104 protein-coding genes, 1 tRNA gene and 1 other RNA gene (2 of these 106 cut by a window edge) are annotated in these 115,343 nt (G+C 61.3%); 61 read left to right on the forward strand and 45 right to left on the reverse strand.

Annotated features, from left to right (window positions below; translation table 11 throughout):
• From yihA to dapE, 11 genes are all read left to right on the forward strand, one after another.
• On the forward strand, positions 1-471 hold the 3' portion of the coding sequence (gene yihA, locus JQ574_RS05085) for a ribosome biogenesis GTP-binding protein YihA/YsxC (protein WP_212209327.1). It extends 180 nt beyond the left edge of the window; the window shows 471 of its 651 coding nt (coding positions 181-651); its start codon lies off the left edge, out of view; the stop codon is at positions 469-471.
• Positions 471-842: a DUF423 domain-containing protein gene (locus tag JQ574_RS05090; protein ID WP_212383363.1), complete on the forward strand. Its 372-nt coding sequence runs from the start codon at positions 471-473 to the stop codon at positions 840-842. Before yihA ends, JQ574_RS05090 begins: the two co-directional genes overlap by 1 nt.
• A gap of 123 nt (positions 843-965) precedes the next feature.
• Complete coding sequence (gene argB, locus JQ574_RS05095) at positions 966-1,862, forward strand: acetylglutamate kinase (protein WP_212036457.1); 897 nt, start codon at positions 966-968, stop codon at positions 1,860-1,862.
• 77 nt (positions 1,863-1,939) lie between these two features.
• A complete protein-coding gene (locus JQ574_RS05100) occupies positions 1,940-2,926 on the forward strand; it encodes a DUF1036 domain-containing protein (RefSeq protein ID WP_212209401.1) in 987 nt (328 codons plus the stop codon).
• Positions 2,927-3,089: 163 nt separating this feature from the next.
• Positions 3,090-3,782, forward strand: a complete 693-nt coding sequence (locus JQ574_RS05105) for a pyrimidine 5'-nucleotidase (RefSeq protein WP_212209325.1) — start codon at positions 3,090-3,092, stop codon at positions 3,780-3,782.
• Between the two features lie 253 nt (positions 3,783-4,035).
• Positions 4,036-4,881, forward strand: coding sequence for a 2,3,4,5-tetrahydropyridine-2,6-dicarboxylate N-succinyltransferase (gene dapD / locus JQ574_RS05110; protein ID WP_212209324.1), 846 nt, complete (start codon positions 4,036-4,038; stop codon positions 4,879-4,881).
• A gap of 22 nt (positions 4,882-4,903) precedes the next feature.
• Positions 4,904-6,124, forward strand: coding sequence for an MFS transporter (locus JQ574_RS05115; protein ID WP_212209323.1), 1,221 nt, complete (start codon positions 4,904-4,906; stop codon positions 6,122-6,124).
• 57 nt (positions 6,125-6,181) lie between these two features.
• Positions 6,182-6,709 (forward strand): DUF805 domain-containing protein, encoded by a 528-nt coding sequence (locus JQ574_RS05120; RefSeq protein WP_212209322.1) that lies wholly within the window; start codon positions 6,182-6,184, stop codon positions 6,707-6,709.
• Between the two features lie 29 nt (positions 6,710-6,738).
• Positions 6,739-7,086, forward strand: a complete 348-nt coding sequence (locus tag JQ574_RS34885; protein ID WP_249119121.1) for a DUF805 domain-containing protein — start codon at positions 6,739-6,741, stop codon at positions 7,084-7,086.
• Positions 7,065-7,364, forward strand: a complete 300-nt coding sequence (locus JQ574_RS34890; protein ID WP_249119122.1) for a hypothetical protein — start codon at positions 7,065-7,067, stop codon at positions 7,362-7,364. Before JQ574_RS34885 ends, JQ574_RS34890 begins: the two co-directional genes overlap by 22 nt.
• The gene (gene dapE, locus JQ574_RS05130) at positions 7,357-8,511 is read left to right on the forward strand and encodes a succinyl-diaminopimelate desuccinylase (protein ID WP_212209321.1); all 1,155 of its coding nucleotides are present in this window, start codon (positions 7,357-7,359) and stop codon (positions 8,509-8,511) included. Before JQ574_RS34890 ends, dapE begins: the two co-directional genes overlap by 8 nt.
• Positions 8,512-8,591: 80 nt before the next feature.
• Here the strand turns inward: dapE and truA are convergent, their stop codons facing one another.
• The 3 genes from truA to def all read right to left on the reverse strand — a co-directional run bounded on the left by truA (position 8,592) and on the right by def (position 10,954).
• Positions 8,592-9,329, reverse strand: a complete 738-nt coding sequence (truA, locus tag JQ574_RS05135; RefSeq protein ID WP_212209320.1) for a tRNA pseudouridine(38-40) synthase TruA — start codon at positions 9,327-9,329, stop codon at positions 8,592-8,594.
• Positions 9,329-10,261, reverse strand: coding sequence for a methionyl-tRNA formyltransferase (fmt, locus tag JQ574_RS05140; protein ID WP_212209319.1), 933 nt, complete (start codon positions 10,259-10,261; stop codon positions 9,329-9,331). Before fmt ends, truA begins: the two co-directional genes overlap by 1 nt.
• A 165-nt stretch (positions 10,262-10,426) precedes the next feature.
• Positions 10,427-10,954, reverse strand: coding sequence for a peptide deformylase (gene def / locus JQ574_RS05145; RefSeq protein ID WP_192739172.1), 528 nt, complete (start codon positions 10,952-10,954; stop codon positions 10,427-10,429).
• Between the two features lie 170 nt (positions 10,955-11,124).
• On the opposite strand from def, the gene JQ574_RS05150 reads away from it, so the two are divergent.
• Entirely contained in the window at positions 11,125-12,333 is a 1,209-nt protein-coding gene (locus JQ574_RS05150; RefSeq protein ID WP_212209318.1) for a DNA recombination protein RmuC, read from the forward strand.
• Between the two features lie 188 nt (positions 12,334-12,521).
• On the opposite strand, the gene JQ574_RS05155 is transcribed toward JQ574_RS05150, so the two are convergent.
• The gene (locus JQ574_RS05155) at positions 12,522-12,827 is read right to left on the reverse strand and encodes a GIY-YIG nuclease family protein (protein ID WP_212209317.1); all 306 of its coding nucleotides are present in this window, start codon (positions 12,825-12,827) and stop codon (positions 12,522-12,524) included.
• 86 nt (positions 12,828-12,913) lie between these two features.
• Here JQ574_RS05155 and JQ574_RS05160 point away from each other — a divergent pair, with 86 nt between their 5' ends.
• The gene (locus JQ574_RS05160) at positions 12,914-14,278 is read left to right on the forward strand and encodes an AmpG family muropeptide MFS transporter (RefSeq protein ID WP_212209316.1); all 1,365 of its coding nucleotides are present in this window, start codon (positions 12,914-12,916) and stop codon (positions 14,276-14,278) included.
• 170 nt (positions 14,279-14,448) lie between these two features.
• On the opposite strand, the gene JQ574_RS05165 is transcribed toward JQ574_RS05160, so the two are convergent.
• The 5 genes from JQ574_RS05165 to ffs all read right to left on the reverse strand — a co-directional run bounded on the left by JQ574_RS05165 (position 14,449) and on the right by ffs (position 17,981).
• The gene (locus JQ574_RS05165) at positions 14,449-14,892 is read right to left on the reverse strand and encodes a hypothetical protein (protein WP_212209315.1); all 444 of its coding nucleotides are present in this window, start codon (positions 14,890-14,892) and stop codon (positions 14,449-14,451) included.
• Between the two features lie 26 nt (positions 14,893-14,918).
• Positions 14,919-15,524 (reverse strand): recombination mediator RecR, encoded by a 606-nt coding sequence (gene recR, locus JQ574_RS05170; protein ID WP_212209314.1) that lies wholly within the window; start codon positions 15,522-15,524, stop codon positions 14,919-14,921.
• Positions 15,525-15,579: 55 nt separating this feature from the next.
• Positions 15,580-15,900 (reverse strand): YbaB/EbfC family nucleoid-associated protein, encoded by a 321-nt coding sequence (locus JQ574_RS05175; RefSeq protein ID WP_192739178.1) that lies wholly within the window; start codon positions 15,898-15,900, stop codon positions 15,580-15,582.
• A 48-nt stretch (positions 15,901-15,948) separates the two neighbouring features.
• A complete protein-coding gene (locus JQ574_RS05180) occupies positions 15,949-17,775 on the reverse strand; it encodes a DNA polymerase III subunit gamma/tau (protein ID WP_212209313.1) in 1,827 nt (608 codons plus the stop codon).
• A 109-nt stretch (positions 17,776-17,884) separates the two neighbouring features.
• Positions 17,885-17,981: signal recognition particle sRNA small type (ffs, locus tag JQ574_RS05185), an RNA gene on the reverse strand.
• Between the two features lie 191 nt (positions 17,982-18,172).
• Between ffs and JQ574_RS05190 the strand changes: the two genes are divergently transcribed.
• From JQ574_RS05190 to JQ574_RS05210, 5 genes are all read left to right on the forward strand, one after another.
• Entirely contained in the window at positions 18,173-18,592 is a 420-nt protein-coding gene (locus JQ574_RS05190; RefSeq protein ID WP_212209312.1) for an HIT domain-containing protein, read from the forward strand.
• Positions 18,593-18,596: 4 nt separating this feature from the next.
• Positions 18,597-19,547, forward strand: coding sequence for an NAD(+) diphosphatase (nudC, locus tag JQ574_RS05195; protein WP_212209311.1), 951 nt, complete (start codon positions 18,597-18,599; stop codon positions 19,545-19,547).
• Between the two features lie 93 nt (positions 19,548-19,640).
• Complete coding sequence (locus JQ574_RS05200; RefSeq protein WP_212383365.1) at positions 19,641-20,603, forward strand: sugar kinase; 963 nt, start codon at positions 19,641-19,643, stop codon at positions 20,601-20,603.
• 69 nt (positions 20,604-20,672) lie between these two features.
• A complete protein-coding gene (locus JQ574_RS05205) occupies positions 20,673-21,173 on the forward strand; it encodes an Lrp/AsnC family transcriptional regulator (RefSeq protein ID WP_192739183.1) in 501 nt (166 codons plus the stop codon).
• A 256-nt stretch (positions 21,174-21,429) separates the two neighbouring features.
• Complete coding sequence (locus JQ574_RS05210; RefSeq protein ID WP_249119123.1) at positions 21,430-22,905, forward strand: methyl-accepting chemotaxis protein; 1,476 nt, start codon at positions 21,430-21,432, stop codon at positions 22,903-22,905.
• Between the two features lie 148 nt (positions 22,906-23,053).
• On the opposite strand, the gene JQ574_RS05215 is transcribed toward JQ574_RS05210, so the two are convergent.
• The 4 genes from JQ574_RS05215 to JQ574_RS05230 all read right to left on the reverse strand — a co-directional run bounded on the left by JQ574_RS05215 (position 23,054) and on the right by JQ574_RS05230 (position 29,428).
• On the reverse strand, positions 23,054-24,553 hold the full coding sequence (locus JQ574_RS05215; protein ID WP_212209307.1) for a phosphomannomutase/phosphoglucomutase: 1,500 nt from the start codon (positions 24,551-24,553) through the stop codon (positions 23,054-23,056).
• Positions 24,554-24,801: 248 nt separating this feature from the next.
• Entirely contained in the window at positions 24,802-25,314 is a 513-nt protein-coding gene (locus tag JQ574_RS05220) for a TIGR02281 family clan AA aspartic protease (protein WP_212209306.1), read from the reverse strand.
• Between the two features lie 146 nt (positions 25,315-25,460).
• The gene (gene hrpB / locus JQ574_RS05225; protein WP_212383367.1) at positions 25,461-27,944 is read right to left on the reverse strand and encodes an ATP-dependent helicase HrpB; all 2,484 of its coding nucleotides are present in this window, start codon (positions 27,942-27,944) and stop codon (positions 25,461-25,463) included.
• Between the two features lie 164 nt (positions 27,945-28,108).
• Positions 28,109-29,428: a UDP-glucose/GDP-mannose dehydrogenase family protein gene (locus JQ574_RS05230; protein ID WP_212209304.1), complete on the reverse strand. Its 1,320-nt coding sequence runs from the start codon at positions 29,426-29,428 to the stop codon at positions 28,109-28,111.
• 215 nt (positions 29,429-29,643) lie between these two features.
• Here JQ574_RS05230 and JQ574_RS05235 point away from each other — a divergent pair, with 215 nt between their 5' ends.
• The 3 genes from JQ574_RS05235 to JQ574_RS05245 all read left to right on the forward strand — a co-directional run bounded on the left by JQ574_RS05235 (position 29,644) and on the right by JQ574_RS05245 (position 34,944).
• A complete protein-coding gene (locus JQ574_RS05235) occupies positions 29,644-30,708 on the forward strand; it encodes an acyltransferase family protein (RefSeq protein ID WP_212209303.1) in 1,065 nt (354 codons plus the stop codon).
• Between the two features lie 242 nt (positions 30,709-30,950).
• Positions 30,951-34,070, forward strand: coding sequence for a DNA polymerase I (polA, locus tag JQ574_RS05240; protein ID WP_212209302.1), 3,120 nt, complete (start codon positions 30,951-30,953; stop codon positions 34,068-34,070).
• A 238-nt stretch (positions 34,071-34,308) separates the two neighbouring features.
• Complete coding sequence (locus tag JQ574_RS05245; RefSeq protein ID WP_212036478.1) at positions 34,309-34,944, forward strand: LysE family translocator; 636 nt, start codon at positions 34,309-34,311, stop codon at positions 34,942-34,944.
• A 195-nt stretch (positions 34,945-35,139) separates the two neighbouring features.
• Here JQ574_RS05245 and JQ574_RS05250 read toward each other — a convergent pair whose 3' ends face one another.
• The gene (locus JQ574_RS05250; RefSeq protein WP_212209301.1) at positions 35,140-35,766 is read right to left on the reverse strand and encodes a glutathione S-transferase family protein; all 627 of its coding nucleotides are present in this window, start codon (positions 35,764-35,766) and stop codon (positions 35,140-35,142) included.
• Positions 35,767-35,966: 200 nt separating this feature from the next.
• On the opposite strand from JQ574_RS05250, the gene pyrE reads away from it, so the two are divergent.
• Both pyrE and JQ574_RS05260 read left to right on the forward strand, forming a co-directional pair.
• A complete protein-coding gene (pyrE, locus tag JQ574_RS05255; protein WP_212209300.1) occupies positions 35,967-36,530 on the forward strand; it encodes an orotate phosphoribosyltransferase in 564 nt (187 codons plus the stop codon).
• 276 nt (positions 36,531-36,806) lie between these two features.
• Complete coding sequence (locus tag JQ574_RS05260; protein WP_409363404.1) at positions 36,807-37,616, forward strand: DUF2865 domain-containing protein; 810 nt, start codon at positions 36,807-36,809, stop codon at positions 37,614-37,616.
• A 159-nt stretch (positions 37,617-37,775) separates the two neighbouring features.
• Here JQ574_RS05260 and JQ574_RS05265 read toward each other — a convergent pair whose 3' ends face one another.
• Positions 37,776-38,207: a hypothetical protein gene (locus JQ574_RS05265; RefSeq protein WP_212209399.1), complete on the reverse strand. Its 432-nt coding sequence runs from the start codon at positions 38,205-38,207 to the stop codon at positions 37,776-37,778.
• Between the two features lie 400 nt (positions 38,208-38,607).
• Between JQ574_RS05265 and JQ574_RS05270 the strand changes: the two genes are divergently transcribed.
• Positions 38,608-38,835: a DUF3658 domain-containing protein gene (locus JQ574_RS05270; RefSeq protein WP_212209299.1), complete on the forward strand. Its 228-nt coding sequence runs from the start codon at positions 38,608-38,610 to the stop codon at positions 38,833-38,835.
• Between the two features lie 50 nt (positions 38,836-38,885).
• On the opposite strand, the gene JQ574_RS05275 is transcribed toward JQ574_RS05270, so the two are convergent.
• The 3 genes from JQ574_RS05275 to JQ574_RS05285 all read right to left on the reverse strand — a co-directional run bounded on the left by JQ574_RS05275 (position 38,886) and on the right by JQ574_RS05285 (position 40,018).
• Positions 38,886-39,215: a multidrug efflux SMR transporter gene (locus tag JQ574_RS05275; RefSeq protein ID WP_212209398.1), complete on the reverse strand. Its 330-nt coding sequence runs from the start codon at positions 39,213-39,215 to the stop codon at positions 38,886-38,888.
• 72 nt (positions 39,216-39,287) lie between these two features.
• On the reverse strand, positions 39,288-39,743 hold the full coding sequence (locus JQ574_RS05280) for a GNAT family N-acetyltransferase (protein ID WP_212209298.1): 456 nt from the start codon (positions 39,741-39,743) through the stop codon (positions 39,288-39,290).
• Between the two features lie 44 nt (positions 39,744-39,787).
• On the reverse strand, positions 39,788-40,018 hold the full coding sequence (locus JQ574_RS05285; RefSeq protein ID WP_212209297.1) for a hypothetical protein: 231 nt from the start codon (positions 40,016-40,018) through the stop codon (positions 39,788-39,790).
• A 205-nt stretch (positions 40,019-40,223) separates the two neighbouring features.
• Between JQ574_RS05285 and JQ574_RS05290 the strand changes: the two genes are divergently transcribed.
• From JQ574_RS05290 to rocF, 3 genes are all read left to right on the forward strand, one after another.
• On the forward strand, positions 40,224-42,746 hold the full coding sequence (locus JQ574_RS05290; RefSeq protein WP_212209296.1) for a glycogen/starch/alpha-glucan phosphorylase: 2,523 nt from the start codon (positions 40,224-40,226) through the stop codon (positions 42,744-42,746).
• 230 nt (positions 42,747-42,976) lie between these two features.
• Positions 42,977-43,792: an acyl-CoA thioesterase II gene (locus JQ574_RS05295; protein WP_212209295.1), complete on the forward strand. Its 816-nt coding sequence runs from the start codon at positions 42,977-42,979 to the stop codon at positions 43,790-43,792.
• A 50-nt stretch (positions 43,793-43,842) separates the two neighbouring features.
• A complete protein-coding gene (gene rocF / locus JQ574_RS05300) occupies positions 43,843-44,811 on the forward strand; it encodes an arginase (RefSeq protein WP_212209294.1) in 969 nt (322 codons plus the stop codon).
• A gap of 88 nt (positions 44,812-44,899) precedes the next feature.
• On the opposite strand, the gene JQ574_RS05305 is transcribed toward rocF, so the two are convergent.
• The 4 genes from JQ574_RS05305 to JQ574_RS05320 form a co-directional block, all read right to left on the reverse strand.
• On the reverse strand, positions 44,900-46,513 hold the full coding sequence (locus tag JQ574_RS05305; protein WP_212383369.1) for a phosphoenolpyruvate carboxykinase: 1,614 nt from the start codon (positions 46,511-46,513) through the stop codon (positions 44,900-44,902).
• Between the two features lie 242 nt (positions 46,514-46,755).
• Complete coding sequence (locus JQ574_RS05310; RefSeq protein ID WP_212213650.1) at positions 46,756-47,787, reverse strand: NAD-dependent epimerase; 1,032 nt, start codon at positions 47,785-47,787, stop codon at positions 46,756-46,758.
• A gap of 101 nt (positions 47,788-47,888) precedes the next feature.
• Positions 47,889-49,256, reverse strand: coding sequence for an HlyD family type I secretion periplasmic adaptor subunit (locus tag JQ574_RS05315; protein ID WP_212213652.1), 1,368 nt, complete (start codon positions 49,254-49,256; stop codon positions 47,889-47,891).
• 11 nt (positions 49,257-49,267) lie between these two features.
• Positions 49,268-50,911, reverse strand: coding sequence for a type I secretion system permease/ATPase (locus JQ574_RS05320; RefSeq protein WP_249119124.1), 1,644 nt, complete (start codon positions 50,909-50,911; stop codon positions 49,268-49,270).
• On the opposite strand from JQ574_RS05320, the gene JQ574_RS05325 reads away from it, so the two are divergent.
• From JQ574_RS05325 to JQ574_RS05370, 10 genes are all read left to right on the forward strand, one after another.
• Entirely contained in the window at positions 50,883-51,215 is a 333-nt protein-coding gene (locus tag JQ574_RS05325; protein WP_212213776.1) for a hypothetical protein, read from the forward strand. The two genes, JQ574_RS05320 and JQ574_RS05325, sit on opposite strands and share 29 nt — an antisense overlap.
• A gap of 202 nt (positions 51,216-51,417) precedes the next feature.
• Entirely contained in the window at positions 51,418-52,506 is a 1,089-nt protein-coding gene (locus JQ574_RS05330) for a glycosyltransferase family 1 protein (RefSeq protein WP_212296552.1), read from the forward strand.
• Between the two features lie 144 nt (positions 52,507-52,650).
• A complete protein-coding gene (locus JQ574_RS05335) occupies positions 52,651-53,799 on the forward strand; it encodes a glycosyltransferase family 4 protein (protein ID WP_212213658.1) in 1,149 nt (382 codons plus the stop codon).
• Between the two features lie 535 nt (positions 53,800-54,334).
• Positions 54,335-54,613, forward strand: a complete 279-nt coding sequence (locus JQ574_RS05340) for a hypothetical protein (protein ID WP_212213661.1) — start codon at positions 54,335-54,337, stop codon at positions 54,611-54,613.
• A 571-nt stretch (positions 54,614-55,184) separates the two neighbouring features.
• Positions 55,185-56,375, forward strand: coding sequence for a polysaccharide biosynthesis/export family protein (locus JQ574_RS05345; RefSeq protein WP_249119125.1), 1,191 nt, complete (start codon positions 55,185-55,187; stop codon positions 56,373-56,375).
• 420 nt (positions 56,376-56,795) lie between these two features.
• On the forward strand, positions 56,796-57,983 hold the full coding sequence (locus JQ574_RS05350; protein WP_212213665.1) for a glycosyltransferase family 4 protein: 1,188 nt from the start codon (positions 56,796-56,798) through the stop codon (positions 57,981-57,983).
• A 74-nt stretch (positions 57,984-58,057) separates the two neighbouring features.
• The gene (locus tag JQ574_RS05355) at positions 58,058-59,257 is read left to right on the forward strand and encodes a glycosyltransferase family 4 protein (protein WP_212213667.1); all 1,200 of its coding nucleotides are present in this window, start codon (positions 58,058-58,060) and stop codon (positions 59,255-59,257) included.
• Positions 59,258-59,574: 317 nt separating this feature from the next.
• Complete coding sequence (locus JQ574_RS05360) at positions 59,575-60,729, forward strand: glycosyltransferase family 4 protein (RefSeq protein WP_249119126.1); 1,155 nt, start codon at positions 59,575-59,577, stop codon at positions 60,727-60,729.
• A gap of 110 nt (positions 60,730-60,839) precedes the next feature.
• Entirely contained in the window at positions 60,840-61,997 is a 1,158-nt protein-coding gene (locus JQ574_RS05365; RefSeq protein ID WP_312014716.1) for a glycosyltransferase family 4 protein, read from the forward strand.
• Positions 61,998-62,073: 76 nt separating this feature from the next.
• Entirely contained in the window at positions 62,074-63,489 is a 1,416-nt protein-coding gene (locus JQ574_RS05370) for a hypothetical protein (RefSeq protein ID WP_212213673.1), read from the forward strand.
• 4 nt (positions 63,490-63,493) lie between these two features.
• Here the strand turns inward: JQ574_RS05370 and JQ574_RS05375 are convergent, their stop codons facing one another.
• Positions 63,494-64,738 (reverse strand): glycosyltransferase family 4 protein, encoded by a 1,245-nt coding sequence (locus JQ574_RS05375; RefSeq protein ID WP_212213675.1) that lies wholly within the window; start codon positions 64,736-64,738, stop codon positions 63,494-63,496.
• A 233-nt stretch (positions 64,739-64,971) separates the two neighbouring features.
• Entirely contained in the window at positions 64,972-66,105 is a 1,134-nt protein-coding gene (locus tag JQ574_RS05380) for a glycosyl hydrolase 53 family protein (protein WP_249119127.1), read from the reverse strand.
• A gap of 627 nt (positions 66,106-66,732) precedes the next feature.
• Here JQ574_RS05380 and JQ574_RS05385 point away from each other — a divergent pair.
• Positions 66,733-71,100 (forward strand): RHS repeat protein, encoded by a 4,368-nt coding sequence (locus JQ574_RS05385; protein ID WP_212213678.1) that lies wholly within the window; start codon positions 66,733-66,735, stop codon positions 71,098-71,100.
• 172 nt (positions 71,101-71,272) lie between these two features.
• On the opposite strand, the gene JQ574_RS05390 is transcribed toward JQ574_RS05385, so the two are convergent.
• From JQ574_RS05390 to JQ574_RS05420, 7 genes are all read right to left on the reverse strand, one after another.
• The gene (locus tag JQ574_RS05390) at positions 71,273-72,007 is read right to left on the reverse strand and encodes a methyltransferase domain-containing protein (protein ID WP_212213681.1); all 735 of its coding nucleotides are present in this window, start codon (positions 72,005-72,007) and stop codon (positions 71,273-71,275) included.
• A 138-nt stretch (positions 72,008-72,145) separates the two neighbouring features.
• Entirely contained in the window at positions 72,146-72,715 is a 570-nt protein-coding gene (locus JQ574_RS05395; RefSeq protein ID WP_249119128.1) for a serine O-acetyltransferase, read from the reverse strand.
• Between the two features lie 12 nt (positions 72,716-72,727).
• Complete coding sequence (locus JQ574_RS05400; protein ID WP_212383371.1) at positions 72,728-74,182, reverse strand: lipopolysaccharide biosynthesis protein; 1,455 nt, start codon at positions 74,180-74,182, stop codon at positions 72,728-72,730.
• Positions 74,183-74,303: 121 nt separating this feature from the next.
• The gene (locus JQ574_RS05405; protein ID WP_212213687.1) at positions 74,304-75,344 is read right to left on the reverse strand and encodes an acyltransferase; all 1,041 of its coding nucleotides are present in this window, start codon (positions 75,342-75,344) and stop codon (positions 74,304-74,306) included.
• Positions 75,341-76,483, reverse strand: a complete 1,143-nt coding sequence (locus JQ574_RS05410) for an acyltransferase family protein (protein WP_409363439.1) — start codon at positions 76,481-76,483, stop codon at positions 75,341-75,343. The genes JQ574_RS05405 and JQ574_RS05410 overlap by 4 nt, the downstream gene beginning before the upstream one ends.
• 10 nt (positions 76,484-76,493) lie before the next feature.
• On the reverse strand, positions 76,494-77,849 hold the full coding sequence (locus tag JQ574_RS05415) for a hypothetical protein (protein ID WP_212213693.1): 1,356 nt from the start codon (positions 77,847-77,849) through the stop codon (positions 76,494-76,496).
• Positions 77,846-79,036: an acyltransferase gene (locus JQ574_RS05420; RefSeq protein ID WP_212213695.1), complete on the reverse strand. Its 1,191-nt coding sequence runs from the start codon at positions 79,034-79,036 to the stop codon at positions 77,846-77,848. Before JQ574_RS05420 ends, JQ574_RS05415 begins: the two co-directional genes overlap by 4 nt.
• 554 nt (positions 79,037-79,590) lie before the next feature.
• Here JQ574_RS05420 and JQ574_RS05425 point away from each other — a divergent pair.
• The 6 genes from JQ574_RS05425 (at position 79,591) to JQ574_RS05450 (ending at position 86,387) form a co-directional block, all read left to right on the forward strand.
• Positions 79,591-80,856: an O-antigen ligase family protein gene (locus JQ574_RS05425; protein ID WP_249119130.1), complete on the forward strand. Its 1,266-nt coding sequence runs from the start codon at positions 79,591-79,593 to the stop codon at positions 80,854-80,856.
• Positions 80,857-80,894: 38 nt separating this feature from the next.
• Positions 80,895-81,533 (forward strand): hypothetical protein, encoded by a 639-nt coding sequence (locus JQ574_RS05430; protein WP_212213698.1) that lies wholly within the window; start codon positions 80,895-80,897, stop codon positions 81,531-81,533.
• Positions 81,534-81,706: 173 nt separating this feature from the next.
• The gene (locus tag JQ574_RS05435) at positions 81,707-82,354 is read left to right on the forward strand and encodes a transglutaminase-like cysteine peptidase (RefSeq protein WP_212213701.1); all 648 of its coding nucleotides are present in this window, start codon (positions 81,707-81,709) and stop codon (positions 82,352-82,354) included.
• A gap of 409 nt (positions 82,355-82,763) precedes the next feature.
• Positions 82,764-83,339, forward strand: coding sequence for a hypothetical protein (locus tag JQ574_RS05440; protein ID WP_212213716.1), 576 nt, complete (start codon positions 82,764-82,766; stop codon positions 83,337-83,339).
• Between the two features lie 8 nt (positions 83,340-83,347).
• The gene (locus tag JQ574_RS05445; RefSeq protein ID WP_212213727.1) at positions 83,348-85,600 is read left to right on the forward strand and encodes a polysaccharide biosynthesis tyrosine autokinase; all 2,253 of its coding nucleotides are present in this window, start codon (positions 83,348-83,350) and stop codon (positions 85,598-85,600) included.
• 46 nt (positions 85,601-85,646) lie between these two features.
• Positions 85,647-86,387 carry a hypothetical protein gene (locus JQ574_RS05450; protein WP_249119131.1) on the forward strand — a complete coding sequence of 247 codons (741 nt, stop codon included), beginning with the start codon at positions 85,647-85,649 and terminating at the stop codon, positions 86,385-86,387.
• A gap of 14 nt (positions 86,388-86,401) precedes the next feature.
• Here the strand turns inward: JQ574_RS05450 and JQ574_RS05455 are convergent, their stop codons facing one another.
• The 4 genes from JQ574_RS05455 to JQ574_RS05470 all read right to left on the reverse strand — a co-directional run bounded on the left by JQ574_RS05455 (position 86,402) and on the right by JQ574_RS05470 (position 91,192).
• Positions 86,402-86,671, reverse strand: a complete 270-nt coding sequence (locus tag JQ574_RS05455) for a hypothetical protein (protein ID WP_212213732.1) — start codon at positions 86,669-86,671, stop codon at positions 86,402-86,404.
• 190 nt (positions 86,672-86,861) lie between these two features.
• Complete coding sequence (locus JQ574_RS05460) at positions 86,862-88,295, reverse strand: undecaprenyl-phosphate glucose phosphotransferase (RefSeq protein WP_212213735.1); 1,434 nt, start codon at positions 88,293-88,295, stop codon at positions 86,862-86,864.
• A gap of 361 nt (positions 88,296-88,656) precedes the next feature.
• Positions 88,657-89,670, reverse strand: coding sequence for a UDP-glucose 4-epimerase GalE (gene galE / locus JQ574_RS05465; RefSeq protein WP_212213771.1), 1,014 nt, complete (start codon positions 89,668-89,670; stop codon positions 88,657-88,659).
• A 202-nt stretch (positions 89,671-89,872) separates the two neighbouring features.
• Positions 89,873-91,192: a UDP-glucose/GDP-mannose dehydrogenase family protein gene (locus JQ574_RS05470; RefSeq protein WP_212213738.1), complete on the reverse strand. Its 1,320-nt coding sequence runs from the start codon at positions 91,190-91,192 to the stop codon at positions 89,873-89,875.
• Between JQ574_RS05470 and JQ574_RS05475 the strand changes: the two genes are divergently transcribed.
• From JQ574_RS05475 to JQ574_RS05485, 3 genes are all read left to right on the forward strand, one after another.
• Positions 91,121-91,393 carry a hypothetical protein gene (locus JQ574_RS05475; protein ID WP_212213779.1) on the forward strand — a complete coding sequence of 91 codons (273 nt, stop codon included), beginning with the start codon at positions 91,121-91,123 and terminating at the stop codon, positions 91,391-91,393. The two genes, JQ574_RS05470 and JQ574_RS05475, sit on opposite strands and share 72 nt — an antisense overlap.
• Before the next feature lie 179 nt (positions 91,394-91,572).
• Positions 91,573-91,863 carry a hypothetical protein gene (locus JQ574_RS05480; protein WP_212213741.1) on the forward strand — a complete coding sequence of 97 codons (291 nt, stop codon included), beginning with the start codon at positions 91,573-91,575 and terminating at the stop codon, positions 91,861-91,863.
• Positions 91,864-92,079: 216 nt separating this feature from the next.
• Complete coding sequence (locus JQ574_RS05485; protein WP_212213743.1) at positions 92,080-92,820, forward strand: metallophosphoesterase family protein; 741 nt, start codon at positions 92,080-92,082, stop codon at positions 92,818-92,820.
• Positions 92,821-93,541: 721 nt separating this feature from the next.
• Here the strand turns inward: JQ574_RS05485 and JQ574_RS05490 are convergent.
• A complete protein-coding gene (locus JQ574_RS05490) occupies positions 93,542-93,949 on the reverse strand; it encodes a hypothetical protein (RefSeq protein ID WP_212213774.1) in 408 nt (135 codons plus the stop codon).
• A gap of 224 nt (positions 93,950-94,173) precedes the next feature.
• Positions 94,174-94,329, reverse strand: coding sequence for a hypothetical protein (locus JQ574_RS05495; protein ID WP_192738240.1), 156 nt, complete (start codon positions 94,327-94,329; stop codon positions 94,174-94,176).
• 287 nt (positions 94,330-94,616) lie between these two features.
• Between JQ574_RS05495 and JQ574_RS05500 the strand changes: the two genes are divergently transcribed.
• Positions 94,617-94,769 (forward strand): hypothetical protein, encoded by a 153-nt coding sequence (locus tag JQ574_RS05500; protein ID WP_192738241.1) that lies wholly within the window; start codon positions 94,617-94,619, stop codon positions 94,767-94,769.
• 183 nt (positions 94,770-94,952) lie between these two features.
• On the opposite strand, the gene JQ574_RS05505 is transcribed toward JQ574_RS05500, so the two are convergent.
• On the reverse strand, positions 94,953-95,324 hold the full coding sequence (locus JQ574_RS05505) for an H-NS family nucleoid-associated regulatory protein (RefSeq protein WP_212213746.1): 372 nt from the start codon (positions 95,322-95,324) through the stop codon (positions 94,953-94,955).
• Positions 95,325-95,810: 486 nt separating this feature from the next.
• On the opposite strand from JQ574_RS05505, the gene JQ574_RS05510 reads away from it, so the two are divergent.
• Positions 95,811-95,984, forward strand: a complete 174-nt coding sequence (locus tag JQ574_RS05510) for a hypothetical protein (protein WP_212383373.1) — start codon at positions 95,811-95,813, stop codon at positions 95,982-95,984.
• Between the two features lie 143 nt (positions 95,985-96,127).
• Here JQ574_RS05510 and JQ574_RS05515 read toward each other — a convergent pair whose 3' ends face one another.
• Entirely contained in the window at positions 96,128-96,403 is a 276-nt protein-coding gene (locus JQ574_RS05515; protein ID WP_212213752.1) for a hypothetical protein, read from the reverse strand.
• Between the two features lie 366 nt (positions 96,404-96,769).
• Positions 96,770-96,846 (reverse strand) — tRNA-Met (locus JQ574_RS05520).
• A gap of 302 nt (positions 96,847-97,148) precedes the next feature.
• Here JQ574_RS05520 and JQ574_RS05525 point away from each other — a divergent pair.
• The gene (locus JQ574_RS05525; RefSeq protein WP_212383375.1) at positions 97,149-98,756 is read left to right on the forward strand and encodes a GMC family oxidoreductase N-terminal domain-containing protein; all 1,608 of its coding nucleotides are present in this window, start codon (positions 97,149-97,151) and stop codon (positions 98,754-98,756) included.
• Between the two features lie 836 nt (positions 98,757-99,592).
• Here JQ574_RS05525 and JQ574_RS05530 read toward each other — a convergent pair.
• The 3 genes from JQ574_RS05530 to JQ574_RS05540 all read right to left on the reverse strand — a co-directional run bounded on the left by JQ574_RS05530 (position 99,593) and on the right by JQ574_RS05540 (position 101,556).
• A complete protein-coding gene (locus JQ574_RS05530) occupies positions 99,593-100,003 on the reverse strand; it encodes an ACT domain-containing protein (RefSeq protein ID WP_212214070.1) in 411 nt (136 codons plus the stop codon).
• Positions 100,004-100,503: 500 nt separating this feature from the next.
• On the reverse strand, positions 100,504-101,211 hold the full coding sequence (locus JQ574_RS05535) for a hypothetical protein (protein WP_249119132.1): 708 nt from the start codon (positions 101,209-101,211) through the stop codon (positions 100,504-100,506).
• Between the two features lie 42 nt (positions 101,212-101,253).
• A complete protein-coding gene (locus JQ574_RS05540; protein ID WP_212214068.1) occupies positions 101,254-101,556 on the reverse strand; it encodes a hypothetical protein in 303 nt (100 codons plus the stop codon).
• Positions 101,557-102,339: 783 nt separating this feature from the next.
• On the opposite strand from JQ574_RS05540, the gene JQ574_RS05545 reads away from it, so the two are divergent.
• The 8 genes from JQ574_RS05545 (at position 102,340) to JQ574_RS05580 (ending at position 109,712) form a co-directional block, all read left to right on the forward strand.
• On the forward strand, positions 102,340-103,122 hold the full coding sequence (locus JQ574_RS05545) for an SDR family oxidoreductase (RefSeq protein ID WP_212214066.1): 783 nt from the start codon (positions 102,340-102,342) through the stop codon (positions 103,120-103,122).
• Between the two features lie 15 nt (positions 103,123-103,137).
• Positions 103,138-104,127, forward strand: coding sequence for an NADPH:quinone reductase (locus JQ574_RS05550; protein ID WP_212214064.1), 990 nt, complete (start codon positions 103,138-103,140; stop codon positions 104,125-104,127).
• Positions 104,128-104,156: 29 nt separating this feature from the next.
• A complete protein-coding gene (locus JQ574_RS05555) occupies positions 104,157-105,005 on the forward strand; it encodes an MBL fold metallo-hydrolase (protein WP_212214062.1) in 849 nt (282 codons plus the stop codon).
• Between the two features lie 194 nt (positions 105,006-105,199).
• Positions 105,200-106,042 carry a fumarylacetoacetate hydrolase family protein gene (locus tag JQ574_RS05560; protein ID WP_212033656.1) on the forward strand — a complete coding sequence of 281 codons (843 nt, stop codon included), beginning with the start codon at positions 105,200-105,202 and terminating at the stop codon, positions 106,040-106,042.
• Between the two features lie 179 nt (positions 106,043-106,221).
• Complete coding sequence (locus JQ574_RS05565; RefSeq protein ID WP_212214061.1) at positions 106,222-106,836, forward strand: glutathione S-transferase family protein; 615 nt, start codon at positions 106,222-106,224, stop codon at positions 106,834-106,836.
• A gap of 16 nt (positions 106,837-106,852) precedes the next feature.
• The gene (locus JQ574_RS05570; RefSeq protein WP_212383377.1) at positions 106,853-108,040 is read left to right on the forward strand and encodes a serine hydrolase; all 1,188 of its coding nucleotides are present in this window, start codon (positions 106,853-106,855) and stop codon (positions 108,038-108,040) included.
• The gene (locus JQ574_RS05575; RefSeq protein ID WP_212214057.1) at positions 108,037-108,906 is read left to right on the forward strand and encodes an MBL fold metallo-hydrolase; all 870 of its coding nucleotides are present in this window, start codon (positions 108,037-108,039) and stop codon (positions 108,904-108,906) included. The genes JQ574_RS05570 and JQ574_RS05575 overlap by 4 nt, the downstream gene beginning before the upstream one ends.
• Entirely contained in the window at positions 108,903-109,712 is an 810-nt protein-coding gene (locus tag JQ574_RS05580; protein WP_212214047.1) for an enoyl-CoA hydratase/isomerase family protein, read from the forward strand. The genes JQ574_RS05575 and JQ574_RS05580 overlap by 4 nt, the downstream gene beginning before the upstream one ends.
• 55 nt (positions 109,713-109,767) lie before the next feature.
• Here JQ574_RS05580 and JQ574_RS05585 read toward each other — a convergent pair whose 3' ends face one another.
• Positions 109,768-109,947 carry a hypothetical protein gene (locus JQ574_RS05585; protein ID WP_212214045.1) on the reverse strand — a complete coding sequence of 60 codons (180 nt, stop codon included), beginning with the start codon at positions 109,945-109,947 and terminating at the stop codon, positions 109,768-109,770.
• A gap of 257 nt (positions 109,948-110,204) precedes the next feature.
• Here JQ574_RS05585 and JQ574_RS05590 point away from each other — a divergent pair, with 257 nt between their 5' ends.
• Complete coding sequence (locus tag JQ574_RS05590) at positions 110,205-113,468, forward strand: VWA domain-containing protein (RefSeq protein ID WP_212383379.1); 3,264 nt, start codon at positions 110,205-110,207, stop codon at positions 113,466-113,468.
• A gap of 90 nt (positions 113,469-113,558) precedes the next feature.
• Here the strand turns inward: JQ574_RS05590 and JQ574_RS05595 are convergent, their stop codons facing one another.
• Positions 113,559-114,101, reverse strand: a complete 543-nt coding sequence (locus JQ574_RS05595) for a methylated-DNA--[protein]-cysteine S-methyltransferase (RefSeq protein ID WP_212214039.1) — start codon at positions 114,099-114,101, stop codon at positions 113,559-113,561.
• Between the two features lie 179 nt (positions 114,102-114,280).
• Between JQ574_RS05595 and JQ574_RS05600 the strand changes: the two genes are divergently transcribed.
• Positions 114,281-115,093, forward strand: coding sequence for an alpha/beta fold hydrolase (locus tag JQ574_RS05600; protein WP_212214036.1), 813 nt, complete (start codon positions 114,281-114,283; stop codon positions 115,091-115,093).
• 4 nt (positions 115,094-115,097) lie between these two features.
• Positions 115,098-115,343, forward strand: the beginning of a protein-coding gene (locus JQ574_RS05605) for an alpha/beta fold hydrolase (RefSeq protein ID WP_212383381.1). It continues 567 nt past the right edge of the window; 246 of the gene's 813 nt are visible here — the first part of the coding sequence; it begins with the start codon at positions 115,098-115,100; its stop codon lies off the right edge, out of view.

Here is a 115,343-nt window from a genome sequence, read left to right on the forward strand (position 1 = left end):
CGCAACGCGCTGGCGCGCACCTCGCACACGCCCGGACGCACCCAGGAACTGATCTTCTTCGAAGGCCCTGAGAACGCCGGGCTGCGCCTGGTCGACATGCCCGGCTATGGCTACGCCTCGGCGCCGAAGGCCAAGGTCGCGTCCTGGACCAAGCTGATCCATCAATTCCTGCAGGGGCGCGCCACGCTGGCGCGGGTCTATGTGCTGATCGATGCCCGCCACGGCATCAAGGACGTCGACCAGGACGTGCTGAAGACGCTCGATAAATCCGCCGTGAGCTATCAGGTGGTGCTGACCAAGGCCGATCAGGTCAAGCGCACAGAGCTCGAAAAGCACATCGAAGAGACCACAGCCGCGCTCGCCAAACATCCCGCCGCGTTTCCGGACGTGCTGGTGACCTCCTCGCGCGATGGCAGCGGCATGCCGGAATTGCGCGCGGCGATGGTGCGTCTGCTCGGTGAGCGCAGCTGATGTCACGCGCCTGTCGCATCCTGATCGTGCTGGCCGCCATCATGGGCGCCGACGGCGTGATGCTGGCGGCAGCGTCCGCGCATCAGGCCGACGCGTCGCGGCTGGCGTCGGCGTCATCGATGTTGCTGTTCCATGCCACCGCCGTTCTCGCTGCGGTGGCGTTGGCCGAGCGTGGCCTCATCCATATCAGAATCGGCATCGTGGCCGCCTTCGGCTTCGTCATCGCAGCCGCCCTGTTCGCCGGCGACCTGACGCTGCGGCAATACGCCGGACACGGCCTGTTTCCGATGGCCGCGCCAACCGGCGGGACGTTGTTGATTCTGAGTTGGCTGGCGGTCGCCGTGGCTGCGGCGTGGCCGAGGCCCCGGTAACCACCTTTTGGCCTGCGTGAAGCCAAGCGAAATCCGGGCTACGGAATTGCACGCCCACTTTGCGCCCTGCCCGCCAATCAGCTAGAACCCGGCCCGACATCTGGAAATGACGAGAGCCGCTTCATGACCGACTCGCCAAATATCAGCCCGCTCGACCAGGCCCGCATCCTGTCCGAGGCGCTGCCGCACATGCAGCAATATGACGAGGAAACCATCGTCATTAAATATGGCGGCCATGCCATGGGCGCCGAAGATCTGGCCAAGGCTTTCGCCCGCGACATCGTGCTGCTGGAGCAGACCGCGATCAATCCGGTGGTCGTGCATGGCGGCGGGCCGCAGATCGCGACCATGCTGAAGCGGCTCGGCATCCAGTCCGAATTCGCCGCGGGCCTCCGCATCACCGATGCGGCGACGATCGAAATCGTCGAGATGGTGCTGGCCGGTTCGGTCAACAAGCAACTGGTCGGCTACATCAACGAAGCCGGCGGCAAGGCCGTCGGCCTCAGCGGCAAGGACGGCAACATGGTCAAGGCGTCGAAGACGACGCGCACCATGGTCGATCCGGATTCCAACATCGAAAAAGCTGTCGATCTCGGTTTCGTCGGCGACCCCGACAAGGTGGACCTGACCCTGCTGAACCAGCTGATCGGCTATGAGCTGATCCCGGTGCTGGCGCCGCTGGCGACCTCGCATGACGGGCAGACACTGAACGTCAACGCCGACACCTTTGCCGGCGCGGTGGCCGGCGCGCTGAAGGCAAAACGCCTGCTGCTGCTGACCGACGTTCCCGGCGTGCTCGACAAGTCCAAGAAGCTGATTCCGGAACTGTCGGTGAAGGATGCGCGCAAGCTGATCGCCGACGGCACGATTTCCGGCGGCATGATCCCCAAGGTCGAGACCTGCATCTATGCGCTCGAACAGGGCGTGCAGGGCGTCGTCATCATCGACGGCAAGACACAGCACGCCGTGCTGCTCGAATTGTTCACCAATCAGGGTACCGGCACGCTGATCCACAAGTGACAAGCGCGATCTCCCCGCCCGCGAAGCTCACGCGCCGCTTCCGCGCCAGAATGCGGCGGTATGGGAGGCGCACGGTCCTGGCGCTGCCGGCGGCCACGATCTCGCTGTTCGTCTCGTCGTTGCCGGCGCTGGCCGATCTCAAGCTTTGCAACCGTATGAGCTATGTGGTCGAGGCCGCAATCGGCATCGACGACAAATCGGCGACCGCCACCCGGGGTTGGTTTCGCATCGATCCCGCCGCCTGCCGCGTGGTGCTGCAGGGCGCGCTGACCGCGGATCGGGTCCTCCTCAATGCACGCGCGCTCGGCGTCTATGGCGCCTCGCCGGTCGCGCAGGGCGGCAACGACACGCTGTGCATCGCGCCGGAGAATTTCGTCATCGCCGCCGCTCGCCAGTGCCGCTCCGGACAGACCCCGGCACCCTTCACACAGATCACGCCAACGAAAACCGACGACGGCAATCTGGTGGCCTATCTCGCCGAGGGCAGCGAGTATGACGACGAACAGGCGCGCCTGGCCGGAATCCAGCGGCTGCTGGTGATCGCCGGCTATGACGCCGCCCCGATCGACGGCGTCGATGGCCCGAAGACGCAGGCCGCGCTGAGCGCCTTTCTCAGGAATCGCGGGCTTAGCCCCGACATCGTGCAGTCGCCGAACTTCTTCGCCACCATGATCGACGCGGTGCAGTCGCCGTCCGCCACCGGCCTGACTTGGTGCAACGACACGCCGCACAAGATCATGGCCGCGGTCGCCACCGACGACGGCAAGGCCGTGACCAGTCGCGGCTGGTATCGGATCGATCCCGGCAAATGCCTGCATCCCGACCTGACCGGCCAACCGAAACAGGTGTTCAGTTTTGCCGAGGCTGTCGACGGCGAGAACCGCACGGTCAAGCTCAAGGACAAGCCGCTGAACTGGGGCGGCACCAGGGAGCTCTGCACGCGCGAGAGCAAATTCGAAATCAACGAACAGGGCGATTGCGGCAGCCGTGGCCTCAGCCCGATCGGCTTTGCCGTCGTCGACATGACGGGCGGCGGCAGGACGCTGCGGTTCGCGATGCCATGATGCAGTCTATCGTCGTCCCGGCGAAGGCCGGGATCCATAACCACCGATCTGAGTTTTGGCTGATGGCGGCGCCACAAGAAAAGGCAATTCACACTGTGCTCAACAAGAATCTACACGGCGTATGGGGCCCGGCCTTCGCCGGGACGACGGTGGAGAGCGAATCATGATCTCCCCCCGCGCATTCACCCACATCGAAACCTGGGTGTTCGACCTCGACAACACGCTGTACCCGCATCACGTCAACCTGTGGCAGCAGGTCGACGCCCGCATCGGCGAGTTCATCAGCACCTACCTGAAGATCTCGGCGGAAGAAGCGCGGGTGCTTCAGAAGGATTATTACCGCCGCTATGGCACCAGCATGCGCGGCATGATGACCGAGCACGGCGTGCACGCCGACGATTACCTGGCTTACGTGCACAAGATCGATCATTCGCCGCTGGAGCCGAATCCCGCGATGGGATCTGCGATCGCCAGACTGCCGGGGCGCAAGCTGATCCTGACCAACGGCTCGACCGACCATGCCGGCGCGGTGCTGGCGCGGCTCGGCATTGGCGAGCATTTCGAGGCGGTGTTCGATATCATCGCCGCCGAACTGGAGCCGAAGCCGGCGCCGCAGACCTACCAGAAATTCCTCAGCCTGCACGGCGTCGATCCCACGAAATCGGCGATGTTCGAGGATCTCGCCCGCAACCTCGTGGTGCCGCACGAGCTCGGCATGACGACGGTGCTGGTGGTGCCTGACGGCGCCAAGGAAGTGGTGCGCGAGGACTGGGAACTGGAAGGCCGCGACGCCGCCTATGTCGATCATGTTACGGATGATTTGACGGGGTTTTTGGAAGGGTTGGCGCGGGGTTAGGCGCGCTATCTCCCCATGTCGTCCCGGGCTTGACCTCAGATGCGCAATTGCGCATCGGGGGACCCATACGCCGCGGCTGATATTATGAGGCGCTGCGGGTAGATACCTTCTTCAAATCATAGCTCCCTGTGGTTATGGGTCCCGGCTCAAGGCCGGGACGACAGCGGAGCAAGCCTTGACTCTCTCGCGCCAAATCCCGAAAAAGCCTTCCAATTCGCTTCACAATTAGCCCGATTGCTCCGAGGAAATCCCGATGTCCCTGTCCGCGCTGGAATCCACCGTCAACACCGCGTTCGATGCCCGAGACGGCATCTCGACATCGACCAAGGGTGAGGTGCGCGAGGCTGTCGATCATTCGCTCGAACTGCTCGACAAGGGTGAGGTGCGCGTTGCCGAGCGCGCGGCCGACGGCAAGTGGAAGGTCAATCAATGGCTGAAGAAGGCCGTGCTGCTGTCGTTCCGCCTCAACGACATGGGCGCTATTCCCGGCGGCCCCGGCAAGGCGACGTGGTGGGACAAGGTGCCGTCGAAGTTCGATAGCTGGGGCGAGAACCGTTTTCGCGATGCGGGCTTCCGCGCGGTGCCCGGCGCGATCGTGCGCCGCTCGGCCTTCATCGCCCGCAACGTCGTGCTGATGCCCTCCTTCGTCAATCTCGGCGCCTATGTCGACGAAGCCACCATGATCGACACCTGGTCCACGGTCGGCTCCTGCGCGCAGATCGGCAAGCGCGTCCACATTTCCGGCGGCGTCGGCATCGGCGGCGTGCTGGAACCGCTGCAGGCCGAGCCCGTGATCATCGAGGACGATTGCTTCATCGGCGCGCGCTCGGAAGTCGCCGAAGGCGTGATCGTGCGCAAGGGTGCGGTACTGTCGATGGGCGTGTTCCTCGGCGCCTCCACCAAGATCGTCGACCGCGACACCGGCGAGACCTTCATCGGCGAGGTCCCGGAATATGCCGTGGTCGTGCCCGGCAACCTGCCGGCGCGTCCCTTGAAGAACGGCCAGCCCGGCCCATCCACCGCCTGCGCCGTCATCGTCAAGCGCGTCGACGAACGCACCCGCGCCAAGACCAGCATCAACGAGCTGCTGCGCGACTAGGATAGCGGGCTGATTCTCAGCCATGCCTGAGGCACGCAAGCGCCCGCACTCCCTGCGCGACATTCCGGGCGGGGTGTGGGCGCTGGGCTTCGTCTCGATGCTGATGGACATCTCATCGGAGATGATCCATGCGCTGCTGCCGATCTACCTCGTCACCGTGCTCGGCACGTCGATGGTCACGGTCGGCATCATCGAAGGCATTGCGGAAGCGACCGCATCGATCACCAAGATCTTTTCCGGCGCGCTTTCCGATTGGCTCGGCAGGCGCAAATGGCTCGCGGCGTTTGGCTACGGCCTTGCGGCGCTGACCAAGCCGATGTTTCCGCTGGCGCCGACGGTCGGCTGGCTGGTCGCGGCGCGCTTCATCGATCGGGTCGGAAAGGGTATCCGGGGCGCGCCACGCGACGCGCTGGTGGCGGACATTGCGCCGCCCCATCTGCGCGGCGCAAGCTTTGGCCTGCGCCAGTCGCTCGACACGATCGGAGCTTTCGCCGGCCCCTTGCTGGCGATCGGCCTGATGTGGCTGACCGCGGACAATTTCAAGGCGGTGTTCTGGTTTGCGGTCATCCCCGCCTTTCTGTCCTTGGCCTTGATCATCTTCGCGGTGCGCGAGCCCGACCGCCCCGCAGGCTTGCGCAAGGTGCGCAACCCGATCAGCCTTGCCGAAATCAGGAATCTCGGTGCGGCCTATTGGTGGGTGGTGGCGGTCGCGACGGTTTTCACACTGGCGCGCTTCAGCGAAGCCTTCCTGATCCTGCGCGCGCAGGGTGTCGGCATGCCGCTCACCCTGGTGCCCGTGGTGCTGGTGCTGATGAACGTGGTTTACGCCGCCGCCGCGTACCCGGCCGGCGTATTGTCGGACCGCGTCAATCGCGTCACCGTTCTGGCTATCGGCATCCTGGTGTTGGTCGCCGCCGATATCGCGCTCGCTTTGCTGCCTTCGCTCACTGGGGTCGCGCTCGGCGTCGCGCTGTGGGGCCTGCACATGGGATTGACCCAGGGGCTGCTGGCGGCGCTGGTGGCGGATACCTCGCCGCCCGAACTGCGGGGCACGGCCTTCGGATTTTTCAACCTGCTGGGCGGCTTTGCCATGCTGGCGGCCAGCGTCATGGCCGGGGCGCTGTGGGATCGTGCGGGGCCGGAAGCCACGTTCTTAGCCGGTGCCGGCTTTGCGCTGGTGGCGCTGGTGGGCCTGCTGGTGGTGCAGGCCCGAACCAAAGCAGGCCGAATCGAACCAAAATAGCCGGGGTGCGACCAATATTCCGGAACCGCGGCGTTTTTCCGCCGTCCGGAGGTTGCGATGGATTACGCCCGTTTACTGTTCAGTTTCAATGGCCGCATCAACCGCGCCAGGTACCTTGCCGTCCAGCTCGCGCTCCTGACCTTCTGGCTCGTGCTTTGGCTGAAATCCCCGTTCGGGCAATGGGAGGTTTTGCAAGCCAGCGCCGTCATCGCGATGCTCTGGATCAACGCCGCCACGACGGCCAAGCGGCTTCACGACCGCAACAGGAGCGGCTGGTGGGCGATTGCGGTGCTGATCGTGAACCCTCTCTCCTACGTTTATTATGCTCTGTTCTTCGGGCTCTATTTCGGCGTTGATGTTTCGGCCGCGCGGGAGATGCTGCTCGTGATGGGCGCAGTGGCGCTGTCCGTTCTGCAAACCTGGATGGTCATCGAGCTGTTTTTCCTGATCGGAACCGATGGCCGCAACCGGTTCGGAACCGATCCGACGCGCAACCCTCCCAAATTGCCGATCATGTCGCACCCGCAATCGTTCGGCGTTCCGGATTTTCTCCTGCACCGTGCTGGCCCGGTCGCACGTGGTTGATACCTGGCCGTTAGCCCGGAGTTACGCGCATGGATTACGCCTGGTACCTGTTCAGTTTCGAAGGTCGCATCAACCGCGCCAAATGCTGGCTGGCGGTGCTGATCGTCATCAGCTGGATGATATTCCTGGGTCTGACGCTGATGGGCATCGCCCATCTGTTCGGCGCGGAATTGCCGAGCAAACTCAGCTTTAGCACCGAGCAAATCTTCTATGTCGTCGATCCAGAAGCTTGGCGGTCGTTGTCGTCGACCAATCGCACCAGCCTCCTGATCTATGTAATCGGAACGCCGCTGTTCCTGTGGGTCTATCTGGCGACCTCGGTCAAGCGGCTGCATGACCGCAACAAGAGCGGCTGGTGGATGCTGCTGTCTTCGTGATGCCTGGTCTTTACAGCCAGTTCGGTAACCGGCTCGAGGCTTTACTCGACGATTCCTACTTCGCGATACCGCTGAGCCTGAACGCGCTCGTATTCACCGTGTGGGGTTTCGTCGAGCTGTATTGCCTCAAGGGCACCACCGGGACCAACGCCTACGGCGCCGACCCGCTGGCGCCGGTCGATATGCGGCCCGCATGGGACCAGCAAAGCGAGATCGAAATGGTGCCGCACAAGGCTGGCCCGCCGCCGGTTTGGCGTGTTAAGCCGGGGTATGAATGACGCCGTTTCCATCACCCGCGACCTCGTCCGCTGCCCTTCCGTGACCCCGGCCGATGCCGGCGCGCTCGGTGTGCTCGAAAACCTCCTGAAGGCCGCCGGCTTCGAGGTGCATCGCGTTACATTCGGCGAGCCCGGCACAGCTGACATCGACAATCTCTATGCCCGCATCGGCGATAGTGCCCCGCACATCACCTTCGCCGGCCATACCGACGTGGTGCCGGCCGGCGATGAAGCCGCCTGGAGCCATGGCGCGTTCTCGGGCGACATCAAGGACGGCTTCCTCTATGGCCGCGGCGCGGTCGACATGAAGGGCGGAATCGCCTGCAGCGTCGCGGCGGTGCTGCAATATCTCGCTGCCAATGACCGCAAGCCAAAGGGGTCGATCTCGTTCCTGATCACCGGCGACGAGGAGGACATTTCGGTCAACGGCACCATCAAGCTGCTGAAATGGTGCGCCGAGCGCGGCGAAAAATTCGACCATTGCGTGCTCGGCGAACCCTCGAATGTCGAAGTGCTAGGGGATTGCATCAAGGTCGGCCGGCGCGGCTCGCAATCCGGCACGCTGTTCGTCGACGGCGTGCAGGGCCACGTCGCCTATCCGCATCGCGCAGCCAACCCGGTGCCGGATATTTCGCGGCTGATCGTGGCGCTATCCGACGAGCCGCTCGATCACGGCAGTGCCCAGTTCCAGGCCTCCAACCTCGAATTCACCTCCGTCGATGTCGGCAACACCGCCAGCAACGTCATCCCCGGACAGGCGCGCGCGAAATTCAACATCCGCTTCAACGACAACCACACGCAGGAAACGCTGCGGGCGCTGGTCGATGAAAGACTGGCGAAAGCCTGCGGCAACCGCATCCGCGCGCACATCAAATGGGAGCCGTCGAACTCCAACGTGTTCGTCACAAAACCCGGCGCCTTCACCGATCTCGCCGTCAGCGCAATCGAAGAGGTGACGGGACGCAAGCCGGAACTGTCGACCTCCGGCGGCACCTCCGATGCGCGCTTCATCTCGAGCTACTGCCCGGTGATCGAATTTGGACTGGTCGGCCAGACCATGCACCAGGTCGACGAGCGCACGCCGGTCTCGGATATCGAGAAGCTGACGAAGGTGTATCGCGGGATACTGGATCGGTATTTTTCGTGATTGCCTCGCTCCGGCGGTACACCGCCGGCAGCCAGACAAAAATTGCGAAAACAACCCCATGCAAAGAATGGCGGGGGACCCTAATAGTCCACGCGTACCAGATATAGCCCGTCCGGCGGCGCGACGGGACCGCAGGCGGCGCGGTTGCGGGCGGCGAGGGCTGAGGCAAGATCGTCGGCGCTCCAGCGGCCTTCGCCGACCCAGACCAATGAGCCCACCATCGAGCGCACCTGGCTGTGCAGGAACGAGCGCGCCGACGTCACGATGGCAACCGCATCGCCGTCCCTGATGACGTCGAGCTGGTCGAGCGTCTTCTCCGGCGATTTCGCCTGACATTCGGTGTCGCGGAACGTCGTGAAATCATGCTTGCCGAGCAGCCGTTGCGCCGCGGTGTGCATCGCGTCGGTGTCGAGATGGCGCGGCACGCGCCAGGTGCGGCCGATATCGAGCGCGAGATTGGCGCGATGGTTGGTGATGCGATAGCGGTAATGCCGCTTGATGGCGGAAAATCGCGCCTCGAAATCGTCGGCCACGATCTCGGCGCTGAGCACGCCGATCGGATGCGGCCTTAAGTGCGCGTTCAACCCGTCGCGCAAGCGACCCGGCGGAAACGGTTTTTCGATATCGCAATGCGCGACCTGCCCCAGCGCATGCACGCCGGCATCGGTGCGCCCCGCGCCGTGGACGCGAACCTGTTCGCCGCAGATCGCCTTGACCGCGGTTTCCAGCGCGCCTTGCACCGTCGGCGCGTTGTCCTGGATCTGCCAGCCGCTGAAGGGGCTGCCGTCATATTCGATGATGAGCTTGTAGCGGGGCATTAGCCAAGCCGCGCCGGCGGTTTTAACGGCGTGCCGCGCAGAAAATCCGGGGCTTTCATCGGCGCCTTGCCCGCCCGCTGCAGTTCGAGAATTTTGATCGCACCGTCGCCGCAAGCGATCGTCAGATGCTCGTCAAGTACATCGCCCGGCGCGCCCGTGCCCTTCGCCGGCTCACAGCGCAGGATCTTGATACGCGCCGCTTCGCCGTCGAGCGCGGCCTCGCACCAGGCGCCCGGAAACGGCGACAGCCCATGGATGTGCCGCAGCACTTCGCGCGCCGGCCGGCTCCAGTCGATCCGCGCCTCGGCCTTCTCGATCTTGGCGGCGTACGTCACGCCTTGCTCGCTTTGCCTGGTCAATTGAAGACCGCCGCGCTCCAGCCCGCCCATCGCGCGCACCATCAGATCGGCCCCCAACGGGGCCAGCGCATCGTGCAGATCGGCGGCGGTCATGGTGTCCGATATGGCCAGCCGCTCGGCCATCGCGACGTCGCCGGTATCGAGGCCGACGTCCATCTTCATCACCATCACGCCGGACTCGGCATCGCCTGCCATGATGGCACGATTGATTGGGGCTGCGCCGCGCCAGCGCGGCAGCAACGAGCCGTGCAGGTTGAAACAGCCGAGCGGCGGCGCATCCAGGATCGCCTGCGGCAGGATCATGCCATAGGCGACGACCACGGCGGCGTCCGCATTGTGCGCGCGAAACCCTTCAAGCGCGTCAGGCGTCTTCAATGTGGTCGGCGTCAGCACGGGTATGCCGAGCCGCCGCGCTTCCTGCTCCACAGGTGTCGGCTGCAGCTTCATGCCACGCCCGGCCGGCTTCGGCGCGCGGGTATAGACGGCCGCGATCTCATGGCCATGGGCCACGAGCTCCAGCAGCGTCGGCACCGCGAAATCGGGCGTGCCCATGAAGATCAAGCGGAGAGGCATGTCGGCAGCGTTTCCCTAATCCGGCTTCTAGATAACGAGCGTCATCCTGAGGTGCGAGCCCTTGCGAGCCTCGAAGGATGCGCAGGAAAGAAAGAATGTCGTCTGCGGCCGCCGTCGCCCTTCGAGGCTCGCAAGAGCTCGCACGGCAGAGAGAGAGAGTTGTAGCTACTCCGCCGCCCTCTTCGCGGCCTTGGTAAACTTCTTCAGCACACGGTCGCGCTTCAGCTTGGACAAATAATCCACGAACAGCACGCCATTGAGGTGATCGATTTCGTGCTGGATGCAGGTGGCAAACAGGCCGTCGGCATCTTCCTCGTGCACCTTGCCGTCCAGATCGGTGAAGCGTACGCGCACCTGCGCCGGCCGTTCCACCGCCTCGTAATATTCGGGGATCGAGAGACAGCCCTCCTCGTAGACCGACAGCTCTTCGGACGAGGAGATGATCTCCGGATTGATAAAGACCCGCGGCTGCGGCTTGGTCTCGCCGTCCTCGGTCTTCTTGGCCAGATCCATGGTGATCAGCCGCAGCGGCTGCGCGACCTGGATCGCGGCGAGGCCAATGCCGGGCGCGTCGTACATGGTCTCGAACATGTCGTCGGCCAGCTTGCGGATCTCCGCCGTCACCTTCTCGACGGGTTTGGAGACGAGCCGCAACTGCTTGTCCGGCAGGATGATGATTTCTCGGATTGCCATGATGGGGCGATTTAAGCTGCTGATTTGCCGCGGTCAATGCGCGTCGGAACCGGGTAAGGCGGCCTTAACCATGATTTTTAAGGCCGCGTTAACCACGAAAATTAAGGGGTCATCTACCATAAATGTTCCCTCTTCGTTCGTGCTAACCCGCGAATCGGCTACAAGCAGCCATGAACGAGATTCTTTTTGTCATCGGCGACCTGCCGATTCGTGCCCTCGACGCGCTGATCAGCTTTGGCGCGCTGGCGCTAATCCTGTTGCTCACCATTGCCATCGTCATCGCCCGGTCGGGCCGCCGCGGCGCGGAACTCGCGATGGCGCAGGCGATCCGCGCCGACGAGCTCGAAGAACGCCTGAGCGAAATGCTGCGGGCGCAGAGCGAATCCACCGGCCGGGTCGATGCGATGGGACAGGCGCTGGCCGGCCGTCAGGCCGAGATGGCCCGCGCCGTCAACGAGCGGCTGGATTCGGTGACCCACCGGGTCGGCCAGTCGATGGAAGCGACCACGCGCAACACCATGGACAGTTTGCGCGCGCTGCATGAGCGGCTCGGCATTATCGACAATGCCCATAAAAATCTCACCGACCTGACCTCGCAAGTCACCACGCTGCGCGACGTGCTCGCCAACAAGCAGTCGCGCGGCGCGTTCGGCCAGGCGCGGATGGAGGCGATCGTCCAGGACGGCATGCCGACGGGTTCCTACGAGTTCCAGTACACGCTCTCATCAGGCAAGCGGCCGGATTGCGTGGTGTTCCTGCCCGACCAGCGCCCGCTCTGCATCGATGCGAAATTTCCGCTGGAGGCGATGACCGCGCTGCACGACGCGCGCACCGACGAGGAAAAGAAATACGCTACAGGGCGACTGCGCGCCGACGTGATGAAGCATGTCAACGACATCGCCGAGAAGTATCTGATATCAGGCGAGACCCAGGACACCGCGCTGATGTTCGTGCCGTCGGAATCGGTCTATGCGGAAATTCACGATGGGTTCGACGACGTGATCCAGAAGGCCTACCGCGCCCGCGTCGTGCTGGTGTCGCCGTCGCTGTTGATGCTGGCAATCCAGGTGATGCAGCAGATCCTGAAAGATGCGCGGATGCGCGATGCTGCCGACCAGATCCGCACCGAGGTGCTTAATTTGGGCGACGATCTCGGCCGCCTGCGCGACCGCGTGCTGAAACTGCAAAAGCATTTTGGCGATGTGAATGAGGACGTCCGCCAGATCCTGATCTCCGCCGACAAGATCGAAAAGCGGGCGGGGCGGATCGAGGAACTGGATTTCAGCAAGTCCGAGCCGCCGCCCGAGGCTCCGCGCATCGTCAAATCTGGCGCACCAGAGCTGTTCCCGCTGGCGCGCAAGCTGCAGGCGGGGGAGTAGAGGCCCAGGCGCTACGCAAGCGGTGTCATCGCCCGGCTTGACCGGGCGACCCAGTACGCCGCGGCCTCTCGATCTAGCTCAAACACCTCTGGGATACTGGGTCCCCGCTTTCGCGGAGGACGACAATGATTTTTGTTCGTCCTTCTGGGACCCGCCGCCATCAGAGCCATCTCGTCGAAAGCGCTGACCTATCCTCCTCCTGCGGCGATCTCCGGATAAAGATCAATCCAGTTCGGATTGTCCTTTTCGATCAGCGCAATCTTCCAAGCCCGCGGCCATCTCTTCAGCCGTTTCTCACGCTGAATGGCAACCTCTACTTCGTCGACGCATTCGAAGTACACCAGACGACTCACGCCGTAATCTTTAGTGAAGCCTTCCACCGCACCTGACTTATGCTCGTAAACGCGACGGACGAGGTCATTGGTCACGCCGATGTAAAGCGTGCCACCGATGCGGCTGGCCAGGATGTATACATAATAGCTGCGCGTTCCCATCTGCCGCCTCTGGGATTCTGGGTCGCCCGGTCAAGCCGGGCGATGACAGTATCATTTTTGGCGGCCGAATCTGCTAACACCTGTCTATGAACGCACCTGAAGCCCCCTCGACATCGGCAACACCCTCGTCCGCGCCCTCCTGGCGCGAAGCGTTTGCGGTGTATCTGCAGCCGCGCGTGCTGATCGTGATGATGCTCGGCTTCTCGTCCGGGCTACCGCTGGCGCTGTCGGGATCGACGCTGCTGGTATGGGTCAGCGAGAACGGCGTCAGCCTCGGCACCATCGGGCTGTTCACCCTGGTCGGCACGCCCTACACGCTCAAGTTCCTTTGGGCGCCGCTGGTGGATGGCCTTAACATTCCGCTGCTGACGCGCTGGCTCGGGCGGCGGCGCGGCTGGCTGGTCTTCACCCAACTGCTGTTGATGGCTGCGATCCTCGGACTGGCGCTAACCGATCCCGCACGCTCGCCATTCTTCGTGGCGCTCGGCGCGCTGCTGGTCGCCACGACGTCGGCAACGCAGGACATCGTGGTCGATGCTTACAGGGTCGAAAGCCTAGCGGAGAACGAACAGGCCGCCGGTATGGCGTCCTATGTGGCCGCCTATCGCGTCGGCATGGTGGCGTCCACGGCCGGCGCGCTGTTTCTCGTCACCGGCTTCGAATATGTTGGGCTGACCCGGCTCGATGCCTGGATGGCGAGTTTCGCTGTCATGGCGGCGCTGGTGCTGATCGGCATCGTCACGGTGCTGTGCGCGCGGGAGCCGGAGCAGTCCCGCATTGCTGACGCTGCAGCAGGCGGAAAGCCTTCGGTCAGCCGCATCGCCGAGGCCGCGATGGGCGCTTTCAGCGAGTTCCTGACCCAGCGCTATGCCATCATCGTGCTGGTGTTCGTGATGCTGTTCAAGTTCACCGACGCCTTCGCCGGCGCGATGACAGTGCCGTTCATCATCGACATCGGCTTCACGCGCAACGACTACGCCATCATCGTCAAAGGAGTCGGCCTGGCCGCGACCCTGGTCGGCGGTTTCGCCGGCGGCTTCCTCGCGCGCGGCACCTCGCTGGTAACCTGCCTGTGGATCGGCGGCCTGCTGCAGGCGGTGTCCAACCTCACCTTCACCTGGCTGGCGCTGGTCGGGCCGCAGCAATGGGCGCTGACCGTCGCCGTCTCGGTGGAAGCGTTCACCGGCGCGATCGGCACGGTGATCTTCGTCGCCTATCTCTCTGCGCTATGCAAGAATCCGCTGCACACCGCCACGCAATATGCGCTGCTCACCGCACTGGCGTCAGTCGGCCGTATCTATCTGTCTTCTGGCTCGGGCTATGTGGCCGAGGCGACGGGCTGGCCGCTGTTCTTCGTGGTCTCCGTACTGGTCGCGGTGCCGAGCCTGATCCTGCTGGTGTGGCTGCAGCGACGCGGGCATTTCGATGAACTGGGGCCGATGAAGGTTTAGGCTGCAAGGGCGTTGAACGCTGTGTCAACAACCTCGGTTGTCGTCCGCGCGAAGGCGGGGACCCAGTATTCCAGAAACGCCGGTTGCTGAATCGAGAAGCCGCGGCGTACTGGGTCGCCCGGTCAAGCCGGGCGATGACAGTGGTGTTTGTGACAGCGGCCGCGACAAACTCAGTTCTTGGTCACGACGCTCCACTTGGTGATCACGGCTTCGCTCATTTGTCCGGCAGCCTCGGCACAGGCGACTTCATCGACCTTCACCGAAATTTCCTTGCCGACCTTGCCCTTCAACTGCGCAGCCTGCGCGTCGCTGGTGATGACGAGTTGGAAAGTCTCCGGCCCAGTCTCGAGGTTGCACAGACCGCTCGGTGGCGGCAGGCGACGCGGCTCGGACGTGATCTGGTAGGTCGAGACCTTCGCGCCACGCTTGCCGCCGCGCGTCTTCATGGCGTTGAGCTCGCCCGAGAGGATGTCTCCCACATTGATCAGCTTGCCTGCCTTGGCCGGTGCAGGTTCCTCCTGCTGAGCCGTCTGCGCGGAGCCAGCAGGCGCAGCAAACGCCGTGACCATTACCAACACAAAAGCCGAGCGTATGGCGAATCGTCGTTTCGTCATTTCCGATAGTTCCATGATAAAGAGAATCAGAACAGTGTTCGCTGTCGCATCGCAGCCGATAGCGTACCTTCATCGAGATAATCAAGTTCGCCGCCGACTGGAACACCATGGGCCAGCCGTGTGACCTTGACATTGGCCTCTTGCAACAAATCGGTGATGTAATGCGCCGTGGTCTGGCCATCAACCGTTGCATTCAGCGCCAGGATGATCTCACTCACCTGCTGGTCATGTGCGCGCGCCACCAGCGCGTCGATGGTGAGATCCTGCGGACCGACGCCGTCGAGCGGCGACAGCGTGGCGCCCAGCACGTGATAGCGGCCGTTGGTCGCATTGGCCCGCTCCAGCGCCCACAAATCCGCGACGTCGGCGACCACGACGATGGTCGTGGGATCGCGCCGCGGATCGGTACAGACCGTGCAGGGATTTTGCGTATCGATACTGCCGCAAGTCTTGCAGACCTGGATCTTTTCGATCGCCACCTGCAGCGCGCCGGCGAGCGGCGTCATCAGCGCTTCGCGCTTCTTGATCAGATGCAGCGCCGCGCGCCGCGCCGAACGCGGCCCAAGCCCCGGCAACCGCGCCAACAGCTGGATCAGACGTTCGATTTCGGGGCCGGCAACCGCGGTAGCCATTTCAGGTGAGACCAAGCATTTAAGTAAGACCAAGACTTCAGGTAAGGCCAAGACTTCAGGTAAGACCAAGCCCTGGTGGCAGGCCGAGCCCGCCGGTCAGCGCCTGCATCTTTTCCTGCATCGCGGTTTCTGCCTTGCGCCGGGCGTCGTTATGCGCCGTCACCAGCAGGTCTTCGAGGATTTCGCGGTCCTCCGCCTTCATCAGCGATGGGTCGATCTTGACGCCCTTCACTTCCATCTTCGCGGTCATCCGCACGGCGACCATGCCGCCGCCGGAAATGCCCTCGACTTCGACATTGCCGAGTTCTTCCTGCATCGCCTGCATCTTGGATTGCAGCTGCGCCGCCTGCTTCATCATGCCGAGAAAATCAGCCATTTGGTTTTCCTTGCAGTTTTCCTTGGGTGCGTCCGCTCAAGATATCGATCAATCGTCGTCACTGTCCGAACGCTCGGCCGGGTCGTCACCGATCGCGTCGGTTTCCGGCGGCTCGGCGGCAAGCTTGCGCACCTCGACGACCTTGGCGCCCGGGAACCGCGCCAGCACTTCCTGCACGCGCGGATCGGCTTCCGCGGCCCGCGCATGTTCGTTCTTCGCATGCTCGTTCTGCGAACGAACCGTCGGCTGGCCGGTCTCGTTGGAGACGATCACGGTCCAGCGCCGGCCGGTCCATAGTTCCAGCTTGCGGGAGAGATCGCTGACCAGCGCCCGCGCCGCGTGGCGTTCGAGCGCGACTTCCAGCCGCCCATCCTCGAGGCGCACCAGCCGCATGTCGGCCTCGAGCGCCGCCTTGATCAGCAGATCGCGCTTCTCGCCGGCCAGCGCGACGAGCTGCGCAAAGCTGGTGATCCGCAAAGCGGGCGCAGACTGCGGCTCCGGCGCGGGCGCGGCCATTTGCGGGCGCGCGGACGCCTCGGCGCCGGACCTTTGCGCCGTGGGCCCGCGCATCGGCGCTGACGACATGGAAGACACGGTCGAGGCCGGCGCCGCGCGCGAGGGCGCAGCACTTGCCGAAACGACCGGCGAGCCACCGCCGTTTTGTTCAAGCATCCTGATCGCTTCGTCTGGCGTGGGCATGTCGGCGACATAGGCGATGCGCACCAGCACCATTTCGGCCGCCGCCGCCGGCCGCGTCGCGGTCTGCACCTCGGTGATGCCTTTCAGGAGCATCTGCCACATGCGCGACAGCACCCGCATCGACAATTTTGCCGCAAAATCGCGGGCACGCACGCGTTCGGTCTCGCCATAGGCGACGTTGTCGGCGGTGGCCGGCACGACTTTCACGCGGGTGACGAAATTGACGAACTCGGCGAGATCGGACAGCACCACGACCGGATCGGCGCCGACATCATATTGCTCGCGGAATTCCTTGAAGGCGCTGGCGATGTCGCCGCGGGCCAGCGATTCAAACAAATCAATCACGCGCGTGCGGTCCGCGAGCCCAAGCATCTGCCGCACTGCGTCGGCGCGCACGGTGCCGGCCGCATGCGCGATCGCCTGGTCGAACAGCGACAACGAATCGCGCACCGAGCCTTCGGCGGCGCGCGCGATGATGCCGAGCGCCTCGGGTTCAACCTCGACACCTTCCTTGGTCGCGATGTTGGACAGGTGCCCCATCAGCACGTCGGCCTCGACGCGGCGGAGGTCAAAACGCTGGCAGCGCGACAGCACCGTGACCGGCACCTTGCGGATCTCGGTGGTCGCGAACACGAACTTGGCGTGCTCCGGCGGCTCCTCCAGCGTCTTCAGGAAGGCGTTGAAGGCCGCGGTCGACAGCATGTGGACTTCGTCGATGATGTAGACCTTGTAGCGCGCAGAGGCCGGTGCATAGCGCACGCTGTCATTGATCTGGCGCACGTCGTCGACGCCGGTATGCGACGCGGCGTCCATTTCCAGCACGTCCATGTGCCGGCTTTCCATGATCGCCTGGCAATGCACGCCGAGCGTGGGCATCTGGATCGCCGGTCCCTTCACCGAACCGTCGGCCATTTCGTAATTGAGCGCGCGGGCGAGAATCCGCGCCGTGGTGGTTTTGCCGACCCCGCGCACCCCGGTCAGAATCCAGGCCTGCGGGATTCGCCCCGTTTCGAACGCATTCGAAACGGTGCGGACCATGGCCTCCTGGCCGATCAAATCCTCGAAACTGGAGGGGCGGTATTTGCGCGCCAGCACCCGGTAGGGCTTTCCGGCCTCCGGCAGCCCGCCGAGATCGAGGCGGCCTGCATTTTCGGGGGGAGCGCCAGCATCACTCATCGGTCGATCCGCAATTGATTGTCTCTCAAGGCCGGCTTGCGGAACGGTGGAGGAATCAAGCGCCAAAGGCGGGCCTCGCCGCCTTGAGCGCGATTCGCTCGAAAAACAGGTAGGAGACTGACGAGCGACCCGATCCGGACCTCGTTAGGGCTGCTTCCTTCCGGACCTGACCCGGTTGGCGAGTGGCTCGTCCACCGCCAATCTCCCGGTCCTTATTTGGGGCCAAAAGGGCCGGAAAGCAAGCGGGGTAAACGGGGTTCGCAGGACTTGTGTGGAACCGCGGAAAGGCTTTACTTGCCGTCATGGCCGGGCTTGTCCCGGCCATCCACGTCTCACCTTGCATCCACAAGAAAGACGTGGATGCCCGGCACAAGGCCGGGCATGACGAGGTGAGATAATGTCTGCATCCGACTGGTCGCTGCACTCCCAGCTCAAGAAAGACACCATCGACATTGGCGACCTGCCGCTGTGCCGGGTGCTGGTGATCAAGGACGCGCATTACCCGTGGCTGCTGCTGGTGCCGCGCCGCGAGGGGGCGGTGGAAATCATCGATCTCGACGAGGTCGCCCAGGCGCAGTTGATGACGGAAGTCTCGCGCGTCGCCCGTGCCCTCAAAGACATCACCAAATGCGACAAGCTCAATATCGCGGCACTGGGCAATCTGGTGCCACAGCTCCATGTTCACGTCGTCGCGCGCCGCACGAGCGACGCCGCCTGGCCGCGGCCGGTCTGGGGCGTGATGCCGCCACTGGCGCATGACGCCGAGGAAGTCCAGAATTTCATCAGCGCGCTCCGCCGCAAGATTTGGCTAGGTTGAATTCATGTCAATTTTCGATTCGTTTCCACTCGGCAAGCCCGCTTTCGTCACCGACATTCTCGACCGCGCCGCGCATCTGCGCAGCAATGACGAGAAACTGTTCGCGCTGGAAAGCCACCGCGACGCCGGCGCCTATGTGATCTACCGCGACTCGCTGGTGGTGCGGCAGGAGGCCGGAGGATCGCGCGTCCTGCTCAGCGTCGATGAGGCCGCGAAACTGGGCGCCAATCCGGGCACGATCTTTTTGGGCCTGCGCGACGGTGCGCCGGTTTTCGGCATGGGGATTGCGGCGGCGGCGGTGGAAAAGCTGCTGACGCGCGACGACGTCGCGGTCACCGACCTGCGCGGCATGGTGATGCAGGGCGCGGTGCCGACCGAACAGCTCTCGGCGATCGCGATGGCGAAATCGATGGTGAGCTGGCATCAGCGCCATGGCTATTGCGCCAATTGCGGCACCCGCACCGCGATGAAGGAGGGTGGCTGGAAGCGGGACTGCCCGAACTGCAAGGCCGAGCATTTTCCGCGCACCGATCCGGTCGTCATCATGCTGGTCACTCATGGCGACAGATGTCTGCTGGGACGGCAGAAGCAGTTTTTGCCGGGGATGTGGTCGTGCCTGGCGGGCTTCGTCGAGGTCGCCGAAACCATCGAGGACGCGGTCCGGCGCGAGATTTTCGAGGAATCCGGAATTCACTGCACCGACGTGACCTATTACATGACGCAGCCGTGGCCCTACCCGTCATCGCTGATGATCGGATGCGCCGCACGCGCAACCTCGGACGAAATCGTGGTCGACAAGGCCGAACTGGAGGATGCACGCTGGTTCACTCGCGACGAAGTGGCCCTGATGCACAGCCGCACACATCCCGACGGCATGTTTGCCGCCCATCCGTTCGCGATCGCTCACCATTTGATCGGCCGCTGGGTGCATGGGGCTAACGATTCGGGCGCATAGCGGGAACTCTCCGATGGACCAGATCATTACCCCCGGACTGCATCGCTTTTCCGGGTTCCGGCACACGGTGGAACCGACATGACGGATTCCGGCATGAATTTTCACGATACAGCGCCGAAACCCCCGCCGCGCATCCTGTGCATCGGCATGCCGGTGCGCGACCTGACCTTTCATACGCCAGGTGTTCCTGGGCGCGGCTCCAAGGAGAACGCCACCGCATTCGACGAAATCTGTGGCGGCAACGCGCTCAATGGCGCGATCGGCATCGTTCGGCTCGGTGGACGCGCCTCGATCTGCGGGCCGATGGGCGATGCCAAGGAAACATCTGCTCGCTTCATCTTCGATCAGATGGTGCATGAGGGCATCGAGACGAAACATCTCATCCACATGCCGGGCCTGGTGACGCCGATCTCGGCTGTCATGATCGATCCTTCCGGCGAGCGCACCATCGTGACCTTCCGCGATCCGGAGCTGTGGAAGGTCAAGTTGCCCGACTTCGACACGCTGCTGGACGATTGTGCCGCCATTCTCACCGAGAGTCGTTGCGCGGAATTCTGCACGGATCTATGCGCCGAGGCGCAACGGCGCGGCATCCCTGTGATCGTCGACGTCGATCGCGCGATGTCGCTGCGCGAGGGGCTGCTCAATGCGTCCTCGCATCTGGTGTTCTCGAGCGAGCCGCTGCAGGAGACCGCTGATGTCGCCGACGACGCCCAGGCCCTGAAGAAAATCGCAAAGCTGACCAAGTCGTTCCTGGCGGGGACCCGCGGTGCGCGCGGCACGATCTGGCTCGACGAGAACGGGGGTATCCAGGAAACCCCGGCCTTCCCGGTCCATACCGTCGACACCCTAGGCGCCGGTGACGTGTTCCACGGCGCCTTCGCGCTCGCGATCACCGAGCGGCAGGAATTGCAGCAGGCGCTTCGGTTTGCCTCGGCTGCCGCGGCCTTGAAATGCACCCGCTTTGGCGGCGCCTTTGCTGCCCCGCAACGTATTGAAGTTGAAGAGCTTTTGAGCCAAGGCCAGAGTACCAGCCCGGCCTCGACCGGCCAATAAGATAGGCTTGCTATAGAAGAATTTTCTATATATGAGGAATGAAAGCCTCATTCATGGAACATTCTTCTCATGACCGACATTGCAGTCCAGCTTCACGAAGCCAATCGCCGCCTTGACGCCATCGACCGCAAAATCCTGACGGTGCTGCAGGAGGACGCCTCGCTGTCCGTAGCCGAGATCGGCGACCGGGTCGGGCTGTCCTCGACGCCGTGCTGGAAGCGCATCCAGCGGTTAGAGGCCGACGGCGTGATCCTGCGCCGGGTTGCGCTGGTCGATCAGAACAAGATCGGGCTCGGCATTTCCGTATTCGTCTCGGTCGAGAGTTCCGATCATTCCGAAGCCTGGCTGAAGACCTTCGCCAGCGCCGTCAGCGCCATGCCCGAGGTGATGGAATTCTACCGGATGGCGGGCGACGTCGATTACATGCTGCGCGTCGTGGTCGCCGACATGGCGAGCTATGACGTGTTCTACAAGAAGCTGATCAGCGCCGTGCCGCTGAAGAACGTGACCTCGCGCTTTGCGATGGAGAAGATCAAGTCGGTTACCGCACTGCCGGTCCCGGCGGCGTAACCGCCGTCCGATGTTGCGCCGCGACAACGCTACCTTAGGCTGAAGGTTTACGCGCCGTTAGCTTCGTCACGATATTGTTCTGTGATGGAGCGGGGGGAAATCATTCCAACGACCCGACGGCCTGTCTGGCTGAACGCTGCTGCGCTGCTGATCGCGAGCTGGATCGGAATCGCAGCACTGTCGTTGCAGGTCAGGACCGGCGCCGAGGTCGTGGCGGTGGCTTTCCCGCCATGGTGGAGCGACAAGCAGGCGTTGCTTGCTACCGCGTCCGCCAACGCCGCCATCGCTGGTAATCCTGCGCGAAACAGCCAGCAAGATATTGCTCGCGGTGCTCTGGCTGCACGTTCCGATCGCGCTCGTCATCGGTATGGCGCGCGACGCCGACTGGCTGGTACCGGCCGCCTTCATGGCCGCAATGGCGCTGGCCGCGACCGTATCGTGGCGCATGTCGGGGAACGGGCTTTCCACCCGCCTGATCGTTGCGGTCGCGTTGATGGCCGATGTCGCGATGTTTGTCTTCCAGCTCGCGGGACATCGCTGGCAGGTCGACATGCACATGTACTTCTTCGCAGCGCTGGCCTGTCTGGTCGCCTATTGCGATTACCGGCCGATCGTCCTCGGCACCGCGGCTGTCGCGCTGCACCACCTGACGCTGAACTTCCTGCTGCCGGCCGCGGTCTATCCCGGCGGCTCCGATTTTGGCCGCGTCGTTCTCCACGCCGTCATCCTCCTGATCGAGGCAGGCGTGTTGATCTGGCTCACGACCACGGTCACCCATTTGTTCGAAATGGCCGCACAGAAGACCGCGGAGGCCGATGCGGCCAGCGCTGCCGAAGCGCGCGCCACTGCCGACCGCAACATGGCCGAGCAAGCCAAGCGCGACCGTGATGCGGCAAGGCGCGAACTGTCCGCCGGCTTCGAGCGCAGGATCAGCGGCGTCGTCGAGGCCGTCGCCGTGGCCGCCAGCGAGATGCAGGGTCTGTCGGCCTCGATGAGCGAAAGCAACGCTGAAACCTCGCGGCAGACCGCCACGGTCGCCGCCGCATCGACGCAGGCCTCGGCGAACGTGGAAACGGTGGCATCGGCAACCGAAGAGCTCGCGGCTTCGATCAACAGCATCGCCCAGCAGGTGACGCGCTCCGCCGAGATCGCCAACAAGGCCGCCGATGAGGCGCGTCGCACCAACGCCGTGGTCGAGGGACTTGCCGCCGGCACCCAGAAGATCGGCGAAGTGGTGACGCTGATCCAGAGCATCGCCAGCCAGACCAATTTGCTGGCGCTGAACGCCACGATCGAAGCCGCCCGCGCCGGCGAACATGGCAGGGGATTTGCGGTGGTAGCGAGCGAAGTCAAGGCGCTGGCCAATCAGACCGCGAACGCGACGGAGGAAATTTCCGCGCAGATTCAAGCCATCCAGACCGCCACCGGCGAAGCCGTCAACGCCATCCAGGTGATCAGCGGCACCATCGCCGAGATCGACGAGATCTCAAGCGGAATCGCCGCCGCGGTCGATCAGCAGGGCTCCGCAACGCGGGAAATCGCGGGGAACGTGCAGCAGGCCGCTGATAGCACCAGGGATGTCAACGACAGCATCCTCAGCGTCAGCCGGGCTTCCGATGAAGCCGGCCGCGGGACGGCACGGTTGCTCGATGCCGCGAATGGCCTGTCGTCGCAATCGGACCGGCTGAAATCCGAAGTCGACAGCTTCCTCGGCTCGCTTCACGCGGCGTAGGCGCCACAAGTGTCATACGCGGGCATAGCCGTCTGAAGGACGGCGTCGCTTGCGCTCGCCTATGACCCGCGTATCCATCAATCCTCACTAGAACACTTTCACGAAGAGGATGGATTGCCGGGTCAAGCCCGGCAATGACACGTCAATCTCAAATCTTCTGATTATACTCGCCGACTTCGGGATGGGTGCGCAGCACCACATTCATCGCCTCGAACATGTCGTGCATCCGCTGCTCGGCAACGGGGCTCTCGACCACCACCACCAGCTCCGGCTTGTTGGAAGACGCCCGCACCAGGCCCCAGCTGCCATCTTCGACCGTGACACGCACGCCGTTGACGGTGACGAGATCGCGGATCTTTTGGCCCGCGACCTTCTCGCCCTTTTTTTGCAGCGTCTCGAAATGCTTCACCACGGCGTCCACGACGCCGTATTTGGTCTCGTCGGCGCAATGCGGCGACATCGTCGGCGACGACCAGGTTTTCGGCAGCGCGTCTTTCAAATCCGCCATCGACTTGCCGGTGGCGCGGTCGAGCATCTCGCAGATCGCGATCGCCGAAACCAGGCCGTCGTCATAGCCCCGGCCGAACGGCTTGTTGAAGAAGAAGTGCCCGGATTTTTCGAAGCCCGCCAGCGCGCCAAGCTCGTTGGTGCGGCGCTTCATGTAGGAATGGCCGGTCTTCCAATACTCGGTTTTGGCCCCCTGCTTCTGCAGCACGGGATCGGTGACGAAAAGTCCGGTCGACTTCACGTCGACCACGAACAGCGCATCCTTTTGGATCGCCGACATGTCGCGCGCCAGCATCACGCCGACCTTGTCGGCAAAGATTTCTTCCCCGGTATTGTCGACCACGCCGCAACGGTCGCCGTCGCCGTCGAAGCCGAGGCCGACATCGGCCTTGTGCGTGAGCACGGCGTCGCGGATCGCGTGCAGCATCTCCATGTCTTCGGGGTTCGGATTGTACTTCGGAAAGGTGTGATCAAGCTCGGTATCGAGCGGGATCACCTCGCAGCCGATCGCCTCCATCACCTGCGGCGCGAACGCGCCCGCGGTGCCGTTGCCGCAGGCGACCACGACCTTCAGCTTGCGCTTCAGCTTCGGGCGCTGGGTCAGGTCGGCGATGTAGCGCGCCGGAAAATTCTCGTGGAATTGATAGGAGCCGCCGGCCTTGTTCTTGAAATCGGCGTTGAGCACGATTTCCTTCAGCCGCGTCATCTCGTCGGGACCGAAGGTCAGCGGCCGGTTGGCGCCCATCTTGACGCCGGTCCAGCCATTGTCGTTATGCGACGCGGTGACCATCGCGACGCAGGGCACGTCGAGGTCGAACTGCGCGAAATAGGCCATCGGCGTCACCGCGAGCCCGATATCGTGCACTTTGCAACCCGCCGCCATCAGGCCCGAAATCAGCGCGTATTTGATCGAGGCCGAATAGCCGCGAAAGTCGTGCCCGGTGACGATCTCCTGCTTGACGCCGCGTTCCGCGATCAGCGCGCCGAGCCCCATGCCCAGCGCCTGAATGCCCATCAGGTTGATTTCCTTGCCGAACAGCCAGCGCGCGTCATATTCGCGAAAACCCGTTGCCTTCACCATCGGCTCGGATTCATAGGCATAGGTATTCGGAACCAGCACGGATTTCGGCTTCGGAAACATGGGGGATAGCCTCTTGAGACATAGAAGGGCAGCGCCGCAGGCTTAGCGAAAGCGCAGGCGCAGCGGAAGGCGGGATTAGCGGCTTTTGGCGATTAATTGCGGCGGATTTGAAGGCAGAACTGCCTAGAGCTTCAGCTCTGATTGCATCAGAACTGAAGCTCTAAATTCCTGTTTTGACGCGTTTTCTTCACGCGAACCGGCATCCACCCTCGGATCAAGTCCGAGGGCATGCTTCGCTCGAAAACGCTTTATTGCTCCAGCACCAGTCGGCCATTGGCGTATTCGAAGCGCTTCAGCTTCGACAGGAACGACAGGCCAAGCAGATTTTCCGAAAGGGCTTCGTCGGGCAGCACCATGGCGTCGACGTCGCGCACCACGATTCCACCGAGGTCAATCATGGCAATCCGCGTGCGTGCGGCCTTGATGGTGCCGTTGGCGGTGGTGACGGTCGCGTTGTAGTCGCCGCGCGAGGGGCGCAGGCCGAACCGCGCCGCAGATTTTTCGTTCAGCGCCACCAGCGAAGCGCCGGTGTCGACCATGAAGTCGACGCGCTGGCCGTCGATCCGGCCGTCGGTCTGGAAATGGCCGCGCGCGTCTCTGGGAATGCTGATGCTGCGGCCGCTGGCCTGCGCGACCGTTGTTGCGACCTGCGCTTTTGGCGGGGCGGTATTGGCGAGCGCCGGCGCAAACTTATCCGCCATCTGGGCCATGAAGCTGCCGAGGGCAACCAGGACGGCGGCAAAAATCATCAGATTACGCATGACGCCACACTCGATACGCTAAATTTGGGCCAGACCGCCGATAACACCACGGCGCCGGCCAAGGCGCGACTAACAACGCCGGCCGAGGCTGCCATTTTGGCGAAAAGGATGAGCGAAGCGTTAACGAAGGCGCGCAATTGCGCCCTTCACGTTCCGCGCGGCTTGACCCGTCGCGTGGGCAAGGCATTGGCCGGGTCTTCCGGCCAGGGATGGCGGGGATAGCGGCCGCGCAGGTCGGAACGCACGGCTGCGTAGCTGCCACGCCAGAACCCCGGCAAATCGCGCGTCACCTGCACCGGCCGCTGCGCCGGCGACAGCAGTTCCAGCACCAGCGGCACCGCGCCCTTGGCGATCGAGGGATGGCTGTTGAGCCCGAACAATTCCTGCAGCCGAACGGCAATCGTCGGCCCCTGCTCGGCTTCATAATCGATCGCCAGCATGGTGCCGGTCGGCGCCTCGAAATGGGTCGGTGCCTCGCGCTCCAGCCGCGCCCGCAGATCCCACGGCAATAAGGCCATCAGCGCGTCGGAGAGATCGCCGGGCGCCAAGTCTTTCAGTGAGGTCTTGTCGTAGAGAACGGGCTCCAGCCACGCCTCGCTTGTGGCCGCAAGTGCGTCGTCGGACAGATCAGGCCAGCTGTCGCCTTCGGCCTTGCGCAGGAACATGACGCGGTCGCGCCATTGCTTTGATGATTTCGACCACGGCAGCCTGTCTAGCCCGAGGGCGACCAGTCCGGCAGCGAAGATTTTTGCGGTCTCCGCCGAAGGTGACAGCGCCATCGGCGCTTCCGACAGCGTGATGGCGTGCAGGCTGCGCTTGCGCCGGGCACGGAGCGCCATCGCGCCACGATCGAACGTGATCTCCTCGGCGTTCTCGATCTGGTCGGCGAAGCGCAGCTCGATCTCTTCCTGCGTGATCGGCGCCGCCAAGAGAATGCGGCCCTGTGCGGCCGTGCCGGTCAGTTCAGCAACCGCGATATAGGGCGCGCGCGCCAGCGACGAGGTCTGCTCCACGGCCGCCCCCCTGCCGTTGGCGAGCACAAAACTGCCGTTGCCCCGGTTGCGGGCGACCCGGTCGGGGAAGGCAAATGCCAGCATGACGCCGGTGCTCAGATCGCCGTCCGCTTGCGCAGACGAAGCCGGCGCTTCGGCGGCCACCTGCGAGGCCCAGCGCTGCGCCAGACTGCGCGCGCTGGCGGCACGGGACGAACGGTCGCGGCGGAATTGATCCAGCCTGTGATCGAGATCGACGCTGTCGCCGCCGAGGCCGCGCTCGGTCAGAACAGCGGCGATATCGGCGGCTTCCTCGCCCGCGCCGGCGCGATGCGAGTCCACGATCATGCGCGCCAGCCGCGGCGGCAACGCCAGCGCGCGCAGGCTCTTGCCCTCCGCGGTGATCCGGCCGTCGCCGTCGAGCGCGCCGAGTTCGGAAAGAAGACTGTTGGCCTCCTTCAACGCAGGTGCCGGCGGTGGATCGAGGAATGCCAGGGTCGCGGGATCGCGCACGCCCCATTGCGCGAGGTCGAGCACCAGCGAGGACAGGTCGGCCGACAGAATTTCGGGCTGCGTGTAGGCGGCGAGCGATGCCGTCTGCGGCTCGTCCCACAGCCGGTAACATACGCCAGGTTCGGTGCGGCCGGCGCGGCCGCGGCGCTGATCGACCGCGGCGCGCGAGGCACGCACGGTTTCCAGCCGGGTCAGGCCGATATCCGGCTCATAGCGCGGCACCCGCGCCATGCCGGAATCGACGACAATCCGAACGCCTTCAATGGTCAGCGAGGTCTCGGCAATCGATGTCGCCAGCACCACCTTGCGCTGCCCCTTGGGCGCGGGCGCAATCGCGCGGTCCTGCACGGCGGCGTCGAGCGCGCCGAACAGCGGGACGATCTCGACGCTGGCATCATGGACCCGCTCGCCGAGAAAATTCTGCGTGCGGCGAATTTCGGCGGCGCCCGGCAGGAACGCCAGCACCGAGCCGGGATCGGCGCGCAGCGCGGTTGCGATCGCGTCCGCCATCTGCCGCTCCAGCGGCGCGTCCGACTTGCGGCCGAGATAACGCGTCTCCACCGGATAGGCGCGGCCTTCGCTGGCGACAACAGGCGCGTCGCCCAAAAGTTTGCCGACCCGCGCGCCGTCGAGCGTCGCCGACATCACGAGAATGCGCAAATCCTCGCGCAGGCCGGTTTGCGCATCGCGCGCCAGCGCCAGACCCAGATCGGCATCGAGCGAGCGCTCGTGGAATTCGTCGAACAGCACGGCGGCGACGCCGTTCAGTTCGGGATCATCGAGAATCTGGCGCGAGAAGATTCCCTCGGTGACGACCTCGATCCGGGTCGCGCGCGATATCTTGGAGCCGAAGCGGACGCGATAGCCGACGGTCTCGCCGGCGCGCTCGCCGAGCGTCCGCGCCATCCGTTCCGCGCTGGCGCGCGCCGCGATCCGCCGCGGCTCCAGCATGATGATCTTCTTGCCCTTGAGCCAGGGCGCGTCCAGCAGCGCCAGCGGCACCCGCGTGGTCTTGCCGGCGCCCGGCGGGGCCACCAGCACCGCGGCGTTGTTGCTTTCGAGCGTGCGCGTCAGCTCGGGGAGTGCCGCGTCGATCGGGAGGGGCGTGTCGAAGGTCAGGGGCAACTATGGCTCGTGTCGGTTCTTCCCTTCTCCCCTTGTGGGAGAAGGTGGATCGCTGACGCGCAGCGGCGGCGAGCCGGATGAGGGGTCTCTATCCGCGGATGCAGACCCCTCATCCGGCGCTTCGCGCCACCTTCTCCCACAAGGGGAGAAGGGAAGAAAGCGCATCAAACTGCGGGGTCTGTCCCCCGCCCCACGCTGTCATAGGTGAAACCGTGGGCCGCCATATCCTCGGGGCGATAGATGTTGCGCAAATCCACCACGACCGGCTTGGCCATCTCGCGCTTCACGCGCTCCAGGTCGAGGGTGCGGTATTGCACCCATTCGGTCACGACAACCATGGCGTCAGCGCCACGCAGGCAGTCATAGGGGTCGTCGCAATATTCGATATCGGGCAATTCCTTGCGCGCCTGCTCGATACCGACCGGATCGTGGGCGCGGACCCTGGCGCCCATGTCGAGCAGTCCGGTGATGAGCGGAAGCGACGGCGCCTCGCGCATGTCGTCGGTGTCGGGCTTGAAGGTGAGGCCGAGCACCGCGACCGTCTTGCCGCGCAGGCTGCCACCGGCCGCGTTCGACACCTTGCGGGCCATCGCGCGCTTGCGGTTGTCGTTGACCCCAAGCACGGCCTCGACGATGCGCAGCTGCACGTCGTGATCGAGCGCGATCTTCACCAGCGCGCGGGTATCCTTCGGGAAGCACGAGCCGCCGAAGCCGGGGCCGGCATGCAAGAACTTCGCGCCGATGCGGTTGTCGAGCCCGATGCCGCGCGCGACTTCCTGCACATCGGCGCCTACCTTCTCCGAAAGATCCGCGATCTCGTTGATGAAGGTGATCTTGGTGGCGAGGAACGCATTGGCGGCGTATTTGATCAGTTCCGCGGTGCGCCGCGCCGTGAACATCAGCGGCGCCTGGTTGAGCGACAACGGCCGGTAGATATCACCGAGCACCTTGCGCCCGCGCTCGTCCGAGGTGCCGACCACGATACGGTCGGGGAACTTGAAATCGCGGATCGCCGCTCCCTCGCGCAGGAATTCCGGATTGGACGCCACCACCACATCGGCCGACGGATTGACCTCGCGGATCAGCCGCTCAACCTCGTCGCCGGTGCCGACTGGCACCGTCGATTTGGTGACCACGACCGTAAACCCCTTGAGCACCGCGGCGATCTCGCGCGCGGCGGCGTGCACGTAGCTCAAATCCGCGTGGCCATCGCCGCGCCGCGACGGCGTGCCGACCGCGATGAACACCGCGTCGGCGTCCGCAACCGGCCCGGTCAGGTCGGTGGTGAAATCCAGCCTTTTGGCCTTCACATTGGAAGCCACCAGCGCGTCGAGCCCAGGCTCGAAAATCGGGATCTCACCGCGCCGAAGCGCGGCGATCTTGTCGCCGTCCTTGTCCACGCAGGTAACCTGGTGACCGAAATCGGCAAAACAGGCGCCGGATACCAGCCCCACATAGCCCGTGCCAATCATGGCAATGCGCATGAAAACAGCCCGTCTTTGATGGTTAACGTCGGTTCAGATTCTGCCCGCCTCTTAAAGCATTTGGCGGCAAAGAGGAAACCGGAAAAGCGTCGGAGAGCGGCAAGAAGGCCGGCAAAGAAATCGGCAGGAAAACCGGCATGTCATTTGTATGAATAAAGGAGAAAGCAACGGATCGGGCCGATGATGCGGCGCCAACGGGCCAAAACAGGACAACCATGACACCAAACGGCACATTACCTGTCGCCGAACGCGCCACGTCTTTCGTGGCCGGACGCATTGACTGGGTCGACTATGCCAAGGGCATCTGCATCGTCATGGTCGTGATGATGCATTCGGTGCTGGGGGTTGAGGCCGCGGCGGGCCAGACCGGTTTCATGCATTGGCTCGTCATGTTCGCCAAACCGTTCCGGATGCCGGATTTCTTCCTGATTTCAGGCCTGTTCCTGGCGGTCGTGATCGACCGCGACTGGCGCACCTATCTCGACCGCAAGGTGGTGCATTTCGCCTATTTCTACGTGCTGTGGGTGACGATCCAGTTCGGCTTCAAGGCGCCGTCTTTCGCCGCCGGTGCCGGCTGGGCACATGTCGGCTTTCTGTATCTGGAATCCTTCATCGAGCCGTTCGGCACGCTGTGGTTCATCTATCTGCTGCCGATCTTCTTTGTCGTCACAAAACTGACACGCAGCGCCCCGCCGCTGGCGATCTTTGCCGCGGCCGCGTTGCTGGAAATGGCGCATGTCGCGACCGGCTGGACCGTGATCGACGAATTCTGCGCGCGCTTCGTCTATTTCTATGCGGGTTACTGGCTGGCTTCCTACGTCTTCGCCGTGTCGGACCGCGCGCGGGCGCGGCCCGCACTTGCGCTCGCGGGTCTGGCATTGTGGGCCTTGATCAATGGCGGCCTGGTCATTGCGGGCTACAGCGATTGGCCGCTGGTCTCGCTCGCACTGGGATTTGCCGGCGCCGGCGCCATCATCGTGATGGGCACGCTTTTGGCGCGCATGCGCTGGCTCAATTTCCTGCGTTTTTGCGGCGAGCATTCGATTGTGATCTATCTCGCCTTCTTCCTGCCGATGGCGGCGACAAGGGCGGTGCTGCTGCGCAGTGGACTCCTCGACGTCGGCACGATCTCTCTGATCGTCACCGTCGCAGGCGTCGTCGGCGCGCTGGCGATCTGGCGGCTGGCCCTGGCGCTGCATGCCAACTTCCTGTTCGATCGCCCCGGCGCGTTCTGGATCGCGCCGAAGAAGGTTGCCCCGGTGTTGCAGGCGGCGGAATAGGTTTCTCCTCTTGTCGTCCCGGCGAAGGCCGGGACCCATAACCACGGGCCTTCGTTTAGCGGAAGGCGTCAGCCAGATTTACTCGATCGATAGATCACGCGGTATGGGTCCCGGCCTTCGCCGGGACGACGAAAATTGGTTCTTGGGCCATTCCGGATTCCCGCCTGAATGGCAGCTGATGACAGCGTGGAAAATCGCCCGCCGAGGCTGTCAATCCGCGCAAAAATCCCTAAGTTTCGGCCATGCCGAAAACAGCCCCCAAAGCCGACAAACCCGCCCCCGCCAAAGCCGCAGCCAAGTCCGAGACCAAGTCTCAGACCAAGGCCGAAACAAAGGCTGAAGCCAAGGTGCCTGCAGCCAAGGTGCCTGCCAAAGTTCCGGGCAAGGGCGACCATGTCTTTCTGGTCGACGGTTCCTCCTACATCTTCCGCGCCTATCACGCGCTACCACCGCTGAACCGCAAATCCGACGGGTTGCAGGTCAATGCCGTGCTCGGCTTCTGCAACATGCTGTGGAAGCTGCTGCGCGACATGCCCGAGGACAACCGGCCGACCCATCTGGCGATTATCTTCGACAAATCAGAGATCACGTTCCGCAACAAGCTTTACCCCGACTACAAGGCGCACCGGCCGCCGGCGCCGGACGATCTGATCCCGCAATTCGCGCTGATCCGCGAGGCGGTGCGCGCGTTCGACCTGCCCTGCCTGGAACAGGTGGGCTTCGAGGCCGACGATCTGATCGCGACCTATGTGCGGCTGGCCTGCGAGCGCGGCGCCACCGCAACCATCGTATCGTCGGACAAGGATCTGATGCAGCTGGTGACCGACTGCGTCACCATGTACGACACCATGAAGGACCGCCGCATCGGCATCCCGGAGGTGATCGAGAAGTTCGGCGTGCCGCCGGAGAAGGTCGTCGAAGTCCAGGCGCTCGCAGGGGATTCGACCGACAACGTGCCTGGTGTGCCCGGTATCGGCGTCAAGACCGCCGCGCAACTGATCGTCGAATATGGCGATCTGGAAACACTGCTGCTGCGCGCCGGCGAGATCAAGCAGCCGAAACGGCGCGAGGCGCTGATCGAGAATGCCGAGAAGGCGCGGATTTCGCGCCAGCTGGTGCTGCTCGACGACAAGGTCGCGCTCGACGTGCCGCTCGATGATCTTGCGGTCCATGAGCCCGACGCGCGAAAACTGATCGCGTTCCTGAAGGCGATGGAGTTCTCCACCCTCACCCGCCGCGTTGCCGATTATTCGCAGATCGATCCGTCCGATGTGGAGGCGGATGCCGGCAACAAAAGCGGGGCAAGCGTTTTTGGGGTGCTGCCAATTGCCGAGAAAGTCGGGGAACGTGACGGCCCGAGTGGAGACCTGTCTGCGGAGAAAGGTGCCGGCGGGAAAGCCAGCACACCGGCCAAGGGGTCGGGTGATCGGCAAGACAAGGCCTCAAGCCTGAAAGGCAGCCCGATCTCGCTCGCGAGCGCGCGCGAGGCGGCGATCCGCAAAATCCCGTTCGACCGCAAGAAGTATCAGACCATCGGCAGCCTCGATCAGCTCAAGGCCTGGCTGGCGCGGGTGCACGATGTCGGCCATTTCGTCATCGAGGCAATGTCAGACTCGATCGATCCGATGCAGGCGGAGATCTCAGGCATTGCGCTGGCGCTGGCGCCCGACGATGCCTGCTATGTCCCGCTCGGCCACAAGCAGTCCGGCGGCGGTGCCGGCCTGTTCGACGCCGGCCTCGCGCCGGACCAGATCAAGGCGGGCGATGCGCTTGCCGCATTGAAGCCGCTGCTGGAATCGGCGGGCATTCTCAAGATCGGCTTCAACATCAAGTTCAACGCCGTGATGCTGGCCCAGCACGGCGTCACACTCCGCAACCATGACGATGCGCAGTTGATGTCCTATGCGCTGGATGCCGGCCGCAACGCGCATGGGCTCGAAGGGCTCGCCGAGCGCTGGCTCGGCCATGCCGTCGTCGATTATGCCGGGCTCACCGGCAGCGGCAAGAACAAGCTCACCTTCGACCAAGTCGCCATCGACAAGGCGACGGAATATGCGGCCGAAAGCGCCGATGTGATCCTGCGGTTATGGCGTGTGCTCAAGCCGCGGCTCGTCGCCGACCGCATGACCGCGGTCTATGAGACGCTGGAACGGCCGCTGATCTCGGTGCTGGCGCGGATGGAGCGGCGCGGCATTTCGATCGACCGCCAGGTGCTGTCGCGGTTATCAGGCGAGTTCGCCCAGACCGCCGCACGGGTCGAAGCCGAACTGCAGGAAATCGCGGGCGAGCCGATCAATGTCGGCAGCCCCAAGCAGATCGGCGATATCATCTTCGGCAAGATGGGCATCACCGGCGGCACCAAGACCAAGACCGGCGCATGGTCGACCTCGGCGCAGGTGCTCGATGAGCTCGCCGAACAGGGCCACGAATTTCCGAAGAAGATTCTGGAATGGCGGCAGGTCTCGAAACTGAAATCGACCTATACCGACGCGCTGCCGATCTATGTGCATCCGCAGACCCACCGCGTTCATACCACCTACGCGCTGGCCGCGACCACCACCGGGCGGCTGTCGTCCAATGAGCCGAACCTGCAGAACATTCCGGTGCGTACCGAGGACGGCCGCAAGATCCGCCGCGCCTTCATCGCCACCCCCGGCCACAAGCTGGTGTCGGCTGACTATTCGCAGATCGAGCTGCGGCTGCTGGCCGAAATCGCCGACATTCCCGTGCTGAAGCAGGCGTTCCGCGACGGACTCGACATTCACGCCATGACGGCCTCCGAAATGTTCGGCGTACCGATCAAGGATATGCCGAGCGAGGTGCGCCGCCGCGCCAAAGCGATCAATTTCGGCATCATCTACGGCATCTCGGCGTTTGGGCTCGCCAATCAGCTCGGCATCGCGCGCGAGGAGGCCTCGGCCTACATCAAGAAGTATTTTGAGCGCTTTCCTGGCATCCGCGCCTACATGGATGCGACGCGGGATTTCTGCCGAGCCAACGGCTATGTCGAGACGCTGTTCGGCCGCAAATGCCACTACCCCGATATCAAGGCGAGCAACGCCTCGGTCCGCTCCTTCAACGAGCGCGCCGCGATCAACGCCCGCCTGCAAGGCTCCGCCGCCGACATCATCCGCCGCGCCATGATCCGGATGGAAGATGCGCTGGCCGAGAAGAAGCTCTCGGCGCAGATGCTGCTGCAGGTTCACGACGAACTGATCTTCGAGGTGCCCGAGAAGGAAGTCGCGGCGACGCTTCCGGTGGTGCAGCACGTGATGCAGGACGCACCGTTCCCGGCGGTGCTGCTCTCGGTGCCGCTGCAAGTCGATGCGAGGGCCGCGAATAATTGGGACGAGGCGCATTAGTTCGATGGCGTTCCCCGGATGCTGCGCAGCACGCCGCCCTTGCGGCGTGGTGCGCAGCTGATCCGGGGTCCATCTTCTGTGAAAGATGGGTCCCGGCTCTGCGGTGCACCGTGAAGAACGCTGCACCGCGTCCGGGACACGTGACCGACTGCTAGAATTGCTCTCCGTACAATTTCCGAAATGACATCGCGGCATGTCGCGCGCTAGAACCTGCGCGCATTCCCTCGCGAGTCCGCTCATGCCCCACACGTCCGCCCTGCTCGGTTTTGCTCTCGTCTCGCTCGGCATGGTGCTGACGCCGGGGCCGAACATGATCTACCTGATCTCGCGCTCGATCACGCAAGGCGCGGCGGCGGGGATCGTGTCGCTTGGCGGCGTCGCGCTCGGGTTTGTGTTCTACATGCTGTGCGCGGCGTTTGGCATCACCGCGCTGTTGTTCGCCATTCCTTACGCATATGACGCGCTGCGCTTTGCGGGCGCGGCCTATTTGCTGTGGCTGGCGTGGCAGGCGCTGAAGCCGGGCGGCCGCTCGCCGTTTCAGGTGAAGAAGCTGCAGGTCGATGGCCCGCGAAAATTGTTCGCGATGGGCTTTGTCACCAATCTCTTGAACCCGAAGATCGCGATGCTCTATCTGGCGCTGCTGCCGCAATTCATCGACCCTACCGTCGGCAGCGTGCTGACGCAGTCGCTGGCGCTGGGCGCGATCCAGATCGTGATCAGCGTCAGCGTCAACGCGATGATCGCGCTGGCGGCCGGATCGATCGCGCTGTTTCTCGGCACGCGGCCGAGCTGGCTGCTGCTGCAGCGCTGGCTGATGGGCACCGTGCTGGCGGGGCTGGCGGTGAAAATGGCGTTCGAGGCGAGGAAGGCGTAGCGCGGCACCATCGCCAAACAACGGTTGTCATCGCCCGGCCTTGACCGGGCGACCCAGTATTCCAGAGCAGGCGATGTGAACCAGTGCGCGAGGCCGCATTCGGCCAGCTTGCCCAGTCCGAGAGGTCCCGGCGTACTGGATCGCCCGGTCAAGCCGGGCGACGACACCAGTGCGTGGAGCGGCGCTGACGAGACTTCAATCCAACTTCGCTTCCATCCCGCGCTTGGTCGCCGGGCGGGCCATCAGCGCGTTGTACCAGCGCTCGACATTCGGGAAATCCTTCAACTCCACCTTGTGGCGCGGGTGGCGCCAGGCCCAGCCGAGGATGGCGAAATCGGCGACCGACAGTGCATCCGCGACGAACTCACGGTTCGCGAGCCGGCGGTCGAGCACGCCATAGAGCCGGCGGGTCTCGTCCATGTAGCGCTTCAGGCCATAGGCGCGGTCGGTTTCGTTCTCGAGCGCGATGAAGTGGTGCACCTGGCCGGGCATCGGCCCAAAGCCGCCCATCTGCCACATCAGCCATTCATAAACCGGGATGCGGTCGTTGAGCGGCTTGGGCAGGAACTTGCCGGTCTTCTCGCCGAGATAAAGCAGGATCGCGCCGGACTCGAAAATGCTGACCGGCTTGCCGTCGGGGCCATCGGGATCGACGATCGCGGGAATCTTGTTGTTGGGGCTGAGCTTGAGGAAGGCGGGCGCCATCTGCTCGCCCTTGCTGATGTTTACCGGGATCACCTTGTAGGGCAGCCCCATTTCCTCCAGCGCGACCGAGATCTTGCGGCCGTTCGGCGTGTTCCAGGTGTGCAGTTCGATGGTCATTACGGTTTCCCCCAATAAAGCTTGGACCTCCCGTAGCGCGGAAGCTTGCGGCCTTACAACCGCCGTTTCCGAGGGGGCCTCCCTGCGCCCGGCGGGACCCGGCAGATTGCCGCGCCCTGTTGATTTGGCCAGATCGGCTCTGGAATGAAAGGGAAAGCACCGATAGATTGCCGCCCGCCTCAAACCTTTGGGAATACGCCTTGTCCAAGTCAGCCTCCCGCGCCCGCCTCGCCGAGATCATCCGCAAGCGATCGTTCGGCCGCGGCGAGATCACGCTGGCCTCCGGCCGCAAGAGCGACTTCTACTTCAACCTCAAGCCGACCATGCTCGACCCCGAGGGTGCGGCGCTGCTGGCGGAATTGACCTACGAGGCGCTGAAGGACGACCAGCTCGACTACGTCGGCGGCCTGGAAATGGGCGCGGTGCCGCTGGCCGGCGCGATCGCGCAGCTCTCCTGGCTCAAGGGCCATCCGATCGCGGCGTTCTTCGTGCGCAAGAAGCCGAAGGAGCATGGCGCCCGCCTGGCGGTCGAGGGCCTCGCCAAGGGCGAGAGCCTGCAAGGCAAGCGCATCGTGATCGTGGAAGACGTCACTACGACCGGCGGTTCGGCGTTGAAAGCGGTTGAAGCCGTCCGCGATGCCGGCGGCGAGATCGTGCTCGTCTTCACCATGGTCGACCGCGACGAAGGCGCCACCGAAGCGTTTGCCGAGGCAGGCATTCCGTTCCGCTCGCTCTACAAGGCCGGTGAATTTTTGAAGGGCTGATTGCTCTTTCGTCTGGCGCGTGTCCCGGACGCGGTGCAGCACCCTTCGTGCTGCTCCGCAGAGCCGGGACCCACACTCGCCCGTCGACCACTATCGGCCCCGGATCAGCAGCGCACCGCAAGCGCGCTGCGCAGCATCCGGGGCACGCCACCGACACTCAATTCTTTCCCGCTGCCGAGCGCTTGCTCATAGCTCGTTTACCATCCCGGATTATGGTGAATCCACCGGCGCCTGTTGCGCGTCGGTGGTTAAGTGTTGCGTTGGGTGGAGTTAGCGTTGCGTACAGAGTTGGTTTTTTCGCGCATGCGGCGCCGCGCGACTTCTATTGCCGCCGCCACGCTTGCAGCATCTTTCATGCTGGTGCCCGGCAGCGTATCGGCCGAAGGCCTGTTCGACATGTTCTTTGGCGGCGGCCAGAAACAGCAGGCGCGGCAAGCCCCGGCACAGGCGAATTTCTTTGCCGATCCGTTCGGCCTCAATCAGCCGCCAGCCCAGCCCGCACCGGCGCCGCGCGTCGCCGGCTCCGGACCCGCCTTCTGCGTCCGTAGCTGCGACGGCAAGTATTTTCCGCTGACCACGCGCGGCAACGCCACGCCGGTTCAGATGTGCCAGGCGTTCTGCCCCGCCAGCCCCACCAAAGTGTTCTACGGCAGCAACATCGACAGCGCGTCGGCCAGCAATGGCGAGCGCTACGCGGACAGCGAAAACGCGTTCGCTTATCGCAAGGCGCTGCGCGCCGATTGCACCTGCAACGGCAGGAGCCCGTCCGGCCTCGCGCCGGTCGACCTCGCGCTCGACACCTCGCTGCGTTCGGGTGACGTCGTCGCCACCACCGACGGCCTCGTCGCCTATACCGGCGTTCGCCTCGGCGCCGAGCAGACCGCCGAATTCACGCCCGTCGCCTCCTATCCCGGCCTCACCGCCAGCGTCCGTGCCCGGCTCGGCGAAATGAAGGTCGCACCTGTCAGCGCTGAAATGGTCGGCGAGACCGTGATGCCCGAGACGCGAAACGAGATCGCGATGCCGGCGAGCGTGGTGCCGAAGAGCACGGCTCCCAAGGCGGCGAAGCGGGCGGAAGTGAACTGACGGCCGATCGCACGAGTCAACGATAGCAACAGTACATCTTAGGGCCGTCATTCCGGGGCGATGCAAAGCATCGAACCCGAATCTCGAGATTCCCCGATGCGCAATTGCGCATCTGAGGTCTGGTCCTTACGGACCATCCCGGAATGACAAACACAATCATCACCGCCCGACGATCACCCCGATGACGTTCGGCGCCGACAGATATTTTTCCTCGATCGCCGCACGCGCCGCGGCGCGGTTTTCCGGCGTCAGCAGGCCGCGCTTTTCGGCGAGGATCATCCAGCAATAGCCCCACCAGTCCGACAGCATGCCCTGGTCGTCGACGAGGTCGTAGCCCTGCTCGGCGGCAAAGATCCGCGCATGGGCCTCGTCGAGCGAATCGAGCCAGGCGTGGTCGGCGATCGAGAACAACTCGTCGCTGAAATCGTCGGTCGTGTAGCCCCACACCGACATGCAGACGGCATTGAACTCACGGTCGATGGTGTCGTCGTCGACCGGCTGGCGGCGCGAGGCCTGATGCAGCCGCGACAGCGAGCGCGCGAAATCGGCGATACGGGTGAGCGCGAATTGATCGAAGGCGATGGTGGACATGGACATGTAGTCCTCGATATTGGCGATAGACCATAGATATTGTGTCGGCGCTGTGCCGAATCACAATGATATATCAAGCACTTGCTAAAGTGTTCTTAATTTGTTCCAGTAGTATTAATTTGCGAGATCGAGACATGGACCGGATGCAGGCCACGGAAATTGCCAGGCACTTGCACGATGCTGCAGAGGCCATTGACCGGGCGAGCGCTGTCATATCAGCGCTTGATCAGGCGGATCGGACAGCACTCGCCAATCCCCTTGGAGAGACCGTTTCCGCCCTGCATTTTTCGGCCTTTTGCGGGCTGTTTACGATCGCTATCCGGACTTGCGACCGCCATCGGACGAAGAGCCCTCCATCGATTCGACCCTGCAATGGGCGGATGTCGTGCTCCCTAAGTCCGTGTCCCAGGCCGATCTCGACGAGTTGATCTTTTCCACTCTGAAACCGAATTGGCAGAAGACCGCCTGGGTTATCGGCAACCTTGTCATTCGCTGCGAAGCGCTTGCATGGCCCATCGATGCGGAAATGCTGGCTGCGCGCATCCAGGCATTGGCCGAAGCCGGAAGTATCGAGAGCGCGGGCAACGTTCGCGCATGGCGGCACAGCGAGATACGCTTGACAGGCTGATGGGCGCTGCGCGTTTCCGATCCCGGGCGTTCAGTGCCACTGGCTTGTCTTTAATGCGACGAGGCGCTGGAAAACAGATTGATCACAACGACCCCGGTGACGATCAGGCCCATGCCGCAAAGCGCGGCCGTATCCAACTTCTGGCTCTGGAACACCCAGGCGATCGTGGCGATGAGGACGACGCCGACGCCCGACCAGACGGCATAGACCACGCCTGTCGGCAGGCTTCGCAGGGTAAGCGACAGAAAATAGAACGCCACCGCGTAACCCGCGACCGTCACCAGCGATGGCAGCGGCTTGCTGAAACCGTCAGACAGTTTCAGGAAGGTTGTCGCCACGACTTCCGAGAGAATCGCGATGCCCAAATAGAGATAGGTCATGCCGCCTGCTAGCAGAGGCATGTGATGTTTTGACGACTCGGGCCGATCTGGTAGCGCCAAGACCAGCGGGAACTATCCCATGGCGGGACGCAGATAGTAATTGTCCCACTCGGCTTCCCTAACGAGCGTGAAGCCGTGCCTGACATAAAAGCGGTTTGAATCGCTGCCGCGCAGCGCGGTGACCCGCAACGGCTTTCTTTGCCGGTCCGCTTCGGCGAAAACTTCGGCGAGCACCGCTGCACCCACGCCGCGGCCCTGATAGTGCGGATCGACATAGAGGTGATCGAGCACCAAGCCTTCATCATCCGGCTTCACGACCACCAATCCCGCGCGCGATCCGTCGACCAGGATATGCCGGGTGAATTCAGGCACGAAGCCCGACAGGAACCGCTCGCGGGCGCGCTGCGGATCAAAGCGTCCGATGCGTTCGAGGCTCTCCCGCATCGCCAGAATCCGAAGCGCGGCGAAAGCTTCTGCGTCGGCATGGTCGGCCGGGCACAGCGAGATTGAACCGATCGGCGGGATCATTTCTTCTTGCGAGGCAGGTTCGGACGGATTGGCTTCGTTATGGCTCACATCGCCGACAGCATCTTGCCGCCGCAATAATTGGCGTAGAATTTTCCGCCGCATTGCCGCTTCATCGCCGCACACCGGGTGGCGGGCGCCGCATTCTTCGCGACGCTGAACGAGCATCCCAATCCATCGGCGGTTTTGCCCGCCTTGCCGGCGGCGAACGCGGCGCTGGTGACGCTGATGCAGACCATCAGAAGCGTCGCAGCGGCGATCTCGATGATCAATCTCATGGCCCACCCTCCTTCAGACTCAAGGCGATATCCAGGCTCTCGGCCGTTATTCTAGCACCGAAATCGGCGCACGGAGGCCACCAAATCGGCCCGGTCCTTGCATAAAAACATACCAGCGCGGTGCACAACAAACGTCTGGATAGTTTCGGTTGTGGTGCAAGGCGCGTATCCTTTCGTTGAGTCTGAAACTGCAGGGATTGACGCGTTGCAAGAACAAGCATTCGCAGGGAGTTTTCCGGTGCCGGGCCAACCGATCGACGAACTGGCGCTTTCCGAGATCAAGGGCGCGATTCTCGCCAAGCTGCGGCTTGCCATCGGCAAGGACACCGGCATGGCGACCAAGCGCGACTGGTACAAGGCCGCAGCATTGGCGCTGCGCGACCGCATTGTGCACCGCTGGCTGACGGCCGAGAAGGATAATTACGACGCCGGCCGCAAGCGGGTCTATTACCTCTCGCTCGAATTCCTGATCGGGCGCCTGTTTACCGACGCGCTGAACAATATGGGCCTGCTGCCGCTGTTCGAGGCGGCGCTGGGCGATCTCGGCGTCGATTTGTCGGACCTGCGCAATTGCGAACCGGATGCGGCGCTCGGCAATGGCGGCCTCGGGCGGCTGGCGGCCTGCTTCATGGAAAGCATGGCCACCCTCGCCATTCCCGCCATCGGCTACGGCATCCGCTACGATTTCGGCCTGTTCCGCCAGATCATCGCGCAGGGCTGGCAGCAGGAATATCCCGACGAGTGGCTCGGCTTCGGCAACCCCTGGGAATTCCAGCGCTCCGAGGTGGTCTATCAGGTGCATTTCGGCGGCCACGTCACCCATGTCGCGGACCGCGGCCGCGAACGCGCCAGCTGGCATCCCGGCGAAACCGTGCAGGCCGTCGCCTACGATACCCCGATCGTCGGCTGGCGCGGCCAGCATGTGAACGCGCTGCGGCTGTGGTCGGCGCGCTCGCCCGATCCGCTGCGGTTAGATGCCTTCAACACCGGCGACTATCTCGGCGCAATGGCCGAGGAAGCGCGCGCCGAATCGATCTGCAAATTCCTCTATCCGAACGACGAGAGCGCCGCGGGCCGCGAATTGCGGCTGCGCCAGGAATATTTCTTCGTCTCCGCCTCACTGCAGGATCTGGTCAAGCGGCACCTCGCCGCCGATGGACAATTGCGCAGCCTGGCGCAAAAGGCCGCGGTACAGCTCAATGACACCCATCCGAGCCTTGCCGTCACCGAACTGATGCGGCTACTGGTCGACCTGCATAATTTCCGCTGGGACGAGGCCTGGAAGATCACGGTCGCGACGCTGTCCTACACCAACCACACGCTGCTGCCGGAAGCACTCGAGACCTGGCCGGTCGAACTGTTCGAACGGCTGCTGCCGCGGCATCTTGAAATCATCTACCGCATCAACGCCGCGCATCTGGCGCTGGCGGAGCAACGCGCTCCCGGCGATATCGACTTCCGCGCCTCGGTGTCGCTGATCGACGAGCGCTCCGGCCGCCGGGTGCGGATGGGACAACTGGCTTTTGTCGGCTCGCACCGCATCAACGGCGTCTCGGCGATGCATTCCGACCTGATGAAGGAGACCGTGTTCCACGATCTCAACCATCTCTATCCGCAGCGCATCACCAACAAGACCAACGGCATCACCTTCCGGCGCTGGCTGATGCTGGCCAATCCGAAACTCACCGGGCTGTTGCGCGAGACCTGCGGCGAAGCCGTGCTCGACGATTTCTCGCGGCTGCAGCGCCTCGAAGACCATTGCGGCGACAATTCGTTCCAGCAGCAGTTCCGCGACGTCAAGCTGCAGAACAAGCTGGCGCTGGCGCGGGCGATCGGCGAGCGCCTCAGCATCAAGGTCGATCCGTCGGCGCTGTTCGACGTCCAGATCAAGCGCATCCACGAATACAAGCGGCAACTGCTCAACATCCTCGAGGCGGTCGCGCTGTATCAGGCGATCAAGGATGAACCCCAGCGCGACTGGGTGCCGCGGGTGAAAATCTTCGCCGGCAAGGCGGCGGCGAGCTATCGCACCGCCAAGCTGATCATCAAGCTGATCAACGACGTCGCCGAGATCGTCAACAACGATCCCGCGGTCGCGGGACGGCTGAAGATCGTGTTCCTCGCCAACTACAATGTCAGCCTGGCCGAAGTGATCATTCCGGCGGCGGACCTGTCCGAACAGATCTCGACCGCCGGCATGGAAGCCTCCGGCACCGGCAACATGAAGCTCGCGCTCAACGGCGCCTTGACCATCGGCACGCTCGATGGCGCCAACATCGAAATCCGCGACCATGTCGGCGCGGAAAACATCGCGATCTTCGGCATGGAGGCCGGCGACGTCATGGTCCGGCGCCGGCAGGGGCTGGATGCCTCCGACGTGATCCGCCGCTCGCCGCGGCTGTCGCGGGCGATCAGCGCGATCGAGAGCGGCGACTTTTCGCCCGGCGACCCCGCCCGGTTCGAGGCGATCGGCCACACGCTGCGCCAGTTCGACCACTACATGTGCGCCGCCGATTTCGATTCCTATTACGAGGCCCAGCGCGGCATCGATGCGCGCTGGCAGGTGATGCCGGCGTGGACGCGGGCCTCGATCCTCAACGTGGCGCGGATGCCGTGGTTCTCCTCCGACCGCACCATCCGCGAATACGCCGCGGATATCTGGCACGTGCCGGTGCTGCCGACCGCGCCCGTGCAGGAGCAGGATGCCCAGCGCGGCGTGTCGGGCTGAGGCATTATCCCGCTGTTGGTCTCAGTCGTCATGGCCGGGCTTGTCCCGGGCATCTACGTCTTACAGTGTCGCCGCCAGAAAGACGTGGATGGCCGGGCATAGGCAAGCGGAAGCGACGCCGTTCTTCGGACGGCTACGCCCAGCCGTGACGGAGAAAGCCATTACCTGTCACGTCATTGAATTCATGCCAGTTGCGGTGATACTGCACGGCAAGTACCCCGGGGAATTCCATGCTTACCAAGACACCGCATCTGTTCGACGACGCCACGCAGGTCACCGCCGGCGACAGCCGCTGGCAGGGCAAGACCAGCGAGGATTACTGGGCCTTTGTCGGCCCGTTCGGCGGCTGCACTGCGGCCACAATCCTGCGCGCCCTCATGGACCACCCGCAACGATCGGGCGATCCATTGTCGCTCACGGTCAATTTCTGCGCGCCGGTCGCGCAAGGCGCCTTCGATCTCGACGTGCGGCTGGTCAAGGCCAACCGTTCGACGCAGCATTGGTGCGTGGAGATGACGCAAGGCGGCGGCGAGGTGGCGACGCTGGCCACCGCGGTGTTCGCCGAACGCCGGCCGTCATGGTCGCACGCGCAGGCGCCGTTCCCGTCGTCAAAACCCTACGAGCAGACGCTGCCTTACGGAAAGGTCGCCGCTCCCTGGGTCAAGCAGTATGATTTCCGTTTCGTCGAGGGCGAGCCGGGTTGGGGCTCGGCGTCGTCGGCCGAGCCGAACTCGTTCTCGAAACTGTGGATCGGCGACCGGGTGCCGCGGAAGATCGACGCGCTGTCGCTGATGTCGATGTCGGACGCGTTTTTTGGCCGTATCTTCCACGCCAGGGGCGAACTGGTACCGTTTGGCACGGTGTCGATCACGACCTATTTCCACGCCGACGCCGCCGATCTCGCCGCGGAAGACATCACGCGCGTGCTGGCGGTGGCCGACGCCAAGATTTTCCACAAGTCTTATGGCGACCAGAACGGCGAATTGTGGTCGCCGAACGGACGGCTGCTCGCAACGACGACGCAAATCGCGTATTTCAAGGCGTAAGGGAACATACGGGCCTCATCTTCCGTTCCCTAGGTCCTGGAAGGCGGCTCATGTCCCAACCCGACGCCAAGAAGCCCGATATCGCCCTGCTCGGCATCCCCATCGAAATCGGTGCTTCGCAGGCCGGCACGCTGATGGGCCCCGCGGCGCTAAGAACCGCGGGCATTGCACGCGTGCTCGACCAGTTGGGATTTGCCGTCGAGGATCACGGCGACCTTTCGATATCGAAAGTCATTTCGGACGGACCGCCGCCTGCCAACGCCAAATTCTACGACGAGGTGAAAACCTGGATTCGGCTGCTCAGCGAGCGCGCCTACCACTTGGCGCGTTCCGGCGCGGTGCCGATCTTCATGGGCGGCGATCATTCGCTCTCGATGGGATCGGTCAATGGCGTTGCGCGCTATTGGAAAGAACAGGGCCGGCCGCTGTTCGTCCTGTGGCTCGATGCGCATGCCGACTACAACACGCCCGACACTACCATCACCGGCAACATGCACGGCATGTCCTCGGCGTTCCTGTGCGGCGAAGGCGGGCTGGACGATCTGCTCGGCGATCAGCCGCGCGCCTCGATCACGCCGGATCAGCTCGATTTGTTCGGCATCCGGTCGATCGATCCCCTGGAAAAGAAGCTGGTTCAGGACCGCCGCGTCGCGATCGCCGACATGCGCGCGCTCGACGAATTCGGCGTCGGCGTGCTGATCCGCCGCGTCATCGAGCGCGTGAAGGCGAAAAATGGCGTGCTGCATCTCAGCTTCGACGTCGATTTTCTCGATCCGGCGGTCGCACCGGGTGTCGGCACCACCGTGCCCGGCGGCGCGACCTATCGCGAGGCGCATCTGGTCATGGAACTGCTGCATGATTCGGAACTGGTGCGCTCGGTCGACATCGTCGAACTCAATCCGTTCCTCGACGAGCGCGGCCGCACCGCGCGCGTCGCAGTGGAGCTGATCGGCAGCCTGTTCGGCCTGCAGATCACCGACCGCCGGACGCCGACAAACGCGATGCTGCAAGGACGATAGCCAGAGCAGCCGCATCAAGAACAAGCGTTCTTTGAAAAAAGGGCGACCTTGCGGTCGCCCTCTTAATTTCCGAGAAATGACGTTCGGATCACTCCGCCGCGAGCTTCACTTCCGGTGCAGCAGCGCGGACGTCGGCGTCGACCTGGGCTTCGAATTTCGCAAAATTCTTCTGGAACATGCCGACCAGTGCGCGCGCGGTCTTGTCGAACTCGGCCTTGTCCTGCCAGGTGTTGACGGGATTGAGGATGTCGCTGGGGACACCCGGCAGCGCCGTCGGCACCGCAAAACCGAAATATTTGTCGGTGCGGAATTCGACATTGCGCAGCGAACCGTTAAGCGCCGCGGTCAATAGCGCCCGCGTCACCTTGATCGGCATCCGGCTTCCGGTGCCGTATTTGCCACCGGTCCAGCCGGTGTTGACCAGCCAGCAATCGACATTGTGCTTGGCGATCAGCTCGCGCAGCATGTTGCCGTAGACCGACGGATCGAGCGGCAGGAACGGCGAGCCGAAGCAAGTCGAAAATTCCGGCTGCGGCTCGTTGCCGAGACCGCGCTCGGTGCCGGCGACCTTGGCGGTGTAGCCGGACAGGAAGTGATACATCGCCTGCGCCGGGGTCAGTTTGGCGATCGGCGGCAGCACGCCGAAGGCGTCGGCCGCCAGCATCACCACGTTCTTGGGCTGGCCGGCACGTCCGGTGCGCGAGGCGTTCGGGATGAAATCGAGCGGATAGGCCGAGCGGGTGTTTTCGGTTTTTGAACCGTCATCGAAGTCAGGCACGCGGGTGCGCTCGTCGAGCACGACGTTTTCCAGCACCGCGCCGAAGCGGTTGGAGGCCGCGAAAATCTCCGGCTCGGCTTCGGGAGAGAGCTTGATGCACTTGGCATAACAGCCGCCTTCGAAATTGAAGACGCCGTCCTTGCCCCAGCCATGCTCGTCGTCGCCGATCAGCGTGCGCTGGGGATCGGCCGACAGCGTGGTCTTGCCGGTGCCGGACAGGCCGAAGAAGATCGCGGTGTCACCGTCGGGGCCGACATTGGCCGAGCAGTGCATCGGCAGCACGCCCTTGGCGGGGAGATAATAGTTCAGCGTCGTGAACACGCTCTTCTTCATCTCGCCGGCATAATAAGACCCGCCGATCAGGACGATCTTGCGGGCGAAATCGATCGCGACCACGTTCTCGGACTTGCAGCCGTGGCGTTTGGGATCGGCGCGGAAGCTCGGCAGATCGATGATGGTGAGCTCCGGCACGAAGCTGGCGAGATCAGCAGCTTCAGGGCGGATCAGCAGCGTGCGGATGAACAGCGAATGCCAGGCCAATTCCGTGAAGACGCGGGTCTTGATCTGGAACGAGGGATCAGCGCCGCCATAGAGATCCTGCGCGAACAGCGTCATGCCTTCGGCGTGCGTGAGGAAATCGGCATAGAGCGCGTCGAACTGCTCTGAGGTGATCGACTGGTTGCCGGCCCACCACATCTTCTCGGTGGAGACGTCGCGCACCGTGAACTTGTCCTTCGGACTGCGGCCGGTGAACTCGCCGGTGTCGGCGCACAGCGACCCATCGGCGGAGAGCACGGCTTCGCCTGACGACAGCGAATATTGGTAGAGCTGCGGCGCTCCGAGGTTCCAGCGAACCTCTTTGAGTTTCTTTAAACCGAATTTATCGGCGCCAAAGGCACCGTTACGCACGCCTGTCTCTTGCACGAAGGATCTCCATCAATCACCGCACGACCTAGCGGTCGATCACGAAATGCGAATGACAATGAAACGCAAGAATAGTGCCACGAGCCGCGGCCTACCTACTCAAGACGACGGGCAGGCATGCAACAGCATCATGTCCGGCACAATCTGCCCGAATTGTAGTCGCGGGGCGTGAGATCTCCGGGCAGTTCGCCGGTGAGGCCGGCCGTAACCATTTCTTTTCTCGCCCGGATGGGCCGTGCCGGTCAGCCCGCCACGCCATGGTAACCGCGATACCATTCGACAAATCGCCGCAGGCCCTCAGCCAACGGCGTCGACGGCGAGAAGCCGACATCGCGTTGCAGCGCCGATATGTCGGCACAGGTCTCGAGCACGTCCCCCGCCTGCATCGGAAGGAGATCCCGAACCGCCGGCTTTCCAATGATCTGTTCGAGCGTCGAAACAAAATCGAGCAAATTTACCGGCTGGTTGTTGCCAATGTTATAGACCCGATACGGAGCCGCACTTGTGGCGGATTCAGGCCGCTCCGCATCCCAGGCCGGATTCGGCGCAGCCGGACGATCCAGGGTGCGGATCACTCCCTCCGCGATATCGTCGACATAGGTGAAGTCGCGCCGCATGTCACCGTGGTTGAAAATCCTGATCGGCTTGCCTTCGAAAATCGCGCGCGTGAAGAGATAGGCCGCCATATCCGGCCTTCCCCACGGGCCGTACACGGTAAAGAACCGCAGGCCGGTGGCCGGAAGCCGGTGCACATGGGCATAGGTGTGCGCCATCAGCTCGTTGGCTTTTTTACTTGCGGCGTAGAGGCTGACCGGATGATCGACCGAGTGCTCCGTCGAGTACGGAAGCGTGCGGTTGGCGCCGTAAACGGAACTCGAGGAAGCAAAAACCAGGTGCTTCACGTTGTGACGGCGGCTGCTCTCCAGCACGGTGACGAACCCGTCGCAATTCGCCCGGATGCAGGCGATCGGATCGTCAATCGATGCGCGAACGCCCGGCTGCGCGGCAAGATGCACGACGCGATCGGGTCTGACCGCATCGAAAACGAGTTTCGTCGCGCTGGAATCCGCAAGATCCGTTTCATGAAATGCGAAGCCCGTGTGCTGCTTCAGGTAATTGAGCCGGGCGCGCTTCAGCGCCGGATCGTAATAGGGCGTGAGCGCGTCGATGCCGACAACTTGCTCACCACGCGCGAGCAGCCGTTCGCACACCTGCATGCCGATAAATCCGGCGGCCCCAGTGACAATCACAGGTCCTAAAGTCGACACGGTCATCCTCATTCGGTCCGCGCATTACCAGCGTAAGGCAACTCGCCACGCTTCAAGCGCAATCTGCCAAATTCGTGTGCAGAGTATTTAAATCGCCGTTCGCGCGTTCAATCCCTGAAAGACGTATGCAGGGCATCCGTCAGCGGCGACACGATATATTCCAGCGCCGTGCGCTCACCGGTCGCGACCACGACGTCGGCCTGCATGCCCGCGATCAGCTTGTCGCGGTAGCGTTCATCGAGCTTGGCATCGGAGAGATCGATGAGGCCGAGGAAATAGGGCTGCTTGGTAACATCGTCCACCAGTCTGTCATGCGAAATGGATGCCAGCTTTCCGGTCATCATTTGAATCCCGCGCGCGCGAAGACCCGGGAAACGAATTTCGGCGGTCTGCCCCACGCTGAGATGTTCGATCGAGTTGACGGGAAGCTGGGCGTGAACGACGAGCTTTTGGTTGCTGGGAACGATTTCCATCAGCGATTCGCCGGCACGAACGACCTGTCCGACCGTGAACACCTTCAGATTCTGTACGGTGCCTGCCCGCGGCGCGCGAATATCGAGGCGCGTGAACAAGTCCCGCGCCACGATCAGCTTTTCCTTCGCGGTGTTTATCTTCTGGCGCGTTTCCAGCAGCTGGGCCGATACTTCCTCCTGGAATTTCTGCTCCAGCTGCATCACCTGCAGGCGCGCTTCGCTGATTCCGTTGGTCGCTTTCGCCGTATCCGCGATGGCACGGCCGACGATGCCCTCAAGGCGCGTGCGCTCCCTTTCCATGGCAAGCACGCGCGTGATCGGGATCAGTCCCCGCTCCTTCAGCGAACGAAGGCCCGTCAACTCCTCGTCGAGGAAACCGATCTGCTTCTCGGTCGACGACTTCTCGACGGAGATGCCTTCCATTTCCCACCCGAGCTGCTGAATCTTGGATTCGATCAGCGTGATCTGGGTCGCACGCGAGCGCTTGCGCTCTTCAAATTGCAGCGTTTGGTCCTGGACGATCCTGGCCAGGATCGGTGAAGCGGCCTGCCGCTCCAATAGTTCCGGAGGAAAGGTGATGCGATCGCGGCGATCGATTTCGGCAACCAGCGACGCTTCGAGCGCGAGTGCGCCGTCGAGTTGACTGCGCACCGTCTCGAGCCCCGAGCTCGCCTGCAGCGGTGACAAATTGACCAGCAATTGCCCTTCAACGACGGACTGGCCTTCTCTGACCGAAATCTCGCTCACCATACCGCCTTCGAGGTGCTGCACCACCTTGCGGCTGTCCTCGATCATGACGACGCCCTGCGCAACGACGCCGCGGTCGAGCGGTGCGACAGCCGCCCATCCACCCATCACTCCGAAAGTGAAAATGATCAGCGTGTATCCGGCGATCGCCGTTTTGCCTTGCGCATGGGCAAATGGCAGCGAATTGGGGACGCGGCGGGGAATACCGGCCTTGAAGCGCGCGGGAATTGAAAACGGAAGCTTGAACTCGAACATGATGACCGTCCTCAGCCTGCCGCAGCCCGAACGGGCACTGGAGGAGCGATCAAATGCTTGAGCACGTCGTGGCGCGGACCAAACACCTGCGCCATGCCGCCCTCCAGCACGAGAATCTTGTCGGCTACGGTCAGCACGCTGATCTTGTGGGTAATCAGAACGATTGTCGTGCCGAACGAGCGAAATCGGCTGATCGCCTGGACCAGCGCTTCCTCGCCACCCTGGTCCAGACTTGCATTGGGTTCATCGAGCACGACCAGGGCCGGACGATCAAAGAATGCCCGCGCCAGCCCGATGCGCTGGCGCTGACCGCCCGATAGCGTGGCGCCCCCCTCGCCGACCGCGGTGTTGTAGCCGTCCGGCAAGAGCTGGATCATCTCGTGACATCCGCAAAGCCGGGCGGTCTCGATCACCGCTTCGCTGTCGACCTCTTGAAAGCGCGCGATGTTCTGCGCGACGGTTCCGGAAAACAGCTCAATGTCCTGCGGCAGATAACCGATGTAGCGACCGCGTTCGCGCGGATTCCAATGCGAAAAATCGAAGCCGTCGAGACGCACATTGCCTGACGACGGTCGCCACACGCCCGTAATCACCCGAGCCAGGCTGGATTTTCCGGCGGCGCTCGGGCCGACAATGCCCACGACTTCGCCCGGTCGTGCTTCGAACGAGATGTTCCGCAAGGTGCTGCGGGACTGTTCCGGAGGCCCTGCGGTGACCGCCTCGAGCGTCAGATGGCCGACCGGCCGCGGCAGGCTCACCCGCTTCGGCTCCTCGCCGGCGACGGCGAACAATTTGACAAGCCTGCTCCAGCTGTTGCGCGCGTTGGTCAGCCCCTTCCAGTTTCCGACGACGCCCTCGACCGGAGCAAGGGCCCGCCCGACAAAGATCGAGGCGGCGATGATCATGCCCGCGGAAATCTGATTGTGGATCGCAAGATAGGCGCCAAGGCCCAGTACCATCGCTTGCAGGAACATGCGGACGAACTTGGACGCGGCCGCCATCAACCCCGACCGTGTGCCCGCGATTGCCTGAAGATTGAGCACATGGGTATGTTGCGCAATCCAGGTCTCGCGCAGGACGTCGAGCATGCCCATGGCATGAATGACTTCGGCATTGCGCAGGGCAGATACGGCCTTCTGATTGGCCGCGATCGACGTCTTGGAGGCTTGGCTCATCGGGCCCGTGGTGGCGAGCTCACTGGCAAGCGTCAACAGGAAGATGAGAGCTGAACCGACCAGCGCGATAGCCCCGAACCAGGGGTGAAGAAAGAAGCAGGTCACGATGAAGATCGGCATCCACAGCAGGTCGCACAGCGCAATCAGGGCGGGACCGGCGATGAACTCGCGAACAGAATCGAGGTCCCGCAGCGTTTGTCCCTGGGCAAGGCGAGGGAAATGCAGGCCGGCGGAGTGCGTTGCATCAAAGACCGAGCCGGCCAGCTTGCTGTCGACGGCGAGGCTGGCCTGAACCATCAGGCGCGAGCGCAGCATCTCAAGCAGCGCATTGATGATCAGGAGATAACCTACCAGCAGCGTGATGCCGAGCAGCGTGGTCTCGTTGCGGCTGCCGATCACCCGGTCATAGATCTGCAGCATATAAAGCGGGCTGGTGAATGCGAGCAGATTAATGAAGAAGCTGAAAACCACCGTCGTCATGACTGCCGGAACGCACGACCTCACGCCGTTGACGAGAACGGCGCTTGCCTTAATTGGACCAGACCCAGCCATTGCGAAAATCCCGCTCCACCATTCTGCGCTGATCCAACAAGGAAACATGCCCGCGCACGTCCCATGCGCGCAGAATGTGTGCTTTTTGTTGCGCGGTGAGTTCCATCTCCACTCAATTAAATCCAGCCGACAGCGCGCGCCCGATCAACATCAAACCAAATTCGTTCCTAAACAATTAGCACGCTGCAAGATTCATGAAGCCGACATGCTCGTTTGGTTTGCTTTTGATTGAACCTCTCTTGCCAGCACGGCATGTGCTGATTTAACGGAGGCAGCATGCGTGCGGAACGGTTCCCACGGATGGTTCGCCATGCCAGACTTCGCCTTGCCAGACTTCGCCTTGCCAGAATTGGCACAATTCGAACTCACTCCCTCGTGCCCACTAACAAGGCAGCAACGGGCGCTGGGTGCGTGAAAGCTGAAGAAGATCGTCTTTGAAAATTTTCATCAACGGTAGATTCCTGTCGCAATCGCTTACGGGCGTTCAGCGCTATGCCGCCGAAATGGTTAAGGCCATGGATCGCCTGCTGGCGTCCGGGCAAGCCGCGCAGCCCCTGCTCGCGGCGGAATGGCAGCTCCTCGCCCCGCCCAACGCGAAGGCCGAGCTCGACCTCGCCGTCATCAGGACCAGACAGGTGGGCCAACGGACCGGGCATGCCTGGGATCAGATCGACCTTGCGCGGGCGTCGGCGGGCGGCCGGCTGATCAGCCTCGCCAACTCCGGGCCGGTTCTGCACCGTAACCACCTCGTCGTCCTGCATGACGCACAGGTGTTTCGCCGGCCGGATTTCTTCAGCCGGAGCTACCTGATGCTGCACCGGACGCTGGGCCACCTGCTGGCCCGAACCGCGACAATTGCCACGGTTTCCGAGTTCTCGCGGCGCGAACTCGCCGCCGCCCTGCGGCTGGCACCGCCGGCCATTCCGGTGTTTTCCAACAGCGCCGAGCATTTTGCGGCAACAGTGCCGGATTTTGGGGTGATCGACCGGTTGGGCCTCGTTCCCAACAGATACTTTCTCTTCGTCGGGTCGATGACGAAAAACAAGAATGTTTCGCTGGCGATCCAGGCGTCGGAGCGGCTGGGCCGCGCGGATATTCCGCTCGTCGTGGTCGGCGGCGACAACAGCAAGGTGTTTTCGGACGGCCCCACCGCCGCAAAGGCCGGAGTTGTGATGGCGGGCCGGCTCAGCGACGAAGAGATCGCGGCGCTGTTTTCGCGGGCAAATGCGTTTATTTTCCCCAGCCTTTATGAGGGCTTCGGTGTGCCTCCGCTGGAGGCAATGTTCTTCGCCTGTCCGGTGATAGCGAGTACGGCAGAGGCGGTACGCGAGACCTGCGGCGACGCCGCCGCCTATTTCGACCCGCTCAGCGTGGACCAGCTGCATCAGCGCATGCTCGAAAGAATTGCAGCCGGAGGCATCTCCGGCCCCGAGCGGCAGAAACAGGAATCACGCCTGGCAGCCTATTCCTGGGATAAATCCGCTGCCGCCATGTTGCGTTTTCTCGAAAAACCCCCAGTTTAAAATTTAAATAAACGTATTAAACCTGAACAAAGGCAGGAACCCACCACATCGCGGCCCAATTATTGCTGCGTAATGGGGTCAGCCTTGTCGTATCAGCGCGAAGAAAATGAAGGATTAAGGGTGCCCAGCAGTCAGGTTAGAACCATGAGAGTTCTGCATGTCGCCGAAACGATCCGGGGCGGCATCGCGACTTATCTCAACGAGCTGCACCCCCACCAGCGCACCAGCCTCGGCGCCGGCAACGTGCACTACGTCATTCCATCCGGTCATCGGACCGATTTGGTTGGGATCGAAGATGCGGAGATCACGGAATTCGGCCGTTCGGACCGGGGTGTTTCGGGCCTGTTCCGGATGCTGGTCGCGACCCTGCGCGCGGTGCACCGCCAGCAACCGGATGTCGTTCACCTGCACTCCTCGTTTGCCGGACTGGTTCTCCGCCCGTTCCTGTTGCTGAGGCGCAAGCGGCCGCGGGTCGTCTACTGTCCCCATGGCTGGGCGTTCTCCCGCGAGACGGGCCGGCTGAGCCATCAGGTCACCAAAATCACGGAAGGTATCCTCGCGAAGATCACGGACCGGATCATCTGCATTTCGAGGGATGAATACAAAGAGGGGGTTCAGGCCGGAATTGACCCCGATCGCCTGGTTCTTGTGCACAACGGTATTTCGAAGCACCGCCCGCTGCTCGATACGGTCTCGGCGATATGGCCTTCGGACAAGACCAAGGTTCTGTTCATCGGCCGCCTCGACCGCCAGAAGGGGTACGATCTCCTGACCGAAGCCGCCCGCGCGCTCGAGGACCAGGTGGACGTCCGGATCGTCGGGGCTTCGGTGATCGGCAAATACAAGGATGAGGGGCGTGCGCTTCCCTCCAACGTCTCGTTGCTGGGCTGGCAGGATCGGCACCAGATCGAGGCCCAGCTCGAAAAGGCCGATCTCGTCGTCATCCCGTCACGCTGGGAGGCCTTCGGCCTCGTCGCCCTCGAGGCGATGCGGGCGGCCAAACCGATCATTGCCTTTCGCATCGGCGCGTTGCCGGAAATCGTCGAAGATGGCGTGACGGGTGTGCTTTGTGAACCTACTTCCGCCGCCCAACTCGCTGAAGGGTTTCGGCGCGCGCTGAAGCTCGATCTGCCTGCGGTCGGTCAGCGAGGCTACGAGCGCTTCAGACAGCTTTATGACATCGAGAAGACGCATCGCGTCCTGAGCCAGGTCTATGTCGACCTCGGTCGAGGCGATCACATCCGATCCCGGCAACAAGCCGAGCTGCAATCGGATTCGCCGAACAATTTCTGATCGTCGCCGCAGCCTTGCTGCTTGCTGCGCCGACTTAATTTTCAAAGAAATTTAATTTTCAAGGGCCTTAATTTTTAAAGGCCTGGACGCCGGGTTGAACGGCTGGCTTCCGGGCCTCGTCAAATCACCTGCCCAGCCACAGAAAGTCGACTCCGCGCGGCTTCTGGTCATCGCTGGCGGCGGACTCGTTGCCGCGCTCGCGCCTGTCGGAGAACGACCACCGTATCAGGACAGCGACGAGCAACGCGCAGGTCAAAAACCCAGCGGTGAACGCCAACAATGCCATCGGTAGGGCATCCATTTCGCCTGCCTCCCCTTTTCTCGTTTGAAGGGAGTATAGCTAGGGAGCCCGAATTAGTAAGTAGTTACATCGATCCAAGAGACTCGTGCTTAACGGCTGAAATCCCTAACAAATCTTGGACAACTGGCGATCGCTGCGGCGCGCGAAATATTGTTGCGCTGCGGCATCGATTTGCGGCGAGTTCCCCGTGCCAACTCATGTATAAGTGGCGGACGCCCCTGAGGAGGCTTCCATTTGGAAACGCTGCTGTACGTTTTGGCAGGCTGGTTCGTGTTTAATATCCTTTTCGCCCTGGCAATGTACTTTCGACCGATCCGGCCAAATCCTGCCTCAACCGATAACCCGGCCAAATCTCACGCTGCGGATCCATCCGATGCCGCGAGCGGGCGTCAAATACAATTTGAATCGTCCGGTGGACGCGGCCATTCCATCGTCACCAGGGTTTTGTTCTTTGGCCACTGGCTAAGCGACCGCGTTCGCTCATCGATCGCCGCGAAGCAAGAACCCACCTAGCCGTTCAAATCCTGCGTGCGCCGCTGCAGCCGATCGGGACGGCTGTCCTGGGCGCCCTGTATCCGCCCCTCGGGCGGGCGCGGCAAGCGCGCCGAACCGCGTTCCGCGCCCGATCGTTCCGCCGCCTTGGGCTCGGCGTCCCAAGGATCATTCGGCGGATCATTCGGCTGCTCGTTCGGCCGGTCGCTCGACCCTGCATGTCGACCTCGATCCGCGGCACCGCACTCATCCGCCGCGGCGTATGCGCGCCGTCGCCCTGATATTAAATAGCGCCGAATAATACGGTATTTAATTTCCCGCCGGACATGAAGGCGAGATCGTGACGAGAAAACGGCAGACTTACTGACCGATACACGCCATGCTCAAACTTTAGCCAGGTTTTGCTCAGAACCCTCTCAATGCAAGTTGCAAGAAGGTCACATGGACGAGGCTTTACCTCGGAAGGCGGTCGCTCGGGAGTGACTTCGGATCCGGATGGTTGCTACGGTTAAACCGGACGAAGAGTTTTAAATTGGACCAAGCGTATCACGAGGGTGCTGCAGTGATTGAAAGAAGAGCAAATGCAAGAGGGTTGATTTGTTCTTCTGCTCTTTTCGCTGCACTGGCGTTCGGCCTTGGCGGCTGCGCGGGCTTTATTCCGACGGATGCGCCGGATGGATCAGCGACACATTCGAACGCTGCGATCGTCACGCAGCCATCGGCACCCCTTCCCTACATCCTGATGCCGATCAATCCGGTGGTGCTGCAGGCCACCAATTCCTTCACCGACGGGGCGGGATTGGTATTTTCCAAATTGCCTGGCGGGAACTATCGCGATGTGACCATTGGCGTCGGCGATATCGTCACCGTCACCGTTTACGAAGCGCAGGCCGGCGGTCTGTTCATCCCGCGCGAAGCGGGCGTGAGGCCGGGTAATTTCGTCGACATTCCGCGCCAGCAGGTCGACCAGTCGGGCAACATCAACATTCCGTATGCCGGTTCGATCAAGGTATCCGGCCTCACCCCGCGCGCGGTAGGCAATATCATCCGCGAACGTCTCAAGGATCGCGCGATCGACCCACAGGCCGTCGTCAGCGTTGCAGAGCAGCGCGGCAACCAGGTTAGCGTGCTTGGCGAGGTCAACACGCCGCTGCGCTTCCCCGTCGATCCCGGCGGCATTCGACTGATGGGCGCCATCGCGCGTGCAGGCGGTCCCAAATATCCCTCTTACGAATCCACCATCACGATCAAACGAGCTGGCCGTACCTACAACGAGTCGATGTCGAGCGTGGTCCGTCATCCCGGCGAAGACATCTTGCTCGCTCCCGGCGACGTCGTCTTCCTGACGCGAATTCCGAGGGTGTTCATGGTCTTCGGCTCGACACCGTCGCCTGGCTCGATCGGTGGCACCAACAACCGCCGTTTCACCTTCGAAAACGACAGCATGACGTTGGCCGAAGCGCTGGCGAAAGCCGGTGGTCTGGACGGCATCCGCGCCGATGCCAAATCGATCTTCGTCTATCGCTTCGAACCAAAGCCGCTGCTGGAGAGGGTCGGACTTAACGTATCTCAATTCCCGACCGAGCTGGCGCCTGCCATCTACAAGTTCGACATGAGCAAGCCCGATGGCTGGTTCCACGCAGATTCATTCCGGATGCGCGATCACGACGTGATTTCGGTTGCGGAGTCGCCGTCGACCGAGTTCATCAAGCTGATGAACCCGCTGAACGCGGCGACCACGAATGCAGCAAATATCAGCGCCACCATTGCGAACTCGAGATAGACCAGGGAGCATCGCGCAAACTCGAACCGCACAAGCGAAGAAAAACGCGTTCAGGCAGTTGACCGCCGTAGCGAGTTGATAGCGCTTGGGTGAATGTGCCCGACGTAACGTCCGGCTGCCGGTGGCCGCGTCGTTGCTCGCAATGGCGCCGTGTACGAGAGCCCTTGTCTTGATCAAGAGTCGGAACACATCGGGCGTCAGGACCGCACGCTGTTCCGACATGCCTTGCAGCTGAAAAGGCATGGCAGGCGCTGACGAGACTGCCTATCTCTGTCGTCAAGCACCGAAGCCAATTGCCGCACCGGCATTGGGCATCGGAACCCGCTGCCGGTCGATGCAGATGGCCCGACTTCCACCGCCTTCAGTTTCCCTTGGCGAATGGAACTCTCGCACCGGCAAGCTTCCAACCTGAGGCGATCCTTGAGAATACTCATCGTCAATACGCTTTATCCTCCGGAGATCATCGGGGGCGCTGAAGTTTCCGTGTCCCTGCTCGCGCAAGCCCTTTCCCGCAACCACCATCAGGTTTCCGTCGTCAGCCTGCATGACGCGCAGAATACCGCGGTCAGCGACATGAAGGGTGTCCGCGTCTACAGACTCCAGATCGACAATGATTACTGGCCATTCGGCCAGGATCGAAAGCCATCGCGGCTGCAACGCCTGAAATGGCACTTGCGCGACACCTGGAACCGGAAGGCCGCCAAACGGTTCGCGGAAATCCTGGATATTGAAAAGCCTGACGTCGTCCACACCAACAACCTAACGGGATTTTCAGTGGCACTCTGGTCGGAAGCCAGGCGCCGCAACATCAGGATCGTGCATACGTTGCGCGACTACTCGTTGCTCTGCAAAAGGTCGACGCTTTTCAAGAATGGCGCTACCTGCGAGCGCCGATGCACGTCATGCGCTGCCATGACGGCTTCGTCCCGGCTGGCCTCGCGATTGGTCGATGCCGTCGCATCCAACAGCCAGTACGTGCTCGATCGACATCAACGTCTCGGATACTTTTCCGGAATTCCCGAACGCGTGATCTTCAACATTGCCGACACCAGCGCACTTGCCCCTGCGGCGGCCCCCTCCGATGAGGATGACCTGACATTTGGATTCATCGGACGAATTGAAGCCGAAAAAGGCATCGATGTCGTGCTCAAGGCCACAGAATTGCTGCCCGACACCGGTTGGCAGCTCAAGATTGCCGGTAGCGGGCTCGAATCCGATGTCCGGGAATTCAAAGCCCGTCACCCGAGCGACCGGGTGAAGTGGCTGGGCTTTGCCAAATCTCAGGATTTTTACGCCGGTATCGACGTCTGCCTGATCAGCTCGGTCTGGCCGGAGCCGCTGCCGCGCACCCTGATCGAGGGAATTAGCGCCGGCCGCGCCACAATTTGTTCCACTGCGGGTGGGATACCGGAGATATCGGGGTTTTCTAACCTTATCGGTATGTACCAACCAAGCGATCACCGCGAGCTGGCCGGACTAATGTTGAAGGGGATCGACGAGGCCGCTCGATGGAAAAAAAGCCTGCCTCCGCGACCAGACTTTGCGGAGAAGTTCACGCCTGAGACCATTACCCGCGAATATTTGGAGATGTATTCGGCCGACAGCTAGGGGGACCGTTCTGTACCAATGAGAACAATTGCAACCAATCGCTATGCGACCTTCACCGGGACGGCTCATTTTTGATGAGGGTCCTTGTTACAACATCCCTCTACCCGACGCCGCTGGCTCCAAAGGTCATCGGCGGCGCGGAAATATTCGTACGCAAACTGGTCGAAGGCTTCGTCGCAAGCGGAGACAGTGTGGAAGTGATCCGCGCCGCGTCAGCCCCCAACCAGCAAACTGAATCATGCGACGATGTCGATATCTATTCCGAGCCGGTCAGTAACATCTATCTGCCGTTCACCGAACAACACAGCGCACCAATGCGGGGACTCTGGCACGCAGTCGAGGATTGGCGACGATCGACAAAACTGGTCGCCGACCGGATCAAGGCGTTCAGGCCTGACGTGCTGCATTCCAATAATCTGTCGGGCCTGACGACGGCGGTCTGGAAAGCCGCATCCGACCACGGCGTCCCTATCGTCCACACCTTGCATGATTATTATCTGACGTGCCCGCGATGTTCGCGCTTCTCCCACGGCAGCACCTGCACGCACACCTGTTTCAGCTGCAAGTTGCTGACCGTAAGCCGCCGCACTGCGACCAGGCAGCTCAGCGCGATCGTCGGCGTGAGCCAGCGCATTCTGGATATTCACACGGAGTTGGGCCTCTTCGCAGACACCCCGCTGCGCAAGGTCATCAGACACGCTTCGGCACTCCCCCCGGTCGCGCCCGAGCCCAGACGCCCGGCCGACCTCCTGACGCTGGGTTTCATCGGGCGCCTCACGGAGGAGAAAGGCATTTACAATCTGGTCAGGGCTGTCGGCACGTTGCCGCCAAACTCCGTCAAGCTGGTAATCGCAGGCTCTGCCAGCGCCGAGATGAAGGAGCGGTTGATTGCCCTGGCACCTGAAGCCCAGATCGAATTCCTGGGATTTGTCGCGCCCGAAACGTTCTATCGTCAAATCGACGTCGTGGTCATTCCGCCGATCTGGGAGGAGCCCGGCCCCATCGTGGTCGCTGATGCCCAGGCCGCCGGCAAACCCTTCCTCGGCACCCGCTTCGGAGGCATACCGGAGGCCGTTGCAAGGGGCGCGGTCGGATGGCTTACGGCGCCCGATCCCGACTCGCTGGCCGAAAGCATCAGGAAGATGTTGTCGAATCCTGACGAAGTAACAACGATGACCCGGAAGTTCGCCGACAAGAACAGTCAACGCACATTCTCGGAAGTCGTCGCCGAATACCGCGCGATCTTCGAGGAGTTGCGCCACCGTGAGGACTAGCCGTGTGATGGAGAACGATGCGGCTCCGTTTTCTCAAGTATCCTGCCGCCAGATAGCTGCCAACCCTATCGTCGGCGCCCGTTAACAAGGATTTAATTTCCTGATGTCCTTCGGGCAACGGGACATTTAATACTGCACACGTTGTTGCGTGCAGTGCCGCGCGTTTCGGCTGGCAGCACCGCTTGGTGGAAGGTAAGGTCGAACGAGTCGATCGTTCAGGACCTGCTTCGCAACAAGGCACCGGCGGTAATCGATCGACACCGATGAGGCGATAGTTGAAGATACTTCTCGTAAACAGCCTTTACCCTCCGGAAATCATGGGAGGCGCTGAAGTTTCCGTTTCTCTGCTGGCGGAAGCACTGGCCCTCAGGGGTCACCAGGTTTCCGTGATTTGCCTTCACAAGGCGGCGGAAACCTCGATCAGCGAGATCAGGGGTGTTCGCGTATACAGGTTGCAGATCGACAACGACTATTGGCCATTCGACCAGGATCGAAAGCCGTCGCGGTTGCGACGACTTAAATGGCATTTGCGTGACACCTGGAATCGCGAGGCGGCCAAACGCTTCGGAGCGGTTCTCGATGCTGAGGCGCCCGACGTTCTGCACACCAACAATCTCACGGGATTTTCGGTATCGTTGTGGTCGGAAGCCAAGCGCCGCAAGCTGCGGGTCGTCCACACGCTGCGCGACTATTCCCTGATCTGCAAAAGGTCGACCCTGTTCCGCAACGGACAGACATGTACCCGCCGGTGCCCGGCCTGCGCGACCATGACCGCCCCTTCCCTGATTGCTTCGCGCATGGTCGATGCCGTCGTTTCGAACAGCCAATTTGTGCTGGATCAGCACCAGAAACTTGGCTATTTCGCCAACATCCCGGGCAAGGTCATCTTCAATATTGCCGACGTCAGCGAGGCGGCCCCGGTTTCGCCGCCCGCTACCGGCGATCTGGTGTTCGGCTTCATTGGACGGATCGAAGCCGAAAAGGGTATCGAGGTCGTGCTGAAGGCGGCCGAACTGCTGCCTGACGCAGGCTGGAGGCTGAAGATTGCCGGAAAGGGGCTCGAGCAGTACGTAGGCAGCCTGAAGGCCGGCCAGAAGAACGATCGCATCGAATGGCTTGGCTTTACGAAAGCGGCGAATTTCTACGCCAGCATCGACGTCTGCCTCGTCAGCTCGGTCTGGCCGGAACCGCTGCCGCGGACGCTGATCGAAAGCATTAATGCCGGCCGCGCAACTATTTGCTCGACGGCAGGAGGGATTCCGGAGATTTCGGGATTTTCAAATATGGTGGGCTCCTACGAGCCGAACAATTTTCGTCAGTTGGCCGAGCTCATGGTGAAGGCGGTTAACGACACAACGAGATGGAAGATGACGCAGCCGCTACAACAGGACTTTGCAGATAAATTCTCGCCGGAGTCGGTCACGCGGCAATACATGGAGGTTTATTCGGCCGGCAGTTCGAAAGCTCCCTGACAGGGAATAGTTTCAAGCATCCATTTTCTATTATTCTTGGGGACGAGACTCCTTCAATGAGAGTTCTTATTACGTCATCCATCTATCCAACGCCGCAGGCTCCAAAAGTCGTGGGCGGCGCCGAGATATTCGTGCGCCGGCTTGCCGAAAGCCTGGTGGGCAAGGGTGACAGCGTGGAAGTGATCCGCGCAGCGTCTGTTTCCAACCAGGCAATGGAAGCGTGCAACGGCATCGATGTTTATTCGGCGCCGGTAAAGAATGTGTATTTCCCGTTCAGCAAACCTCATGGCGCGCCGATCCGGGCGGTCTGGCACGCGGTGGAAGACTGGCAGCAGACCGCGCAACTGGTTGCCGCACGGATACGGGCCTTCAAGCCCGATATCCTGCATTCCAATAACCTCTCGGGATTGACGACGGGGGTATGGAAAACTGCTTCGGACCTGGGCATTCCGATCCTTCATACCCTTCACGACTATTACCTGACCTGCCCGCGGTGCTCCCGCTTTTCGAACGGAAGCGCGTGCGCTCACACCTGCGTCAGTTGCAAGATTTTGACGGTCAACCGACGCAGCACGACCAAGCATCTCGACGCCGTCGTGGGCGTGAGCCAACGCATCCTTGATATCCATACCCAGTTCGGGTTGTTTGCCGATACGCCGCTGCGCACCGTCATTCGCAACGCTTCGACCGCCGATGTCGGCGACAAGGCCACGGAAAGTCCCGACGGAGTGGTTACCTTTGGATTTATCGGAAGGTTGACGCAGGAGAAGGGCATCTACAACCTCGTCCAGGCGGTTGCGGCAATTCCACCTCACCTGATGCGGCTTGTCGTCGCCGGCCATGCAACGGAAAGCCAGCGCGCGCATATCAAATCGCTGGCGCCCAACGCCCGAATTGATTTCCTGGGTTTTGTCGCACCCAGGGAATTCTATGAACAGGTCGATGTCGTGGTGGTTCCGTCAGTCTGGGAAGATCCAAGCCCGCTGGTGGTGGCCGACGCGCAGGCGGCCGGAAAACCGCTGCTTGGGACCCGCTTCGGGGGAATACAGGAAGTCATCGAACAGGATGTTACGGGGTGGCTGACGGCGCCTGACCCCGGCTCTCTGACCAAGAGCTTGTTGCAGATCATTGAATCCCCGCGGCAGATTTCCGATATCAGCCAACGGTTAAGAGCCGGGCTCAACAAATGGACCTTCGTCGACGTCGTCGCCAGATATCGCGATGCATTCGAGCGCGTCAGGCAATCCCGGGGAATGGCCAGATCATGATGGTCCCGGCCATAGCGGCTGAGAGCTTCGCCCCGGCTCGATGCCTGGGCTGGCCGCCAATTCGTGCCGGCCTGCGATGATCCGCCTCCTCGCGTTCGGCGGCTATGTTTTCCAGAGTGCGGCCGCCATCGCGCTCATTTTTGCCGTCAGCCATCTCCTGCCGCCCGCCAGCTATACTTCGTTTTCGCTCGCTTTGGCGTCAAGCCAGCTGCTGTGCGTATTCATGTTCGAATGGCTGCAACTTGCCGGCGTTCGTTTTCTCGCGGCGGCGGAGGGTGAGGACGCCGCGAGATTGCGGTCCTCGTTGTTCGCCGCGGGATTGTTGAGCGCCGCGGTGCTGGTTTCAGTCGGTAGTGCCGCCTCACTGATCGGCACTCTCGCGCCCCGCGTCGTCGCGCTTGGCTTGGCAATCGCGGTTCTGCAGGGACTCACCGACATGTATTTCATGGCGATCCGCGTGTCGGATCGGCTTGGTACCGCGGCGCTCCTCCTGATCCTGCGAGCCGGCCTCCTGCTTGTCGGCGCCGTTGCCGGCGCGAGCATCTATGCAACGGCGGAAGCCACTCTCCTTGGCATCGTATGCGGGCATGCGACATCCCTGGTCGCCGGCCTGTTTGCGCATCGCACGCCGCTGCGACGGGTACCCTGTCGTATCATGTTGGCGGACTGGATGGATTTCTCCCGCTACGGAATGCTGGCCGCCGGCGCCTCGGTGATCCATCTCTCCGTTCCGGTGATGATCCGTTTCATCGTTGTGAGCAGCTTGGGACCAGCAGCCCCCACAGCGACCGCAGCCTTTTTGATGGCGATCGATTTGCTGCAGCGGCCATTCTCGGTTCTCGTGGCCGCGATACACACGGTGAGTTATCCTGACGTGGTCGTCCAGTTTGAGCGCGGCACGGACGATGAGGCGCGGCGCGCGACGTCCCGGCTGCTCGACTTCATTCTATGCGCGACAACCGTCATGTTGGGCGGCCTGATCGGCTTTCTGCCGGATGCCAGCCGGCTGTTCGTTCCGGCCGATCTCCTGTCGAGTTTCCTGGCGGTGGCGCCGGCAGCCACCGTGTTTTACTTTCTTCATACCCATCTGCAGGCCACGCTTGCGGTGATCCCGCACTTAAGGAAATCCGCCACCAGGCTTGTGGTGGTCGCTGGCTGCCAACTGGCGCTGGTGTCGGTTGTTGCATCGATTGCAGCGGTGCTGCGCTTGTCTACAGCCGCTCAGGTTGCGAGCGCAGCCGTTGCGACCGCAATCGTCATATTGTGCGGCAGCGGCCCGATCATCCGTTTCGGCGTGGTTCCGAGATGGCTGCTGCTGGGCGTATCGATCGTTGCAGCCACCCTGATTGGAGCTTTCGCTGCAGTCCCTTCCGAACCCCTACTCTGGCTGGCCGGCAAAATTGTCATCTCGGCCATAGCCGTCGCGCTGGTCGCCTGGCAGGGCGAGTTTCTGTCGGCCAGACACGCGGACCAACGTCCGGGCAAAGACTGATCCATCACGTCAGAGCGTAATCTTCCCGACCCTTCTCGGCTCGTTGCGGCTGCGCCGGAACTAATCCGTAGATCTGCAGGGTTTGATCGACCATCGGACCGACACCGAAATACTGCTGGGCTCGTGCGATGCAATTATTTGCCATCGCCTGCCGCCGGGCGGGATCAGCCAGCTTTTCGATCGCCTGGGCCAGCGCATCCACGTCCTCGAACGGAACGACGAAACCGGTTTGTCCGTTGATGATCTGATCCGAGGCGCCGCCGGCCGGCGTCCGGACCGGGACCAGTCCTGTCGCCATCGCCTCGGCAACGCCTAATGGAAACCCTTCAAAGCGGCTGGGAAGCACAAACACGTCGGCGGCCCATAGCGCCTCGCGAACGTCGCCCATGAAACCCAGAAACTTGAACGTCTGATTGTCCTTTTCATCGCCCGCATAGGCGAACGATTTGATCTCCTTCTCGCGGTCGGCGCCGCCGCTCCCGACAAAGAAGCACTTCAAATCGAGCGGAGGGGGATCGCCGCGGTCGCGTAGCTTTCGCGCCGCCTTGATCAGCAGATCGTGTCCCTTGACCCATGCCAGACGGGCCGCGAGCAGGCACATGAAGTCGCCTTCTTCCAGACCGAATCTTTTCCGAGCCTGCAGCCGCTCAAAAGCCGAAGGCGGACAGAAATGTTGGGTGTCAACGCCGCCATAGACTTTTGCAATTCCATCCTTCCGAAGCAAAAGATATCGGCTCAGGTGCTGGCGCGATTCTTCGGACATCAGGATCAGCTTGTGGGGAAAGAAGGCGTTGAAGAACAGTATCTGCTTCAGACTGAACTGTGACTTCGGCGCGTTCTGGGCATTGGCGATATTGCCGAGAACGGACGGGTGATAGGTCGCAACGCAGCGCGCTCCCGTCAGGAGCGACAGCAGCTTGCCCCATAACAGCATGCCGAGGCCGTGGACGTTGATGACCGTAATCTTTCGCTCCCTGATCAACTTCAGCAGCCGAAAGAATATCGCCGGCGACGGCAGCTTGCTCAGTCCGGGAATCTCGTGCCATTCCCTGACGGCCGCGCTCAGCTTTTTGCGCTTGTATTCAGACTTCTCGTCCGAGCGCACTTCGCCGGAAACCAGATAGATCTGCACGCCACGGCCTTGCAGGCCGGTCGCAAGCGTCTCGCAATACGAAGCAATGCCATCGTTGCAATTCACCACTTCAACCAGAAACAGGACATTGGCGCTGCCGGAAGCGACCTCGGTCATCGATTTATCTCTCTACTCGATCTCGTGAAACATAAGGCAGGGTTTAGCTTGGAAATCCGTCCCGATCGATGACGGATCTCCGTCGCCCGCCCGGTTTTTCTCCGATTTTCAGATTTTCTGATTATTCTCTGATTGGATTAATCTGTGATCGGATTATCAGGGTGCAAGATGCGGGCCGGGCGCACCGTCAATTCCCACCCGGGGATCGGCGTCACACGTCGGCCGGCCGCTCCTCATAGCCCTCTCTTTTCCAGTTCGGCGGCCTCTTCAGGAGAGAGAGGAGCCCCCGCAAAGCGGGAAACAAGGTACATCGCGATCTTTGGCGTCTTTAGATCGTACATCAGGCCGAACCGGTTTTCAGGCGGGGCTTTTGAGGGTTCATCGAGCAGTTCATAGATGCTGATACTCTCGACGACGACATCCTTTTGGTCCCGGAGCGCGGTGAGCGTGTCGTTCAGGCTCTTCAGGCAACGCTCCGTCATATGGTCGCCGGGCTTGTTGCCATAATCCGGTTTGTAGATCTCGCCGCAATTGATCTCATTGAATATGACAGGCCGCCGATAGGTGGCCAGTTTCTTGAACAGGTTGAAGCGCGGATTGCGGCCATTCCAGGCTCTGTTGGGATTCTCTCCCAGCACTTCGTAATAATGGTAGGAAATCACATCAAACCCGACCCCGCGCGCGGCCATGAAGTCCAGGAAGCCGAACATCGTCGATGTCGTATTCAGAACCTTGCGCAAATGAAGTCCGTTTTCCTTGTTGATCTTGTCGATCGCGTCTGACGCGCCGCGCAGGACGGCCGCCCAATCTTCCATGATCGGCTTTTCAAACTCTTCCGCCGTGCCGCCGCTGCCGAACAATCTCTTGCCATCAGGACCGTGCGCGACGAGGTTCAACTCGTTCTCCAGTTCCCAGTCCTTGATATCGTGCTTGAACTGGTTGACGAAATCGTAGGTCCGGTTGAAGCCCTGGCGATACAGCGCCTCACGGTCGCCCTTCGGATAGGTGCCCGCATCCGTGCGATCTCCCCACCGGAAGGCGAAGCCGAACACGGGATGCAGCGTTATCCCGTGGGCCTTGCCCTGTGCGATCGCCCGCCTCAACATCGGGGCTTCGGTCGGTTCGGTGTCCTTGGTAAGATTCACACCTATCCTGAATTGCGTCAGGCCGCGCTCTTTCATGACCTTAAAGGCAGGCCCCAGATTCGCCCTGATGGCGGATGGCCCGTTGGTGCCCCACTCCAGGGCGTTAGCTGGCAACGAACTGATCGCGGCCGCAACCAGGACGAGGAGCGGAAGACCCAATTTCTGCGCGATGATCGCCGCGGCCGTCCGCTCAAACCCAGTCGCCTTCACAACGCTCATCATAATCACCTTCTGTGACGCCTTGGCTTTTCGAAACAAAAGCAAGGACCATGCGAAACCCGATCCACGCATGCCGTTGCTGCAATTTGCCGCGGTAAGGCGCTTTGCTTTAGCGCGCCGCAAAAGTCGGGTCCAGTCCGGGAACCGAATACAAATGCGGCCGGCCATTGACATTAAACGACCCATTTAATCCGATCGTTTGACCACAACGCGCCAAAACCGTGCCCTTTCAGCGCCGTGAGGAACATCCGCGGCAAATTCCCCGATCCGCCGGATGCGACGTGAAAAACCAACCTCCGATTAACCGTCGCGGACAAACCCGTATTATTTCGATCTCGACCGCTCACGACGTGCATGATTGCCTGCTTGGCAAGCAGCCAAGCTTTCCAAGTAGGCAACGCAAGGCAGCCGCCGCCTTCAGTCCGTCATCATGAGAACAGACCAAGCTGCAATATCCAAGCTTGCCGATTCTGGCTCCCATTCCAGACGTCGCGCAAACAAACCGCCGGGAAATCCTTAGCAATGAAAAATCCCCTTGTTGCTTCCACTTTTATCCAAATCAAATACTCAAAAAAGAAAACTGGCAGCTAAATCTCGCACAACTCTTCCCTTCCAACAGCCGGGCAATCGATGACCACATCCGCCGACCAGACCGTCCTCTCCGCAAGTTCCTTCGTGAGTTCCATCGGCGTCAACACGCATGTGGGGTATTCCTGGGGCTCGTATGACAATCTCGCTTTGCTGCAGGACAGCCTCGAATATCTCGGTGTCACAAAACTGCGCGACGGGCTTACCAACATTCCGGAGGCGCAACCTGTCCTGAATGGACTGGCTGCGGACGGCTACAAATTCGATCTGGTTGTCCCGTCCGGCGTGCCCGCCGGCGGCAGCGCCGCGCTGCAGCAGTATCTGGCCACGGTGGAACAGTTCAGCACAGCTCATGCGGGTAGCGTTATTGCGCTGGAGGGCCTGAACGAGGCCAATCTTCAGGCATTCAGCTACAACGGCAGTTCCACGATCGAAGCCGCGGCCCAGTTCCAGGCGGCCTATTTTGCCGCCGTGAACGGCAATGCCGCTCTCGCCAACATCGCCGTCTACAATCTCTCGCTGGGTTACAATGACCTGGCGGACTACGCCAAGCTGGGCGACCTGTCGGGCGCTTCCGACTTTGCGAACTCGCACGCCTATGTCAGCACGAGCTCGACGCCCCACGCGGCGCTCCAGTTATTGCTGGCCAACGCCAAATCCGTATCGTCGGGCAACCCGGCCGTCATCACCGAGACCGGCTATACGACCCAGACCGATACCCCCTACATCGGCGCCAGCGAAAACGTGCAGGCCAAGTCGATCCTCAACACCCTGGTCGACGCCTTCAAGGGCGGCGTCGGCACGACATATCTCTACCAACTGCTCGACGCAGGTGCGAGCGGCGTCAGCAACGATCCGGAGATGAATTTCGGCCTGTTCAACAGCGATGGGACGCCGAAGCTGGCTGCTACTGCGGTCCACAATCTCACGACCATCCTGAGCGACGACGGCACCGGTGGCCATCAACCAACCGCGCAGCTGGGCTACTCGCTCAGCAACATGCCCGATACGGGCAACAGCATGGTCCTCGGCAAGAGCAACGGCGCCTACGAACTCGTGATCTGGGCCGAGCCGAAGGTCTGGAACGACGCCACCGACACGGAAATCTCCAACCCTTCTCAACCTGTCACCGTCAATCTCGGAGGCGTGCACCATTCGGTCAGCGTCTACGATCCGCTGAGCGGCTCAACCCCGATCGCGACCTATACCGACGTCAGCCAGATCACCGTCCCCCTCAGCGATCATCCCTTGATCATCGAGATCGACGCGCCGGCGCCTGCGCCCGAAGAGCCGCTGCCGACCAATGTCAGCGGGACGGCCGCGGAAATCGCGTTGCAATTGTCTGACTTGAACACCAACGAATCGCTCGCGACGATTACCTTGACGGATACTCACGTGCTTCCGGTCGCGTCCGAATCGACGATGAAATATATGATCTCGCATTATGGCAATGCGCTTTCGGCCATCCAGGGCGGCTATTCGTTTTCGGTTACGACCTCCACCAGCGCCTGGAGCGTAACCAAGCTCTTCGATTCTTCCGCAAACCTGCAGTCCACCAGCACGTCCAACTTTACCGGCGGAATGATCACCAGCAAATCGACGATTTTTGCAGACGGATCAACCGACAGCACCCTCTATACCGCGGGCGTGGCCACGCAGCAGGTCACCGTCGATGCGGCGACCGGTTCCAGGGAAACCAAGAAGTTCGATGCCGTCAACGGCAAGCTGACCGCCGAGCTGGTGCAGAACACGGATGGCTCATCCTCGAACACGCTGTATTCGGCCGGCGTCAAGACCAAGATGTACGTCACCAACGCCGACGGCAGCCATGACAACAGCTATTACAATGTCACCGGTCAGAACTATACCACCCAGACCCAGCACTACAGCCCGACCGGACAACTGACCTCGGATAGCCGCTGGCACGCCGACGGCTCGCTCGCCTACACCCAGACAATCGCGGGCGACGGCAGCAGCAAATTGACGACGCTGTATGACGCCACAGGCCACAAGACCACGGTCATCGCCTGGAATTCCGCCGCCACCACGACCGGCAAGTACGACGTGTCCGGCAATCTGGTGCAGGAAGTCGTCCGCACGGTCACCGGCGATGTGACGACATCCAACTACAACGGGTCGGTGCTGTCTTCGGTCTATGTCGCCAGTTCCAACGGCACGAAGGAAGCAAAGATCTACGACAGCGCCGGTCGCCTCACCAGCGATCTGATCCAGAAAACCGATGGCTCATCCTCGAACACGCTGTACTCGGCCAACGTCAAGACCAAGATGTACGTCACCAACGCCGACGGCAGCCAGGACAACTCCTATTACAACATCACCGGCAAGTCCTATACCACCCAGAAACAGCACTACGATTCAAAGGGCGTATTGACCGCTGATACCCGCTGGCACGCCGACGGAACGCTTGACTACACCAAGGTGATCAGCAGCGACGGCAGCAGCAAGGTGACGACGCTGTATGACGCGGCCGGCCACAAGGCCACCGTGACGAGCTGGACTCCGACTGCCACCACGATCGAAAAATACAATTCATCCGGCAATCTGGTCCAGGAGGTCGTCCAGACCACGACCGGCAACGTCACGACCTCCAACTATAACGGCTCGGTGCTGGCGTCGGTCTATATCGCCAATGCCGACGGCTCGAAGGAAGCGAAGCTTTACGACAGCGCGGGTCGCCTCTCCAGCGATCTGGTTCAGAACAAGGACGGCTCGTCCTCGAACACGCTGTTTTCGGCCGGCGTCAAGACCAAGGTGTATGTCAGCAACGCCGACGGCAGCCAGGACAACACCTACTTCAATATCGCCGGCCAGAGCTATACCAGCCGGACCCAGCACTACGATTCAAAGGGCGTCATGACCGCAGAAACGCGGTGGCATGCCGACGGCTCGCTCGACTACCACCAGGTCGTCAGCAGCGACGGCAGCAGCAAGGTGACGGCGCTGTATGATTCGACCGGTCACAAGACCACCGTGATCCGCTGGAATCCGACCGCCACCAAGACCGAGAAATACGATACGTCGGGCAATCTGATCCAGGACGTCGTGAAGAACGCGAGCGGCGTAACGACCTCAAACTATAACGGGTCGGAGCTGTCCTCGGTCTATATCGTCGGTGCCAACGGCTCGAAGGAAGCGAAGATTTACGACAGCGCTGGCCGGATCGCCAGCGACCTGGTCCAGAACAAGGATGGCTCGTCTTCGAACACGCTGTTTTCGGAGGGCGTCAAGACCAAGATGTATGTCACCAACGCCGACGGCAGCAACGACAACACCTACTACAACATCACCGGCCAGGCCTACACCACCCGGTCCCAGCACTACGATGCCGCCGGCAAGATGACGGCGGATACCCGCTGGCACGCCGACGGCACACTCGAATATCGCCAGGTCATCAGCGGCGACGGCACCAAGGTGACGGACCTCTACGACAGCACCGGTCACAAGCTAACCGAGATCACCCACCACACGGACGGTTCCACGGTGACCGATAGTTACAACGCATCGACCGGTGCGCTGGTTCAGGACGTCGTCAAGACGGCCGGGGGTGACGTCACCACCACGAATTATTCCGGCGGCGTCATCGCCTCGATCTACGTCGCCAACGCGGACGGCTTCAAGGAAAGCAAGCTGTTCGACTCGGCCGGAAACATGACCAGCGATTACGTTCAGAACACGGATGGCTCATCCTCGAACACGCTGTACTCGTCAGGCGTCAAGATGAAGATGTATGTCAGCAACGCCGATGGCAGCGATGACAACTACTACTACAACATCACCGGCCAGACCTACACGACCCAGATCCAGCATATCGACGCCGCGGGCAAGATCACCTCTGACACGCGCCTGCACGCCGACGGATCTCTGGATTACAAGCAGGTCATCCACTCCGATGGCAGTAAGGTAACCGATCTGTACGACAGCGCCGGGACCAAGACCCAGGAAATCGTCAACAACGCCGACGGTACCAAGGACGTCTACAAATATGCCGTCACCGACAACCCGGGCGCGACCCTGCACGAAAGCTATGCCGCCGGCGGCACGCTGCTGCAGCTCGATCTTCTGAAGAGCAACGGAGCCCACACCGTCACGGCTGTCAGCGCCGGTCAGTCGATACAGGGCGGAAACGGAAACGACTTGTTCTCAGCCGCCCCGGGATCGACGACGATCGTCTTCGACCATGGCAATGACCAGATCAACAGCTTCCAGGCCGGCGCCGCGGCCAACCATGATACGATCAAGATCGCAGCATCGCTGGTCGCCGACTACAGCCACCTTCAGTTTACGCAATCCGGAGCCGACACGCTGATCCACCTGTCAGCCACGGATTCGATCACGCTGAAGAACGTTTACGCGACGAACCTCGATCACAGCAACTTCCTGTTCGTCTGAGGCGGGCGATGCGCTCTCACGCGAGCGCATCGGCTTTCTCAGGGCAGGAATCGCGGCGGACCGAGCGGACAAGCCCCGGCCAACGGGGCAAGTCTTCATCGCTGGAGGTTTTAGGGCTCAAGGCTTCCTGGTTGGTTCCCAAAACCTCGACGTACCGGATCGCCGGACCGGGTTACGCCCGGCCGGGCGTCACCGAGCCGGTGAAGATGATGTCCTCGGCAAGCAGAGGCAAACGCCGCAGCAGCATCGTCTTCATCATGCCGGCCCGCTTGAACGTTGCCATCTGGATCTCCTCCGGAGAAAATCCAGCATCCAGGGCAATTTTTGCGATCGTGTAAGGCGTAAAGAAGAAGCGATGGTCGGAATTGATCGTTTCGGTGTTGTTCAGGATTCCCTTGATGTTACCGCCCCTGAACGCGTTCGGCACGGTAATGACGATTTTCTCGACGACATCACCATAGTTCTCTCTAAATCGACCGAGAAAAGACACCGGGTTCGGTATGTGCTCAACCACCTCACCGAACAGGGCAATATCGAACTTCCGGCCGGAGATCTGGTCAATCTTCTGGCCGGACGTCACATCGCCGGACACCATGTTGTCGAGTCCGGAAATCCGGCTCGCCTCCCGCACCGCGTCCGCATCGATATCGACACCGACCGTATACTCGGAGCACTCCGTGATCAGACCATGGAGCCAATCCCGGTGATCGATCTTCTTCTTGATGAGAGGAACGTGGTCGCAGCATCCGACATGAAGAACCCGCTTTCCGCGGCACATGTCGATCAATACGTCACTTCGGTACCTGACACCCGTCTTGCCGCTGTAAGTCACGGCCATGTTCTCGTTGAACTTCGTACCTGCAAGATATGGAAAAATGCCCGTAAAGTCGGTCATGATGGACGACATTCTGATCTCCTCGTCGACTAACCCCCAATGAACGATCGTCGATCAACGCCACAACTGCGATTTTAACAAGGCCGTCACGCCAGGGCGGGCTGACGATCTGCGACGAAAGCGAAAGTGATCTCCTGGCCGGAGCGACGGCTAGGACGACGACGATGCGGAACGCATCGACTTGGCCGGAATCCCCGCGACCACTGCTTTCGGCAAAACATCCCGATTGACCACCGAGTTTGCTGCTATCGTTGCACCTTCACCAATCTTGATGGGTCCTATGATGACAGCACCGGCATAGACGACGACACCGTCTCCAATGCGCGGGCAGCCCGGCTGGTTCCAGGCACGTCGACCGAGTGTCACGTTATGATAAAGCATAACCGCACTCCCGACATGCGAGCCCTCCCCAACCACAAGCCCGGTAGGGTGTGGAAGCTTGAGTCCCGGGCCGATTTCCGCGAGCAACGAGATATAGCAGCCGCGTCGCGCGAGGGAACGCACGATCAGCCAGGCGATACCGTGCCCCCAACGCGTGTTGAAGCGCAGCCATTTGGCAGCACGCCACCAGGTGATCACCGTAAAGCCGGGATCGGTTATCAAGGCAACCGCGGCAGCAACTACGCCGGAATTCCCGGTGTTCGCCAGCAAATCCGCCCGCCACGCGGCCTGGGGAGGCTCGCGCCTCACCATCTCATCTGTTTCGACATGTGCGTTCATATCAAGGATCTCTCACGTCGCCGAGGGAACGTCTAACGGTTGTGCTTCAATTGATCGGCCGAGCAACGATCGCACGCTGCCGCGAATCTGATGCCTGAATGCGACGTAACAGGACAGCACGACCACCAGATATAGACTGGTTGCAAGCAGCCAATGCTTCATGCTTGACACATCGGCCGACGTCGCCGCGAGAGCCACGACGGTCCCGGCCAAGGTCGCGATGCTCGCTGGGAGCAGGGATTTGACGATCGACATGAAAGGCAGCCCGGTATTTCGGCTGCCAACCACCAGCATGAACGTGCACACGATGATCGCCGTGACAAGATACACGATAGCAACGGCCTTGAGACCGAATGGCAGCGCCACCACGAAAGACAGGATCATGGCGATGCTGTTGGCGCTGCTGATCCAGAACTGCAGACGGGCTTTCCCGCGCGCGAGCAGAATCGGGCCGGCATAGGCAGCAATGGATTGCGCGGCCCCCGCCGGGGCAAGCGCGCTAACCAGCGGCAATACGTCCTGCCAATGCGGCGAAAGGAATGTCGTCACCGGGTAGTAGAGCCCAAACGTCAGATAGATCATCGCGGGGAAGGTAATCATCGCCGTCACACTCAGCATCGCGCAGATCGCCGCGTTCTGCTCTGCGTGCCGCCCGTTACCGGACATGCGGCTCAGCGTCGCCATCAAGACACCGCCGCCTGGCCACGAAAGGATCATCAACGGAAAGATCATGAACTGAAAGGCCAGGCCAAAGAGCCCTACCGCGGCCGCGCCCAGCTTCGCACCAATCAGCAGATTGCCGATGTTGCGCGCGGCGAAATTGAGAATGTTCGAGGCCAGTATCCAGCTCCCGAAGGAGAGCATCGAACCAACACCACGCCATCGGAAGTTGAGCCTGATCTGATGCCGCGTAATCGCGTAGAAAGCGATCGCGCGAATGATCTGCATCAGGACGTAATATGAAATCAGCGCCCAGATCCCCCAGCCCAGAACGGCTCCGAGGACGCCCACGGACGCGGCGGTGATTGACGCGCCGGCCTCCACCATCGCCACGGTCTGGTAACGCAACGCGCGCTCGAGCACCGCACGCGGTCCGAGCGCCGCTATGGAAAGGACGACGGAGACGGACAGCGCGGTCAGCACGCCCGACAGGCCATCCATCTTCACGGCCCCGGCCAGCGGCCCCGCTACAACCGCCAGCACCACAGCACAGCCGATGCCGATCGCCAGCATCATGGTCACGGCCGCTCCGGTCTCCTCATGCGAGAGCGAGCCTCGCTGTATCATCGCGCTCGACAAGCCAAGATCGGTGAGAAGGGCTATGAAGGCGACAAACGGCAGCGAGAAGGCGACCAGACCGAACTCGGCCGGGGTGACGAAATAGGTCATCAGCAGCGTCATCAGAAACTGGACGACCGATTTCACGATGTTCACGCCGGACATCGAGAGCAGATTTTTCAGGATCATGACGTCATCCGTACGTTGTTCGTGCAGCCGACACAGAAAACGCGCCGGCACAGGCAAAGGTCCGCTCCACGTCTGGCGAACGAGGCCGTGATCGTCGGGGATGAAGGTTCGAAATCCGACATCATGCCTCGACCCGCTTGGGTACACGACCGATCGTTCTGAAAAACGTCAGCAATGGCCTCTCGACCAGCAAGTAGAATACTACGCCTACCGCCACACCCCCCGTTGCAACCATCACGAACAGCAGTTCGTTCGGAATACCCAGCGCTTTCAGCTTGGTCGCGACTTTGGCGAAACCCGAAAGCGCCGGAAAATGAACGAGGTAGATCGAATAGGACGCCTCGCCGAGGAATATGAGAACACGTGGTAATCGCAGCGCCGTCTTCGTCTCGAGTACGACCCCGCCCAAAATCATCAGCATCGCGCCGACGCCGTAGCACCAGGTGGAGATCGCGTTCTTCAAGAGGGCGCCGTAGGCAACGGCTATCCATGTGCCGCCGAAAAGGACGACCCCAAGCGTCAAGCAGAGCTTCGGGGACACAATGTCCCGGCGATTGAACAGCCAGTACGCCAGAATCCCCAAGCCAAAGAGCACATGAGCGGGATGGAAAACAAATGCGAGCGGATAGGCCGGGAACAATACGGGTTGCACGAAAGACATCGCCAGCCAAACCGCCCCCGCGATCCAGCCGATCATGGGGTTCCAGATCGCTACCGCAAAGATGGCATAGAAGATCATCTCGTGGCGCAGCGTCCAGACCACGTCGATAATCGGCTCGTGCTCTATCGGCAACAACAGGAAGGACGAGAATAGGTCATAAAAGCTCAGATCTGCCTTCATCAGAAGCACGAGCGGAACGACACAGATCAGAGCGACCCAAAGCGCCGGATATATTCTTTGGACGCGACGCCAGACGAAGCGGAGGGCATTGTCGCGATCGCCAAAGTCATTGGCATGCGCCAGGAATATGACAAAGCCGCTCAAGACAAAGAAGTACATGACGCCGGAATCTCCGGCGTTGAAAATCGGGAATACGTTCTCACCGAGGTATTTGGGCTGGGCGAGCGTCCTGGTCGTGTGATGACCCACCACGGCGAGCGCCGCGAAGGCGCGTCCCAGCTGCAAGGTGTCCAGACTGCGTCTTGAGGCCAGTTCCATCATGCCAGATGCCCCGCTCCATCAGGCGTCCGAAACAGCCGACGTCGAAACGCCGCGTCCAGAAAACGCCGAAGACGCACCTCGAAAAGTTCGTAACTTATCCCTCCGGCGATAAGTGACAGGACGAAGCCCAGAACCGCAAAGGCAGCAGAGAGCAGCCACAGATCCACGCCGCGTCCGGCAAGATTCGCTCCGATCATTTGCAGTGGGAAAAGGGCGAAGGGATGCACCAGATAAAGGCTGTAGCTGATCTTGCCGAGATATTGCAGCGATGGCGCGCTCAACGCCGCCGCAACACCGGAGTTTTGCGCCAACACCATTCCGAACAGCAGAAGGCCAGGTATGAGGCCGACAAACGGGTGCAGATACTCGATCGATAGATACATCGCGATGCCGCATACCGCACCGGCCAGCAACCCGGTCCACCCGCGCAGCCGGATCGGCATATCGACGGCGCTGAACAGCAGCCCAACCAGGAAATACGCGGCAATCGGCCGAAACCATATGCCTGCCAGAGCCAGAGCAATCAGCGGCAGCGCCAGCATCCAGTTTCTCCGCCGAGCCACCGCTACGAAAATCGCGGCGAACAGAATGTAGAACGCCCACTCATAGCTCAGCGTCCAGGCGTTCTGCTGGCCGATCGGAAGCCCCAGGGCATCGGGCAAGAACGCAAGGTTGACGAAGAACAACTGGACGTAAGTTCCAACATCAATCCCCTTGAAGAACTTGTAGCCGACGATCGGGCCGATGGTGAACAGCGTCAGATGCAGGATGACGAAGACGGGAAGGATGCGAAGACAACGATCATAGAAGAATTTGGCAACGCTGCGGTGGCGCACCAGGCTGGCCGGAATCAGGAAGCCGCTGATCATGAAGAACAGTTCGACGCCATGTCCGCCCATATTGATGGTCGATCCCAGCCACGGCCAGATCGGCGCCATGAAACCCGCCAGCAGCGGCATGTCGTAGAGATGCACGATCAGGACACTCAGCGCAGCGATGCCGCGCAGTCCCTGGACGGCCGGAAGGAAATCCTGTTTTGGAGCGTTCACCTCTGCTTCCTCCCGCACTGAGAAGGAGGCAGGGCAGAGCCAAGCGCCGGCGCGTGCGAAAAAGGCACTATCAGCGCCGGTGAGTGCCACGAGTTTTTCATCATGCCGGCCGCGATGCCAGACCATCGATGCCAGGCGCTATCGGTGTAGAACTCGCGAGATCCTGATCGAGCGCGCGTCGCTTGGCGAACATCTGGCTAAACGCGGCGCCAATCATGATCAATCCGCTGGCGGGTCCATAGGCCAGCACCGTGATGGTAAAGAGGTTCATTGCGATCGTGCCGGACAGTTTGTAGATATCCCTGGTCTTCGAGACCGCGGCGATCGCGAAAACCATGAACAGGACGAAAATCGGGCCGAACATCAGATACGTGCCGATATAGAAATTATCGACCGGCACATAGTAGCTGAGCTTGTTCGAAAACAGCTGCTGCGGATAGTTGAAACAGCCGAGGCCGCAACCGGTCACGAATCCCACGGGCATGAGCTCTTGCATATACACAAACGGCAGCTGCCAGCTGTTATTGACGCGATCCTGAAGGCTGAAGAATCCCCGGGAGATGCTGGTGAGGCCGTCGCCCGCGAAGAAGACCATCAACACGACGGGAACCAGGATCGATGCAAAGGAGAGCAGCGCCATCCGGCGCAGCATGGGAAATCTCTCGCGTTCCGGAAGCATTCGAATGATAACCAGGCACACCAGGTACATTATCATCACGCCCAGCGTGGTCTTGCTGGTCGTGAGCTTGATGGCGTAGAGGCCCACCGGTGCCCAGATGCAGACCCACAGCATACTCTTGCGAGCCGACGTAAACACGAAAGTAATGAACACGAAAAAGGCCGCCATGGTGCTGTCGGCGGCGAACCCCGCCAGTCGCGTCTCCGACGCGGCCCACCAAAGTCTGGTCGCCTGGCGCGTTGCTCCCAACGTTTCGTAAGCAAAACCAACCCACGGAAACTGCACGCGCGATGAAATGAAGATGCCGATAATGGTAATGAAGAAGATCGGGTGGATCAGGGCAAGAAGCTGCTTGTACTGGCTGAAATCGCGCCTGCAAAAGCAGAACCCCACGAACACGGGCGCGATCATCTTGAACGACGACGCCATGCCGGCGAAGTAGCCCAGAAAGACAAATCCGACGTACAACGCGAAGGCGATGTACAGCAGCGTGAGGACAGCGATCAGGCTTTTGCCCTTGATGATGTAGCGCTGGATAAAGGCCAGAATGCACATCAGCGCAAAGATGTCCGGCAGAAACCACAGCACGTCCAGCTTGGTGAGACTGAGATAGTAGCGCAGGGCGCCGGCAAAGGCGTCGCGATAGAAATAGAGAAGCAGTGCAATCGCCTCGACGTTCCAGATGCCGATCTCCGGCAACTGGTTGTTTAGAGGCAACGGCTCCGGAGCTTTGAAATCCGGTGCTGTGAGGGATGACGACGACGAGCGGTTCGTCATTGCCCCCCTCCTTCGGCCGTCGCGACAACGCGAGGCCGGCGGGCCAGGAGTCCGACGATGGCCTTTGAACCGGGGATCTCGATATTGGCATAGGTCAGGTTCGACAGCGCAAGAACGGCCACAACGTACCCCGACAGCAGCAGCGTTGCAGCTAATCCCGAACCGAACTGATCAATCATCGGGAAGGTCCGCATGCCAACGCCGCGCGAAAAATACTCGATCAGTACGAGCACGAGCGCGTGCACCATGTAGATCGAATAGGATCGCTTGCCGAGCCACACCAGCGGCTTGACCGACAGCAGGCTCGGCAGCCTGCGTCCGGGGAACGCCATCAGCGACCCGAGCAGGACGGCGAATATAACCGGCGCGAGAAAGCTCAGCATCGGCTGCATTCCGACCACGCAGACAATGGCGATGGCCGCGATCGCGGCCCCGATCTGCCACACCGACTGCACGGCCGGGCGCACGGCGGAAGGCACCGACGCCACCGCTCTGAGCGTCAGCACCCCGAGGAAGAAACTCAGTATGCAGCGCGCGATGCCATAGGTGTGAAAGTCCAAGGCATATTGTCGAAGAACCAGCAGGATGAAGGCCCAGCTGGCCACCGACAGAAACAGCGACAACACATAGATAATGCGAACGTCCCGGAATTTTTGCGCCAGGACCACGACGCCGCCGAACACGAGATAGGTATAGAACTCGGCACTGATGCTCCAGCTAGGCCCGTTCCAGCTCAAATAATCAACGAATCCGATCGCGTGCAGCAGGAGTACATTCAGGAAGAACGAATAGCCGTTGTTGACCGCCATCTCGGGCGGCGCGAAATGAATCAGACCGGTGCCCACAAGGCCGAGCTTCATCATTCGAAACGACAGGAATGCGAGCAACGTGACGATGTGGAGCGGATAGATGCGGGCGAGCCGGCGCACGATGTACTCGCGAAACTCGAATGTACCGAAGCCGCCTTGCACGTAACTCATCGAAATCACGATGCCGCTCAGAACGAAGAACAGATCAACGAACAGCCAGGCGTTATGGAAAAACGCAAAGTCGATCCAGGCCCTGTTCGGCAGGATTGCGGCAAGCGGTTGAGAAATAACAAAATGATGGACCACGACGCAAAGCGCGGCGATGCCGCGAACGCTGTCGAGCGGGACATAGTGTTCTTTGGAGCGATGGCCCGTCACGATCGAATTATGTCCGAATTGTTGCGATGCAGCATAGTGCCCGTCTTCCGTTTTCCGTTCAACCCGAACATTAAAAACCGGCAAAGAAAACCCGGCGCCGCATGGCTGATCCGCAAATAAATACTCTCGCCAGAAAGCGGCCGCATTTTTAATCGTCCTGCCCGTTTAATCGTCTCGCGTGACAGACCCAAAATAAATACGCCCCGAAAAGCACCGCATTTTCAATCGGCCTTGTCAGCATAGATGCCGCCGCGAAGGCAGCGCCTTTTAGACCGTCGTGAAGCCTTGCATCGCTGGCTCTTTGGAAGGCAGATCGATAAATTCGGGAACCTGGGACCAGCCCGGTAGGCCGCCGCCGTTTACCGCGCCCAAGTTCCAGTCAGTTCAGGAATGGGGTTTGGCATCTGCCGTCGCATAAGGGATCAATCAGGAAAATTCTGGGCGGTGCGTCCAATCTTGTCGCGATAGCTGTTTTCGTCCTGGCGCCATTTCCGCTTGGATCGGCGGATTTCGTCTGGATCTGGGTCTGGATCGTCCTGCTCGCGCTCAGTCTGTTGACGGCGGATCTGCAAGCCATCGGCCGCGCGGATTTTCGCCTGTTGCTGCCGCTGTTCATGACGATGATGCTGATCGGCGCCATCGTCACGCTGCAAACATGGCCGGGTCCGCTGGTGGGACGGACGAATCCCGTCTGGAAGCTTCCGCTCGATCTCCTCGGCGCCGATGTCCCTGCTCGCATTTCGATGACCGCGGCCGGTCCGTGGCTCGCATTCGGCTCCCCGCTGCTCGCGTCGCTTGCGTTCGTGCGTGCCTTTCTTCTTGCAGCCGATGCGCCCGCGGCTCAACGGCTTCTCCGGATATTGGCGTGGGCTGGTTTTCTCTACGCGTGTTACGGCATCCTGGCGCAGCTTGCCGACCCGAATACGTTGTTATTCAGGCGAAAGGAGGCCTATCTCGGCTTCGCCACCGGCACGTTCGTCAATCGCAACACCGCCGCGACATTCTGGGGCAGCTGCGCCTTGCTCTTCCTGGTGCCCCTGTTGCGCTCGCTGCATCGCGGAGACCGGCGCGCTGCCCCGCCGTCAGATCGGCCGCTCGCGTTGCTCGGGCACTATCTCGCCACACCAGCGGCTCTCGCTGTCGGATTTACCGTCTGTACGCTGGCGACGGCGATGACGGGATCGCGCGCAGGGCTGTTGCTGTCGATCTGCGCGTTTCTGCTGGCCGGCACGCTTTATCTGTGGCCGCTTGAGCTCGGTACTTTTCGAAGATGGGCGCTGCTGGCGGGAGCCGCAGTCGTTGCCGTCCTGGTTCTTCAGCTGATCGGCGGCGCGGTGGCAGGGCGGATTCTCACCTATGGCCTGATCGACGATCAGCGGCTGGCGGCCTACCGCGCCGCGATCGCAATCGTCGGCGACCATCCGCTGTTCGGCGTCGGATTGGGCAATTTCGAGGCGGCTTTTGCCGCCTACCGGCCCGCCGAATTGGGCAGCCTCGGGATTTGGGATCGCGCCCACAGCACGCCGCTGCAACTCGCGGTCGAAATTGGCTTGCCGGCGACCATCCCGATCGTGGCGACCGTGCTTTGGTACGTTTACCAATTGTTCCGGGGCAGCTTGCTGCGGCGGCGCGATCGCTACATCCCCGTTATCGGAGCCAGCGTCGCCGTGCTGGGGCTGCTTCACAGCAGCATCGATTTTTCGCTGCAGATAGCCGGTTACGGCGTTTTCTTCGCCGCGATCACCGGGGCCGCGCTGGCGCAGTGCCTGCCGTCATCATTGCGAAAAAACGGTGGCGGAGCTGTGGCGAGTGAATTATGATTTAATTTAAATCGGCTGTTTTTAATTGCGATTGGGCAATGACAATGCGTTTGGTGGGTTTTTGTCTCGTGATGCTCGTGGCTGGCGGATCGGCCCCGGTTGCCGCGGCACCGGCCAGCGGCGGATGCGTGCCGAACTCCTCGCTGGTGTCGGCAGAGCGCGCGACATCCTTTCTGGAGAACCCGGAAGCGCTCCTGGGCCAGTTCAAGGACGGTCAGGGCGGCCTCGCATCGCAAGTCCGCGACATGCTGATGACCCGGCCCGAGACGCTTGAAGGCATCGCATCGCTTTCCAAGGCCAGCTCCGCCGATCAAAGCCGTGCGATCGGCGCCGGTCTCGGCACCGCCGCCGCCGTGTGCGTGCTGACGCAACCGGCCTTTGCCCAGCAAATCCAGGAAGTGGTCCTGAAGGCCGAGAATCCCCCGCTGATTCAAGCCTTCGTCAGCATCACGGGGGATATTCCGACCGAGGCGATCACCGGAGCAGATCCGAACGGCGACACCACCGCCGGCGGTGGACAGGGCACCACATCGACGCCGTCGCCGGGCGCCGTGTCGAGCAACAGCAGCACGACTTTCGGCGGCGGCGCTGGCGCGAGCACCAGTACAACGACGCTTTTCACGACAGCCGCGGCCGGAACGCCGTCCGTCCTGACGCCGGTCAGTCCGACCAATTGAGCCCCGTGGAACGCCCTGGTGGAACGCCTGGATTGATCGCGAATTAACCAATATCGATCAGGCAGATAACGTCATCTGCGGTTGGATTCAATTTTAACTATCGGCGGAACCTAAACCCAACAACTCCGTGAGACACCGTACCTGCGTCAAGAAAAAGAATGACGGGGGACGACATGAAACTGCTATTTGCACCGATGCTGGCGATCGCAATCGCATTTGCCGGTGGCGCCGCGAGGGCCGAAACCGACGCCTCGACCGACGTGTCGCGGACCAACCGGACGGCCTTCATCGAGGAATTCGACAACACGCTCGCGCCGCTCCAGTTCGTGAAGTTCTGCATGAACTACCGCGCTGAATGCGATGCGGAAGCCGGCGTGCAGGCGTTGCCGGCCGCCGACCGCGCGATGGAAATCCTGCGCGACGTCAACACCTCGGTTAACGATGCGATCTCGCCGCTGCGCAAGTCCACGGATCCGATAGCCGCGCGCTGGACGATCTCGCCGGCCGCCGGCGACTGCAATGACTACGCAGTCACCAAACGGCATCAATTGATTGCGATGGGTTGGCCGCAGAGCGCCCTGCGCCTTGCGGTCGTCATGACCAGTGGCGGTCAGGGGCATCTTGTACTGGTCGCGCGGCTTCCCGACGGCGACGTTGTTCTCGACAACCTGTCGCGCGACGTCCGTCCCTGGAATGCCATGGGCTATACGTGGATTTCGATGCAGTCGAGCGCCAATCCGCGGTTTTGGGTTGCCGTCGGCAGCCACGGCCAGCGCCTCCAGGCGAACCGGCTTGCATCTGTCAGGCCGCAGCTTCAGTGAATATTTATTGATAACTCACGGCATGGTTGCCCTCCCGTGAGCCTGCACCCGCCATCGATGGCTCCAAGCCACAGGCGGGTTGCAGTTCGTTTCACCGTCGGGTGAGACGCACGCTTTATTGATTATATTCTTATTAATAGCTCAAAAATATTGCCACCCTCAGGCATCGGCGGCCGCCAAGGCCCGCTTTGGATGAGGGCCGCCGTGGGTCGCCGGACGGACGGCGCCTTTCACTGGTCCGGAATTTGCTAGTTCCCCAAAGTCATGGGGATTACTCTTTTGCACTGCACAAAAAGATGACACAGTTCTTTGCCATCATTGCCTTGAACAGGTGATTAAATGCCTGCATGTGATTAAACGCCTGAACCGGCGATTAAACCGTATTTCCCCATCAGTCAGCGGTACACGAATGAACGGTATGTCCTTGATTCGACGACAGACTCTTGTGGCTGGGTTTAGGCAGCTGGCAGGCATAGCGCTGCTCCTGGTGATCGCGGCACCATGCCATGCGCAATGCGTCGCGCTGGCTGAGCGCGTCCCCCCGCTGGCCCTGCAGGCGTTCAGCGCCTCGCCCGGAACGCTGTTGCAACAGTTGCGTAACGACAAGGAAAAACTGGCGGGACGCCTCAGCGGATACCTGATCACCGATCCGTCACTGCTGCCTGCCGTGGAAAAGCTGGTGAACCAATCATCGGACAAGGATCGCGTGGCAATCGGCTCAGGTCTTTACAGAGCGGAGTCACGCTGTCTCACGACCAAGCCTGAAGCGTCTCGGAAGATCAATGATTTCGTTCGCAAACTGGGAGACCGCGCGGTCTTGATCGGCTACTCGGCCGAGTCCGAACAGTCGGGCGCGGCGGCACCGACTGAGGCTGCGAAGCCAGGCAATACTGGTTCCGGTCTGCTGACAGGTGAATGGAACACCGAGATATCAGATCCGTTTGCCAAGATACCGGTCCCGCTCAGCCAATCCCGCTACAATTGAGCTTGCAGATGTATCAACCCAGAGACCAGTTCCAGGCGCTCAAGAAGTACGGCATCGAGATTGGCAGCACGACGCTGAGCGTCGAGCGTGCCGTCGATATCGTGCGCCGGCAATGGCCGCTCATCGCCTCGGTTGTCGCCGGTACGTTGGCGCTTGTCGTCATCTATCTGCTGGTGTCGACGCCGATGTATACGGCGAATGCCCGTATCCTGATGGATACGCGCCAGACCCAGGTGCTCGACAAGGATACCGCTATCAACAGCAACCTGATCGACACCGGATTTGTCGACAGCCAGGTCGAGATCATCGGCTCGGAGGACCTGATCCAGTCGATCGTTCGACGCCTGCGATTGACGGAGGACCCCGAATTCAACGGATCCGATCCCGGAATAGTGGCGATCATTATCGGCAAGACGCTTTCCCTGTTCGGGTCCGACGGGCCGCCCTCCAAGGAGCGGATCGAGCGCGCAGCCGTCGAGGCGGTGCAAAAGAATCTCAAGGTCGAACGCGTGCTCACGACCTATGTTCTGTCCCTCAACTACCGTTCCAAGAATGCGGACAAGGCCGCGCGAATCGCAAATGCGATCGCCGACGCCTACATCGTTGGCGCGCTCGAGGCGAAATACCAGTCAACCAAGCGGGCCGGCGAGTGGCTGCAACAGCGCAGCGCCGAACTGCGCGAACAGGCGACCGCGAGCGACCGCGCCGTCCAGACCTTCAAGACAGAAAACAACATCGTGGGCACCAGCCGCGGCTTGATGACCGAGCAGCAGCTATCGGACGTCAATACCCAGCTCATTCAGGCCCGCGCCGCCACGGCCGAAGCCAAGGCTCGTCTCGACCGGATCGATGCGATTTCGGACAAGGATCTGGCTCAGCCGACCGTCACCGACGCGCTCAACAATTCGGTCATCACCAGACTTCGCGCCCAATATCTCGATCTGGCGGGCCAGTATGCCGATTGGTCGGCGCGCTACGGCAAGACCCATCAGGCGTCGATCAATCTCAACAACCGCATGGAAGAGCTGCGCAAGGCGATCGCCGACGAGGTCCGCCGTATCGCCGACGCCTACCGAAGCGATTACGCCATCGCCAAGAGCCGCGAAGCCTCACTTGAAGAAAACATGAAAGGTCTGGTCGCCCAGGCCGGCAACACCGGTCAGGCGCAGGTAAGGCTGCGTGATCTCGAAAGTGCCGCCGATACCTATCGCAACCTGTACAACAACTTCCTCGAGAAGCTTCAACACGCGACGCAAAACCAGAGTTTCCCGATCAGCGAAGCGCGCATCATCGGCACGGCGGTCAAGCCCGACAAGAAGAGCTCGCCCAAAACCCTGCTGGCGCTGGTCGGCGGCCTGGTCGGCGGGCTCTGCTTCGGATTCGGCGCGGCCTTCTCGAAAGAACTGATGAGTGACGTTCTGCGGTCTCCCAGCGAGGTCGAGGACGAGCTCGGCGTGAAATGCCTCGGCGTGCTCCCCGATTTACGTCCGCAGAAGCCGGTTGGGAAAAAGGCGCGCCTGCTGCTGCCGGTCGATAGTTCTGCAGCGAAGGGCAAGGACGATTCCCTCTCCCATTATGTCGTTGACCACCCGTTTTCGCGCTACGCCGAAACCTTGCGGAACATCAAGGTTTCCATCGACGTCGCCCGGTTGACCCGCGACGTCCGCGTGATCGGCATCGTCTCTTCGTTGCCGAAGGAGGGAAAGACCACGGTTGCCGCCAATTTTGGCCACCTGATCGCCTTGACCGGTCACCGTACCCTGCTGATCGATGGCGACCTGCACACCCGCTCGCTGACGCGCGAACTGGCACCGAACGCCAAGACCGGCTTGCTGGAAGCGCTGAGAGATCCCCAGTCGCTGGGTCAGCACATCAAGCGCAGCAAGGAAACCGGATTGGATTTCCTTCCGTCCTTCGTCGTCGCGCGCATGGTCAATTCGGCTGACGTGATGGCCTCCAAGGCGATGACGGATATGCTGGCGACGGTGCGCAACAATTACGACTACATCATCATCGATCTCGCGCCGGTGATGCCTGTGACCGACGCAAAGGCGATCAGCCACCTCCTTGATGCGATGGTCTATGTCATCGAGTGGGGCCGGACGACGCGCAGTGCGTTGCAGGAATCGCTGGCCAGCTCGGAGGCCATCCAGAAGAAGCTTCTCGGGGCGGTTCTAAACCGGGCAAACCCCAAGATGCTCAAGCGTATCGAGGCCTATAAGGGCTCCCACTACAATAGCTACTATGTCGAAGGCGCCTGAGGCGGCACTGCCGGCTCGGCCATCCTGCCGCCTCCACCGCCGGCTCATGCTGGGCGCCAATATCATTCTCGCCGCCGGCGCACTGGTTTGGGCGGCGCGGGTAATTTCCGACATTGGCGATCCCGCGGTTCCGCTCGTTGCCAGCCGCCTCGCACGCGGCGAGAAGTACGACCCCGCCCTCCTGCGGGGAATGATTGCCGCAAACCTCCCGGCCGCCGAGCGGCAATGCAATTCGAAGACGCTGCGCGAGTTGCTGCTCCTGCAGATCGGACTAGCCGATGAAACGGTGCGTAGCGCCAATCCGCAGCAGGCCGACACCGACACCGCCGGCGTCAACTCCCAGAGCAAGGCGCTGATTGCATGCGCCCCCACCGAATCGCTTGGCTGGCTAGGGATGTACTGGTCCAGCATCCGCCAGGAGGGTTTCGGGCCGCGCGCGGTGGCGCTTCTCAACCAGTCCTATCGCCAGGCGCCCCACGAGGCCTGGCTCCAGCTCATTCGCGCCCCATTGGCGCTGCGGAGCTTCAACGCCCTGCCACCCGCCCTGCAGGACGCGGTCGCACAGGATTTCGAGGACATTTTTCAAGCCCGGCTATATCCAAGCGCAGCCATACTCTATCAAGGGGCAACCGCCAGTGCCCAAACGAAACTGCTCGACCGAACCTGTGCCGCTGCGGAAACCGAGCGGCTGGTATTTCTTCATTTCGTGTCCGAGAGCGGATTGCAGATCCGCCACCGTTGCTATCCAGCGGGTCCCGCGCCAGCCACCGATGCACGGCGACCGTGAAACGACGTTGCGGGCTACGGCTTTGCGGCACCCCATGCCAGCGGTGCGAAATCGTTCAGGCTTCGCTCATTGGACGACTGGCCCTTGAACATCAGCAGGCCGCGGCTCGTGGCGACGATGTCGCCGGCGCGCAAACTGTCATCCTCCAGAATTCTTTGGAATGCTTCGCGGGCGACGTCCACATCGGATGGCGTGGGCTGGGCAAAACTCCGCCCTTCACGCCTTCTTTCTTCAATGCGCTGGCGGGCGGCCTCAATATCGGCAAGCCACTGCTCGCGAGACATTCTGGGCTCGCTGGGCTGTTCCGACTCCGGCCCGGCCTGCGCCATGACATCAGGCGGAAAAACGCCGCCAAGGACGAGTGCCGCAATCAGGACCCTGCATGATGCTAACAGCATCGGAAAATCTTAGACCAGGAGCCCCGAAAGGCAAAGTCCCGGGATCAGCCGAGCGCGGGACGCCCCCCGTCGCGGCTCAATAGGCATCCTGATACATCATGACCATCGCGGTCCGGATGATGATCCGCATATCCAGCCAAATGCTCCAGTTGCTGACGTACCAGACGTCATACTCGACGCGCTTTTCCATCAGGTCGATGGTCGGCGTTTCGCCGCGGAAGCCGTTGACCTGCGCCCAGCCCGTCAAGCCTGGCTTCATATGATGGCGATACACATAGTTGCTGATCACCTGGTCGTAATAATTGTCATGGGCCAGCGCATGCGGTCGCGGACCGACCAGCGACATTTCCCCGCGCAGCACGTTCCAGAGCTGCGGCAATTCATCGATGCTGGTTTTTCGGAGGAAGCGGCCAACCCGGGTCACCCGCCTGTCCTGCTTGGTCGCCTGGGTAACGGTGTGGCCGTTCTCCGCAACGCTCATGCTGCGAAATTTCCAGATCTCGAAAGGCTTTCCGTTGAAGCCGCGACGGGACTGCCGGAAGATGATGCTGCCCTCTGAATCGAGTTTGATCAAAACCGCTGAGATGATCAACAGTGGCGCCAACATTAAAAGGGCAATCGATGCGAGCCCGATGTCCAGACACCGCTTCTGCGCCCGTTCGAATATCGAGAGCGGCGGCCGCTGAATTTCGATCGCCATCGTTCCGCTGACGGGCATGAACGGCCGCGAAACCAGATCTGCGATCGGGAAATCAGGCAACAGCCGAATCGGCTGCGGAACCTGGCGCAGTCGCTGACTCAGCTTCTGAAGCATCGGCAGTTCGTTCCAGTCGATTGCCAGAAGAAACTCCTCGGCATTCGTCGCGCGCGACTGCCGAATGATGTTCAAAATTTCGGCATCGAGGGCCACGTCATCCTGCGTCGCGTTCAACACGAAATGACGCACGACGTCGAAGCCGTTCTTGCGCAAGTCCTTGAAGCGGTTCGAAGTAAAATCGAGCGGTTTCAGGCTGAGCAGCACGACCCTGCGGTCAATCAAGTGACCCTTTGCAAGCGAAGACGCCAGGCCAATGCGCCAGGCCGCCCGGTGCGCACCCAGGCTGACAAGCCCGGTAATTGCGAACACGATGGTCGTACCGCGCGAAAGGCTCGTCGTCGATTTCAGAAGAAAGGCGATGAGAGCCAGAATCGCCAGCGACATCATCCAGACGAATACAACCTTGCGCGCCTGCCACATTCCGTTGAACAGACGATGGCTGTCGTAGACGCGCTGGAAAAAAGCGATGGCGACGAACGCAACACTGACGATCAGACCCGCGCCAATCGGAACTTCCTGATCGGCCGGCGTCCCCATGAACTGGCGATAGACGACACCCGCCACCAGATAGCTCACCAGGATCAGCAGAAAATCGCCACTGATGAGAAAAACCTGGAAGGGGCGCTGCAGGGATGCGCCACGGCTCGCGATCGTCGCAGAGACGTCTTCGGAACCATATGTTGTTGCAGACATCTCAGGCCCTCGTCACTTCCATCACTGCAACCGTCGAAATCGCTGCAACCACCGAATGTTCTGATTTAAATAACCGGAGGCAACGAGCGATGCCGATTAAATCTCGTGGAGAGATTTCCGACAACGCCTTGAGAGAGTGCTAACCAATCCAAGCGAGAGTGTGGCACCGCACCCAAAAAATCAAATGTATTTTTGCATTGCGTCAATGCGGCAATTAAATGATCAGTCCGTGCTATTTAAATATTCAATATGCGCGCCACATGCGCAACGGACCGTCAAAAACAGGGCAATTTTTTCCCACCGGTGTCGCGTCATAATCCTGATAATTATGTGGCGCCGGCGCAGCACGCCCTTCGTGCGTTTATCGAGATCGCGTTTCGGCATCAATGCGGGGATGGGCCAATTGATGCCAGGCCCACGAGGACCTCACAACCGTTGCCAGATCCGAGCAAGCGGGACGAAAATCGAGATCGGCGCGAGCTGCCGACGGATCGGCGACCAGAATGGGCGGATCACCGGGCCGACGCGGCTTTGTCACCAGTGGAAGGTTAAGGCCTGTTTCGCGCTCGATGGCCGCCAGCACCTGGCGCACCGAGAATCCAGAACCCGTACCGAGATTGTAGCGACCGCCCGGAGAGCCGTTCAGCAGGGCATCGAGGGCACGAACATGCGCTGCAGCCAGATCCACCACGTGAATGTAGTCGCGTATCGCCGTACCATCCGGGGTCTCATAATCATCCCCGAAAATCGCGAAGTCGCTGACATGACCTTGCAGGGTCATCATCGCGCGGGGAATGAGATGGGTTTCCGGATCGCGAAGTTCGCCGATTGATCCCGACACTTCCGCGCCACAGGCGTTGAAATAGCGCAGACAGAACGAATTCATGCCATAGGCGGCGCGATAGTCCGCCAGGATCTGCTCGATCATCCATTTCGAGACGCCGTAAGGGTTCACGGCAACGCCGGCGGCGCCCTCACTGATCGGATCGCGACCCGCATTGCCGTAGACGGCTCCGGTACTCGAAAAAACCAGGCGGCGGCATTTCTGCTCGAGCATCGCTTTCAACAGCGACAATGTCCCGCATACATTGTTCAGATAGTATTTCTGGGGCGCGGTGACGGATTCACCCACCTGGCTGAATGCAGCAAAATGCATCACGGCGACAACGTCGTGGGACGCTATCGCTTCGGCTACTCGCGGCGTATCACTGACGTCGCCCTCGACAAAAGGACCCCACTTCACGAAGCTGCGGTGACCGGTCGACAGGTTATCGAAGCATACAGGGACGTAGCCGGCCTCAGACAAAGCCTTGCAGCAGTGCGCGCCGATATAACCGGCTCCTCCGGTCACAAGAATGGCAGGGCGTTGGGACACTGGTTTCTCCACGAGAGCAGTACTTGGATTCAGACGCGGTAGTTGGCTTCAGGCTGACATTGGCATGGCGTTGATGCAGAGCGTTTTCCCGCGAAGCATGCCCTCGGACTTGATCCGTGGGGCGGATTCCGGTTCGCGTGAAGAAAACGCGTCAAAACAACAAATAGAGCCCCGTTCCGATTCTATCGGAACGGAAAAGGCTCTAGCCCGCGGCTTTCGTTTGGCGCCCGACGCTCTGGTACAGGAATCCCCTGCCGGTCAGATCGTCCGGATTGTATACGTTTCGCAGATCGATCACGACCGGAGCCGCCATCTCCTGCTTTAGCCGATCGAGATCGAGGGCTCGAAATTGCTCCCACTCGGTCACGATGACCAATGCGTCGGCACCCTCGGCGCAGCTGTAGGCATTCTCGTGATACTCGATGTCAGGCATCTCCAATCGGGCCTGTTCCATGCCCACCGGATCAAACGCCCGAACCGTCGCGCCCAAGTCGCGGAGCGCCGTAATCAGCGGGATCGAGGGGGCCTCTCTCATGTCGTCGGTATTGGGCTTGAAGGTCAAGCCGAGGACAGCAACTGTTTTTCCGCGAAGGTTGCCGCCGAACGGCGCGGCCACCTTGCGCGCCATGGCGCGTTTGCGGGTGTCGTTGACCGAATTCACCGCTTCCAGAATCCTTAGCGGAACGTCGTAGTCCTGCGCAGTCTTGATCAGCGCACGGGTGTCCTTGGGAAAACACGAGCCACCGTAACCAGGACCGGCATGAAGGAATTTCGATCCGATGCGATTGTCCAGGCCTATGCCGCGGGCAATCTCCTGAACGTCCGCGCCGACCTTTTCCGCGAGATCGGCGATTTCGTTGATGAAGGTGATCTTGGTAGCCAGAAATGCATTGGCCGCATACTTGATGAGTTCGGCGGTACGGCGCCCGGTGTACATGATCGGCGCCTGGTTCAAATAAAGCGGCCGGTAGATCTCGCCGATCACCTTGCGCGCGCGCGGATTTTCGGTGCCCACGACGATGCGGTCCGGATGCTTGAAGTCACGCACGGCCGCGCCTTCGCGCAGAAACTCCGGGTTCGATGCGACGGCGACATCGGCCGCCGGATTCACCTGCTCGATGATTCGCTCGACCTCGTCGCCTGTGCCCACCGGGACGGTCGATTTCGTGACGATGACGGTAAAGCCCCGGACGGATTTCGCAATTTCACGCGACGCCGCATAAACATAGCTGAGATCCGCATGACCATCGCCGCGCCGCGACGGCGTTCCGACCGCGATAAAGACAACGTCGGCTTCGCCTACCGGTCCCGCAAGGTCGGTCGTGAAGACGAGCCGGCCTTCGCGCGCATTGGTTTGGACAACGCGGTCAAGGTCGGGCTCGAATATCGGAATTTCGCCGCGCTGTAGCGATGCGATCTTGGCCTCGTCCTTGTCCACGCAGGTGACGTGGTGTCCAAAGTCGGCGAAACAGGCACCCGAAACCAATCCAACGTATCCCGTTCCCACAACAACAACGCGCATGAGCTGAGCACTTTCTTTTTCCGGTATTTAATTCCCGACAGCGAAGGCTTTAAATTAACCATGGAAGCGGGTCAAACCTGCCCCTTCGATTTGAAGAGTCTGCCCGATTTCCTGGCGGTGGGCGCAAAATCCGGGATTGTCCTGCAAACGCAACACTCACACGAAACAAACGGTCTCGAAGGAAGCGACGCTGGAAATTAAATGCGCAACGTTGATCGGTTCAACCCGATCCAGAAAATTTACTGCGCTGAGTGCCCGTCGGCGCGCACCCCTGGGAACCGGCTTGGGATCAGAATTTCAAGCAATTTCAATGGCTAAATTAAGCCAATTTTAGGGAGGCCGACGTTAGAAAACACTGTAGTTTGTATGGAGTAGGTGGTGTGACCACGCTGGCCATTTGCAGTGCATTGATTGGATTGGTGCTTGGAATTCGATTCCGGTTTCTGGTTCTGGTGCCCATTCTTTTCGTTGGGTCAATTTCACTAGCGGCGATTTCGATGACCCAGGGCCAGACCCTGCTCCAGGCAATTTCAGCGATAGTGATTTTCGCAGCGCTTCTGCAGGTTGGATACGTATGCACAGCGCTGCTGAGATCCTTCGTAATGGCTCCCCGTGCCAACAGGACCGTGCCCCATGCCGCCGCCGGGGTTGTTGTTGTCCGGAAGTCCTGATCCTCACTAGGGGCCGATTGCAATCCACCACACAACGCGCGTCTGCCGGACTACGACCTGATCCGGAGCGTCGCCGTCAGGCTACGACGTTGAACCCATACGGCGATCCTGCCAAAACGGCGCCAGGATCGTATATATTCATCCCAGGCGATTAATGCCAAGGTGAGGATTCGCGTGGCCTCGGGCCCGGAACGCCTTTGAGAGTATATTATCCCGATGTTGTCAGCACTGCGCCATGCGAAGCCGTTGGCGAAGCCAAGGTTGCCGGACGGGGTTCGCATATACGCCATCAGCGACATTCACGGCTGCGCACATCTACTTGATCAAATGCTTCGGGTCATCGACGCCGACGTTGCACACAGCAGGCCACGTCACGCGATAGAAGTCTTCATGGGCGATTACATCGACCGCGGTCCGGATTCGCGCTCAACGCTCGACCTCCTGATTGAACGTTCGCATCGCGGAAACGCGGTCTTCCTGAAGGGCAATCACGAAGCCTTTCTTGACGACGTCTTTCGCGATCCCGGCCGCATGGGGAATTGGTTTCAGGTCGGCGGACTGGAAACATTGATGTCCTACGGACTCTCGCCGTCGGTAAATCCAGACGGCGATGAGCAGCATGCATTGATGAGAGAGCTAGCCGAGGTCATGCCGGCGCGCCATCGCGACTTTCTGGGGCGCTTGCGCCTGAACTTCTCTTGCGGCGATTTCTTTTTTGTTCATGCAGGTGTTCGGCCGGGCATCCGGCTGGCTGAGCAGCGGGAGGAAGACCTGCTTTGGATCCGAGAGGATTTTCTGCAGCATAAGAAGCGGTTCAGCAAATATATTGTTCATGGTCATACGCCGGTTCGCAGTGCAGAGATTTTGGCAAACCGCGCCAACATAGATACGGGCGCCTACGCTACCGGCAATTTGACCCTGCTCTCGATTCAGGGTTCCAGCCTGCTGGCCGTCTGAGCATTGCACTGCGGGGCGTGCGAGGAAGTGCTTCGCGCGCGCCCTTGTCCTGCTTTCCTTCGCTCGCCTCGGCCGGGCACCTGAGAGCTGCCCCCGCCTTCCCTTGTTAAAATCAGCATAAGCGAGGTTTCCGGAGGCCGCCGGGTTCCATGATTTCGTGTAAATTTTCCGGCGCGCCACGTCGCTGACCTTTGCCGGCCACCGAAACGCGAGCGACGTTCGCACGGCGCCTAAGGAGATGGGCTGGTGTTGGCGCCGGCTCCATGCCGTGCGAGGCGGCGGCCCCTGTCAGGAAACTGCGGATTGCCCAGAACTCAGGCTGGGAAGCTGACCGTACTTCAACTACGATTAAAATAATCACGCGCGAAGCCACGGCTATCGGGCGGCAAAAAAAACGGGAGGATGTCCTATGCGAGTTGGGATCGAGATCAATTTCGCCCTTTGGGGCATGATCATCTGTGCTGTCATCGAGGCGCGTCAGACCTTTGCGTTCCTGTAAACGCCTTGGATTGCAGGCGGCGCCCTGGTTTGCAGGCGGCGCCTTGCCTGAAGGCCCGCTCCAGAACGAGCCCGGCGCGAGGTTCCTTGCCGCCGTCCGCGCGATCAATGGCGCTTGGCAAGGCGCACAGCCTCGAATCAGAGCCGGTGGCCTTGGGGCAGAGACTGATTCTGATCCAGGCAGCGGGCGATCCCTGAAACGGCGCAGCGGCCCGCGCCCCGCTTACGTGGGGGACTTGAAGTCCGGAAACCGGCTAAGCAACGCAGCCTTCAAGAACTTGAAATGGGCTATCGTTGTCGCAAGTTCCTGAAGCCGGCGCTGTCCGTTGGAGATCTCGTTGCCGAACAAGGTCTGGTGGTGGCTGTCGAGTGCGTCGCGCTCAAGGTATTCGTCGGTGCCATTTCCGAATGTCACCGCAGCACGGGCCAGGACGTCTTCGACGCGCCGGCTTAGCCCCGATTGCTCCTGCTCCGCCTCGCGAATGGAAGTATCCAACGCGCCCAGAATGGAGCTCACCCGTAACCGGTCGGTGTCGAGATCACGTCCGGCCGACCGAACCCTGAAAGCCTGGTCGCCCGATCGATCGCCTGCATGCCTTTGCGCGCGAGTCCGCGAGAGCAGCTGAAACATCATTTAATGCCCGTCCCGTTGGCGCCGCCACGGCAGCATAATGCCCTAGGTCACTCGAACCTGGTTAACAATGATTTAATTTCGGAGACAGCTCTGTGGGCATCAGGCGCCTTCCCTTCAAATGTCGTTGATCTGGGGTTCCGGCTCGCACGATCGCGGCAAGCATCGATGCCGCTCAAGGCACCCCTCGATCATTCCACCGGACCCTGCATCCTGCCTGTCGGTCAGGAAAGAAGCCAGGTCACCAGGTTCAAAAAGATGGAGCCCAGAAAGTACATCCACACCGCCATCACCAGCAGTATCAGCCCAAGGAATCCTCCCGTGAAAAACTTCTCTTTGGCCCTGACAACAAACGGGATTCTTTCCGGCCGCTGCAGCATTTTGGCGCGCTCTTTTTGTTTGGAGAATTGAGAATGAGGTGCTGAACTTGAACAGCTCGTGGCACACCCTCTAGTGGCGCACTGTGTTCAGTAAATGTCGATCGGCTCGGCGATCAAATAAAAATCTGATTCCCAATCCAAATGTGATTTGGGCAGTTGAATTTTAAAATTTGATCGGAGTAATATCTATTTAAATGTCGGGAGCAAGATGACTCTCGCGAGTTGGCATCTTCGTCCGTTAGCCTTCTCCTCGACGGACAAAACTTCCTGATATTCGCGGATCGATCATGCAGCAGGCATCCCTGAGCGACAGATATGTGGATTTTGCCAATCACTGCCTGCAGCTGGCTGCCACGACGACCGATGAACAATCGCGCCGGATGCTGCGCGAGATGGCAACCGAATGGCTCGAACTGGCCGAGGTGGCACTGGCCGGCTAGGCCGTCGACCGGCGAGGCGGGAAGATGATTTCCAGCGTGCGGCCGGCTCGTTTCGCGCCCACTCGCTGCGCGCTCGACGCAGTTGCCCCTGCGCGGCAGGCGCAGCGTATGGGCCGGTCGATTTGCGGCGCGCTGAATGACGTCCGCGGCAGCGAACGTGCGTTGGGCCCGAACTTCTGCGGTCTACCGGGTGCTCGCGCGCTTGCGCTTGACGCGATCAATCAGAAAATCATTCATCTTCTTGCCGGCCTTGAGCTGCAAGACCATCCAGCGCGGCTGCTTGCCTCGGCCGGCCCACGTTTCGGACGGGTCTGATGGATTCTGGAATTTGGGAAGCACTGGAGGATATTTTCGGCGAACGGCTCGCCGTTCCGCAACTTGCCGATCCGGCCGTTTGATTTTCGCCATGATGCCGCTGTTGAGCTTCGCAAGGCGTTGCTCCAGCTCACGTTTTTCACTCGTTATTTTTTCGGCCAGGATATTGCCGACCTGCTCATGGAGCGCCCACAACTCATCCATGGAAAATGACGAGAGATTGAATTTGCGAAGCTTCATTTCTTCTCCCTGCAATATTTTTTCTGGCGACTTATTTGTTCGCTCAGGTGTATTCCCATTCAATACTCCGCAAAATTACCACATTTGATTATGGGAAAAACGGGGTCGCACCAAAAAAGTTTTGCGCAGGAGGCAATTTGGAGGATAAATTTGCCCGCTACAACATCCGCTGGTTGCCTCTTTTTAATGCTGCAACCCCTGGACTAGCTGAAGCCGGGGCAAATCGGAATCGGGCTCGACATCATCCCGATCGGGGCCTTTTGAATACCAGTGGCCCGGGACCAGCATCTAGGCGTGCGCGACCGATATGCGCCAAGAAGCGCTACAGGGTTTGGCGTCCATGTGACCGGACCTGTCGGCATGCACCTCGCAACCGGATGCGGAATCGCGCCCCCCGACTTTTCAAGCGACAGCGACGATCGAAACGATGCCCTAACGCATTCGCCCGTTTGCGCGGAGCCTGCCGGGCTCCGGAGGCGCCAGCGCTTGCCGTTGTCGAAGCGATATCGCCCGTCGCAAGGCCAGATTCTCCTCGAGCTGCTGGGCGAGTTGCAGACGCGTCTCGTAGATATTGCGGAGGGAGGAATCCTGCAGCTGAATTTCACGTCCAAGGTGTTCACCGACGGAAAAATCCTGTTCGTCATCACATCGCATTGGTGAACTCATCTGCTATTCCACTTTGTTAGGCGGGCTGTATTGCGCATAGATACGACAAGAAAGAGACAGGCATGCGGTTCCGGCTCACAGAAAATAAAATGCATGTGATGGAGTGTGCCGGATCTGACGACAGCGCATTTGTGCAATCAGCGAGGAGGAACTGTGGCTTTCGACTGACCTTCCGCTGCGAGCCACGCATTCCAGCCGGTTTCGTGCTTGCGATAAAGCTCCAGCCAGCGCTTCTCTTCGGGCGTTGTTGGTTCGTCATCAAAGCTCCACGCGCCATCGCCTGAGGGGTTATCAAGCGAAAGCTGATCCAGCCGTTCGAACTCACTCGTCTCCTCTACCGTCAGTCCGATGAGGGTACAGGGTTGAGAGGCACCGGCTTGATATCGTCTTGGAAAGATTCGTTCATTACTCATGCGCACCACTCCCACCAAGCGGCCCCGCGTGATGCTAACCTGTTCGTGCACAGGTTTCGTGGTGAAAGAGTCGTCTGTCATCGGAAGATTTAGGCAGCGCATTGCTTCACTCATGGGCGATCGAGTTGGACGGACTGTCAAAGCATGAGGCCTACGGAGATTGGCTTGCGCAAATCAGTCGCTGGTTGAGAGTTTGCACGCTGCGGTAGCGCAGCAGGAGCGCCTTGAGACGATTCCGCGAATCGCCTGCGTATCGCTGCCACCGATTTGACGCCGCGCGATTCGCCCGCACGGGAATGGCCTGATGGCCGGGATCGGTGCCCCAAAGAAAAACCCTTCCAGGTCGATGACCTGGAAGGGCGATCTTGGTTGCGGGGATAGGATTTGAACCTATGACCTTCAGGTTATGAGCCTGACGAGCTACCGGGCTGCTCCACCCCGCGTTAAACCGTTGCGCGCCTTCCCAAAAACCGAACCCGAAGCGAACGCGGCCAACGCTTTTGGGCGTCGATCGATCCCGGCCAGAGGCTTCCTGAGAAGGCAACCCGGGCAATGCCCCTGGGTGCGAGGGGTATGTATCAACGCAAGCCTGCTTTGGAAAGGGCCATGGTGCGGTTTTTGAGGTTTTTGTGACGCCAAAAACGGCACGAAACGGCCTCGGGAAGCCGCCCTTGCCATTAAAGGCGCAAAAGCGGAACTTTGGCGCAACAAAAGTCCACAAAAACTTCATTATTGGGGGCGGCGCGTGACGGATACCTTCGACTTCGTGGTGGTGGGCGGCGGCTCCGGCGGCTGCACGGTGGCGGGACGGCTTTCGGAGGACCCGCAGACGTCGGTGGCGCTGCTGGATGCCGGAGGCAAGAACGACAATTGGGTGGTCACCACGCCGTTCGCGCTGGCGCTGATGGTGACCGGCAGCATCAACAATTGGGCCTTCAACACCGTGCCGCAGGCCGGCCTCAACGGCCGCATCGGCTATCAGCCGCGCGGCAAAGGGCTCGGCGGCTCGTCCGCGATCAACGCCATGGTCTATATCCGCGGCCACCGCAGCGACTACGACCAATGGGCCTCGCTCGGTAACGCCGGCTGGTCGTTCTCCGACGTGCTGCCCTATTTCAAGCGCGCGGAAAACAACGCCGATTTCGACGGCGAATATCACGGCAAGGGCGGCCCGCTCGCCGTCAACAAACTGCGCACCGAAAACCCGGTGCAGCAGATCTTCCTGCAGGCGGCGCAGGAAGGCCAATTCCGGATCCGCGAGGATTTCAACGCCGAGGAGCATGAAGGCCTCGGCATCTACCAGGTCACACAGAAGAACGGCGAACGCTGGAGCGCGGCGCGCGCCTATATCCATCCGCATATGAATAGCCGCGCCAACCTGCGCGTCGAGACCACCGCGCAAGCCACGCGCATTCTGTTCGAGGGCAAGCGCGCGGTCGGCGTCGAATACCGCCAGGGCAAGGAGTTTAAGCAGCTCCGCGCCCGGCGCGAGGTGATCGTCGCCTCCGGCGCGTTCCAGACCCCGCAGCTGCTGATGCTGTCCGGCGTCGGTGACAGCGCGGCGCTTGGCAAGCACGGCATCGCAAGCGTGCATCATTTGCCCGGCGTCGGACAGAACTTGCAGGACCATCCTGACTTCGTGTTCGGCTACCTGTCCGACAATCCGAATTTTAATGGCCTCTCGCTGAAGGCACTGCCACGGTTGCTGCGCGGTATCAGGCAATACCGGCGCGAGCGCCGCGGGCCGATGACCTCGAATTTCGCCGAATGCGGTGGCTTCCTGAAAACCCGGCCCGACCTCGAGGTGCCCGATGTGCAATTGCATTTCGGCATGGCGCTGACCGACGATCACGGCCGCAAACGGCACAAGGGCACGGGCTTCTCCCTCCATGTCTGCCAACTGCGGCCGAAGAGCCGCGGCCAAGTCGCGCTCGCCAGCGCCGATCCTTTTGCGCCGCCGTTGATCGATCCGAATTTCCTCGGCCACCCCGACGATCTCGAAACCATGGTCGGCGGCTACAAAATCGCAAAACGGTTGCTGGACACCCCGGCGCTGCGCGCGCTGCAGAAACAGGACATGTTCACCGCGGGCGTGCGCACCGACGACGACATCCGCAAGCTGCTGCGCGAGCGTGTCGACACCGTCTACCACCCGGTCGGCACCGCCAGGATGGGCGTTGGCGACCCGATGGCGGTGGTCGATCCCAGGCTGAAAGTGTACGGCATGGAAGGCCTGCGCATCGTCGACGCCTCCGTGATGCCGACCCTGATCGGCGGCAACACCAATGCGCCGACGATCATGATCGGCGAGAAGGCGGCCGATATGATCAAGGCGGAGATGCGGGCGGGGTGATCCATCGTCGTCATCCGCGGGCAGCCACCACCATTCGTCGTCCCGGCCTTGAGCTCAGATGCGCAATTGCGCATCGGGGGACCCATACCGCGTGATGCTCATTGTTGTAGAAGGTCTCTAACGCCAGCGTTTTCACCGATAGGCCGCGGAGTATGGGTCCCGGGTCAAGCCCGGGACGACGGCGGTGTTTGTTGTTGCACCTTATCCCAAACGCAGCTTCGCGATCTCGCGACGCATGGCGCCCGAGCTTTGCTGGAAACTTCCCGCCCTCTTCAAACAGAGGGCGCAGGGAAGACCGGGTGCGCGCTGCACCCGCGGTCCCGTGTGCGGTTTGCACAAAACAAAATGCACACGAGCATACAGGGCAGCGGAGAACACCCGGCCTTCCCTGCGCAATGGCTTTACGGCTTATGCCGTGATCTCCCCGGAGACGAGTTCTTGGTTGACTCCGTCGCTGCCGGTTCAGCTCACGCTTCTCCGGCAACTTGACGCCTGCAACGGGCGCCAGGACCACACGGTTTTGCCGTACGCTTATCCACGCCGTCGTCTCAGCGTAAACCAGCGTCCACCGCAACCCGCCCAACGTCCGTGACGACGGCCGACGCCCTTCTGACCAGGGCGGGATGGCGATAGATGCGCACTGATTTGGGTCGGCCGACTACAGAAATATTTTTGATTTACGGAAATTTTCTACTTGACACGATTTCCGTAAATCGGAACTGATTTGCCCGTCGGGTTGTTTTGTCGCACGCGGGTCGCGTGATTGCGCTTGCGCGCGAGCCGACGCAGTTCGAATTGCCCATCCTTGCGAGATGGCGGGTTAAAGAGAATCCGCCCTACGCAGCCGAATCCGGCTTGGACATCTCCTGCAGAAGCTGCAGCGCTTCATCGGCTCTGTGCTCGGGCACGAACAGATGATCATGGTAATAAGCCGACACGGCATTCACGCTGATGCCGGCTTCCGCGAGCCGGCCGGTGATTGCGGCCAGAAAGCCCACCGCTTCCAGCGAGGAGTGAACGGTCAGCGTGATCAGGCGCGATGCGAACTGATACGGCAAACCTGCGCTTTCGGCCTCCTCACGCCGCATCACGAGAGTGGTTCCTTCCCGTTCACGGAACAGGTGCATCGGCCTGAGCGTGGCGGGAATCTCCTTGTCTGCCGGGATGCTGCAAAACACGAAGACGCCGTCGTGCATTTCCGGCTTCATGTTCTGCAACAATGTTGCAAGATTGCGTTCGCCCGACACAGTCGTTTCCCTTTGAAGAAGCTCCCGTAGGGCGGGTTCTCTTTAACCCGCCATCTCGCACGGAGCGACGGGTTAAAGAGAACCCGCCCTACGGAGTTGGATGACTGAGGACGCATTTTAGATTATCGACGGCCTCTTTGATGTCCGCCTCCGCTTCGGAGCATCACCTTATCCAGCGCGTAGACAACACAAGAAATAGCGCCCGATTACCCCGGTACTTGGCCGCCGGTCTGGTGCTCTCAAACCCGCCGATAATCGTGGCCCCATAGCGGTCACAGACCCGCCATTCCCACTTGGTCGAGCTTCGCTTGGTAATCAACACTTCCAACACGATGCGTCCCGCCATCCCCAGTTGCGTACCATCAAGATTACCAACGGGCTTTAAGGTGTCGGTTCGCTTTTAGACTCTCAGATGCAGTTTGATGAAAATGAGTGTTTGAAACAGTGTTTGAAACACGATGGCGACACTCGGCCTTCGGCGCGACAATCACTCCTCAACGTCACAGCACGCATCCGCAGCGCGCCGATCGAGCATAGAGCAAAAGCCGGGGGTCGGCCCTGGAATGCGCCTCGCAAAAGCGGTCTATGATTTGCGTCACCGCCTCGTTGTGGTCTCGCTGCCAGTGTCCCAGCCCGTGCAGAGCGCTCTCCTGACAGGCGATCGAGTCGAGGTGAAGGATGCGCTCCATGGTACGCAGCGCGCAATTCTGGACAGTTGGCAGGTCCGGATCGCCAGCAAGAGCCAAACTCGGAAACGTATCCCACCACATATAGCAAACACAGTTTAGCGTTCCGGCAGCGGCTTCGCTTAAGTGGGATAAACTGGGAGAGCACCGTGGCTCGAACAGTTTCGTAAATAGTGAAGCTACAGACTTAACGCAGCGGACACGGTCTTCGACCGGCACATCAGTTGAACAAAGCCATCTGTTATCGCCGCTTGCGCTCGTATTCACGAGGTAGGTTAAGCCCTGTGCAATTTGGCTGTCAGCGAATCCCTGTAATGCCGGCTCGGGATCTTCAAACAGTCGAGTGAGATAGGACACGGCTTCCATAGGTGGCGGATCCCACCAATCCTGGTCCGGATCGAAGTACCAAGGCGCTTGCTGAAGGCGAACTTCGCGTCCAAATGAGTGTTCCAGCCAATCATCAAAAGTGAGTTTTTGCAGGCGCATCACGGAAGCCGCGACCAGTATATCAAGAGGCGACAATCTTGCTGCCTCTCATCGTAGAAGCTCTGAAGTCAGATCAGGTCAATCATTGCCTTCAGCCTTGACCGGCGGCTTCTGTGCGCTCTGAACGCTCTGGCTCAGCGACGCCAGCGCAGTCTTCAGCTCGTCAGAGATGGATGCGATGTCCCTGACGTCTTCGAACGCCTGAGCGACACGCTCACTCGCTGATTTCTCGAATGGTTCGAAACCTTCAGAGATGCGCGATCCTGCTCCAAGAGCTGTAAAAGCGGCCATAGGCCCGAGCAGCAGGATTGCGGTTCCGACGATGCCGATTTTACGGATGTGAAGGATTGGCGGTGGTTGCACGAGGCGATCGTTGGGCATGGTCTCTACCTCACGGCGCATAGGCTTGCATCATGCCAATGGTCGCGAACAAACGGTAGATCGGGTGCCTGCCATTAGGAGGTACTCCCAGGCGGAGGCGCTTTCTTGTCCAACCATCAGAGCGCGGTCAGCACCATGCGTCGGCAACACCCGCGCGAACTCCCCACCCCCTGGCTAACGCCAGTTCGTAGGGCGGGTTCTCTTTAACCCGCCATCTCGCTACGCAGCCATAGTTTCGGGAGATCAGTGATACAGTTTGTAGACCCATTCGATCGTCGGCAGTGACGTCCCCACAAATACGCCGATCGAGAACGCCTTTCGAATTGGTGTCCCCCAAGGAAACCATCTCGCTCCGCCCATAAAATGCTGCGGCCCAACCGAGAGCAAACACCGTCCAATCGCGCCAAGCGGTTTCCATTGCCACTGCAACGATAGCTGCGGTCACAAGGAATACGCCTAACCGGGAAAGAAGTTGCCCAATCGACTCCCGTGCAGGGCCTGACGGGGTCATTTGTTTCTGTTCCATCTTTCAGCCGGTGTGCAGTTGCAGGTAGAAGGATTACCGGATGTCGCGGGGCCTGTCATCGGGCGTGCATTCGCGCGACCCGTTGGCTCATCCGGGCTGACCATCGACCGGCTGAAGCGAGAGCAGCGAATTTAGCAGGCAATGACCGACTGATATGCATTTCGCGCAGCGACGAGCCACTTATCATGGCCGTCGCGATTGGCTACAGTGTCGCTATCGAAATCTAGAAAATCACCTGACATAACGGGAGTGAGACAGTGGATCTTGGGATCAAAGGCCGCCGCGCCATCGTATGTGCCTCCAGCAAGGGTTTGGGACGAGCCTGCGCGATGCAACTGGCCAATGAAGGCGTGCACGTCACCTTGACGGCGCGCGGCGCCGAGGCGCTGAAAAAGACCGCCGATGAAATCCGCAAAGCGCATCCCGGCGTCACGGTGACGGAAGTCGCCGGCGACATCACCACGCCCCAGGGACGCGCGGACGTGCTCAAAGCCTGTCCCGATCCGGACATTTTGATCAACAACGCCGGCGGCCCGCCGCCCGGCGATTTCCGCAACTGGACCCGCGATGACTGGATCAAGGCTGTCGACGCCAACATGCTGACCCCGATCGAACTGATCAAGGCCACCGTGGACGGCATGATGGCGCGCAAGTTCGGCCGCATCGTCAACATCACCTCCGCCGCGGTGAAATCGCCGATCGACATATTGGGCCTTTCCAACGGCGCCCGCGCCGGGCTCACCGGCTTTATCGCCGGTATCTCGCGCAAGACCGTGATCAACAACGTCACCATCAACGGCCTGTTGCCGGGTCCCTTCGACACCGACCGCCTGCGCGGCACCGCCAAGGGCGAAGCCGAGAAGCGCAAGATCGACGTCGAGCAGGTGCTGGCGGAGCGTGCCAAGCTCAATCCCGCCGGGCGCTTCGGCACTCCCGAGGAATTCGGCGAGGCCTGCGCGTTCCTGTGCAGCGCCAAGGCCGGCTTCATCACCGGCCAGAACATCCTGCTCGACGGCGGTGCGTTCCCGGGCACGCTGTAGTGTAAGGGGCGCTGGATGAAAGCGGTCTGGTACGATCGAACGGGCCCCGCGCCCGAGGTGCTGACCTATGGCGAGATGCCGACACCAGAGGCCGGCCCGGGCGAAGTCCGGGTGCGGCTGAAGGCGTCCGGCGTCAATCCCGCCGATGTCGGCCGCCGCAGCGGCAGCTATCGCGCGATGGAATATCCGCGCGTGATCCCCAACAGCGATGGCGCCGGGATCGTCGACCAGGTCGGCGAAGACGTCACGCAATTGAGGGTCGGCCAGCGCGTCTGGCTGTTCAACGGCCAGCGCAACGGCCGCGCCTTCGGCACGGCGGCGGAATACATCGCGCTTGCCGAGCATCTGGTGACGCCGCTGCCGGACAGCGTTTCCTACGCCGCCGGCGCCACGCTCGGGATTCCCGGCATGACGGCGTGGTGCTGCCTGTTCTGCGATGGTCCGATCACGGGAAAAACCGTGCTGGTCACCGGCGGCGCCGGCGCGGTCGGCCATTACGCGGTGCAATTTGCCAAATGGGGCGGCGCAAAAGTGATCGCAACCGTCAGTTCGGAAGCGAAGGCCGAACAGGCGCGGCTGGCCGGCGCCGATCTCGTCATCAACTACCGCAATGATGACGTCATCGCCAAGGTGCTGGCCTTTACCGGGCAGCGCGGCGTCGACCGCGTGGTCGATGTCGATTTCGGCGGCAACATCGCCATCACCCTGAAATTGATGGCAATGAATTCAACCATCGCGGTCTATGCCACCAACGGCAACCGCACGCCGCTGGTCCCGATGCGCGACCTGATGGAGAAGTGCATCGCGCTGCGCGCACTGGTGCTGTTCGCGCTGCCGACACCGCTGCTGGCCGCAGCGCAGGCCGACATCACAAAATGGCTCACGGCGGGCAAGCGCATTCACAATGTGGCCGGGGAGTTTGCGCTCGCGGATACCGCGCAGGCGCATCTCGCGGTGGAAAAGGGCGACAAGCTCGGCACCGTCATCGTCGATTGCGCGCGGTGAAGAACGCCAAATCATAAGGGAAGCGCCGAATGCACTGGACGATAGGCAAGGTCAAAATCACCAAGGTCGTCGAGCTCGAGACCGTCGGCAGCACCCGCTTCATCCTGCCGCTCGCGACCAACGAAGAGATCCAGAAGCTGCCCTGGCTGATCCCGCATTTCGCCAACGAAGAGGGCCGCCTCAAAATGTCGATCCATTCGCTGCTGGTGGAGACGCCATCGCGGCGGATCATCGTCGACACCGGATTGGGAAACGACAAGCAGGGCCGCAACGTACCGACCTGGAACAACCGCCAGGACCCGTTTCTCGACAGATTGACCGCGGCGGGCTTTGCGCCTGACAGCATCGACACGGTGCTTTGCACCCACCTGCATGTCGACCATGTCGGCTGGAACACCCGGCTGGTCGGCGGCCAGTGGGTGCCGACCTTTGCCAACGCCCGCTACGTGTTCGGCAAGACCGAGTTCGAGCACTGGCGCGACCACAGCGACGAGCCCGACAAAAAGGCGGTCTTCGGCGATTCCGTCAAACCGATCGCGGATGCCGGCAAGGCCGACCTCGTGGCCAGCGACGCCAGGCTTTCGGACGAGATCACCCTGATCCCGACGCCCGGCCACAGCCCCGGCCATATGAGCATTCACATCAAATCGGACGGCGAGGTCGGCCTGCTCACCGGCGACGTCGCCCATCACCCCTGCCAGATGGCCCATCTCGACTGGTCGTCGACGGCGGATTCCGACCCCAAACAGTCGGCCGTGACGCGGCGCGAGCTGTTCGGGCGCTTTGCCGACACGCCGACGCTGGTGATCGGCGGGCATTTCAATGCCGGCCATATCAAGCGCGAGGGGGACGCCTTCAAGTTCATCGCGCTGGGGTGAGCCGGGATAGTAGGGTGGGTGGAGCGAAGCGATACCCACCGCCTCAGGAGGCAGGAAAGCTGGTGGGTATCGCTGCGCTCCACCCACCCTACGAATTAAGAGACCTGCAATGCGGGACGCTTCCGCAGTTGAATTTCCCCGCCCGCTGTTCCATGAAGCATTCCAAGTAAATAAACCCCTGAGGGAGCAGTACAATGAAGCTTGTTCGTTACGGCGCGCTTGGCCAGGAAAAGCCCGGCCTGATCGATAAATCCGGCCAGCTGCGCGATCTTTCCGCGCATGTGAAAGATCTCAACGGCGAGGCCTATGCGCCCGCTTCGCTGGCCAAGCTTGCCGCGCTGGACCCCTCAAAACTTCCCGCCGTCGATGGCAAGCCGCGCTTCGGCGCGCCGGTCACCGGCATCTCGAAATTCGTCGCGATCGGCCTCAACTATGTCGATCACGCCAAGGAAACCGGCAATCCGATTCCGCCCGAGCCGATCTTCTTCCTCAAGGCCAACACTTCGCTGAGCGGTCCGAACGACGCGATCGAGAAGCCGCGCGAGTCCAAGAAGCTCGACTGGGAAGTCGAGATCGCCGCCATCATCGGCACCCGCGCCAAATATGTCAGCGAGGCCGACGCGCTCAACCACGTCGCCGGCTACTGCGTCTGCAACGACGTCTCCGAGCGCTACTTCCAGCAGGAGCGCGGCGGCCAATGGACCAAGGGCAAGTCGCACGACACGTTCGGCCCGGTCGGCCCGTGGCTGGTGACCAAGGATGAAATCGCCGACGTGCAGAAGCTATCGATGTGGCTCGACGTCAACGGCAAGCGCTGCCAGACCGGATCGACCTCGACCATGATCTTCACCATGGCGAAGTGCATCGCCTATGTCTCGACGTTCCTCACGCTGCTGCCCGGCGACATCATCACGACAGGCACGCCCCCCGGCGTCGGCGCCGGCATGAAGCCGCCGCAATTCCTCAATGTCGGCGACGTCGTCACCCTCGGCATTGAGGGCCTCGGCGAACAGCGGCAGCAAGTCATCGAGGCGTGAGGCTTTGGGCGACACGTAGCGCTTGCTCACTCGTCGTCATGCCCGGGCTTGACCCGGGCATCCACGTCTTGACGGTCTAACGGATAAAAAGACGTGGATGGCCGGGACATCTAGCGCGAAGACGCGCTTCGCGCTTCTGCCCGGCCATGACGGTGAATAAGACAAAGAGGATTCCAAAAATGAAACTCAGCTTCTCTCCCGCCTCGCCATTCGCCCGCAAGGTCCGCATCGCCGCGATCGAGACCGGGCTGATCGACAAGATCGAATTCATTTCGGCGACGGTGGCGCCCGGCACAGCCAACGAGGAATATTCGAAGATCACGCCGCTGAAGAAGCTGCCGGTGCTGATCCTCGATAACGGCGACGTCATCTTGGATTCCTACGTCATCGTCGAATATCTCGACGAACTCGCCGGCGGCAACAAACTGATCCCGGCCTCCGGCCCGACGCGCTGGCAGGTCAAGTCGGATCATTCCCTGCTGCAGGGCATGCTCGATGCCATGCTGCTGTGCCGCTACGAGGGCATGGTGCGTCCGCAGGAATTGCGGTGGAAGGCTTGGTCGGACGACCACTGGAACCGGGCCTGGACCGGCATGGCGCGGTTCGAGAACAAGCCCGACGTGTTGTCGCGGCCGTTCGACATCGTGCAGATCGGCCTCGTCTGCGTGCTCGGTTACGCCGATTTCCGCTTTGCCGATTGCGGCTGGCGCAAGGCGTTTCCGAAGCTCGATGCCTTCCATCAGCGCATGCTGGAGCGGCCGTCGGTGAAAATCTCGGTACCGCCGCCGGCGTAACAATGGAGACGGCGGCATGCGTGAGGGCGGCAGGAAATTGCGGCGCCTCGGCATCGCCGCCGCGCTCCTGCTGTCGGCGTCCGTGACCGCGCGGGGACAGACCGGCATGGCTTGCGGAACGCCCACGGCCCTCGACGATGGCTGGACCATCGCCTCCCCCGAAAGCGTCGGCCTCGATGGCGCGCGGCTTTGCACTATCGCGGCGCGCCTGAAGGAAACTCAGGCCAACGTCCATGCCGTGGTCATCGTCCGCCACGGCAAGCTCGCGTTCGAACAATATTTCGCGGGCTATGACGAGTCCTGGGGCCAGGGCGGCGGCCAGCACGCGTTCGACGCTACGACCAGGCACGACATGCGCTCGGCCTCGAAGAGCGTGATCTCGCTTTTGGTCGGCATCGCGATCGATCGCAAGCTGATCGCGAGCGCGGACGAGCCCGTCGTCAAATTCTATCCGGAATATTCTGACCTGAAATCGCCGGGCTGGGACCACGTCACGCTCCGTCATCTGCTCACAATGTCGTCCGGCATGCAGTGGGACGAGAACCGCGCCTGGAATGATCCGAAGAACGACGAACCGCATTTGAGCAGCGAGGCCGAGCCGATCCGCTACATCCTGTCGAAGCCGATCGTAAAGCCGCCCGACAATGTGTGGACCTATAATGGCGGCGGGACCGATCTGCTCGGCAACATCCTCGAGCGCGTTGCCGGCAAGCCGCTGCAAGCGTTCGCGCGCGAGGCACTGTTTGGGCCGATCGGCATTACCGATTTGGAATGGAAGAATTATCCCAAGAACGGGAAAGTCGCCTCCGCCGTCGGCCTGCGGATGCGGCCGCGCGATGCCGCCAGGATCGGACAGCTCGTGCTCAATCGCGGCGCCTGGGATGGCAAGACAATCGTCTCGCCGGGATGGATCGAGCAATCGGTCCGGCCACGCTTTCAGGCGATCGGCTATTTCAGCGGGCTGTTTTTCTACGGCCAGCAATGGTGGATGGGACGCTCGATCGCGCTGGAGACGGAAGTGAAGTGGATTGCCGCGATGGGCCTCGGCGGCCAGCGGCTTTTCATCGTGCCCGACCGCCATCTTGTGGTGATGACGACTTCCGGGCTTTACTGGCAACCGGGCCAGGGCAACGGGGCGCTCGACATGATGGCGAACTACATCCTTCCCGCCGTTCGCGACAGCAAGAACAAGGAAAAGCCATGAGCCTGAAATTCACCGTCGGCGATCTCACCATCCACCGCATCATCGAGCAGGAAACCACTTTCGTGCCGGCGCTGGAGATGCTGCCGGGACTGACGCCGGAAGTGCTGGCGGAGAACCGCGGCTGGATGCAGAAGGCCGGCGCGCTCGATGCCGAAGACGTGCTGATCCTGTGTTTCCAGTCCTACATCGTGAAGACACCGCACCACACCATCCTGATCGACAGCTGCATCGGCAACGACAAGCCGAGGCCGCTGCGTCCGAAATGGAACATGAAGACCGACGACACGTACGCGCTCGCGCTCGCTGCGGCGGGTTTTTCAGTCGGCGATATCGATTATGTCATGTGCACGCATCTGCATGTCGACCATGTCGGCTGGAACACGCGGCTGGAAAACGGCCGCTGGGTGCCGACCTTCCCGAAGGCGCGTTACGTGTTCGGCAAGGCCGAGTTCGACTACTGGACCGAGACAAATTCAAAAACACCCGTGCCGCCGTTCGGCGACAGCGTGTTGCCGGTGGTCGAAGCCAGACAGTCTGAAATCGTGCGCGACGATTTTGCGATCGGCGACCACGCCCGCCTGCTGCCGACGCCGGGACACACCCCCGGCCATCTCGCCTTCACCTTCGGCCGCGGCAAGGACGATGCGGTATTCTCGGGCGATCTGATGCACTCGCCGCTGCAGACGCGCTACCCGGAGATGTCGGTCAAGTTCGACGTCGACCAGGCGCAGGCGGGCGTCACGCGCCGCAGTTTCCTCGAACGCTATTGCGACACCGACACGCTGTGCTGCACCGCGCATTTCCCCTCACCGTCCGTGGGGAAAATCCGCCGCGCCGGCAACGGGTTTACCTGCGAGGCGATATGACCGCGGCCATCGAAACACCAGCCTTCGAAACCCTCGCGCTGGAGCGAGTGGACGAGCACGTGACGATCGTACGGCTGAACCGGCCGGACGCCTCCAATGCGCTCAACACCCAGATGGGCCGCGATCTCGTGCGCTGTTTCGAGGATGTCGCGCTCGATCCGGCCAATCTGCGCTGCATCGTCCTGACCGGCTCCGGCGACAAGGCCTTTTGTGCGGGCGGCGACCTGAAAGAGCGCCGCGGCATGACCGACGAGCAATGGACGCGCCAGCACGTGATCTTCGAGCGGATGGTGCGGGCGCTGATCGACTGCCCGGTCCCGATCATCGGCGCCGTCAATGGCGCGGCCTATGGTGGCGGCTGCGAGATCGCGGGTTGTTGTGATTTCCTCTACGCGGCCGAGACCGCGCGCTTTGCGCTCACGGAGGTCACGCTCGGCATCATGCCCGGCGGCGGCGGCACGCAAACCCTGCCCCGCGCGGTCGGCGAGCGCCGCGCCAAGGAATTGATATTGACCGGCAAACCGTTTACGGCAGCGCAGGCGCGCGACTGGGGGCTTGTGAACGAAGTGTTTCCGCAAGCCGATCTATTGCCGGAAGCGCTGGCGACCGCGTCGCACATTGCCCGCAACGCGCCGATCTCGGTCCGTCAAGCAAAGCTTGCGATCCACCGCGGCCTGCAGTCATCGCTGCGCGACGGCCTCGCACTCGAGATCGAGGCCTATAACCGGATGGTGCCGACCGAGGACCGCCGCGAAGGCGTGCTGGCGTTCAACGAGAAGCGGCCGCCGAATTTCAAGGGGCGGTAGACCAGGATCTCAAAGAGCCAGCATCGCGTCGCTTTGATCTTAGCCTGCTTTCGCTTCACCGGTACAGCATGGCGTATGCGAGCACCCCGGCTACGATCCAGAACAACAAGCCGGTAAAGACACACATGATGTCGGGAGGGCGCCGCCATCCAAACGGACCGAGCAGCCTTCTTCCAGTAGCGGCAAACAACTCTTCGAACAGCGCGCCGATTAATCCTGTGATCAGGTCAGCCATACTTTGTGGCGCCACGCTGTTTGGACAATCCGATCGTCAGCAGTCAGCGGTTGTCGATCAAACCTACCAAAACTTCGTGGATAGGCTTCTTCAAATTGTGTTGATGGCAAAGAATCCAGAACCAATCTGCCCCTCGACCCTGATGAAAAGCGAGTTGTAAGACAAATACTCGTCGCGTTGTGCGAGTGGAGCGGTTATCATGTTCGTCGTAATCGGATAGGAGCTTTGAAGCTGATTTCACAGCGAGGGCGACGGACATGTGGCTCATACTTCTCGACGCATCTGGTTCGATGGCGGATCCATTCAGCAGCACCAGCGAGTTCGCGGCCCGCACGCGGCAAAGCAAGAGCACTGTGAAGATTGATGCCGCAAAAGAATCGCTTATTCTTCACATGCGAGGATTGGGTCAGGCGACCGAAACCGCGATCTTCGTCTTCAGAGATGAAGCCGAACTAATCTACGAAGGCCTATCGTCTCAAAACAGCAGAATAGAAGCGACGCTCGCGACCGTCAAAGCCGGGGGCGGCACGGATATTGCGGCAGCGCTTACCGCTGTGAGCCGCCACGTGGATGCTCATCCCGACCAACCCCTTATCCGGGTACTATTGATTTCGGACGGCTTATCAAGCGTCGACGCAGCCGAGTCCGCGGCCGCCGAACTCAGGAAGCGACGAGTCCCAATCGACGCCATTCTCATCGATCCGAGTGAACCAGGTGAAGAACTGATCCGGCGTGTGATCGGGGGACTCGGCAGTGTTTCCGGAGTGACTTCCGTGTCCGAACTGGGCAAGGCAATTGGCGATATCGGCGAGGAGATGCGGTCCGACGTCGCGGCTGCGGCTCAAGCCCAAACCAACCTCGATACCGCGATGCAGGCAACACCGTCCGTGGCCCCAGCGGAGGATGTCAGTTTCACCGCAGCCTATCCAGGCGAGCTCGCCCAGGACAATTGGGCCTCCTTGTTGGTGTATGTACATCTGTCGGCGCTGGGAGACGAGGCTCGCAGTCGCGCTCTGGGTCTGGGCCGGCTCAAGGGGTCCGAGGTGCTTAGTCCGTCCATGCCTGGGTCAAGCCGTTTCCCACGCGGTACCACCCTCACACTCACGCCTCGGATCGAAGACTTCGTTATCAATCCACCCGCCGCAACAATCAATTGGTACGAGGACATTGAGAGCCACGAGTTTCGGATTCGTCCAGGCCGTGCAACGTCGGGGCCAATCCTCGGCGAGGTCGAAGTCGCGGTCAGGGGCCTTCCCATTGCGCGGGTACCACTGTCGATCCTCGTTCGTCCAACCTCCGACCCGCGGCCAGGCAATAGTGAATCAAAAACAAGTGTTTGCGGGCCGTTCAAGACTGTTTTCGCGTCATACGCCCGAACGAACTTGGATGTCGTCAAGGCCTGCGCCAGCGTGTATTCCGGCCTCGGCATCTACACGGTAATCGACAAGGACGCTTTGATTGCAGGACAAGCCTGGCGTCCCGCGATCCGCGCCTTGATGGCTCGCGCAGACGCGTTCCAGCTTTTTTGGTCCAACGACTCGAGCGTTTCGCGGCCTGTTCAGGACGAAATTGTGGAAGCCATCTCGCTTCAAGGCGACCGGGGGGAAGGCTTCATACGGCCAACTTATTGGATCGCGCCACCGCCCCCTCTGCCTCCGCAACTGGCTTCGCTAAACTTCACGTTTCTGGATCTCGATTGGCTGAAAAACCCATCCACTGACCTTCCGTCGCGAAGCGACCGCGACGTCCCGCTTACCGGTGCAGCTAAAATACCCGTTGCCGTTCTGCCCCTTTTGCCGGGAACCTCAATCAATGTCTGTCACGAAATCACGGCGGACACCTCCTTCGCCGTCGATTTCATCGAACAGACCACAGCGGCGCGATATTATCCGGTACCGACATTGCTTGTGGACGAATACACGGTCCGCAGTATCCGAGCGACACAAACTGTCGACTATGAACCTCTCGACCATCAGCGCCAGAAAGCCCTGCTTGATTGGTCGAGCATCATCGGCAGCATCACAGTTGCCTTCCACGTGAACACCTTCTGGGATGGCTCGGACGCGGGTGTCGCAATCGCGCAACGCGCTGGACTGAACAGCACCTCATTTGAGGCCTTGCGCCGGATTTCCGAGGGACACCCGCGCTCCTGGCTTCAACCCGCCTGGGTGAGCCCTGGCAATCGCAACAAACTCAACGAGATCCTGTCCCTTCATGACGCCGCAGCGTCTGTCGTCGAGGCGGCCCTGGCTGCGGACACCGCGAGCAGCAGTACGAATCTAAAAAGCTATCTGTGGAGTTCCGAAATCTGGATGGATTGGCAAGCCGAACTCGAGCCAATGGGGTTGAAGTTTTCGTTCCAATATCTGGATGCCAGCGGCGTTGCGTTCCGCAACGCCCTTCTTAAACTATGGAGGTTCATAGAGCCGGTTTTGGTCGGCTGTACGGATCGCCTCGAACCTCCAGCCCTACCCAGCCGTTTCCAGTCCGCCGTCCACATTGCCGACGCAATAATCCACGCGCTAAAGGGGCAGTTCGCAACAACGATCGATTTTATCTTGCGCGAGCTGGACGCAGGCGTGGGATGGCGCTCCGCTCACGCAGAGTTGCTGAACCTCGATTTGCCGGGTGTTGAGCCGGAGCAAAAATTCTTCGCATTCGCAGACGTCTTCTTCGGTGCAATAACTACGGTGTTGAAACAGCGAATCCGAGAGGCCGGGGATGAAACCGTTCAGGTCGGCTATACCATTCCAATGCCGGCATGGCGGCGAATAGAGGCCCTGGGCCTGCGCAACAACGTAACCGCCTCGGAAACCGAATCTTACGACATGGAGGGTGGCAAAGATGCCAAGCTCAACGGTCCGATCAGTGGTTTCATCGAATTGCTAAACGTTGCATGGGCCCGGGCAAGAGCCATTCTCAGCGGTCGAATCCGGGTCGATCGCTTCATCGCGAGCGACGTGCCGACCTACGGCATTTTTGCTCCAGCCAAGGTTGCAAAGGTTGACGCAGACTTGCAAGCCAGGATGCTGGAATGGGGCTTACGCAGCGAACTGATGTTACCAAACACCGACCGCGTTCTGCTTTGCGGCAATGCGCTCGACGATTTTCGTGCTACGCTCACGAAGCACCAAAAACAGAACGTCGCCCGACTGTTTCTTCGCAGCATTCTCGTCCACGAACACTTCCATGCGTTCCTGGAGACCGCGCCCATGAGCAATGGGAAGCCGCCTCCCGGACCGAATTTTCTGGAGCAATGGAATGCCGCGAAGCCCGTTAACGAAGCTCTCGCTGCCTGGATGCAGGTCCACATGGCCCGCGACAATCAGCCGTTGTCCTCAATGATCGGGCAGTACGTCAGCGCCGGCTCCTATCCTGAATGGCCCTATGCCGGAGCAGAGACAATCGAAACCGTCTACCAGAAGGATGGAATTGAGGAGATTAGAAACCTCATAGGCAAGCTGAGGACTGATCCACCATTGGCGATTGCATGGATGGAGAAGCACGCAAAGCAGCCTTAATTGAGGTCGCTGTACGCAGCAACTTTCGGCGTGGCCCCCCGAGCACCCCGAGCACCGGGCACTGCCCAAGAGCGACGCTAACAGCTATTCTCAATCGAACAGGTTCGGCGTGTGGTTCACGACAGCGCCTTCGATCGCCAGCATCTTCAATTTCGTCACCACGCCGCCATTGGCGGAGAAGCCGCCCGGCTTGTTGCCCGCCGCCAGCACGCGGTGACAGGGCACCACGATCGGACAGGGGTTGCGGCCGAGCGCCTGGCCGACGTCGCGCGACAGTTCGACGCCGCCGAGCTTTTTCGCGATATCGCCATAGGTCATGGTCTTGCCCGGCGGAATGGTGCGCGCGATGTCGTAGACGCCGCGGTTGAACTCGGGCACGCCGTCGAGATCGAGCACGACGTCCGCCAGGTCGTTCGGCTTGCCGGCCAACAGCTCGACAATCCCTTCGATGGCGGCCTGCACTTTGGCCGGCGGCTGCGCCTCGTCGATGTCGCCATGGCGCTGCTGCAGGCGGGTGCGGGTCTTCTTCTCGTCGCCCATCGGCAGTTGCACTGACACAATGCCGCGCTCGCCCCACACGATGCCGCAGCGGCCGATCGGGGTGTCGAATATCGCAAATTGCTGTTCGGTCATGATCTCGCTCCAGATCCTCTCGCTCCGATAGTTTGAGCTTGATGCTGGTCCCAAATCTAGGCTTGGAGATTGTTGCTATCCACCCGAAACCTGAGGGAACTTGACGGCATAAACAACTTCCGATGATGTGGGATATTCACCGCGCCATTCAATGGCCCCGCCCCGCACACCGAGCCCGTATGCAGACCCTTCCCGTCAATGGCTTTGACATGGCCTATATCGCGGCCGGTGACGGCCCGCCGCTGGTCTGCGTGCATGGCTCGCTGTGCGACTTCCGGATCTGGTCGTCGGTGATGGGGCTGCTGTCGAAAAAACACCGCGTGATCGCGCCGTCGCTGCGGCATTTCTTCCCGGATCATTGGGACGGCGTCGGCGACACCTATTCGATCGCGCAGCATGTCGATGACGTGATCGGCTTCATCGAGCAGCTCGACATCGGGCCGGTCGATCTGATGGGCCATTCCCGCGGCGGGCACATCACGTTTCGCGTCGCACAGCGCCGGCCGGACCTGTTGAGAAAGTTAATCCTGGCCGAGCCCGGCGGCGAACTCGACGGCACGCTCGATCCGGCCTACAAGCCCGGCCCCTCGCCGATCGCGGCCCGGATTGCGGCATCCGCGGAAGTCATCGCCAGGGGCGATATCGATGGCGGGCTGGCCATCTTCATCGATGCGCTGGAAGGCCCGGGAGCCTGGAAGCGCCTGCCGGCGACGCCGAAGCAATTGCTGCGCGACAACGCCACCACGCTGATCGGCCAGATGCGCGACTCTCGCCCGCCCTTCTCCAAGGCCGACGCCGAAGCCATCAAGACACCGACGCTGTTCATCGGCGGCGCCAACACCCGGGGCGCGATTCCGCTGGTGCTGTGCGCGCTCGCCGCGAACGTTGCGGGGTCGCGCACCGAGATGATCCCCCGCACCACGCATCCGATGTTCGAACAGGCGCCACAGAAATATTGCGAGATCGTGCTCGCGTTCCTGGCAGAGGCTTGATCCCATGCAGACGCTTCCCGTCAACGGCTATGACATCGCCTATCTCGACGTCGGAAAGGGCCGGCCGCTCGTCTGCGTCCACGGCACGCTCGGCGATTTCCGCACCTGGTATCCGGTGCTCGGGCCGCTGTCGAAAAAACACCGCGTGATCTCGCTCAGCCTGCGGCACTTCTTCCCGGAGCACTGGGACGGCGTCGGCAACGACTATCTGATGGCGCAGCACGTCTCCGACGTCATCGGCTTCATCGAG

The sequence above is a fragment of the Bradyrhizobium sp. AUGA SZCCT0158 genome (assembly GCF_018130065.1).
Classification (GTDB): Bacteria; Pseudomonadota; Alphaproteobacteria; order Rhizobiales; family Xanthobacteraceae; genus Bradyrhizobium.

What these genes read in the sequence shown, in the direction of transcription:
- JQ574_RS05440 (WP_212213716.1), top strand. Translation starts at nt 82,764, where the DNA reads ATGAACGGTATGTCCTTGATTCGACGACAGACTCTTGTGGCTGGGTTT.
- JQ574_RS05285 (WP_212209297.1), bottom strand. Translation starts at nt 40,018, where the DNA reads ATGAGATTGATCATCGAGATCGCCGCTGCGACGCTTCTGATGGTCTGC.
- JQ574_RS05250 (WP_212209301.1), bottom strand. Translation starts at nt 35,766, where the DNA reads ATGACCATCGAACTGCACACCTGGAACACGCCGAACGGCCGCAAGATC.
- JQ574_RS05380 (WP_249119127.1), bottom strand. Translation starts at nt 66,105, where the DNA reads ATGATGAGCGTTGTGAAGGCGACTGGGTTTGAGCGGACGGCCGCGGCG.
- JQ574_RS05175 (WP_192739178.1), bottom strand. Translation starts at nt 15,900, where the DNA reads ATGGCTGATTTTCTCGGCATGATGAAGCAGGCGGCGCAGCTGCAATCC.
- JQ574_RS05310 (WP_212213650.1), bottom strand. Translation starts at nt 47,787, where the DNA reads ATGACCGTGTCGACTTTAGGACCTGTGATTGTCACTGGGGCCGCCGGA.
- JQ574_RS05430 (WP_212213698.1), top strand. Translation starts at nt 80,895, where the DNA reads ATGACAATGCGTTTGGTGGGTTTTTGTCTCGTGATGCTCGTGGCTGGC.
- JQ574_RS05115 (WP_212209323.1), top strand. Translation starts at nt 4,904, where the DNA reads ATGCCTGAGGCACGCAAGCGCCCGCACTCCCTGCGCGACATTCCGGGC.
- def (WP_192739172.1), bottom strand. Translation starts at nt 10,954, where the DNA reads ATGGCAATCCGAGAAATCATCATCCTGCCGGACAAGCAGTTGCGGCTC.
- JQ574_RS05580 (WP_212214047.1), top strand. Translation starts at nt 108,903, where the DNA reads ATGACCGCGGCCATCGAAACACCAGCCTTCGAAACCCTCGCGCTGGAG.
- JQ574_RS05445 (WP_212213727.1), top strand. Translation starts at nt 83,348, where the DNA reads ATGTATCAACCCAGAGACCAGTTCCAGGCGCTCAAGAAGTACGGCATC.
- JQ574_RS05390 (WP_212213681.1), bottom strand. Translation starts at nt 72,007, where the DNA reads ATGTCGTCCATCATGACCGACTTTACGGGCATTTTTCCATATCTTGCA.
- nudC (WP_212209311.1), top strand. Translation starts at nt 18,597, where the DNA reads ATGTCAATTTTCGATTCGTTTCCACTCGGCAAGCCCGCTTTCGTCACC.
- truA (WP_212209320.1), bottom strand. Translation starts at nt 9,329, where the DNA reads ATGCCCCGCTACAAGCTCATCATCGAATATGACGGCAGCCCCTTCAGC.
- JQ574_RS05385 (WP_212213678.1), top strand. Translation starts at nt 66,733, where the DNA reads ATGACCACATCCGCCGACCAGACCGTCCTCTCCGCAAGTTCCTTCGTG.
- JQ574_RS05550 (WP_212214064.1), top strand. Translation starts at nt 103,138, where the DNA reads ATGAAAGCGGTCTGGTACGATCGAACGGGCCCCGCGCCCGAGGTGCTG.
- JQ574_RS05360 (WP_249119126.1), top strand. Translation starts at nt 59,575, where the DNA reads ATGGGAGGCGCTGAAGTTTCCGTTTCTCTGCTGGCGGAAGCACTGGCC.
- JQ574_RS05090 (WP_212383363.1), top strand. Translation starts at nt 471, where the DNA reads ATGTCACGCGCCTGTCGCATCCTGATCGTGCTGGCCGCCATCATGGGC.
- JQ574_RS05230 (WP_212209304.1), bottom strand. Translation starts at nt 29,428, where the DNA reads ATGCGCATTGCCATGATTGGCACGGGCTATGTGGGGCTGGTATCCGGC.
- JQ574_RS05400 (WP_212383371.1), bottom strand. Translation starts at nt 74,182, where the DNA reads ATGATCCTGAAAAATCTGCTCTCGATGTCCGGCGTGAACATCGTGAAA.
- JQ574_RS34885 (WP_249119121.1), top strand. Translation starts at nt 6,739, where the DNA reads ATGGATTACGCCTGGTACCTGTTCAGTTTCGAAGGTCGCATCAACCGC.
- JQ574_RS05570 (WP_212383377.1), top strand. Translation starts at nt 106,853, where the DNA reads ATGCGTGAGGGCGGCAGGAAATTGCGGCGCCTCGGCATCGCCGCCGCG.
- JQ574_RS05315 (WP_212213652.1), bottom strand. Translation starts at nt 49,256, where the DNA reads ATGTTCGAGTTCAAGCTTCCGTTTTCAATTCCCGCGCGCTTCAAGGCC.
- JQ574_RS05215 (WP_212209307.1), bottom strand. Translation starts at nt 24,553, where the DNA reads ATGTTTCCGAAGCCGAAATCCGTGCTGGTTCCGAATACCTATGCCTAT.
- JQ574_RS05600 (WP_212214036.1), top strand. Translation starts at nt 114,281, where the DNA reads ATGCAGACCCTTCCCGTCAATGGCTTTGACATGGCCTATATCGCGGCC.
- JQ574_RS05275 (WP_212209398.1), bottom strand. Translation starts at nt 39,215, where the DNA reads ATGACCTATCTCTATTTGGGCATCGCGATTCTCTCGGAAGTCGTGGCG.
- dapE (WP_212209321.1), top strand. Translation starts at nt 7,357, where the DNA reads ATGAATGACGCCGTTTCCATCACCCGCGACCTCGTCCGCTGCCCTTCC.
- JQ574_RS05265 (WP_212209399.1), bottom strand. Translation starts at nt 38,207, where the DNA reads ATGTCCACCATCGCCTTCGATCAATTCGCGCTCACCCGTATCGCCGAT.
- JQ574_RS05155 (WP_212209317.1), bottom strand. Translation starts at nt 12,827, where the DNA reads ATGGGAACGCGCAGCTATTATGTATACATCCTGGCCAGCCGCATCGGT.
- rocF (WP_212209294.1), top strand. Translation starts at nt 43,843, where the DNA reads ATGTCCCAACCCGACGCCAAGAAGCCCGATATCGCCCTGCTCGGCATC.
- JQ574_RS05540 (WP_212214068.1), bottom strand. Translation starts at nt 101,556, where the DNA reads ATGCCCAACGATCGCCTCGTGCAACCACCGCCAATCCTTCACATCCGT.
- JQ574_RS05495 (WP_192738240.1), bottom strand. Translation starts at nt 94,329, where the DNA reads ATGCTGCAGCGGCCGGAAAGAATCCCGTTTGTTGTCAGGGCCAAAGAG.
- JQ574_RS05200 (WP_212383365.1), top strand. Translation starts at nt 19,641, where the DNA reads ATGAATTTTCACGATACAGCGCCGAAACCCCCGCCGCGCATCCTGTGC.
- JQ574_RS05565 (WP_212214061.1), top strand. Translation starts at nt 106,222, where the DNA reads ATGAAACTCAGCTTCTCTCCCGCCTCGCCATTCGCCCGCAAGGTCCGC.
- argB (WP_212036457.1), top strand. Translation starts at nt 966, where the DNA reads ATGACCGACTCGCCAAATATCAGCCCGCTCGACCAGGCCCGCATCCTG.
- JQ574_RS05320 (WP_249119124.1), bottom strand. Translation starts at nt 50,911, where the DNA reads ATGACGACGGTGGTTTTCAGCTTCTTCATTAATCTGCTCGCATTCACC.
- JQ574_RS05505 (WP_212213746.1), bottom strand. Translation starts at nt 95,324, where the DNA reads ATGAAGCTTCGCAAATTCAATCTCTCGTCATTTTCCATGGATGAGTTG.
- JQ574_RS05395 (WP_249119128.1), bottom strand. Translation starts at nt 72,715, where the DNA reads ATGAACGCACATGTCGAAACAGATGAGATGGTGAGGCGCGAGCCTCCC.
- JQ574_RS05370 (WP_212213673.1), top strand. Translation starts at nt 62,074, where the DNA reads ATGATCCGCCTCCTCGCGTTCGGCGGCTATGTTTTCCAGAGTGCGGCC.
- JQ574_RS05325 (WP_212213776.1), top strand. Translation starts at nt 50,883, where the DNA reads ATGAAGAAGCTGAAAACCACCGTCGTCATGACTGCCGGAACGCACGAC.
- JQ574_RS05415 (WP_212213693.1), bottom strand. Translation starts at nt 77,849, where the DNA reads ATGACGAACCGCTCGTCGTCGTCATCCCTCACAGCACCGGATTTCAAA.
- JQ574_RS05355 (WP_212213667.1), top strand. Translation starts at nt 58,058, where the DNA reads ATGAGGGTCCTTGTTACAACATCCCTCTACCCGACGCCGCTGGCTCCA.
- JQ574_RS05485 (WP_212213743.1), top strand. Translation starts at nt 92,080, where the DNA reads ATGTTGTCAGCACTGCGCCATGCGAAGCCGTTGGCGAAGCCAAGGTTG.
- JQ574_RS05150 (WP_212209318.1), top strand. Translation starts at nt 11,125, where the DNA reads ATGAACGAGATTCTTTTTGTCATCGGCGACCTGCCGATTCGTGCCCTC.
- JQ574_RS05220 (WP_212209306.1), bottom strand. Translation starts at nt 25,314, where the DNA reads ATGCGTAATCTGATGATTTTTGCCGCCGTCCTGGTTGCCCTCGGCAGC.
- JQ574_RS05595 (WP_212214039.1), bottom strand. Translation starts at nt 114,101, where the DNA reads ATGACCGAACAGCAATTTGCGATATTCGACACCCCGATCGGCCGCTGC.
- JQ574_RS05245 (WP_212036478.1), top strand. Translation starts at nt 34,309, where the DNA reads ATGCCCCACACGTCCGCCCTGCTCGGTTTTGCTCTCGTCTCGCTCGGC.
- JQ574_RS05235 (WP_212209303.1), top strand. Translation starts at nt 29,644, where the DNA reads ATGACACCAAACGGCACATTACCTGTCGCCGAACGCGCCACGTCTTTC.
- JQ574_RS05560 (WP_212033656.1), top strand. Translation starts at nt 105,200, where the DNA reads ATGAAGCTTGTTCGTTACGGCGCGCTTGGCCAGGAAAAGCCCGGCCTG.
- JQ574_RS05515 (WP_212213752.1), bottom strand. Translation starts at nt 96,403, where the DNA reads ATGAGTAATGAACGAATCTTTCCAAGACGATATCAAGCCGGTGCCTCT.
- JQ574_RS05165 (WP_212209315.1), bottom strand. Translation starts at nt 14,892, where the DNA reads ATGACGAAACGACGATTCGCCATACGCTCGGCTTTTGTGTTGGTAATG.
- polA (WP_212209302.1), top strand. Translation starts at nt 30,951, where the DNA reads ATGCCGAAAACAGCCCCCAAAGCCGACAAACCCGCCCCCGCCAAAGCC.
- JQ574_RS05405 (WP_212213687.1), bottom strand. Translation starts at nt 75,344, where the DNA reads ATGATGGAACTGGCCTCAAGACGCAGTCTGGACACCTTGCAGCTGGGA.
- JQ574_RS05295 (WP_212209295.1), top strand. Translation starts at nt 42,977, where the DNA reads ATGCTTACCAAGACACCGCATCTGTTCGACGACGCCACGCAGGTCACC.
- JQ574_RS05450 (WP_249119131.1), top strand. Translation starts at nt 85,647, where the DNA reads ATGCTGGGCGCCAATATCATTCTCGCCGCCGGCGCACTGGTTTGGGCG.
- JQ574_RS05205 (WP_192739183.1), top strand. Translation starts at nt 20,673, where the DNA reads ATGACCGACATTGCAGTCCAGCTTCACGAAGCCAATCGCCGCCTTGAC.
- JQ574_RS05555 (WP_212214062.1), top strand. Translation starts at nt 104,157, where the DNA reads ATGCACTGGACGATAGGCAAGGTCAAAATCACCAAGGTCGTCGAGCTC.
- JQ574_RS05105 (WP_212209325.1), top strand. Translation starts at nt 3,090, where the DNA reads ATGATCTCCCCCCGCGCATTCACCCACATCGAAACCTGGGTGTTCGAC.
- JQ574_RS05120 (WP_212209322.1), top strand. Translation starts at nt 6,182, where the DNA reads ATGGATTACGCCCGTTTACTGTTCAGTTTCAATGGCCGCATCAACCGC.
- JQ574_RS05470 (WP_212213738.1), bottom strand. Translation starts at nt 91,192, where the DNA reads ATGCGCGTTGTTGTTGTGGGAACGGGATACGTTGGATTGGTTTCGGGT.
- JQ574_RS05160 (WP_212209316.1), top strand. Translation starts at nt 12,914, where the DNA reads ATGAACGCACCTGAAGCCCCCTCGACATCGGCAACACCCTCGTCCGCG.
- JQ574_RS05455 (WP_212213732.1), bottom strand. Translation starts at nt 86,671, where the DNA reads ATGTCTCGCGAGCAGTGGCTTGCCGATATTGAGGCCGCCCGCCAGCGC.
- JQ574_RS05500 (WP_192738241.1), top strand. Translation starts at nt 94,617, where the DNA reads ATGCAGCAGGCATCCCTGAGCGACAGATATGTGGATTTTGCCAATCAC.
- JQ574_RS05180 (WP_212209313.1), bottom strand. Translation starts at nt 17,775, where the DNA reads ATGAGTGATGCTGGCGCTCCCCCCGAAAATGCAGGCCGCCTCGATCTC.
- JQ574_RS05375 (WP_212213675.1), bottom strand. Translation starts at nt 64,738, where the DNA reads ATGACCGAGGTCGCTTCCGGCAGCGCCAATGTCCTGTTTCTGGTTGAA.
- JQ574_RS05435 (WP_212213701.1), top strand. Translation starts at nt 81,707, where the DNA reads ATGAAACTGCTATTTGCACCGATGCTGGCGATCGCAATCGCATTTGCC.
- JQ574_RS05335 (WP_212213658.1), top strand. Translation starts at nt 52,651, where the DNA reads ATGAGAGTTCTGCATGTCGCCGAAACGATCCGGGGCGGCATCGCGACT.
- JQ574_RS05460 (WP_212213735.1), bottom strand. Translation starts at nt 88,295, where the DNA reads ATGTCTGCAACAACATATGGTTCCGAAGACGTCTCTGCGACGATCGCG.
- JQ574_RS05490 (WP_212213774.1), bottom strand. Translation starts at nt 93,949, where the DNA reads ATGTTTCAGCTGCTCTCGCGGACTCGCGCGCAAAGGCATGCAGGCGAT.
- JQ574_RS05575 (WP_212214057.1), top strand. Translation starts at nt 108,037, where the DNA reads ATGAGCCTGAAATTCACCGTCGGCGATCTCACCATCCACCGCATCATC.
- fmt (WP_212209319.1), bottom strand. Translation starts at nt 10,261, where the DNA reads ATGCCTCTCCGCTTGATCTTCATGGGCACGCCCGATTTCGCGGTGCCG.
- JQ574_RS05190 (WP_212209312.1), top strand. Translation starts at nt 18,173, where the DNA reads ATGTCTGCATCCGACTGGTCGCTGCACTCCCAGCTCAAGAAAGACACC.
- JQ574_RS05280 (WP_212209298.1), bottom strand. Translation starts at nt 39,743, where the DNA reads ATGATCCCGCCGATCGGTTCAATCTCGCTGTGCCCGGCCGACCATGCC.
- recR (WP_212209314.1), bottom strand. Translation starts at nt 15,524, where the DNA reads ATGGCTACCGCGGTTGCCGGCCCCGAAATCGAACGTCTGATCCAGCTG.
- JQ574_RS05585 (WP_212214045.1), bottom strand. Translation starts at nt 109,947, where the DNA reads ATGGCTGACCTGATCACAGGATTAATCGGCGCGCTGTTCGAAGAGTTG.
- JQ574_RS05590 (WP_212383379.1), top strand. Translation starts at nt 110,205, where the DNA reads ATGTGGCTCATACTTCTCGACGCATCTGGTTCGATGGCGGATCCATTC.
- dapD (WP_212209324.1), top strand. Translation starts at nt 4,036, where the DNA reads ATGTCCCTGTCCGCGCTGGAATCCACCGTCAACACCGCGTTCGATGCC.